88 protein-coding genes (2 of these 88 running past the window's edge) are annotated in these 115,343 nt (G+C 55.3%); 49 read left to right on the top strand and 39 right to left on the bottom strand.

The window, feature by feature from the left end:
• The 8 genes from CA54_RS23435 to CA54_RS23400 form a co-directional block, all read right to left on the bottom strand.
• On the bottom strand, positions 1-269 hold the 5' portion of the coding sequence (locus CA54_RS23435; RefSeq protein WP_146373383.1) for an RNA polymerase sigma factor. 313 nt of this gene lie to the left of the window's left edge; only the first 269 of its 582 coding nucleotides appear in the window; its start codon is at positions 267-269; its stop codon lies off the left edge, out of view.
• Positions 270-358: 89 nt separating this feature from the next.
• The gene (locus tag CA54_RS23430; protein WP_146373382.1) at positions 359-937 is read right to left on the bottom strand and encodes a DNA-3-methyladenine glycosylase I; all 579 of its coding nucleotides are present in this window, start codon (positions 935-937) and stop codon (positions 359-361) included.
• A 45-nt stretch (positions 938-982) separates the two neighbouring features.
• Positions 983-1,339 carry a VOC family protein gene (locus CA54_RS23425; RefSeq protein WP_146373381.1) on the bottom strand — a complete coding sequence of 119 codons (357 nt, stop codon included), beginning with the start codon at positions 1,337-1,339 and terminating at the stop codon, positions 983-985.
• Position 1,340: 1 nt separating this feature from the next.
• Positions 1,341-1,661, bottom strand: a complete 321-nt coding sequence (locus CA54_RS23420; RefSeq protein ID WP_146373380.1) for a hypothetical protein — start codon at positions 1,659-1,661, stop codon at positions 1,341-1,343.
• Positions 1,662-1,854: 193 nt separating this feature from the next.
• Positions 1,855-2,361, bottom strand: coding sequence for a hypothetical protein (locus CA54_RS23415; RefSeq protein WP_146373379.1), 507 nt, complete (start codon positions 2,359-2,361; stop codon positions 1,855-1,857).
• 5 nt (positions 2,362-2,366) lie between these two features.
• The gene (locus tag CA54_RS23410) at positions 2,367-2,789 is read right to left on the bottom strand and encodes a secondary thiamine-phosphate synthase enzyme YjbQ (protein WP_146373450.1); all 423 of its coding nucleotides are present in this window, start codon (positions 2,787-2,789) and stop codon (positions 2,367-2,369) included.
• Positions 2,789-3,289, bottom strand: coding sequence for a hypothetical protein (locus tag CA54_RS23405; RefSeq protein WP_146373378.1), 501 nt, complete (start codon positions 3,287-3,289; stop codon positions 2,789-2,791). The genes CA54_RS23410 and CA54_RS23405 overlap by 1 nt, the downstream gene beginning before the upstream one ends.
• Positions 3,290-3,334: 45 nt before the next feature.
• Positions 3,335-4,219, bottom strand: a complete 885-nt coding sequence (locus CA54_RS23400) for a carbon-nitrogen hydrolase family protein (protein ID WP_146373377.1) — start codon at positions 4,217-4,219, stop codon at positions 3,335-3,337.
• A 246-nt stretch (positions 4,220-4,465) separates the two neighbouring features.
• On the opposite strand from CA54_RS23400, the gene CA54_RS23395 reads away from it, so the two are divergent.
• On the top strand, positions 4,466-8,098 hold the full coding sequence (locus CA54_RS23395; protein ID WP_197532759.1) for a PAS domain S-box protein: 3,633 nt from the start codon (positions 4,466-4,468) through the stop codon (positions 8,096-8,098).
• Positions 8,099-8,327: 229 nt separating this feature from the next.
• Positions 8,328-9,248 carry an ATP-binding response regulator gene (locus CA54_RS23390; protein WP_146373375.1) on the top strand — a complete coding sequence of 307 codons (921 nt, stop codon included), beginning with the start codon at positions 8,328-8,330 and terminating at the stop codon, positions 9,246-9,248.
• A gap of 22 nt (positions 9,249-9,270) precedes the next feature.
• Here CA54_RS23390 and CA54_RS23385 read toward each other — a convergent pair whose 3' ends face one another.
• The 3 genes from CA54_RS23385 to CA54_RS23375 form a co-directional block, all read right to left on the bottom strand.
• Positions 9,271-14,721 (bottom strand): WD40 repeat domain-containing protein, encoded by a 5,451-nt coding sequence (locus tag CA54_RS23385; protein ID WP_146373374.1) that lies wholly within the window; start codon positions 14,719-14,721, stop codon positions 9,271-9,273.
• Positions 14,722-14,859: 138 nt separating this feature from the next.
• Positions 14,860-17,250 carry a bifunctional serine/threonine-protein kinase/formylglycine-generating enzyme family protein gene (locus CA54_RS23380; protein ID WP_146373373.1) on the bottom strand — a complete coding sequence of 797 codons (2,391 nt, stop codon included), beginning with the start codon at positions 17,248-17,250 and terminating at the stop codon, positions 14,860-14,862.
• A 186-nt stretch (positions 17,251-17,436) separates the two neighbouring features.
• Complete coding sequence (locus CA54_RS23375) at positions 17,437-18,915, bottom strand: aldehyde dehydrogenase family protein (RefSeq protein WP_146373372.1); 1,479 nt, start codon at positions 18,913-18,915, stop codon at positions 17,437-17,439.
• Positions 18,916-19,212: 297 nt separating this feature from the next.
• Here CA54_RS23375 and CA54_RS23370 point away from each other — a divergent pair, with 297 nt between their 5' ends.
• The 3 genes from CA54_RS23370 to CA54_RS23360 all read left to right on the top strand — a co-directional run bounded on the left by CA54_RS23370 (position 19,213) and on the right by CA54_RS23360 (position 21,598).
• Positions 19,213-20,133, top strand: a complete 921-nt coding sequence (locus CA54_RS23370; RefSeq protein WP_197532758.1) for a lipase family protein — start codon at positions 19,213-19,215, stop codon at positions 20,131-20,133.
• 193 nt (positions 20,134-20,326) lie between these two features.
• Positions 20,327-20,548 (top strand): winged helix-turn-helix domain-containing protein, encoded by a 222-nt coding sequence (locus tag CA54_RS23365; protein WP_145424800.1) that lies wholly within the window; start codon positions 20,327-20,329, stop codon positions 20,546-20,548.
• Positions 20,549-20,656: 108 nt separating this feature from the next.
• The gene (locus tag CA54_RS23360) at positions 20,657-21,598 is read left to right on the top strand and encodes a tetratricopeptide repeat protein (RefSeq protein ID WP_146373370.1); all 942 of its coding nucleotides are present in this window, start codon (positions 20,657-20,659) and stop codon (positions 21,596-21,598) included.
• A 93-nt stretch (positions 21,599-21,691) separates the two neighbouring features.
• Here CA54_RS23360 and CA54_RS23355 read toward each other — a convergent pair whose 3' ends face one another.
• The gene (locus CA54_RS23355; RefSeq protein WP_197532757.1) at positions 21,692-24,184 is read right to left on the bottom strand and encodes a DNA internalization-related competence protein ComEC/Rec2; all 2,493 of its coding nucleotides are present in this window, start codon (positions 24,182-24,184) and stop codon (positions 21,692-21,694) included.
• Between the two features lie 161 nt (positions 24,185-24,345).
• Here CA54_RS23355 and CA54_RS23350 point away from each other — a divergent pair, with 161 nt between their 5' ends.
• The 5 genes from CA54_RS23350 (at position 24,346) to rho (ending at position 32,403) form a co-directional block, all read left to right on the top strand.
• Positions 24,346-25,728 (top strand): DUF6513 domain-containing protein, encoded by a 1,383-nt coding sequence (locus CA54_RS23350; RefSeq protein ID WP_146373368.1) that lies wholly within the window; start codon positions 24,346-24,348, stop codon positions 25,726-25,728.
• 46 nt (positions 25,729-25,774) lie between these two features.
• Positions 25,775-27,190: an aminodeoxychorismate synthase component I gene (gene pabB / locus CA54_RS23345; RefSeq protein ID WP_146373367.1), complete on the top strand. Its 1,416-nt coding sequence runs from the start codon at positions 25,775-25,777 to the stop codon at positions 27,188-27,190.
• A 122-nt stretch (positions 27,191-27,312) separates the two neighbouring features.
• Positions 27,313-27,981, top strand: coding sequence for an anthranilate synthase component II (locus tag CA54_RS23340; protein WP_146373366.1), 669 nt, complete (start codon positions 27,313-27,315; stop codon positions 27,979-27,981).
• A 303-nt stretch (positions 27,982-28,284) separates the two neighbouring features.
• Positions 28,285-29,277: a thioredoxin family protein gene (locus tag CA54_RS23335; protein ID WP_146373365.1), complete on the top strand. Its 993-nt coding sequence runs from the start codon at positions 28,285-28,287 to the stop codon at positions 29,275-29,277.
• 1,566 nt (positions 29,278-30,843) lie between these two features.
• Entirely contained in the window at positions 30,844-32,403 is a 1,560-nt protein-coding gene (gene rho / locus CA54_RS23330; protein WP_146373364.1) for a transcription termination factor Rho, read from the top strand.
• 160 nt (positions 32,404-32,563) lie between these two features.
• Here the strand turns inward: rho and CA54_RS23325 are convergent, their stop codons facing one another.
• The 3 genes from CA54_RS23325 to CA54_RS23315 all read right to left on the bottom strand — a co-directional run bounded on the left by CA54_RS23325 (position 32,564) and on the right by CA54_RS23315 (position 34,793).
• Positions 32,564-32,899, bottom strand: a complete 336-nt coding sequence (locus tag CA54_RS23325) for a hypothetical protein (protein ID WP_146373363.1) — start codon at positions 32,897-32,899, stop codon at positions 32,564-32,566.
• A 421-nt stretch (positions 32,900-33,320) separates the two neighbouring features.
• Positions 33,321-34,121 carry a hypothetical protein gene (locus CA54_RS23320; protein ID WP_146373362.1) on the bottom strand — a complete coding sequence of 267 codons (801 nt, stop codon included), beginning with the start codon at positions 34,119-34,121 and terminating at the stop codon, positions 33,321-33,323.
• 126 nt (positions 34,122-34,247) lie between these two features.
• Entirely contained in the window at positions 34,248-34,793 is a 546-nt protein-coding gene (locus CA54_RS23315; protein WP_146373361.1) for an RNA polymerase sigma factor, read from the bottom strand.
• A 415-nt stretch (positions 34,794-35,208) separates the two neighbouring features.
• Here CA54_RS23315 and CA54_RS23310 point away from each other — a divergent pair, with 415 nt between their 5' ends.
• Both CA54_RS23310 and CA54_RS23305 read left to right on the top strand, forming a co-directional pair.
• Entirely contained in the window at positions 35,209-35,454 is a 246-nt protein-coding gene (locus CA54_RS23310) for a hypothetical protein (protein WP_146373360.1), read from the top strand.
• Between the two features lie 224 nt (positions 35,455-35,678).
• A complete protein-coding gene (locus CA54_RS23305) occupies positions 35,679-35,882 on the top strand; it encodes a hypothetical protein (RefSeq protein ID WP_146373359.1) in 204 nt (67 codons plus the stop codon).
• Positions 35,883-35,998: 116 nt separating this feature from the next.
• On the opposite strand, the gene menC is transcribed toward CA54_RS23305, so the two are convergent.
• Positions 35,999-37,108 (bottom strand): o-succinylbenzoate synthase, encoded by a 1,110-nt coding sequence (menC, locus tag CA54_RS23300; protein WP_146373358.1) that lies wholly within the window; start codon positions 37,106-37,108, stop codon positions 35,999-36,001.
• Between the two features lie 59 nt (positions 37,109-37,167).
• Positions 37,168-38,847: an Hsp70 family protein gene (locus tag CA54_RS23295; protein ID WP_146373357.1), complete on the bottom strand. Its 1,680-nt coding sequence runs from the start codon at positions 38,845-38,847 to the stop codon at positions 37,168-37,170.
• 240 nt (positions 38,848-39,087) lie between these two features.
• Here CA54_RS23295 and CA54_RS23290 point away from each other — a divergent pair, with 240 nt between their 5' ends.
• From CA54_RS23290 to CA54_RS23215, 16 genes are all read left to right on the top strand, one after another.
• The gene (locus tag CA54_RS23290) at positions 39,088-40,254 is read left to right on the top strand and encodes a hypothetical protein (RefSeq protein WP_146373356.1); all 1,167 of its coding nucleotides are present in this window, start codon (positions 39,088-39,090) and stop codon (positions 40,252-40,254) included.
• A 218-nt stretch (positions 40,255-40,472) separates the two neighbouring features.
• Positions 40,473-41,765: a diphosphate--fructose-6-phosphate 1-phosphotransferase gene (locus CA54_RS23285; RefSeq protein ID WP_146373355.1), complete on the top strand. Its 1,293-nt coding sequence runs from the start codon at positions 40,473-40,475 to the stop codon at positions 41,763-41,765.
• 134 nt (positions 41,766-41,899) lie between these two features.
• A complete protein-coding gene (locus tag CA54_RS23280) occupies positions 41,900-42,784 on the top strand; it encodes an HAD family hydrolase (protein ID WP_197532756.1) in 885 nt (294 codons plus the stop codon).
• 208 nt (positions 42,785-42,992) lie between these two features.
• Positions 42,993-44,423 (top strand): decarboxylating NADP(+)-dependent phosphogluconate dehydrogenase, encoded by a 1,431-nt coding sequence (gnd, locus tag CA54_RS23275; protein WP_146373354.1) that lies wholly within the window; start codon positions 42,993-42,995, stop codon positions 44,421-44,423.
• A gap of 62 nt (positions 44,424-44,485) precedes the next feature.
• The gene (locus CA54_RS23270) at positions 44,486-44,857 is read left to right on the top strand and encodes a VOC family protein (RefSeq protein ID WP_146373353.1); all 372 of its coding nucleotides are present in this window, start codon (positions 44,486-44,488) and stop codon (positions 44,855-44,857) included.
• Positions 44,858-45,040: 183 nt separating this feature from the next.
• A complete protein-coding gene (locus tag CA54_RS23265) occupies positions 45,041-45,775 on the top strand; it encodes an MBL fold metallo-hydrolase (RefSeq protein ID WP_146373352.1) in 735 nt (244 codons plus the stop codon).
• A 23-nt stretch (positions 45,776-45,798) separates the two neighbouring features.
• Entirely contained in the window at positions 45,799-46,743 is a 945-nt protein-coding gene (locus CA54_RS23260; RefSeq protein WP_146373351.1) for a methyltransferase domain-containing protein, read from the top strand.
• Between the two features lie 128 nt (positions 46,744-46,871).
• The gene (uvrA, locus tag CA54_RS23255) at positions 46,872-53,747 is read left to right on the top strand and encodes an excinuclease ABC subunit UvrA (protein WP_146373350.1); all 6,876 of its coding nucleotides are present in this window, start codon (positions 46,872-46,874) and stop codon (positions 53,745-53,747) included.
• A 62-nt stretch (positions 53,748-53,809) separates the two neighbouring features.
• A complete protein-coding gene (locus CA54_RS23250; RefSeq protein ID WP_146373349.1) occupies positions 53,810-55,231 on the top strand; it encodes a sulfatase family protein in 1,422 nt (473 codons plus the stop codon).
• A 254-nt stretch (positions 55,232-55,485) separates the two neighbouring features.
• The gene (locus tag CA54_RS23245; protein WP_197532755.1) at positions 55,486-57,123 is read left to right on the top strand and encodes an extracellular solute-binding protein; all 1,638 of its coding nucleotides are present in this window, start codon (positions 55,486-55,488) and stop codon (positions 57,121-57,123) included.
• Positions 57,120-58,022 (top strand): ABC transporter permease, encoded by a 903-nt coding sequence (locus CA54_RS23240; protein ID WP_146373347.1) that lies wholly within the window; start codon positions 57,120-57,122, stop codon positions 58,020-58,022. The genes CA54_RS23245 and CA54_RS23240 overlap by 4 nt, the downstream gene beginning before the upstream one ends.
• A gap of 200 nt (positions 58,023-58,222) precedes the next feature.
• On the top strand, positions 58,223-58,963 hold the full coding sequence (locus CA54_RS23235) for an ABC transporter ATP-binding protein (RefSeq protein ID WP_146373346.1): 741 nt from the start codon (positions 58,223-58,225) through the stop codon (positions 58,961-58,963).
• Positions 58,960-59,238 carry a MoaD/ThiS family protein gene (locus tag CA54_RS23230; RefSeq protein ID WP_197532754.1) on the top strand — a complete coding sequence of 93 codons (279 nt, stop codon included), beginning with the start codon at positions 58,960-58,962 and terminating at the stop codon, positions 59,236-59,238. The genes CA54_RS23235 and CA54_RS23230 overlap by 4 nt, the downstream gene beginning before the upstream one ends.
• A gap of 74 nt (positions 59,239-59,312) precedes the next feature.
• Entirely contained in the window at positions 59,313-60,263 is a 951-nt protein-coding gene (locus CA54_RS23225; RefSeq protein WP_146373344.1) for an AAA family ATPase, read from the top strand.
• The gene (locus CA54_RS23220) at positions 60,260-61,492 is read left to right on the top strand and encodes a DUF58 domain-containing protein (protein ID WP_146373343.1); all 1,233 of its coding nucleotides are present in this window, start codon (positions 60,260-60,262) and stop codon (positions 61,490-61,492) included. The genes CA54_RS23225 and CA54_RS23220 overlap by 4 nt, the downstream gene beginning before the upstream one ends.
• Positions 61,489-63,492, top strand: a complete 2,004-nt coding sequence (locus tag CA54_RS23215; RefSeq protein WP_146373342.1) for a transglutaminase family protein — start codon at positions 61,489-61,491, stop codon at positions 63,490-63,492. The genes CA54_RS23220 and CA54_RS23215 overlap by 4 nt, the downstream gene beginning before the upstream one ends.
• A gap of 141 nt (positions 63,493-63,633) precedes the next feature.
• On the opposite strand, the gene CA54_RS23210 is transcribed toward CA54_RS23215, so the two are convergent.
• A complete protein-coding gene (locus tag CA54_RS23210; RefSeq protein WP_146373341.1) occupies positions 63,634-64,767 on the bottom strand; it encodes an SGNH/GDSL hydrolase family protein in 1,134 nt (377 codons plus the stop codon).
• Between the two features lie 233 nt (positions 64,768-65,000).
• On the opposite strand from CA54_RS23210, the gene CA54_RS23205 reads away from it, so the two are divergent.
• From CA54_RS23205 to CA54_RS23190, 4 genes are all read left to right on the top strand, one after another.
• Positions 65,001-66,728, top strand: a complete 1,728-nt coding sequence (locus CA54_RS23205) for a DUF1549 domain-containing protein (RefSeq protein WP_146373340.1) — start codon at positions 65,001-65,003, stop codon at positions 66,726-66,728.
• A gap of 91 nt (positions 66,729-66,819) precedes the next feature.
• A complete protein-coding gene (locus CA54_RS23200; protein ID WP_197532753.1) occupies positions 66,820-68,097 on the top strand; it encodes a DUF1501 domain-containing protein in 1,278 nt (425 codons plus the stop codon).
• 49 nt (positions 68,098-68,146) lie between these two features.
• Entirely contained in the window at positions 68,147-68,911 is a 765-nt protein-coding gene (locus CA54_RS23195; RefSeq protein ID WP_146373339.1) for a class I SAM-dependent methyltransferase, read from the top strand.
• A 21-nt stretch (positions 68,912-68,932) separates the two neighbouring features.
• Positions 68,933-69,322 carry a VOC family protein gene (locus tag CA54_RS23190; RefSeq protein WP_146373338.1) on the top strand — a complete coding sequence of 130 codons (390 nt, stop codon included), beginning with the start codon at positions 68,933-68,935 and terminating at the stop codon, positions 69,320-69,322.
• Between the two features lie 975 nt (positions 69,323-70,297).
• Here CA54_RS23190 and CA54_RS23185 read toward each other — a convergent pair.
• The 4 genes from CA54_RS23185 to CA54_RS23170 form a co-directional block, all read right to left on the bottom strand.
• A complete protein-coding gene (locus CA54_RS23185; RefSeq protein ID WP_146373337.1) occupies positions 70,298-71,536 on the bottom strand; it encodes an outer membrane protein assembly factor BamB family protein in 1,239 nt (412 codons plus the stop codon).
• Between the two features lie 131 nt (positions 71,537-71,667).
• Positions 71,668-71,964 carry a hypothetical protein gene (locus CA54_RS23180; protein WP_146373336.1) on the bottom strand — a complete coding sequence of 99 codons (297 nt, stop codon included), beginning with the start codon at positions 71,962-71,964 and terminating at the stop codon, positions 71,668-71,670.
• A 460-nt stretch (positions 71,965-72,424) separates the two neighbouring features.
• Positions 72,425-73,654, bottom strand: coding sequence for a tetratricopeptide repeat protein (locus tag CA54_RS23175; protein WP_146373335.1), 1,230 nt, complete (start codon positions 73,652-73,654; stop codon positions 72,425-72,427).
• A 167-nt stretch (positions 73,655-73,821) separates the two neighbouring features.
• Positions 73,822-74,091 carry a hypothetical protein gene (locus CA54_RS23170; RefSeq protein ID WP_146373334.1) on the bottom strand — a complete coding sequence of 90 codons (270 nt, stop codon included), beginning with the start codon at positions 74,089-74,091 and terminating at the stop codon, positions 73,822-73,824.
• A 294-nt stretch (positions 74,092-74,385) separates the two neighbouring features.
• On the opposite strand from CA54_RS23170, the gene CA54_RS23165 reads away from it, so the two are divergent.
• The gene (locus CA54_RS23165) at positions 74,386-75,624 is read left to right on the top strand and encodes a serine hydroxymethyltransferase (RefSeq protein ID WP_146373333.1); all 1,239 of its coding nucleotides are present in this window, start codon (positions 74,386-74,388) and stop codon (positions 75,622-75,624) included.
• 80 nt (positions 75,625-75,704) lie between these two features.
• Here the strand turns inward: CA54_RS23165 and CA54_RS23160 are convergent, their stop codons facing one another.
• Positions 75,705-76,487, bottom strand: coding sequence for an SDR family NAD(P)-dependent oxidoreductase (locus CA54_RS23160; protein ID WP_146373332.1), 783 nt, complete (start codon positions 76,485-76,487; stop codon positions 75,705-75,707).
• 322 nt (positions 76,488-76,809) lie between these two features.
• On the opposite strand from CA54_RS23160, the gene CA54_RS23155 reads away from it, so the two are divergent.
• The 10 genes from CA54_RS23155 to CA54_RS23110 all read left to right on the top strand — a co-directional run bounded on the left by CA54_RS23155 (position 76,810) and on the right by CA54_RS23110 (position 87,318).
• Complete coding sequence (locus CA54_RS23155) at positions 76,810-78,306, top strand: rhamnulokinase (RefSeq protein ID WP_146373331.1); 1,497 nt, start codon at positions 76,810-76,812, stop codon at positions 78,304-78,306.
• Between the two features lie 39 nt (positions 78,307-78,345).
• Positions 78,346-78,900: a hypothetical protein gene (locus CA54_RS23150; RefSeq protein ID WP_146373330.1), complete on the top strand. Its 555-nt coding sequence runs from the start codon at positions 78,346-78,348 to the stop codon at positions 78,898-78,900.
• Positions 78,897-79,739 (top strand): leucine-rich repeat domain-containing protein, encoded by an 843-nt coding sequence (locus tag CA54_RS23145; protein WP_146373329.1) that lies wholly within the window; start codon positions 78,897-78,899, stop codon positions 79,737-79,739. Before CA54_RS23150 ends, CA54_RS23145 begins: the two co-directional genes overlap by 4 nt.
• A 32-nt stretch (positions 79,740-79,771) precedes the next feature.
• Complete coding sequence (locus CA54_RS23140; protein WP_146373328.1) at positions 79,772-80,665, top strand: hypothetical protein; 894 nt, start codon at positions 79,772-79,774, stop codon at positions 80,663-80,665.
• 50 nt (positions 80,666-80,715) lie between these two features.
• Entirely contained in the window at positions 80,716-81,414 is a 699-nt protein-coding gene (locus CA54_RS23135) for a leucine-rich repeat domain-containing protein (RefSeq protein ID WP_146373327.1), read from the top strand.
• A 32-nt stretch (positions 81,415-81,446) separates the two neighbouring features.
• A complete protein-coding gene (locus tag CA54_RS23130) occupies positions 81,447-82,217 on the top strand; it encodes a leucine-rich repeat domain-containing protein (protein ID WP_146373326.1) in 771 nt (256 codons plus the stop codon).
• A gap of 31 nt (positions 82,218-82,248) precedes the next feature.
• Entirely contained in the window at positions 82,249-83,091 is an 843-nt protein-coding gene (locus CA54_RS23125; RefSeq protein ID WP_197532752.1) for a leucine-rich repeat domain-containing protein, read from the top strand.
• Between the two features lie 316 nt (positions 83,092-83,407).
• On the top strand, positions 83,408-84,397 hold the full coding sequence (locus CA54_RS23120) for a type III secretion system chaperone (RefSeq protein ID WP_146373324.1): 990 nt from the start codon (positions 83,408-83,410) through the stop codon (positions 84,395-84,397).
• A 352-nt stretch (positions 84,398-84,749) separates the two neighbouring features.
• A complete protein-coding gene (locus CA54_RS23115) occupies positions 84,750-85,589 on the top strand; it encodes a hypothetical protein (RefSeq protein ID WP_146373323.1) in 840 nt (279 codons plus the stop codon).
• 244 nt (positions 85,590-85,833) lie between these two features.
• Positions 85,834-87,318 carry a sulfatase gene (locus CA54_RS23110; RefSeq protein ID WP_146373322.1) on the top strand — a complete coding sequence of 495 codons (1,485 nt, stop codon included), beginning with the start codon at positions 85,834-85,836 and terminating at the stop codon, positions 87,316-87,318.
• A 465-nt stretch (positions 87,319-87,783) separates the two neighbouring features.
• On the opposite strand, the gene CA54_RS23105 is transcribed toward CA54_RS23110, so the two are convergent.
• On the bottom strand, positions 87,784-88,950 hold the full coding sequence (locus CA54_RS23105; protein ID WP_146373321.1) for a hypothetical protein: 1,167 nt from the start codon (positions 88,948-88,950) through the stop codon (positions 87,784-87,786).
• Between the two features lie 433 nt (positions 88,951-89,383).
• On the opposite strand from CA54_RS23105, the gene CA54_RS23100 reads away from it, so the two are divergent.
• Positions 89,384-92,308: an alkaline phosphatase family protein gene (locus CA54_RS23100; RefSeq protein WP_197532751.1), complete on the top strand. Its 2,925-nt coding sequence runs from the start codon at positions 89,384-89,386 to the stop codon at positions 92,306-92,308.
• Positions 92,309-92,804: 496 nt separating this feature from the next.
• On the opposite strand, the gene CA54_RS23095 is transcribed toward CA54_RS23100, so the two are convergent.
• The 5 genes from CA54_RS23095 to CA54_RS23075 all read right to left on the bottom strand — a co-directional run bounded on the left by CA54_RS23095 (position 92,805) and on the right by CA54_RS23075 (position 99,037).
• Entirely contained in the window at positions 92,805-93,785 is a 981-nt protein-coding gene (locus CA54_RS23095; RefSeq protein ID WP_146373319.1) for a hypothetical protein, read from the bottom strand.
• A gap of 218 nt (positions 93,786-94,003) precedes the next feature.
• Entirely contained in the window at positions 94,004-95,158 is a 1,155-nt protein-coding gene (mutY, locus tag CA54_RS23090) for an A/G-specific adenine glycosylase (protein WP_146373318.1), read from the bottom strand.
• Positions 95,159-95,339: 181 nt separating this feature from the next.
• Positions 95,340-96,218, bottom strand: a complete 879-nt coding sequence (locus tag CA54_RS23085) for a creatininase family protein (RefSeq protein WP_146373317.1) — start codon at positions 96,216-96,218, stop codon at positions 95,340-95,342.
• A gap of 147 nt (positions 96,219-96,365) precedes the next feature.
• On the bottom strand, positions 96,366-97,781 hold the full coding sequence (locus tag CA54_RS23080; protein ID WP_146373316.1) for a hypothetical protein: 1,416 nt from the start codon (positions 97,779-97,781) through the stop codon (positions 96,366-96,368).
• On the bottom strand, positions 97,778-99,037 hold the full coding sequence (locus tag CA54_RS23075; protein ID WP_146373315.1) for a polysaccharide biosynthesis/export family protein: 1,260 nt from the start codon (positions 99,035-99,037) through the stop codon (positions 97,778-97,780). The genes CA54_RS23080 and CA54_RS23075 overlap by 4 nt, the downstream gene beginning before the upstream one ends.
• A gap of 558 nt (positions 99,038-99,595) precedes the next feature.
• Between CA54_RS23075 and CA54_RS23070 the strand changes: the two genes are divergently transcribed.
• Positions 99,596-99,970 carry a response regulator gene (locus CA54_RS23070; RefSeq protein ID WP_146373314.1) on the top strand — a complete coding sequence of 125 codons (375 nt, stop codon included), beginning with the start codon at positions 99,596-99,598 and terminating at the stop codon, positions 99,968-99,970.
• A gap of 90 nt (positions 99,971-100,060) precedes the next feature.
• Positions 100,061-100,873: a CheR family methyltransferase gene (locus CA54_RS23065; RefSeq protein WP_146373313.1), complete on the top strand. Its 813-nt coding sequence runs from the start codon at positions 100,061-100,063 to the stop codon at positions 100,871-100,873.
• Positions 100,874-101,334: 461 nt separating this feature from the next.
• Here CA54_RS23065 and CA54_RS23060 read toward each other — a convergent pair whose 3' ends face one another.
• Positions 101,335-102,666 (bottom strand): HDOD domain-containing protein, encoded by a 1,332-nt coding sequence (locus CA54_RS23060; RefSeq protein WP_146373312.1) that lies wholly within the window; start codon positions 102,664-102,666, stop codon positions 101,335-101,337.
• A gap of 315 nt (positions 102,667-102,981) precedes the next feature.
• Positions 102,982-103,497 (bottom strand): hypothetical protein, encoded by a 516-nt coding sequence (locus CA54_RS23055; RefSeq protein WP_146373311.1) that lies wholly within the window; start codon positions 103,495-103,497, stop codon positions 102,982-102,984.
• A 407-nt stretch (positions 103,498-103,904) separates the two neighbouring features.
• Here CA54_RS23055 and CA54_RS23050 point away from each other — a divergent pair, with 407 nt between their 5' ends.
• Positions 103,905-104,285 (top strand): hypothetical protein, encoded by a 381-nt coding sequence (locus CA54_RS23050; RefSeq protein ID WP_146373310.1) that lies wholly within the window; start codon positions 103,905-103,907, stop codon positions 104,283-104,285.
• Positions 104,286-104,449: 164 nt separating this feature from the next.
• Positions 104,450-105,613 carry a M24 family metallopeptidase gene (locus CA54_RS23045; RefSeq protein ID WP_197532750.1) on the top strand — a complete coding sequence of 388 codons (1,164 nt, stop codon included), beginning with the start codon at positions 104,450-104,452 and terminating at the stop codon, positions 105,611-105,613.
• Positions 105,614-105,641: 28 nt separating this feature from the next.
• On the opposite strand, the gene CA54_RS23040 is transcribed toward CA54_RS23045, so the two are convergent.
• Complete coding sequence (locus CA54_RS23040; protein WP_197532749.1) at positions 105,642-106,361, bottom strand: lysophospholipid acyltransferase family protein; 720 nt, start codon at positions 106,359-106,361, stop codon at positions 105,642-105,644.
• Positions 106,362-106,711: 350 nt separating this feature from the next.
• Positions 106,712-107,482 (bottom strand): 3-keto-disaccharide hydrolase, encoded by a 771-nt coding sequence (locus CA54_RS23035; protein WP_146373307.1) that lies wholly within the window; start codon positions 107,480-107,482, stop codon positions 106,712-106,714.
• A 242-nt stretch (positions 107,483-107,724) separates the two neighbouring features.
• On the opposite strand from CA54_RS23035, the gene CA54_RS23030 reads away from it, so the two are divergent.
• Positions 107,725-109,653 carry a glycosyltransferase family 2 protein gene (locus tag CA54_RS23030; RefSeq protein ID WP_146373306.1) on the top strand — a complete coding sequence of 643 codons (1,929 nt, stop codon included), beginning with the start codon at positions 107,725-107,727 and terminating at the stop codon, positions 109,651-109,653.
• Between the two features lie 3 nt (positions 109,654-109,656).
• Here the strand turns inward: CA54_RS23030 and CA54_RS23025 are convergent, their stop codons facing one another.
• From CA54_RS23025 to gmd, 6 genes are all read right to left on the bottom strand, one after another.
• Complete coding sequence (locus CA54_RS23025) at positions 109,657-110,187, bottom strand: hypothetical protein (protein WP_146373305.1); 531 nt, start codon at positions 110,185-110,187, stop codon at positions 109,657-109,659.
• A 71-nt stretch (positions 110,188-110,258) separates the two neighbouring features.
• Positions 110,259-113,441 (bottom strand): DUF1553 domain-containing protein, encoded by a 3,183-nt coding sequence (locus CA54_RS23020; protein WP_146373304.1) that lies wholly within the window; start codon positions 113,439-113,441, stop codon positions 110,259-110,261.
• 178 nt (positions 113,442-113,619) lie between these two features.
• A complete protein-coding gene (locus CA54_RS23015) occupies positions 113,620-113,961 on the bottom strand; it encodes a hypothetical protein (RefSeq protein ID WP_146373303.1) in 342 nt (113 codons plus the stop codon).
• A 98-nt stretch (positions 113,962-114,059) separates the two neighbouring features.
• A complete protein-coding gene (locus CA54_RS23010) occupies positions 114,060-114,344 on the bottom strand; it encodes a hypothetical protein (RefSeq protein WP_146373302.1) in 285 nt (94 codons plus the stop codon).
• A gap of 238 nt (positions 114,345-114,582) precedes the next feature.
• Entirely contained in the window at positions 114,583-114,939 is a 357-nt protein-coding gene (locus tag CA54_RS23005) for a hypothetical protein (protein WP_146373301.1), read from the bottom strand.
• 382 nt (positions 114,940-115,321) lie between these two features.
• On the bottom strand, positions 115,322-115,343 hold the 3' portion of the coding sequence (gene gmd / locus CA54_RS23000; protein WP_146373300.1) for a GDP-mannose 4,6-dehydratase. Its footprint extends 1,016 nt past the window's final position; only the last 22 of its 1,038 coding nucleotides appear in the window; its start codon lies beyond the right edge, outside the window — the gene reads right to left on this strand; its stop codon occupies positions 115,322-115,324.

Here is a 115,343-nt window from a genome sequence, read left to right as displayed (position 1 = left end):
CGGACCTTGTTCAGCGTGATGGTGACCATCAATTTCCAGAAGTCATCATCTTTCTGGAATTCAAAACTACCTGCCTGTGTGCGGCGGAACATTGTGCGAAACACCGACTGCACAACGTCCTCCGGATCGAGACGCCCCTGGAATTTGTTGGAAAGCCGTTTACGAGCCAACATCACCAGCCGCTCGCCGTAGCGTTGATGCAATTGCGTTGCTGCATCCTGATCGCCGCCGCGCCAGCGATCGACCAAGTCCGTACTATTTTCCGTCATTCCCGAGTTTTCCTTCCCCGACACCGCCCTAATGACCCGATTGGCAATTCCGCACGGCCATCCATCATATCACAGCAGCCCGCAGGAAATCATCCCCGATCTTCGGCTGCGATCTGGCTGTATCGGTAGCAGCTGGTCTCGTGGTCGTTGACCATCCCCGCCGCCTGCATGAAAGCATAACAAATCGTTGAGCCCACAAATTTGAAGCCCCGGGCCTTCAATTCTTTGCTCATCGCATCCGACACGTCGGTTTTCGCCGGAATATCACTCAGCGATTTCCAGCGGTTGCGAACCGGTTTGTCGTCAACAAATTGCCACAAAAACTCGGAAAACGAGGTCCCGCTTTTTTGCAATGCGAGCAATGACTTCGCATTCTGAATCGTCGCTGCCACCTTCAACCGATTCCGCACAATCCCCGCATCGGCCAGCAGCTTCTTGACCTTGGCGTCTCGATAACGGGCGATTTTCACCGGATCAAATCCATCGAACAGGCGGCGATAGTTCTCGCGTTTATGCAAAATCGTCCGCCAACTCAGCCCAGCCTGCGCTCCTTCGAGAATCAACAGTTCAAACAACCGCCGATCATCGCGCAACGGCACGCCCCATTCTTCATCGTGATAGGCGACCATGAGCGGATCTTCGCCGGCCCATTGGCAACGTTGGGGCATGTTCTGGATTTCCTGATTGCGAATTCGTTTAGCAGCCGTGCTCAATTACTGTTGATACAACTCCACCGACCGCCCTTCTGGGTCACGCACGACCGCGCGTTTTCCCCATGAGGTTTCCTTCGCCGCTGTGACGATTTCTGACTGCTGAGTCTTTAGTTTTTCGACGACTCCGTCTAGATCAGCAACATCAAACCCCAGGCGGGTTGTCGTGTCCACCGGTGAAGTTTCATCGGGCAGCGGATAAATTTCAAAAATAGCCTCGCCGATCTTCGTCGCCAAGTGCAAGGGACCCCGCCCGTGCTGTTCCTCGACGAACGTACAGCCGAGCGACTCGTAAAACCGTCGCAGTTCTTGCATGCGATGGGTTTTGATGACCAGAAGTTTGAAAGTCGGTGACGTCATTTTAGATTTTTGATTTGGAGTCGTTTGAGTCGTGTGCGGCAGCGACTTCGATGGCAATACCCTGTCCGCTGCGTGTACGGATGGCCCAATACACGCTTCCGATGAAGACCAACAGCAATGGTAGAATAATTTGTTGGCCGGAGGACATGCTCAGCTCGCTGAGATTGACAAAGGACTGTTCGGTGGCGGATAAAGCGCGCCCCTCTTGGGCCCAAGCCAGCGTGGTCCGTGGAAAAACGAAGGCAAAAAAGACCAGACCGGAAAGCATCACAGCGCTAAGTAGTACCAAGCCACCAGCAAGATAGGTTTGGATGTTTCTCATATCGATTCTCCTAAGAGCTTGGCGAGACTTCGTTTTGTCGATTCGCAGGAAGAAGCGCGCGGCAGCTAATGTTTACCTAGGTATTCGTGATTTTTATCCCAATATTGGCGATTTCTTGGCACTATTATTAGATACGTCACGGGTGGCAGCGATTGCGCAGCAATCGGTGTGCCGCCCGTGTGATCTTCTGATGTCAGTCGGTTCTTTCCCCGAACGTCACGTTGTATGCCCAGTCGATCAAGTCCCTTTTGCCATCCAAAGAATGAAGCAGTTTGATTCTCGCACTCGGAGAATGGTATGGCGTCCGAATCATTCCACTTTCGTTTCTCGCCCCTAATTTGCATTCAAGCCAAGTCACCTTGTCACCCTTGGTATCAACCTGCATTCCAGCAAGGAGAGGGACGATTGTTTGATCCGAAATCAGAATACACTGACCGAAAATGCTCATTGTTCGCACTCCGGTCTTCGCTGCTACCAGTGGAATCACCCCGTCGAGACTATCGTGAGCCCACTCTGGATGAATCTCACTCAAGACTTCCGGGATGAAATACTCCACAGCACTCAACACATCTCGAAACTCTGGGGATTCTTGGATACGATCACCAGTTGCCATCGAGTTCAAGATCGACAAAAGGGATTCAGCGATGATTTGCTCTGCTCTTGTGGTGATCCGATCAGATGATTTGTTTGATTTCAGCATGGCCATCACTCCCCAATCACCTTCACCAACACCCGCTTCGCCCGCCGCCCATCAAACTCCCCGTAGAAGATCTGCTCCCACGGGCCAAAGTCTAGTTTCCCAGCGGTGATCGCCACGACCACTTCGCGGCCCATCACTTGGCGTTTCATGTGAGCGTCGGCGTTGTCTTCGCCAGTACGGTTGTGGTGGTAGCGCTGGGGCGAAGCGTCGAACGGGGCGAGGTCTTCCAGCCATTTTTTGTAATCGTGATGCAGACCTGGTTCGTCATCGTTGATGAACACGCTGGCAGTGATGTGCATGGCGTTCACCAAACACAACCCCTCCTGCACCCCGCTGCCCCGCACGATCTGCTCGACGTCGGGGGTGATATTTAGAAAGTCCATCCGGGCGGGGATGTTGAAGGTTAGGTATTCGGTTTTCGATTTCATCATTCACACCTTGGTGGGTTGATTACGCTTGCTTCAGTGACCCAAATCTCACAGCCAACGGTCACTCGATCGTTCGGCACATCTGCCGGAAGGAGAAATCCGAAGGGCGTCTTCGGCGTCCACGGATTGATGAACTCAATTCCGGCGACATGTGTTCGGACAGGGTTGCTTTCGGAGCGTATTTCAATGTCATCCCCGATTTTCAGTGCAAGCCATGAGGGAAGGTCCTCGTATCGCTTGTCAGTGGTTACGACCACCCCCCGGCCCTGGATAACGAACGTGTCAGACACATTGAAGGCATGTCTGGTCATCGTTTTACCCTCGGACATACGTGCGACCAAATGCTCAAGTCGGTCATCTTCAACTGAGAAGAGTTCCGGGCAAGGTTCACGGGGTTCGACCGCATTGACAAGCAGTTGTCCCAAACGCCAGTCAGGGACTTTTGTCCACATCTCACGGATCGTCGCCAGAACACGGTCAATTCTTTGTGGATCACGCATTCATCACCCATTTCACACGATAAAAAAATGTCGAGCGCCAGAAATTCAATTATCGCGTGCCAATGTCCCATACAACTCCGGACGCCGGAAGCGAAACAAATACTCCGGCTCCGCCCGTGCCGCTCGCAGGTCGTCAGCAGAGAGATCCACAATCAGCATTCCAGGTTCGTCGGTTTTTCCCTCCCAGCCGGCTAGCACTTCGCCACGGGGACCGACCGCCATGCCGCCGCCGGGGAAGTTTTGTTCCACCCCGGCGCACTCCACATGGCCGACGTAGTTGCAGGCGATGCCGAATACGCCGTTTTCTGCGCAGCGGGCTTTGAGTGCGGTACCCGCCCAATCGGCCCAGCCCTCGACAGTGCGTGGTGGTGGGTCGGCGGCGAAAGGGAAGAGGACGATCTCCGCATTTTGAACCGCCAACAGCCGCGTCGATTCGGGGAGCAGCGCGTCGAAGCAGATGTTGGCGCCGATACGGCCCAGCGGCGTGTCGATAACGTTCGGAGCGCCGCCGCCGTTATAAAACGGCATCTCGAACATGGGGATGTGCATCTTCCGCCAATGCCCCAACAACCCGTTGGGGCCGACGAGAATGTGCGTGTTGTACAGCAGGTTTCCCGCATCCTCGAGCATGCCTGTTGCGATGAGTATGTTTTTTGCGCGGGCGATATCGGCGAGTTGGGTAACGGCGGGACCATTTAACGGTTGTGCGGAGCGGCGGGCGGCGGACAGGGCTGTGCGGAGCCACTGCTCGTGGTTGCCGGTAGGGTGGTTGGGAATAAAGCCGGTCAGCGACAATTCTTGGAACAACACCAATTCTGCCCCTTGTTCCGCAGCGCGGGCGGTCCAGGATCCGAGGCGATTGATGTTGGCTGTTGTGTCGCCGGGCAGGGTATCGACGGCGACAGCGGCTATGCGTACTTGGTCCCGCATGGATTCGTGAACTCCAGTGGTTGGCATTAAAAGGAGGGGCAAAATGGACGGTGAAGCGCGGCGGATGCATTATAACTCATTGATGCAAATTGTCTCTGCCGCCGAATTCGCTTTGCTAGCCGTAATGTGTCAGTGTACCATCAATAAGCGGAGAACTGGCAGTCTGCCTGTTGGTTCGCTTGGCCGGGATTTCCATCGCCATAAAACAAACGGGACAAGACGTCAATTACGAGGATGATCAATCAGATGTCGCCCGAACTTTCGCAACTCTTTGCTCGCTATCAAAAATTGCAAGCCGACATGGGTTGGAGCAATGCCGACGAAGAGCGGCTTCGGCACGTGCGTGGACCATTGGCGCAACACATCCCGGCGATCATTGACCGTTTCCGAAATGGTCTGGGACTGCATTTGAATCCTGACGATTCGGCACGGTTCTCCTTGCGGGACATCGACAATCTCGTCTCCGCGTTGGAAAATTGGTTACGCGAGTTTTGTGACGGGCCTTATGACCTTTCCTATGTTGAGCGGCGGTTTCAATTTGGCGCACAGCATGTCGCATTTGGCTTGGATGAATTCCAGACCACCAGCGGACTGTCGCGCGTCCGCATCGCCCTGATTCGCGTTCTGCAGCAATGCTGCAGCGACGATGTGGACCGATTTGTGTCGACCGTGGAGTCGCTGACCAAAATTCTGGATATGGATTTTGCAATCATCGAGTCCGCCTATCAGGTCGAACAGGCGAATCTGTTGCGGCACACCGAAGCTCGTTATCAGTCGTTGGTGGAAAGTTTGCCGTTGCACTTTTTCTGCAAGGATTTGACCGGCCGCATCGTATTCGGGAATCAGCGCTGTTGTGATTTGCTGGGCATCACGATGGACGAGTTTATAGGCAAAACCGACTACGATCTATTTCCCAAGGAGTTAGCGGACAAATTCACTGCCGATGATGCCAAGGTGTTCAGTACCGGTGAGACTTACGAAGATGTGGAGGAGAACCGCGGACTGGATGGCGAGACGATCTACGTGCATGTTCTCAAAGCTCCGGTCAGGGACGCGGACGGAAATGTCGTCGGCGTGCAGGGGGTTTTTTGGGATGTCTCGGACAAAAAGCGGGCTGAAGAAGCGGCTCATGTCAGTGAAACCCGGTTTCGCCAATTGGCGGAGAATATCCGCGAGGTCTTTTGGATCACGTCGCTCAACGGCGAAGAAATGGTCTATGTCAGCCCGGCCTATTCCGAGATTTGGGCATTGTCCACCGATGAGCTTTATCAAAATCCGCGGCAATGGATGGAATCGATTCATGAAGAGGACCGCCCGCGTGTCGAGTCTGCATTTCTAGGACGGGCGGTGACGGGTGTCTATGACGAACAATACCGCATCATCCGCCCCGACGGAGAAATACGCTGGATTCGGGATCGCGGGTTTCCCGTCCATGATGAAGGTGGAAACGTCTATCGCATTGCCGGTGTGGCGGAGGATATTACCCGCCGCCGAAAAATTCAGGAAGAATTGCGACACAGCAACGACCGCTTTCGCCGGTTGGTGGAGTCGAACATTATTGGCATTGTCGTTACCGACTTGAACAAACGGATCGAAGAGGCCAACGATCTGTTTTTGGAAATGGTCGGATATACCCGCGAAGATTTGGAGGCGGGGCGGATTCGCTGGAAGCATTTGACGCCTCCGGAGTATTATGACGCCGACAATCGCGCGTTGGCGGAATTGATGAAGAATGAGGTCTGCGTTCCCTGGGAAAAGGAATACATTCGCAAAGACGGCAGCCGAATTCCGGTGCTTGTCGGCGTGACGGCACTTTCGGAGCATTGGCAAGAAGCGATTAGCTTTATCGTCGACATGACGGAGCAAAAACAGGTCGAGGCCGAACTCCAGGTTGCGCTGCGCGCAGCGGATGCGGCCAATCGGGCCAAAGGAAATTTCCTGGCCAACATGAGCCACGAAATCCGCACGCCGATGAATGCCATTATCGGCATGTCGGAATTGGTACTCGATACGACGCTCACCCGCGAACAACGGGAATACCTGTCCATCGTTCTGGATTCGTCCGAAGCGTTGTTGAAGCTCATCAACGACATCTTAGATTTTTCAAAAATCGAGGCGGGGAAACTCGAAATCGAAAAGGTGGAGTTCGGTCTGCGGGATTGCGTCGGCGGGGCAATGAAGGCTCTAGCGGTTCAGGCTCACCAAAATGAGTTGGAGTTAGTCACCCATGTCGTTCCCGGCGTGCCGGAACGCATTGTTGGGGACCAATCTCGTTTGCGGCAGATCTTGGTCAATCTGATCGGCAACGCCATAAAATTCACCGGTGCAGGCCAAGTGGTGGTCCGAGTCGGGACCGAATCCAGTACTGATCGAAAGGTCGTCCTCCACGTCGCCGTCAGTGATACAGGAGAAGGCATCCCCATCGAAAAACAAAGGCACATCTTCGGGGCCTTTGAACAGCTAGATAGTTCCATTTCGCGCAAGTTCGGCGGCACAGGACTGGGGTTGGCGATTTCCGCGCGACTGGTGGAACTCCTCGGAGGGCGAATTTGGGTTGAAAGCGAACCGGGAGAGGGAACCACGTTTCATTTCACCGCAAGTTTCGGCACACTGACCAATTCCGGCATTTCGGTTGCCACAGGGAGTTCGGATTTGCAGGGGTTGCGAATGCTGGTCGTTGACGACAACGCCGCCAATCTCAACTCCATACGCGACACCCTAGAAAGCTGGGGAATTCAGCCTGATCTGGCGGCAAATGGCGAAGAGGCAATTCCGTTACTGGACCAGGCCACGCAGTCGCAGCAACCGCACAACTTGTATTTAGTCGATGCCCATATGCCTGGTCTCGATGGATTCAATTTGTGTGAAACCATCATGAGCCAATTCGGCCGAAGCAAACCGCCCCTCATCATGATGCTCAGCCCTGGAGATCGTTCTGCCGATGTCGCACGCTGCGAGCAGGTCGGAGCGACAGCCTATTTGATGAAACCGCTCAATCAATCGGAATTGCTGGATACAATTTTAGCAGTCATGGATGGAACGGGCGTCGACATCGTCGTGGGGGACTTGGGCGATCACGAACCAACCCCCATTCGCCGTTTGAATGTGTTATTGGTCGAGGACAGTCCGTATAACCAAAAACTTGCCTTGGGATTATTACAGAAACAAGAACACAATGTCATTGTGGCAAACAATGGCAGAGAAGCAGTCGAAGTCTCCAAAATTCGCGACTTCGATTTGATTCTCATGGATGTACAAATGCCGGAAATGGATGGATTGGAAGCGACACGTGTCATTCGCAAACGCGAGGAGGGGACCGGGCAGCATGTTCCCATTATCGCCATGACCGCTCAGGCCATGAAAGGGGACAAGGAACATTGTCTTGAGGCCGGTATGGATGCCTATCTCGCGAAACCGGTCCGCGGCCGTGAATTGTTCGCCGCCATGGAATCCCTGGTCGGCTCAAGCTCTCAATCCGCCGCCGAGCCTGTTCAGACGTCAGAAACCGCCCCGCCGGCCAACGGCGCGCCCGACTGGTCGGTGGCGCTGGAAAATGTGGATCAAGATCGAGAACTGTTGCGCGACGTGACTGCCGCGTTCGTTGAGGAATGCCCGCAATTGGAGGCTCTCGTCGAGTCCTCGATCGCTTCGGGCGATGGACGCGAACTCAGCCGCGCCGCGCATACCATCAAAGGCGGCATGCGGATGTTCGGCGCCGTTGTCCCAATGGAAGTCGCCGCCGAGGTGGAAGCCACAGCCGGGGAGGGAAACCTCATCAAGGCGGCGGAAATTTATGAGGGGTTGAAGCCGATGATCGCCAATGTCCTGCGAGAACTGAAGGCTTTCATCGTCAATCCTGATTCGTTGGGCGACCCATAAGGAGGAATGTGTCGGTAGTTATTAGCGGGATTGCTTGCACGGGCGTAGCATGTAAACTTGAGGTGAGTGACAGACCTGAAATTTGCGGCGGTTTCCGATAGAATCTTCAGGAGCAGGATGAGTCGTTACAACGGAAGTGACGGGATTGGCGATTAGTGTCGCCATGAAGGACGCAAAAGAGACAACCCAGACGGATCTACGGTGACGAAAACACAACAGGAGCAAACGCATGACAAGCATTTTGGTCGTGGATGACTCGGCGGTCGATCGGCGATTGGCGGGAGGCTTGTTGGAAAAAACATCGGATGCCACGATTTACTATGCCGAGGATGGTGTCGACGCTCTCGAGCAGATCGAATTGCACATCCCCGATATGGTCGTCACCGATATGCAGATGCCCAACATGGACGGCTTGGAACTCGTCAAACAGGTCAAAACGCTCTACCCGCTGATCCCCGTGGTTTTAATGACCGCGCAGGGCAGCGAGGAGATCGCCGTGAAGGCCCTACATTGTGGCGCCGTGAGTTACGTTCCCAAACGGAAGTTAGCGCAGGATTTGACGGAGATCATCAACCGCGTGACGGCCGCCTCACAGCAAGATCGTTCGGACACGCGGCTGGCTCGCAAAATCACGTCCCTCGACACATCGTATGTGCTTGAAAATGATCTGGCACTAGTTTCGTCGTTAGTAAACCATCTGCAAAAAACGATCATCCGCATGGGCGTTTGTGGGCAATCTGAAAGAATTCAAGTTGGGATCGCCATCGAAGAAGCCTTAGTGAACGCATTCTATCACGGCAATTTAGAGCTTGAAGCGGAATTGCGAGAACACGATCACAAGGCGTTTTATGCGCTCGCTCAAGAGCGGACCAAGCAATCCCCTTACCAGGATCGGCGGATTCATGTGCGGGTGCAGATGACGCGCGGCCAAGCCATATTCACCATCCGCGACGAAGGACCCGGCTTCGATCCTGCCTTGCTGCCCGATCCCACCGATGCTGCCAACTTGGAAAAACCGGGCGGACGCGGAGTCATGCTGATGCAGGCCTTCGCCGATGAAGTGACCTACAACGACAAAGGGAACGAAGTCACATTGATCAAGTCCCGCGAACCAGAGGATTCGGTCGAATTGGCCGACGACCAAGAGTAGGGTGCATCCTCGAATGGTTCTCTCAATTCTTTTGTTCGAGCAGTACCAAGCTACGCAGATCCTCGTGGACGACTGATTCATACGCCATGGCGCTCAGCACATCGGATTTGCCAAGGGCATCGTGAAGCGTCCCCAATTGCACCGTGGTTGCCCCTTGATTGACGACGTTCACCATAAATTGCTCAACGGCGAGCAGTAGATTCGATCCCGGTTGATCTCCACCTTGCACAAGGCGCAGAAACCCCAACATTCCTTGATCCGGCAAGCGATGTACGCCCGAAAAATTTCCGTTGGCCGCATTGATCGGTCCGGGTCGGGATTCCAGGAACACTAGATGGGCGCCCGGCATATTATTGAAGTGCCGGTTCAACCATCTCCGAGAGATAGCCGATTCATTGCTTTGAGGAGAAACCCAGTTGTCGTGCGTCGCCAAGACATAGTCGCCCTCATCGGCACCGGCCACTTCCTTACCTTTGTAAACAAAAATGATCACATCGTTGGGCTCTCTTTTTAAGACGCGTCGATCCATCTCGCGTTTGACCTTACGTAATTGTCGGCGAACCGACGTGATCGTGGCATTTTCGCCCACGAGCGGATGAATGGTATGTGCAGTAAAGGCGTTGTTTTTCTCGTCACGTACTTGGAATGCCCCCCGCGTTTCATTCAACAACAATGCTTCGTCAGCCGGACGCCCCTCGACCTCCGTGTCTTTGGCCACTCCCACGACCACTAGGTGCAAGTGCTGCCGCGTTTCCGGTTTTGTACAATCAGCGTAATAGGGCGGCACCATTTCAACGGCTGCTTGGGGCAGGTGAATGCGAATGCGGTTTTCCTGCGCTCGATTGAGCACCACCGGGACCGCAAATTCAGCCCGGCCATTTTTGACTTGAGAGAGATCCAGCTCCGCCGTGCGTAGAAAACCGTTGACCGATACTCTCACAAAGCGTTTGTGCAACGACGGCGCCGCAGCCGGGGAACTCCATTCCACATGCCCTGAAAGTTGCACCTGACCTTCCTCAGCAGGCCGGTCAAACACATTGCGGCCGGCTTGGAATAAGGTTTTGAGCGGCTTCCCTTCGCCAGTCGGCACGTCGATTTTGTCAATCACCACGCGAACCGGTTCCTGCAGGATATTCAGCCGTACCGGATTGAGCGGCGCGGAGATGCCTCCGTCGTTGGTGGCTTCCAACAAGATTTCGTTCATCTCACCCGGTTCAAGCGTGACCTCAAAATCCTGGGTCAGTTCATACTCACCAAATTCATTTTTATCATTAGGCAGATCTTCAGTGGGGAGTGGATGCCGTTCTTCTTTGCCCTTCGCCGGGCAACGCGTAATCAGTTCGACCCCTTTCAACAGACTTTCAGACCGTACCGTGAATGCCACCGAGACGCGCGTTGTCTGAATCGCTTGATCGGTCGAGGGACTGAGGATCCGCACTGTCGGGACGGGCGGCGGCGCTTTGACCACCGTTTCGTTACTGCTGCGTTCAATTTGCCCGTCCCGGTTCTTTGCGATAACCACCAGGCTGTTCTTGCCTTCCACGAGCGGAATCTCCGGGGCTGTCACTCGCCAGAGTCCCGTTCCCTCGGCGGCTTGTTCTACACGATACAGATCCTTGGAAAGCGTTTGACCATTTCGCGACACTGTAATTGTCGGTGCATCCAGTTCAATGGGTGACCGCACTTCGCAGTGGGCTGCCGCGTTGGGGAATTGCGTTTGTTTGAGCGTGATCTCACTAATCTGCGGCGGAATTTTGTAACGCACGTCGCATAACGTCGTCCGCGACTCGCCGCCCCATTGATTTTTTAAAACCAGTTCCACGCGATTATCGCCCCGCTGAACATCGATCGTGGCACGTAAGACACCTCGCCGTGGATTGTTCGGTGACGTTTCAATCCGCGGGGCCGTTTCGATCCGCGCACCGTTCACAAAAATCATCGCCGTCTTGTCGAGTTGCTGATCGGTCAAAGACACACCCGACGCGGATAACAACGACGCTTCGATTTCCACCTGTGGAGCGACCGGCGAGGTCAGGGAAACCTTGCGTCTCTTCGGGCTGGTTAACAAGACATACGGTGTGGGCGGAATATAATTGACGTGCAAGTCGAACTGGTCCGTTCGTCCTCCCTTAGTCGTCGCCTGCAGTCGAATCGTTTGCAGACCCGGTTCAAGTTTCACGGTGTTGACGACATCAATATTCGACGAGTCGACCGCCAGTTTTTCCGTCATCACGATCTTGTCGCTGCGGAGCACCATAAGCTCGGCGGATTCCAATCCCGCGTCCGCTTCAATCCGGCCGGTCAGCTTCACCTCGGGCGTTTCAACGGTCACCGTCCCGGTGGGAAACTTGAGTCCGCTGCGTCCGTCGATCTCCTCCACAGACGAAATCGTAATGACCGGCGGACCCGATTCGACGAATTCGACAGTGAACACGCTCCGCACAGTTTCGATGTCCTCATAGCCCGACATGGCATGCGCGTTAGTCGCAATGACTTCGAACCGGTTGGCGCCCGCTGACAAATCGACTGCGTGCTCAAGGACTGCCTTGAGTTCCTCTTGGGCGAACAGTTTGGGGCCGATCGTCTTGGTCTGTGGTTGTCCGTCGTTCCAGGTGGTGATTTTGATGGTGGCGTTGATATCATCCGCACGGTCGACAATGTCCCCAGTGAATGCAAACTTCTTAACCGGCGTTCGGGTGTGGGCTTGAGGTACGTTCAAGTTGATGGTGGGCGCAGGACGCTGAAATCGGAGCTGTTGTTTGATTTCAAAAACGCGCGGTGGCAATTCGTCGGTTTCCAGCCGTACCAGAAATTCACGCACACCGGTTTCCCAAGGGGCGACCGAAAGATCCGCTTCCCAAGTGAGGTCGTTGGTCAATGAGAAATCATGAAACTCAGCATTCGCTGGCCCCAAACGCCACTGCAGCGATTTGATGTTGCCGACCGGAAAAACATCCGCCGTTAAGGTCGCGTTCTCGATAGATCGCATGATTTCCACCTGGGCCAACAATTGGTCGGTGCGGGCCACCACGTGTCGGTTCGGCGGATCCTGGTAAACCAATCCATCTTGCGGGGCGATAATTTCCAACGACATGCTCGGCGTGGGCGGTTTCGCGACCGGGGGAGTGCCGTGCTCGATGAGATGCTCCAGCAAACCGGGCGCGTAATTTTGTCGACGATATTCTCCCGTCGAAGCGAATCGCGCCGGCGTCTTCGGATCGCCGGTATTAAAATGCCATCCCAGACTCGACTCCGCGTTGCGCCCTTGTGCATCGTACTTACCGATCGGATGCCAGCCGATCCATGTCGGTTCTTCTCCATCGGGGAAGAACAACGAGAACAATGGCTTGCGCTCGTCCGTCGCTTGTTCAACGGGGATGGCCACCGGTTGCGCGCGGCCGGCAATCGTGATCATCGCCGATTGCCCCGGCTTCAATTGCGAGACGTAGCGGTAAAAATCCCAGGCTGTCTTAAAGGGCAGGGGGACATCCTCGCCATTGGCACCGCGCCGCACAGCTCCAGTAATTTGGCTACCTTTTGGCAGTTGTGGGAGACCACGATCGACGATGATCGCCCCTTCGTCGTCGCTCAGTTTTAGTTTACGAATCAATCCATGTTTGCCCAAGAGCGTGTCGGAGATGTCGGCCAACCACCAAACCGAGATCGTGTGATCGCGCGACGTGGTCGCCAGCAGCCGGCCATCCTCAGAAAATGCCATGTCGACGATCGGTTCCACGTGTCCGGAAAACCGTCGTAGTTCCTGCCCGCTCTGCATGTCGTACAAGCTCAATTGCGGCAGCCCCGACGTTTCGGTTGCGACTGCGGCGACCGGGACGGGGCAATGCTCCGTCGCCCGGCAGACTGCCCACGCATCGAGAACGCGCACGCCATCAAATTCCTTGTCCGCCTGCAGATCCAGTGTTTGTTGCCGTACGCCATTATTTCGAAATTCCAGTCCCGGCCCAGCCTCCCCCTCGACCGGAACCACGTCCCATCCGCCGCGGTCGGGAGTCACGATGTTCCAACCTTGGGTCTCCGCGCTCAGCGAGCGAGCGGTGATGTCAAAGACTTGATCGTTTGCCTGAAGTGCATTTTGACCGGCGGCCGTTCGCGGCTTCGCGTTTAGGACCAACCCCGTGTTCTCACCTCGCTTCGCAAATGCCACAAATTGTTGCGCGTGTCCCGACCCGCGTAGGCGTTGAATGGGTTTCGCTTGTTGCGCACCAGCAATCAAGTCACCCGTGCGGTAAATCAGCACCTCGTTTTGTCCGTTGCCACTAATCGCCATCAGTTCGCCGTTTGCCACCGTGGCGATGCTCACCATCCGCAACGGTCCGCTCCATAGTTTAACCTCGTCAGGCAGCAGTCTTTCCGCATTTAAATCGACGGGACGTAAGCCGACCTCCCATTGGTTGCCGGTCGTGGGAGCGGCAATCACAAAGGCGACCCGATCGAGATTGCCCTGAGGGCGTGACTTGAACTCCGCCACGGCTAAGGGAATCGCGCGGGGGTCAATGGTTCCCAAGCTTTGGTAATTTCCCAACAATCTTTCCGGAGGCAATGGCCAGACACCGATATCACCCGCCACAGCCGTGATCAGTGCGTTTTTCTCTGGCACGGCAGCGACGGTCAGTGCGTGCGGTTTTGTGCTGCGCACGCTCCACGTTTTCTGAGCGGCATCCCAGACGCGAAATGTTCCGGTTTGTTTTTCGCGGTTATTGTCGCCCCAGGCGATCGCCACCTGGACATCTTGCGGATTCTCGCCGGTATGCCAAACACTCAAGCCCGGGCGGCGGCCTTGCGGCGAGGGGAGTCCACCCAGCGCGGAAATGGATCGGTTCGGCTGTTGAAGATTCCAGACGCGAATCGCGCCTTGGAAATCCCCTTTCGAATACTCTTCGGCGGCGGAAACCAAAATCGGCGGTTTGCCGGCGCGGTGCGGCGCGAACTTCAATGCCACGACCGCTCCCCGATGTTCCCGCAACGCAATCGCCTTGCGCGTTTGGGTATCGAACACATAGATCATGCCTTCATCCAACCGCATGTCGGTCGTCATTGCCGCACCGGGCCACAACAACGCACGGTCATCGCGGAGTCCGGCCACGCGGGGATCGCTTTGGTTTCCCTGTCCGGCAGCGGCGATCCAGCGACCATCATCGGAGACGGCAATGGCGTTGATCGCTCCTTCAAACCGTGGACCGACCGGGACCCGCCAGGTCAATTCGGGCTGATAGACGAATCGGCCGGCGCCTGCATAAGCTTCCTTCCACACCCAAGCATGCACGACCTTGTCTCGTCCAGCGGCGTAGAGCACTTTTCCGTCGGGACTGAAAGCCAACGACGTGATAAAACTGACCGGACCGCCGGCATTGACCCGCAAGATCGGAACGTTGTCTTTTTCCGCAGCTGATATCAAAGCGGTGGGGACAAGCGAACACAACACCAAGGCGAGACCAACGGTGATTCTGTTCATGACTAGACTCGATCAATGACAAGGTGCGAATGAGCAGGACGGGATACAACGGTGCTTAACTAGATATCCGATACTATATCGAATTCGGGGGCCCCAAATCAAAAAAACTCCACCGAATTCGCAAGATTCGCCCGTCTCTTAGTCAATCGGAATCATCACGCGAAAACCGACGTCCCTGCCGCGGAGGGCAACGATCAAATCCTCCGAATCTTTGGTGCTCAGATCGTTGTAAGTGAGTGGCTGTACCGGTTTACTGTTGGCCGATCCGCCTCGGAAGTATTGCTGTCCACGGCTCACCGTCCACGAATCTTCCAGGTCCACACTGGTCGATGTGTCTTGTTCTTGAATGAGCGACAAGTTCTCCCGCACCGTTCCTTCAGGGTTTCCGTCTAAATTGACATCCGCAGTGTATTCCCAGCCATTACCCGCCATGTCCCGGCATCCGTAGGGGCTCACATCGTCGGCTGATGAACCCACCACAGCGGGCGGTTCGGTGCCCTGTTCGTGGTTCAGGGCGATACGTAATGGAGTTGCAGCATCCCAGATACCGCGATACGGCCCTTGCGGCCAGTTTTTCTTGACGAATTCAATATCAGTGTCCCACAAGCCTGTCGCAATGTTCCAGTCCCTCTGCCGCGGCAACGTTCCCTGCCCGTTGCCGATCCATTGCGCGATCAGCTCAGCTTCGTCGACCCGCAGGTTCATCGCCGGGATGTTGAGATATTCCGGTTTCTCCGGGTGAATCAACCAATCAAAGAGCCCGTCCGTGGGACGAATCTTGGAATTCTCTCCATGATACGTCCACGACTGCACGTCGAGCCTTTTGGGATGGGCTGCGGCGTATTCCAACACCCACTGATTGCGGACCTTGTTTTCCATCAGGTAAAACGGTTCGACGCCACGCGGCCACTGCGACTCGACCTGTGCGCTGCCGGGTAATCGGTCTCGATGAATCAAGAGAAACGGAATGCGGATTTCAGTGCCGGACTCGCCTGCGATCACTCGCTCAATACGGCCGGGCAGATACGTTTTGTTTCCCGGCCCGGCCTTATCATTGTGAGGATGCGGAAACAATCCCGACTCCGGATCGCTGCGGAACCCTTGCGCGTCGGGCAGCCAAACCCGAGGTTGTTGAAAAATCAGAGCAGCCCGGATTTTGTGGGAGAGTTCCTTTCCCGTTTCGGGGTCTTCGATTTTGACCGTTGTCAGTGTTTCGGCGTCTCGCGGGGGCGCTTCGATGGCGGCGGTCGCTTGGATTTCAACGGACTCAATTTCATTGGCGCGCACATGGACCTGTTTCTGCAGTGCCTCCCCATCGGCTTGACCGTTCCAGGAGACTCCCGAAATCCCCTGAAGAGTGAGATTCGCGAAACCATCGACGTCCGAGGTGAGGAGGATTTGCAACGTCGCTGAATCCCCCGCTGCAATCCGCAGCGTCTCAGTATCGACGGCAATTCCCGGTGGTGTTGGCGGCAAAGCCTGCGGCGGTTTGTCCTGTGGACTGCGATTACCATAGACGAACCAGAGGCCGCCCAAGATCACCACCAGTGCCGCGGCCACCCATCCCAAGTATGATTTGGCGGAACTCCGGGGAATATTCGCTTCCCAGTTCCGAATCGTGTCCTGCGAAAGAATTTGCGTATCGGCCACCGCCGAGGCAATGTCGCGTGGCAGGCTTTTGAGCAAGCGTTGCGAAACTGTTTGCATCGAATCAGGACGGTCACCCGCCTCTTTCGCCATGCAGTCTTGTACGACGTCTTGCAATTGCGGCGAGAACTCTTGATCGGGCGCGACCTCCGCCATCGATGGCGGATTTTCCTTGACCACCTTTTGCATGAATCCGAACAGCCCCGCATAGGAGTCCGGCGGCGCAAAAGGGAGTTGACCGGTCAGGATCTGATACATCGTCGTGCCGAACGAATAGATGTCGCTGCGAAAGTCGACTTTCGCTCCTTCCAACTGCTCCGGCGACATATAGGCAATCGTCCCCGAGAACTCACCCTGGGTACCCATGATCGTGGGATTGGTGATGGTGGCAAAATCGGCCAGCTTGGCGATTCCCAAGTCGAGCATCACAAACCGCTCGCTCTTTTTACCCTCATCGACCAGCATCACGTTGCTAGGTTTGATGTCGCGGTGTACGAGTCCCGCTTCATGCGCTTTTTGCAGTGCTCCACAAATTTGCTCGGAAAAGTCGCGCAACTGCTGTCGAGTCAAGGGGCGCTCTTTGTCCTTCAAACGAACATCGAGCGGCTGCCCTTGCAGGTACTCCATGACCAAAAACGGCATCTCGCCCGGCGGATCGTAATAGTCGTGGAGCGTAACGACGTTGGCATGCTCGAATTTGACAAGCAGCTTGGCTTCGCGCTTAAACGTGTTGACGAAATTCTCGTCGACTTTTTCGTTGGGGATTTTGACGGCGACCGAGCGGCTCAACTCCAAGTCCCGCGCACGATAGATTTCCCCCTGCGCGCCGCCGCCCAGGCGCTCTTCAAGGCGAAATCGGTTGACGAGAATATCCCCAAGCATTGCTGTGCAGTTTCCTTAGCCGGAATCGATCGGGAGCGGTCTACGAGACTTTCACTCAGGATACTGCACATCCCCCACCCAAGTGAACGCCGAATTGCACAAATCCCGCTATTCATCCATATGGTCGCCCCAGGGATGGTATAAGAAGCCTCTCAGAAGCGACCCAACTACAGCCAGACCGCACCGTTACTCCAGACTCATCGTCACTGTCTTCAATTCCGTGTAATTCGCCAGCGCTGCTTCGCCCAACTCGCGGCCGATGCCGCTCATTTTGAAACCGCCGAACGGGGCAGCTGCATCGAAGACGTCGTAACAGTTGATCCAGACTGTGCCCGCTTTGATGCTGTTGGCCAGACGGTGCGCCTTGCCGACATCCCGCGTCCAAACGGCGGCCGCTAGACCATAAAACGTGTTGTTGGCCCGGGCGGTGACCTCCTCGATGGATTTAAACGGCAACACGCTGAGTACCGGGCCGAAGATTTCGTCGGTGGCGATCGGCATGTCGTCGGTGACGTTGTCGAAAATAGTCGGCTCGATATAAAACCCTTGGTCGCCAAAACGGGACCCGCCCGCCACGCAATGCGCGCCGGCTTCGTTCCCCTTGTCGATGTAACTGAGGATCTTGTCGAATTGCGCTTGATCAATTTGCGGTCCTTGTCCCGTTTGCGTGTCGAACGGATCGCCCAATTTGCGGCCCTTAGCACATTGAATCAGCTTCTCCACAAATTGTTCGTGGATCGCTTCTTCGACAAATACCCGGCTGCCGGCACAACAACATTGCCCTTGGTTGAAGAACAACCCGAATTCCGTCCCCGCCGCAGCGGCATCCAAGTCGGCGTCGGCGAAAATCACATTGGGGCTTTTGCCACCCAGTTCAAACGTCAACCGTTTGAGCGTTTGCGCCGCGTCGGCCATGATGATCTGCGCGGTTTTATGCTCGCCGGTAAAGGCGATTTTGTCGACCTCGGGATGTTTCACCAAAGCCGCACCCGCTGTGGGACCATATCCCGGGACGATGTTGATCACCCCGTCGGGGAAACCCGCTTCCATGGCCAGCTCACCCATGCGTAGACAGGTCAGCGGCGTTTGCTCGGCCGGTTTCATCACCACCGTACAACCGGCCGCCAAGGCCGGTCCCCATTTCCAGGCCGCCATCAGCAGTGGAAAGTTCCAGGGAATAATCTGTCCCGCCACACCCAACGGCTCGCGCCGTGTGTAGCAAAAATAATCACCGCGAATCGGGATCGTCTGCCCGTGGATCTTGTCTGCCCAACCAGCGTAATACCGCAGACAATCGATCACCAACGGCAGGTCGGCGGCGCGGCTGTCATTGATCGGTTTGCCGTTATCGAGCGTTTCCAACGCCGCCAATTCGTCGAAATTGGCCTCAACCAAATCCGCCAACCGGTTTAGCAACGCGCCGCGATCACGGGCATCCATTCGACTCCACGGCCCAGACTCAAATGCCCGGCGGGCAGCGGTGACGGCCCGGTCAATGTCCTCGGTATCCCCCTCGGCGACATCGGCGATTTTTTCTTCGGTGGCCGGATTGAACGTGCAAAACGTCTTGCCGCTGGCCGCATCACACCATTGGCCATCGATGAGCAATTGTGTCTGCCGGACGGTCGGGGCTGTATAAATATCGTCGGTCGTCGTGTTCGCCATGGGAGTCTCCTTGGAAAAAAGCCCGAGGAATATACGGCCAAGACCGGGAACAGACGCCGAAAACGGCCGTCAGCTTGCTGTTGGCAATTGTAGCAAATATGGCCCGGCCGAGGATAGGCTTCGGGAGGGCGTGTAACACCCAGGTCCTGCTACCCATGTCCTAACTGCGACCAACTCCCTCAAGCCTGTCACCTCAAGCCTCAGGCCTCCGCAACAACATTGCCATTTCTTCCGGCGATGATAAAGTGACCATTAGAAACGGTCACAACGGACCATGCCGAACAGGAGATGTGCGTGATGAGCAGTTCACTTGTCCCCAAAGTGATCCAAGACGTGGGCGAAGTTCCGCTCGTTTTGCACTCCGATGTGCGGGAGCCGCTGGCCAGCCTGAGCTTTCTGCGACGTGGTCTGGTGTTGGCCGAATTGGCGATGATCGCCTACAACGACGAGGCCGAAGCCAGTCGCGCCGCTGAGGCGATTGGTTTTCCTGAGTCCCAATTGTTTGAACATGACGGCGCGCAGGCCTATCGATTTGCCAACGACCAGGACGTGGTGCTGGCCTGTCGAGGAACTGAGGCCAATGAATGGAACGACCTGAAAGCCGATGCCAATGCCTCAATGGCGGTCGTTGGGGCCTTGGGTAAGGTCCATAGCGGCTTTAACCAGGAAGTCGACGACCTGTGGCCGGTGCTGGAGGGCACTCTGCGTGAGGATACGCGGCCGGTTTGGTTTTGTGGGCATTCATTGGGGGCCGCCATGGCCACAATTTGCGCTTACCGCTGCACGGCCTCAGCGATTGTGAGCAATCCGCAAGAACTGCATACCTACGGTTCCCCCCGTATCGGCAACAAGCGTTATCTCCGCCATGCCCAGTTGAGCCATTATCGTTGGGTGCACAACAACGACGTTGTCACCCGCGTGCCGCCGGCCTGGTTGGGATATCGGCACGGCGGCGACGAAGTCTATTTGGACCGACACGGACGTATCCGCAACTTAAAAGGCGTATGGCGCAGTCGCGACCGCTGGCGGGGCTTTGTGGCGGGATTATTCAATTGGAAATTCGATCTGCTGGCCGACCACAGCATCCATCTCTACGCGAAACACATTGCCACCGCAGCCGTCCAAGAAGACAAAAAAGCGTCGACAGGACGTGAAACGCGCGACGAAGACGATCTGGTGATTCGAAACAAACAGGACGAGCCGGAGCAAAACGACTGAACGGGCCGGCGCTCATGGAAAGTCGAGTTGCTACCCGTTTTCAGGTGATTGCACATAAAACTGCTTGCCCGTTGTGCTGTCGATTGTCTATACTGCAAAACACGTTAGGTCGGACCGCGCGTTTCTGGGCGGCTCTTTGCTCATTCAATTGAAACTGGACTTTCGGCAGGTCGCTTCGAAAGGAGCCGAATCGATGGCCACGGCAACATTGGAAAACGAACTCGATACAATTGGTTACACCGCTGGTATGATCTGGCACTTTCTTGGCGACAACGGCCCGACGACGATGACCCAGTTGGTGAAGGCGATTGACGCGCCGCGCGACAAGGTTATGCAAGGTGTCGGCTGGTTGGCTCGCGAAGGCAAGATTTGCTACGAGGAAGGTTCTCGTAGCAAAACGATCCGCTTGGTCTGACTCATTTCTGAGACTGGCGGTCCGTCGGAGTGCAGCGTAATTTGCGGCGAATTCTCGCAGTAAGGACGGATTTCTTGGCGCAACCAAGGTGAAAGGTACGCTTGTCAAATGACGCAAACGTCCGAATTCCAAGTGCTGTGTAAAGAAGCGCGTCAATGCTGGCGTGACGGTGAGTATCAATGTGCTGTCGAGTTGTTTGAGCAGGCTATAGAAATCGAAGAGCAGTCCGAGACGCATCAACACGCTGGCATGGCCGCCTATATGGCAGGCGACACCGAAAACGCGGTCAAGCATCTCATCCGGGCCACACATCTGGCCCCGTCCAACTCCCAAGCCCGCATCAATTTGGGCGCGGTGTACAATCGCCGCAAAGAATACAAGCTTGCCATTGATGCCCTCCGCAAAGGGTTGGCGATGGACATGCACTGCGCCGAGGGGTATTTCAATCTCGGAATGGCGCATCGCCATCGGGACGAACCCAAAATGGCGATTCCTGCGCTCCGTGAAGCGATCCGCCTCGATCCCAAAATGGCTGACGCCCACGTCCAACTGGCGGAAGTCTATAATGAGCAAGGAAACTATAAACAGGCAATTGAATTGGCCGAACAGGCATTGAAAATCAAACCAGGATTTGAGGCGGCACAACATGTCTTGGATGAGGCGGAGCAGGGGCGTGATACCGCTAAGGCTTCGTCAAAAAATTTGGATTGGATTGCCGGCGTCAGCCCCACAAAATTGGACCAGGGGTTTCGCGAATTGACCGATGAGCAGCAGATTGCAGACCACCGTCATCTCGTCGTATTGTCTCACTCTATTCACCAAATCGCCAACGATGTCTTGTTGCAAATGCGACGTGAACTCGATCCGGCGACGCGGCAAGTTTATCGCATCGTCAGCCGTCCCGACAAAAACCCCGGCACTCTGACCGAAGCGTACGCAGCCTTCAAACGAGCCACCAAATCGTACAAAATCCTCCGCGATCGGCTAGGCGTCAAAATGCAGGAACTGCGTGACTACGAAGAGTCAATGAAAGAAAACAAAGGCGAATAACACCTCTTCAATCGCATGAAAAACCAACCGCAGCGCCCAACGGAAGCGACCTAAGCCCCCCCGAGCGGAAGCTCGCACCTAGCGGCCATGCCGCTATTTTACGAATTCTTTGACGTCGATTTTTCCCGTGTCGTCGATCGTGACTGTCACCGCGCCGCTCGTCCAAGTGGAGAGCACCGTCGTTCCCGGCCCATAAACTTCGCGCAAGGCCATCGTCGGACTATGACGTCCTCCGCTGGCAATGACCCAACGCGGTCGGCACCAAGCAGCGAGATCTAAGGTGTTAGCGGCCAGACTTCCGTGGTGCGGCGACGCGAGTACATCCACATCGAGTGAGGGGGTCGCGTAAAGTGCCAACAACCCTTCGCCCTCCAAATCGCCGGTCAGCAGAATGACCCGCTCGCGATACTCGATGGCCAGCACTAAACTGTTGGCATTATCACTACCGCCCCGCACATCCCCAGCCGGGACGAGCACGCGGATGTTCACATCGTCGTCCAATAACAATTGGTCGTCCATCCCTAGCGAATGGAGCGGAATGTCACTGTCGAAGATGGCGTCGCACAACGCGGCAACCGCTGGTTGACGCGTATCGAGCAGCGACGGAGACACATAGATCCCGTCCACCGGAAGCTTATCGAGGAGACCGGGAACGGCGTTGAAATGATCGACGTCGGCATGCGAAAGCACAACGGCATCCAACCGCGCGATTCCTAATTCCCAGGCCCCGTTTTCAAGGATCCGCTCCGTCCGCCCCGCATCATGCAATTGTCCCGCGTCGTAAAGTAATGTCCGTCCATTGGGCAGTTCTACGAGAATCGCACTGCCGTGCCCCACGGAAAAAAACGTGCAACGTAACTGCGAGGCCTTGTGGGGATTGACCGCAACGGCCAGACCCAATACACACCAACACAAGAGTCCCCGAGCTCCCCAACGCCGCATGGCTAACTTAGGACTACCAAAGATTGCCGCTACAAGCAGAGCATAAAACCCGATGAGCCACCAATCGGCCGGGCCAGGGACATGCTGATGCCCCCAGCTTAGTCGCTGCGCACCGTCGACGATTGCTAAAAATAAAGACAGACCATTGTCGAACAGATATCCGAAAACCGGTGCCAAGGGGGGAAGCAACAACCCGCAAAACAGCAGTGCATATCCGCACCAGAGCACGACGATGACCAACGGCATCAGGAGCACATTGACCACTAAGCCGACGGGCGAAATCATATGAAAACGGGCGGCGATGAGCGGCGCGACGATCAACCAAATCCCCGCTGTAATCAGCAGACCGTCCCCGATCCAATGCAGCGGAGCCCTTAACCAACGGTGGATCTGCTCAAACCGCTCGCCGCGCAGTTCCTGTGGGGCATGCCGTTCTTTCGCTTGGATAATGGCAGCCGTTTCGGTTTTCAAACGCATGAGCGCCACGATGGCAACCACCGCTAGAAACGACAACTGCGGGCCAACTTCAAACAGTTGCGCGGGATTCCATAACAACAGCACCAGCGCCGCCAATGCCAGTGAATTGCCCAAACGGGCGCGACGGTGCCAAGGTTGTCCAATGAGAATCACCGCTGCCATGACCGTTGCGCGAATCACCGGCAACCGGGCTTCGTTGATCAACGTATATCCGATCAGGCAACTCAAGATGACTACGGTGGTCCACGCCGCCGGAAATCTAAACAACCGGCAGATCCCCCACAGCAACGTCGCCAAGATTCCCACATGCAATCCCGAGAGCGCCAAAAAGTGCATCGTTCCACTCTGCGCGAAGGCATTTCGCAGGTCATCCGTGACGTCCCGACGATCCCCCAGCAACAGCGCGGCCGCCACCGGCGCATTTTCAGGACTGAGATTTGCCGTAAGGACGTCGCCGCATTCTTCGCGAATATCGGCTGCGAATCGTAATGGCTGCCACCAAAGCCCCGCCGGCTTGACGGTTTGCACGGCATCGGGAAAGTCCGTTCGCAGCATCGCGTCGATCCCTTGGCTGTGGAGATAATTTCGAAAATCGAATCCCCCCGGATTCCGCCGACCAACCGGTTGCGAGAGCAACCCCACCACTTCCACTTCGTCGCCCACGCCAATATGCGGGGCATGGCCGGTGATTTGTAGTCGAACCGTTCCGGAAACCGTCGTCGCTGTTTCACCCGACAGCAATGTTCGGCTATCAATTTCACAGAGGGTGCGGTCGTATTCCGGAATCGTGCTGGGAAAGGCGTGCTTTTTGCGGGGGATGACGACGGGTTGCCCAGTGACCGTTCCCGTCAAATGCACCGGTTGTGGTGTCTCGCGGGCGAACAGCGCGATGTTGTTCGCTGTTGTGATCCCGGTCGTCCAATGTTGCCGTAATCCTCCGGCGGCGACACACGCAAAGCACAATAACCAAGCCGCCGCCGTTCGTCGACGGCGAAAAGCGATGAGCCAACCGCCCCATACGGCGGCTAAAATGATCCACCAGCTGAGCAATGAAAGCGGCCACCAAGTTTCGAGGCAGATTCCAACAGCAAAACTAACTGCCACCGCCACAATGGGCGATCGCGGATGCTGGGAATCGTTCGAGTTGGCGGGCGGCGGACCAATCATGCTCCCATCATCGGCTGGAATTTGCGCCGATGCAACATTTTTTACGCGTTTGGAAGCCAAGCCGCTGATTGTGGCAATTCCTCTTGGTCGGTACGATGGAAACAGACCGGCGACTGGAGTCCTCGGCAAACATGTGTGTAGCGTCTCCATAAGTTTATGGCATGAGCGGCGAACGTATTCTGTTTGTGACCGGAAAACTTGCGGAGTTCGCGTTGCGCCGCATCGTCGACCCGCTCAGTCGAGAAATTGAGGCGGATTGCGAGATCGCCGTGTTGCCGATCAGTGTCGCCGCACTGATGAACGTTGATTGGGTGCTTCGCAAACTCGAAGTTCCCGCGGGCATCGACCGCATCATTCTCCCCGGTTGGTGTCAGGGAGAAACCGCACGGATCGCAGAGCAGACCGGCATCACGACGGAATTGGGACCCAAAGACATGCATGATCTGCCGGAGCACTTCGGACGCGCTCGGCAACTCCCGGAGGATTTCGGCACCTATACAATCGAAATCCTAGCGGAAATCAACCACGCCCCGCGCATGACGGATACCGAAATCCTCACGCAAGCCAACACCTATCGCGACGCTGGGGCTGAAGTGATTGACCTTGGCTGCATCCCCGGTGAAAGTTGGTCGCGCGTCGGCGAGGTGGTGTCCATGTTGTCCGCCGAAGGGCACCGCACTTCGATCGACAGTTTCAATCGCGGCGAAGTCCAGGCGGCCGTCGCAGCCGGTGCGGAGTTGGTCTTGAGTTGCCACGGCGACAATCGCGACTGGTTAGCCGATTTGGATGCGGAGTTGGTTGTGATTCCCGACGACCCCCGCAAGTTGGATGGATTGCACGAGACAATTGATTTTCTCACAACAAAAAAATGCCGATGTCGCGTCGACCCGGTTCTGGAACCAATCGGCTACGGTTTCGCCGCTTCGTTGGCACGCTATTGGGACGTCCGTCGCAACTGGCCCGATTGTGAAATGATGATGGGGATCGGCAATTTGACCGAATTGACCGAAGTCGACTCCGCCGGCGTGAATATGCTGTTGGCTGGGTTTTGCCAGGAATTGCAAATCCACAGCGTTCTCACGACCGAAGTCATCAACTGGGCCGCAACCAGCGTGCGCGAATTCGATATCGCGCGGCGTCTCGTGCGACATAGCATAAAAAACCAGGTACTGCCGAAGCACGTCGATTCGCGGTTGGTGATGCTGCGTGATGCCAAGGTTTCGGAGTACGGTGCGGAAGCACTACAAAAACTCGCTGATTCGCTGACCGATCCCAACTATCGTATCTTCGTCGAACAGGGGGAATTGCATATCATGAATCGCGACGGCTATTGGCGGGGGACCGATCCCTATGTGTTGTTCGATCAGCTCGTTGGAGTCGATCCCCAACACGCGTTTTATCTGGGTTACGAATTCGGCAAAGCTGCGACCGCTTTAGCGCTCAACAAGAATTACCGACAAGACGAGGCCCTCGATTGGGGATTTCTCACCGTGCCCGAAGCGAGTGCCCACCAACGGCGACGGCAACAGTCGGGCGACAACTAACCGAGACTCACACTTCCACCTCAATACCTATCCGGTCCATCCCCTCATGTCGTTGCCGCTTGTTGAAGAATTGACCACACCCCCGGAACCATACGCGGCCTTACGCGCATTTGCGGGCGAAACCAGTGTGTTGTTGTTGGAAAGCGCGCGGCGACTGAAGCGGTTAGGACGATATTCTTTTTTAACGGCTGATCCCTATGCGTTTTTTCAAATCGACCAGGCGCAATATGGCGACGATCCATTCGCGGCGGTGAAACAGCAGTTGCGGTCCCACATGGCGGAGACCTTACCCGATTTGCCGCCATTTCAAGGCGGGGCTGCGGGCTTGTTGGCCTATAATCTCGGGGGCTGTTGGGAACGCTTACCGCGACCGGGCATTGATGAATTCCAGTTACCGGCGCTGGCGATTGGATTGTACGACTGGGTAATTGCTTGGGATCATGACCAACAACGCGCATGGGTGATTTCACAAGGATTTCCCGAACAAGAACCAGCACAGCGCAGTCGTCGTGCCGAGGAGCGGCTGCGTTGGGTTCAGCAGACGCTCACCAAGACAAACAGCAGCGACAGTCAACCCGTCGCAACGCCATCCCCGCACGCGATCGATCTTTCGCAGCAACACGAAGTTCCCGGACGCAGTCCCTGGCTGAGCAATTTTTCGCGCGACGGATATCTGCGCACTGTGGAACGGGCGATCGAATACATTTACGCCGGTGACATCTTCCAGGTCAATTTGTCCCAGCGACTATTGCATCCACTTTGCGAGTCGCCATTGGAATTGTATGGCCGTCTCCGCACGCAAAATGCCGCGCCGTTTGCCGGGTATTTTGCCCACAACGACTGGACGCTCGCCAGCGCCTCGCCGGAACGGTTCGTGCAAGTGCAAGACCGAATCGTTTCGTCGCGACCGATCAAAGGCACCCGGCAACGCCGATCGCAACCCGAGGCCGATTTGTTCACCCGCGACGAATTGCGGGAAAGTGAAAAAGACCAAGCCGAGAACGTGATGATTGTCGACTTGCTCCGCAATGACCTCTCCCGTATCTGTTCAGCGGGCACCATCCAGGTCCCGGAACTGTGTCGCGTGGAAACCTATGAAACGGTGCAACACCTCGTTTCCGAAATCCGCGGCACGCTTGCGCCGACCAACGACTGCTGGGATTTATTGGCCGCCTCGTTTCCCGGCGGTTCCATCACGGGGGCCCCGAAGGTACGGGCGATGGAAATCATTGCCGAACTGGAGCCAACCGTCCGCGGACCGTATTGTGGCAGCCTGTTTTACCTCGGCTACGACGGCACGATGGATAGCAACATCTTGATCCGCACCTTCACGGCGCGCAACGGTTGGCTACAATGCCCGGTCGGCGGCGGCATTGTCGCCCAATCCTCGCCGCAGGCGGAGTTCGAAGAAACCTGGCACAAAGCGGCCGGTATGTTGGCGGCAGTAGGCAGTAGGCAGTAGGCAGTAGGCAGTAGGCAGTAGGCAGTAGGCAGGGTTTTGTTGAAAGGGTACAATTGGCCATGCTCGTTTTGTTTCAGTCATCCAACCCTCAAGCCTGAACCCCCAAGCCTCACCCCTTCCGCATGATTCTTCTCATCGATAACTACGATAGCTTTGTCTACAACCTGGCTCGGTATTTTACCGAACTGGGGTGTGAGGCTGTGGTTTGTCGCAATGATGCGATTTCAATTGAGGAGATTCGTCGTCAACAGCCGGCGGCCATTGTGCTTTCACCGGGGCCGGGGACGCCGCTTAAGGCGGGGATTTGTTTGGAGGTTGTACGCGAGTTCCTGGGTGAGATTCCGATCCTGGGGGTCTGTTTGGGGCATCAGGTGATCGCGGCAGCCCTGGGGGCGGAGATTGTGCGTGCGCCCGAACCGGTGCATGGCCGCACGACGTTTGTGGAACACGATGGCCAGTCGCTGTTCGCCGGATTACCGAATCCGCTCCGCGCCACGCGCTACCATTCGCTGATAGTTGACGAAGCGACGCTGCCGGCTCAATTGCGGGTTACGGCTCGTACTGCCGCAGGGATCGTGATGGCTATCGAACATATGTCCGCTCCGGTGTTTGGCATGCAATTCCACCCGGAATCCATTTTGACTGAATCGGGACAGGCGCTGCTGGGGGCATTTCTCAAAATGGCGGGAATCCCGGGCAGTGCACCGGTGCTTACCGAACTGGCGGATGACGCGGACGGGGGGATGACGTCAGATTTTGGCGAGGAAACCGGACCGGTCATTCACTGGTAAGCAGCTGCGCGATCGCGTCTAGCGAGGCAACCTTACGAGTTTACCGGTTATCGCGATATTGCTGCTTATGCCGTTTGTGCGTCTTCTCTGGTTCATACGACCGTTTTGACCCGCGCTCCTCTTTCGGCTCAGCAGTAGAAGTTCGTTGCGCACGCGATCATGCCGTTATTTCTAGCCGATAGTTGAAGAAGAGCATGCGGATCGGGAGCACCAACCGCCGCGGTTGCCGCCTTCGCTGTCCGCACGCGCGGCTGACGACAACGTTAGCCGATTTCTTCACCGGAAGACGCGCGGAGTATCGACATGGCTCGAAAGCTTCATTGGACATCTGTAGCTGCCTTGTCAGCGGCGGCCCTGACCGTCGGATTGATGGATGCGACTTCCGTCCAGGCGGCCGGTCATTGGCAGACGGACTATCAAAAGGCCCGCAGCGAGGCCCAGCGCGACGGCAAAATGTTGCTGTTGCACTTTCATGCCTCCTGGTGCGGACCCTGCCGGCGAATGGATCATGAAGTCCTCTCGACTGCAGCTCTGGCGCAGAGATTGGGAAAGAACATTATCGCCGTGAAAATCGATTCCGATCGATACCGGCAATTGACCTCACAATTGAATGTTCAGGCACTGCCGAGCGATATCTTTATGACGGCCGAAGGCAAGATCCTGCACCGCACCTCGGGCTATCAAGCAGCGAGCAATTATCTACAAATGGTCTCCAAGGTCTCGTCGAAGTATGTCGGGTCGCGTCCGGTTGTTGTGGCTCGCCAAGCGAAACCCGCCCCCGCGCGGTCAAATCAGCTACCGATCACCGAAAAACCAGCACAGAAAAAAATGGTCGACCCCCGATCCAAACCGCGGGAGGATGTCATCGCTCGGGTGGATCAGAAGTTATCCCATGAAATCCTCGACGTGACTGCGGCGGAGGATACGGATGACTCGATTGGTCTGCGCGGATTCTGTCCGGTGACCTTATGGAACTCGCGTGAGTGGAAGACCGGCCGCCCGGAATACTCGATGACTTTCAAAGGGCTGACCTATCATATGTACTCCGCGCAGGCCTTGGCGGAATTCGAGAAGAACCCCCGTCAATACGCCCCGCGGTTGATGGGCTGTGATCCGGTGGTGATGTCGGCTAAGAACTTGGCCAATCCCGGCAGCACCAGCTTTGGCGCGTTTTATGACGGGGAGTTATATCTGTTTGAAAGCGATCAATCGCGTCGGCAGTTTAAGTTGGATCCTGATCGATATAGCAAGATTCGTCAGGTGAAATTGCCCAAATCCCAGACCCAAATTCGATAAGCGATTGTGTCCGGAATTCTTACCGTCTCAGCCGTTGCTGGCAAAGCATTGTGATCGGGCCCAGGCTCGTTGTGGGCTGAATTATCGTGGTTTGAGCGAGTTGAGACCGTCCCATTGGGGCAGATGGCCGATTCGGTGAAACCGAAAAAATTGGCGGGAAACGCCATTTTCATGGCAATCTTGGTAGACTTGAATTGACACAAGACCCAGGAAAGCTATGATGTGTTTAGAATTTACGCTCTCGTTCTTCTCGCAAAGACGACCGTACGAACGAAATCGTTGACGTCGTTTGTCGGGAAGAAAGCTGTCCAATTAGCTGGTGTGATTCCCCGGCTGAGCGTTGGCTCAGAACCTCGTTGCGGGAATACAAAGGACAGTGTGCTGGAGTGATCTTGAACGGCTTAGTGACATTCCAGTTTTGATGTCGCCGTTGGTCTGCTGAATCGTCTCGCAAGGTTTCACATAGGGTCATCGGGCTATGATCGGTGTGTGGGGCGGCATTCCCAGGATGCCGGTGGTTTGCGAAACCGTAGGCTCAGCAGTGCAACGTCGTTAGTGTCGGGCTTTGTGGTCGTGCTACGGAAAGTGGCGCTGCGAAGTAATCAAAAAAACATTCAATCCAGACATCAAAACGGAACTTCACATTCGCCGTTCATCGTGAGGACGAGCTGAAATGTGGGCCAGGCCTAGTTGTGCCGGTTCACGGAAGACAAGAACGTTCATTCGCCGCTTGGTTAACTTGCCAATTGGCAGTTGCGTTCTTGAGGAATTCCATCTGCCGTTCTCGTTGGTCGTTGTGGAATCGTTTCACGTTCGCGGAGCATCGGTGGCACCTGTCACCGGAGTTCGTTCGTGGATTCAACGCACACAATTCAGGTGGCTTAGCCGCCAACTCCGTTTGCCAATCCGGTTGATTCGGGAGGCCCCGATCATCGGTTCAGCGTTCGCTACGATTTGAACAACCTGAGAGCGGAAAGCAGCGATGCCGCCAAAAAATTCCCGTTGGTTCGGGGTCGATAGGAAATCACAAATCCCGCCGGTTAGCGCCAGGGCCGATGGTTTTTGTGCCTATGAAATAGACGTAATGCGCTCGACACCATGTCGCAGGATTCGCAACCAGCTAATGGCTGTGCCGTCCGCTTTTCTGGAGTTGCCTCGAAGTTATTCCCGCGTTGTTACATCCTAAAAACGTGTGAAGTTACTCGCTTTAAACAAATGGGGCATCAGTTTTTAACGAAATCAAAGGGACCGAGACCTTCGGAGGAAGTGATAGGCATTCGTCTTCCGATTCGTTCTCGAAGTCTCATAAGCAACAGCTGCGAAAAGTAGGACACACAACAAGTATTTGCGTAAGGATCTGCAACCGGGGAGTTCAGCCATGCCGAATTCCCTCCTCGTATCAGGGACATTGAAGCGAATCACGTTTTTTTAAGGGCAGGCATTCGCCGAGTGTTTTGCATTACCCTGAATTGATAATGACTGGGAAACGCAACAGCCCGTATTCGCTAAGCTTTATTGAGCGAATGCGGCAAGTTTCAGACGATTTTTCACTAATGGAAAGTGTTCATGGCTGCGAAGAATTCTAGTTCGACCGACGGCGGAACTGAAGCTCCCAAGCGGCGAACCCGTCGGCGCAAAAAAGCAACCAACGACCAAGAGTCGGTTGATAAAGCTGCGGACGCAGCTACCAAAACTTCGGAGCCGCCCGAACCTGTTTCCGGAGGCGACCAGTCTAGTGAGACGGTTGCCGAGGGGTCACGCGGGGGCGAAAAATCCTCCGGTGAGGGGGGGGAATCCGATGGTCGTCGTCGCAAGCGTCGTCGACGTCGTCGCAAAGGGGGCGATGAGGGCGGTTCGAATTCCTCGCGCAATGAACGTTCCTCCAACCGCAATGGTGGCGGCAACTCGAACAATTCCAATTCCGGCAATCGCCGCTCACGGGGCCGACGAAATAAGAAACCCGGTGGCGGAGGTGGGCAAGGTGGCGGCGGCGGTGGTCCTGAGGACAACGTCATCACCGGGAACGTCACCGGTGTTTTGGAGTTGCACCCCAAAGGATACGGCTTCATTCGATCGCCGGAGAACAACTACTCGTCGGAAAGCAGCGACGCGTTCGTTCCCAGTTCATTGATCGAAAAGCATCGGCTCCGCGAAGGGATCATGATCACGGGCGGTGTCGGCCCAGGTTCCCGCGGGCAGGGGCCGCGGTTGAAGTCAATCGAATCGATTGATGGAAACACGCTGGATGAATATCTGGCGATTAAAAACTTCGACGAACTCACTGCGATCAACCCCCACGAACAGATTGTCCTTGAGACTGGTGCCAAACCGGTCACGATGCGGGTGATGGACTTGCTGACTCCGATCGGCAAAGGTCAACGGGCATTGATTGTCGCCCCCCCGCGGACCGGCAAAACGATGCTGCTGCAACAGATCGCCAATTCCGTCAGCACCAATCATCCCGAAGTCAAACTCATCGTACTGTTGATCGATGAACGTCCTGAAGAAGTGACCGAAATGCGGCGGCAGGTCAACGGAGAAGTCATTGCTTCTTCGATGGACCGCGATGTTGAAAGCCACGTTCGGATCAGTCAATTGATTATCGAACGGGGCAAACGGCTTGCCGAATCGGGCAAGGACGTCTTTATTTTGCTCGATAGTATTACGCGGACCGCCCGTGCCTTTAACAAATGGGGTGGCAACACCGGCCGTACCATGACCGGTGGACTGGATGTCAAAGCTTTGGATATCCCCAAGAAGATGTTCGGCACCGCCCGCTGTTTCGATGAAGGCGGGTCGCTGACCGTCGTCGGCACCGCCCTGATCGAGACCGGCAGTCGGATGGACGAAGTCATCTTTCAGGAATTCAAAGGGACCGGCAACATGGAATTGGTCCTCAATCGACGTCTAGCCGAACGCCGCATCTGGCCGGCCATCGACATTGGACTGTCGGGAACTCGCCGCGAAGAGATGATTCTCTCCGAGGAAAACTTGGAGGGCGTGATCTTGCTCAGGCGGTCGTTGGTTTCGCTGGAACCGATCGAAGCCATGGAACAATTGATCAAAACGCTGGAACGCTTCCCCACCAATGCGGAATTCTTAACAAAAATCCGCTCGATCATGTGACGCGTTCAGCACCTGAAGATATCAACCACAGCCCGGATCCCTTTACGGTGTCCGGGCTGTTTTTATTTTATAGCGGCAATCATGCCAAGTCGTTTGCAGCATTCAGGATTGTCGGCGCGGCGCTTTGATGCCCGCACCAATGCCTAATACGTCGGCCGGCTTAATATCCGTAATAGGGATGTAACGGAATTCCAGGCCAAACGCGAACGCCGAGGAATGAGCTGTTGAAGTTGTTTGCCGAAATGTAGGGGCGTTGTGCGGACACGCCGTACCATTTTCTGCTTTCGATGCGCTGTTGGCGTTCCGCAGCCCGCTTCGTTGCCCGTTGCAGTCGGAGAAACTCGGGCGAGACGGTCGGGGTGCGAACGGGGGAGCGTTCCTCGAGACGGCTCGAATTGGCGGGCAGCGGGGCATCGCTGTCGTAGTCTTGTGCTTGGACAGACGACGCGCTGAAGAGCAGGCAGGCCATTCCGCCAACCATGAGCAATTTGTGCATGAGGACTTCCTTTCCGCTATTCGTCCCGTGGCATCAAATCGTAGTGCCGACGGTCCGTAGCGAAAAACGCGAAAAATTGTGGTTTGAATTCACCAAGTCCCGATTCCCGAGACAGACAGGATTCGTCATGGCCGTATCGGCGGGCGAATGAATCATGAGATATCGCGCACCGTCGACTTCCATTGCTATATCGGTTGCGGGGAGTGTAACGATTGAATCGATTTTGCCGAATTCTCCAGCAATTCTCGATTTCGCGAGCGGCGAACGGCATCTCAAATCCCGTGCGCAGAAAAGCATTCACATTGGCCGCCAGCGAGAACCAGTTTCAAAACCCGGTTGTGCTTGTTCTCGAAACGTTCAGATCAGTGTCAGTGAGACGCGTCAGAGGGTTTTTGAAACGACTTGTAGTAAGACGTTCCCGTTAGGTCGTCTGCTGACGGTCTTGTCGCTGTAGTTCGCGGAGCGGGGCATCTCCGCCTTGCACTAAGCAGACGTAGACGAAATCGCCGTCGCGCCAAGAGACCGCGCTGAATCGCGAATGATAGATCGGCGTCGCACTGGCCATCGAGGTGGCTGTCGGCGACGACCAGATCTTAGCTGCCGGCGCGATGATCAAAGCACCTCGAATCGTGCGGCCACCGTTGCTGCGAAATTCAAATTCGGAGATCGCAATGTCGAGCGACAGTCGCTGCGGAAACAATTCCCGGTAGTCGTCCATCCACGTCAACGAGGTGAAATCCATCGCTGCGGTCGGAGCTGACTGCTGGGGGGCAAACAGTCCGGAGAACAATGGTCCTGCCACCTGGGAATCCAATTGCTGTGAAGCGGCCTGGGTGACTTTATTCAAACTCACCGTCGAATAATCAATCCAGTACCACCCACCGACGACGAGGCACAACAGACTCGCAGCGATCACCGTGATTTGGCGGAACCGCCGAGGAGGCTGTGATTGGCGTGGTTTGTCGTCTGGAAGGGGAACGGTTTGAGCGGCAAGTTCGGCTTGGACAGCTTCTTGCAGGCGGCTTTCTAGACCGGCGGGCATTGGCACGTCGCGGCAAACTGCGGCAATGGCGCTGTCCATCTCTTCACGATTGGCAACGATGGTTCGACAACGTGAGCAGTCCGCCAAATGTGCGGAGGCGGCCGTCAATTCCGGATCGTCTTCAGCGCACGCTTCGGACCGGCACAACTCAAGTTTCGCCAGTGCGTTGCTGCAATCCATCTCGTTCCTCTGTCTCATTCCGCTGTTAAATTCCCCTGTGGGAAATCAATTCTCAAAAAACACACAGCACCAGATTGCCCGGTGCGTCGTCCGAATGGCCCCCAAATCAAGTGGGGCTGTTGTGATTCAAATAGGAAACGTGACCGAATCACGGGTGGAACCGCATTGGGCGGCTTGGAGCAATTCTTGTCGCAAATGCGCTTTGGCCCGTGAGAGACGGCTCATCACTGTCCCGACGGGAACTTGCATCTGGTCCGCAATTTCCTGGTAGCTAAATTCTTCAAAATAAAACAAAATCAAGGGGGACCGGAATGACTCCGGCAAAGCCCCCAAAGCCGACTGTAGTTGATCGGAATCAATTCCAAACATCGCTGCGTCAGCGGATTTCGGTTCTGGAATCGATTCCAGTGCCGACCCCAAGGGGAGCTCCGCGTGGTCTTTGTCTCTTAGTCGCTTCAAATAACGGTTGCGGAGGATCGTGCATAGCCACCCTTTGGCACTGCCCGGATCCCGCAACTGGTCGATTTTTCGGCACGCTTGCAAGTAGGTCTCTTGTGTCAAATCCTCAGCGTCGGCCGCCGACCCGCTGAGACGGTACGCGTACCGATACAGCAGAGAATGGTGCTGCCTGACGAGTTCGATCATGTTGGGCGCGCTGAGGGCTTCACACATGGCATTTTCTATGAGTATTGATCCGATTCTTGTGGGTATTATTCCCCACTAAAACAAAAAATCCCGGATTCACAGCGTTTCTCGCCAAGCAGCTCTCTTTATGAGGATACCGGGCGGCAACCCTAACCACAAAATTAACAAGTGATTTTCGATTTCTAAGTGATGCTGCGGCCGTCGTTGAAGTTAGTTCCATGTCGTTGGGAGGTTCATTATGGGCGGTTTCCCTGAGGAATTCGTCGAACTAATGGATTGGTTGGCTCTATTTCTTGAAAGTTTACAGTATTCCGGGAATAATCATCTGCCTGGCGCATCTTAAAATGGTGGATACCAAGGATTATTCGTACTGTGGTCTTCGCTGATTAGACGATTCGCAATTCGATTTGGTTTCCAATTTCGGTTTGTAAGGAGGTTGAGAATGCGGATTTTTTGCCCAATTCTCGTTTCGGCAGTCCTGATTATCAGTGGGGTCATTGGTTGTGGCCCCGCCGGAGGTCCTCCTGAGGAAACGTTGCCCACGGATGGGGCAGCCAACACAACCGATGCCACGATGGATACCGATGCACCACCTGGGCAATCAGAACCTGGTCAATCAGAGCCGGGGCAATCGGAACCGGAAAGCACAGGAGATGCGGCCGAACCCGCCACGGATTCGGTCGAATAACGCAGCCAAGGACGGTCGGAACCCGGTTTGCGAAAAATGAATTGATGTCGTTTCACGTTTTCGACGGACACTGCCGTTGGCGGGTTGCGACTGAGGTACGCAAACCATTTGTTTGGATTTGAGATTGCTCGTGATGTTCTCGAGCCGGCCGCCTGAATCGTATGTTTAAAGCGCTGTCAGCGGTTGATTTTTGACCTGGAAAGACTTCGAGGAGTATCTTTAAGATGAAAAAATTGTTCGTACTGTTTGCCGTCGTCGGAATGAGCTTTGCACAAATCGGTTGCGGTGGCGCCGCCACTGAAGATGCGGCTCCCCCCGCCGAAACCCCCGCCGCCACGACTGGTGATGAAGCAGTCGAAGTCGATGAAACGGTTGTCGAAGAGCCGGCCGCTGAAGAATCTGCTGAAGATGCGGACGCTGAAAACTAGTCAGACGTCGCAAGACGTAGACTGACAAAGTCTCGAAATGGGGGAGTCTGGCAACGGACTCCCCTGTTTTTGTGCGCCCCCTTATAGCTTCGCAGGTCTACGGGGATCACTGTGCGCTATGTGAGTACGACTTGTTCTAATGTGCGCTGTTGCAATCGCTCTGTCACCGGTTCCGGCAAAGTGGCCGGCGCAGCCACGCCGGGTGTTCCATCGGGCAGCGTCATCAATTCCAAAGGCGGCGACGAGAGATCCTCGTGATAGAATCGGCTGGAGGGGAAAATGTCGGCCGGATAGATAAAGTTCGGCAGCATACCCAGCGCCACACAGTGTGCCGCTCCTGTTGCGCTTTCCAGCATTCCGCCCACCCAACAGGGAATCTCCGCAGCTTGGCAGGCATCGTGAATCGCCACGGCGTTGGTCAATCCCCCCACGCGTCCCGGTTTGACATTCACGTAACGGCAGCTTCCCAACTGCAGCGCTTGCTGGACGGTTCGCAGATTCGTGGCACTTTCGTCGAGGCAGACCGGCGTCGCGATTTGCCGCTGCAACTCCGCATGATCGATTACGTCATCATGTTGCAGTGGTTGTTCGATCATTGCCAAGCGGAATTCGTCCACTTCTTGAAACAACGGCAGATCTTCAAGTCGATATCCGCTGTTGCAATCGATGTGAAACGTCTGGTCGGGAAACTGTTGGCGGACGGCGCGGAGCATCTCCAGATCCCAACCCGGTCGGAATTTGAGTTTGACCCGCGGAAATTTCTCAGCGACAGCTGTGTCGATCGCGGCTAATAAATCGTCGGTGTTGTCCATCACACCAAAGTCCGCGCCGACTGGAATCTGATCTCGGGTTGCTCCCAACAGACGGTGCAACGGTTCGCCGCAGATTTTACTTTTTAGGCTCCACCAAGCATTGTCGAACATTGCCTTGGCAAAGGGGTTGCCCTTGTAGATCGCTAGACGGTTTTGCAGTTCCACACTTGTCGGCAACTCCTGGTGGAGCAGTGCGGGGGCCAACCAATCGCGGGCGACGCTGAAGACTCCCACTGCGCATTCCGGGCTATAGCAGGGGGCGGCAAACGGCGCGCTTTCGCCCCAGGCATCCACCGATCCACTCACAATACGGCACAGCACCGCATGGATGGCCGCATCCTCACCGTAGGCGGTCCGCCAAGGATAAATCAGTGGCATCGCCACATGGTAAAGTTCGATTCGGTCAATGCGCATGGAGAGCGGTTTCTCGTTTGGCGTAATACATCAAGAGGGTGTGGTGTGGGACACCGGTGTTAGTCACCCGCGTCTTCGAAGAAGCGATAAAACTCGTCTTCGCCGGTCGCACTGCCGATGTCGCGTGAAGCAACGGGGGCGGGGTTGCGCGGGGGGGATTGGGGCTTGGGTGTCCGTGCCGGAGTGGTTTTTTTTTGCGGGGCTGGAGCTTGGGGCGTGGTTATTTCTGTGGCTGGGGTTTCTGTGCGATCGATTTCCGCTGTGGCTTGTTTGCCGCTCTTGATTTCACGGGCCGACACGTGCACCTTGGCGGCGGCATCGTAGTGAATCGTCACCTCGATTTCCGAATTCACCGGCAGGTTCTCAGGCAGGTCTTCGACCTTGCACCCCCCCACATGCACGAAGTCTTGCCCGTCATCCTCTCCCGATTCAATCACGTGTAAATGCACGCGGCGCTGATCCGGTTGGACCGTGCCGTAGACATGCGAAACCGAGGCGGGCAGCGGTGTGTTCGCCGGGAGGATGTAGTGCGGAAAGCGATAGCTGGTTACTGGATCGCGAACCAAAATTCCGAGTGCGCGGGAACTCACGCTTTGTTGGCGAAATCCGGCTAAGCGGTCCACAACGACGTCGTTTCGAATGGAATGCACAAACTCGCTGTTGCTGAGCAGCATGCCCGCATAATAAGTGGCGCCGTGCGCGATCGATTGGTCGGGAGACAACGATGTGTTGAGCGTCCATCCGCTCATCCCCTGGAGCATATCGCGAACCATTGGCATCCGTGATGCCCCGCCGGCGGTCAGCACCACATCGACGTGCGCCCAACCCATGTTCATTTTTTTCAGCAGTTTGACTGTAATGTCCTGCGTGCGCTTCATGAGTCCCGCGGTCAATTTTTCGAATTGCGCGCGCGTTACTTGATAAGTCTTGCGTTTGCCGGCGTGCGTACAACTTAGTGCCGCGCGTTCCCGCGCCGAAAGGCTTCGCTTTGCCTGTTCGACTTCCATGGCGAGATACTGCAAGCTCTGCCGATCTTCGGCAACGTCCAGTCCAAGCTCCTTGATGAATTGCTTGCGAACATGTCCGGCCAAAGCGCGGTTGAAATCGATGCCCCCCAATTTCAAATTGCCTGTCGATGCCAACACGCTCACCTGGTTTTTTTCGTAGTTCACCAAGGACAGGTCGAACGTGCCGCCACCCAGGTCGTAAACCAAAATGCGTTGTGAATGAGCCAATTCTGAGAACCACAATCCCTCCGCCCCCAGGACGTAACACAGCGAAGCAGCCACCGGTTCGTTGATGATGTCCACATGTTTCAAACCGGCCGCCAAACCCGCCTTGATCGTCGCTTGACGCTGCGCGTCGCTGAATTGCGCAGGGACCGTGATGACCGCCCGCTGGACTTTGCCGATTTTTTTTTCGGCGTCGCGCAGCAGCTTTCGGAGCACGAGAGCGGCAATGTCGGTCGGTGTGTATACGTTTCCCCGAATCCGCCAGCATTTTTTGGGATGCCCCAGATGCCGTTTGGCATTCATGACCACGTATTCCGGGGTCGCAATCGCGTTGCGGAAGGCTTCTTTCCCGACAATGGGGCCATCTTCATCAAAGAGCACCACCGAGGGCGTGGTGATTTCCCCTTCCTCATTGGCAATCGAAACCGGTTCGCCGTGCTCGTTGAGGTAGGCGATACACGAATTCGTTGTCCCGAGGTCGATTCCCACGGCGTGCGTTGTCAACATAAGGGCGACTTCCTCGTTTTGCTAGACGCACTTTCGTGTTAGAATTCGATGGGCCGAGAGGGGAGTCGGCACGACCAGCTTCGATTTAGTGTGGCAGGGCCGGCCCTTTGAATCAACCCCGTCTTAGCCGTCGGCTTAGAACCAGTTTCAAAACCCGGTTGCGCATGTTTCCGAAACGATCAGATCAGTGTCAGTGGGACGCGTCAGAGGGTTTTGAAACGACTTAGAGGGAGAACATCGGTGTCGTGTCTTTCATTGATGATGCTGGGATGTTGTCTAGCCGCTGAGCCGGGGTTTTCCGTTGTCAGCGACCGGCCGGTTCCTGAACTGGTCCAGGGGGCAGCTTTTGAACAGACGCTGAATCAGCATATCTCGGTCCGCTGGGAAAATGTTGACGTTCGCACCATCTTGGAGCGGCTGACCACCGAGTACCATATTGCGTTTCTCCGTGATCGGCGAATCGATGCCGATGCCGTCGTCAGCTTCTCGACTGTCCCCAAACCGGCGCGGGACGTCGTGACCGATGTCAGTGCGTTGGCAGGCGGTGACATACGCTTTGTCAGCAACACGGCTTATGTCGGGCCCGAACTTGCCGCACAGAAGCTGCGCACGCTGATTGCACTCAGGTCCGAAGAGTTGGCTAGCGCTGGGGAGATTACCCGAGAGCATCGACAACGCCTTGCCAAACGCCAGACGATCCATTGGCAGGATCTTGACCAGCCGGCGGAGATTCTGAATGACATCGCTCGGCAATACAAACTAAAAATCGTGGGCGGCGAACAGATTCCCCACGATCTTTGGGGCGGAGGGACATTCATTGCCGACAGCGCTGCTGAAGCGTTGTCGTTGATTCTGGTCCAATTCGACCTGACGTTTCATTGGCGAAGCGGGGCGACGGAAATTGAATTTGTCCCCATCCCCGAAAAAGTGGTGCTCGAGCGCGGCCACAATCCGAGCCCACATTCCATGCGAGAGGCGGCGGAACTCATCACCGCTGAGCTGCCCGGTTTGCTACAGCGTAGCGAGGGAGGCAAAATTGTCGTGTTGGGGACGATCGAAGAGCACGAGACCGTTGAACGAGTCTTACATCCCCCGCAACCCAAAATCGCAGAGCACCCCGGCAAGGCTGCCGACGATCCGCTGGAAAACGAACGCATCACATTGCGGGTCATGGGTGTCCCGGCTCTTGCACTGATCAAGGATTTGCAGAAGCGGTACAAAATGACCTTCACCTACGATACGAAGGCGCTTGCCACCGCTGGGATCGATCTGGAGCAGAAAGTCGATATTCATGTGACCAAAACGACAATTGACGGTTATCTTGCCGCTTTCATCAAGCAGGTCGGGGCCGAGATTGAGCGAAATGGATTGCAGGTCACCATTCGTCCTCCATCTGCCGAAAAATAAGAAATCCGGTCCGCCCGCTGCGATTGGCAATCCCTGGGAGTTGCCGTCGGCGGGATCTTACTCGGTTATTTCCGAAATTGGGCCTTCCTGGACGTTTTTCGGGCGAATCGACCGCTGTTCCCTTGAACTCCGCCGCAGAAATGCGAACATCGGGGCTCTCGTGCACCGCTAGACGGTCTTGATTTAGATATCGAATTCCTGAGACGATCAAATAACAGATGTCCCCAGCTCCTAAGAATCTCATCGTTGCTCAATCCGGCGGTCCGTCGCCGGTCATCAATAACAGCCTGCGTGGCCTAGTCGAAGCCAGCCGCGATTTTGGCGGCATCGGTACGATCTACGGCGGTTGGCATGGCATCGAGGGGGTGCTCAAGGAAGAATTGCTCGATTTATCGTCGCAAAGCCCCGACGAAATCGCCCGACTGCGGATCACACCGGCCGCCGGTTCGATCGGCACCTGCCGTTACAAACTCCGGGACCACCAAAACGAAGACTTCGACCGCATTCTCGATGTCTTCAAAGCGCACAACGTGGGCTATTTCTGTTACATCGGCGGCAACGACTCGATGGACACCGCCAACAAGGTCGCCCAAATGGCGCACGAGCGGGGGATTGACCTCGTGGCGGTCGGCGTGCCCAAGACGATCGACAACGACGTGGGGGATAGCGAATTCAAATTGATCGACCACACGCCCGGTTATGGGAGTGTGGCCCGGTATTGGTCGCACATGGTGCAATTCGCCAACGAAGAAAACGCCGGCAGTTCCCCAGCCGATCCCGTGTTGGTGCTGCAAGCCATGGGCCGCCGCATCGGATTCATCCCCGCCGCCGCCCGTTTGGCCGACCCGGAGCGGAAATTGCCGCTACAGATTTATTTGGCGGAGCGGGAAATTTCGATCGAACAGATCCACGATCAAGTGAACGACCAATTGCGCCGCGACGGCCGCGCAATCGTGGTGGTCAGCGAGGGGTTGAAGATCGGTGATTTGGGAGAGCGGAAAGATTCGTTCGGCCATACACAATTTAGCTCCAGCGAAATCACGGTCGCGCAAAAACTCGTCAATGAGTTGAACCGCCGCGGATTGGCCGTCAAAGGCTCCGCCCGTTGCAACGTGCCGGGCACCGACCAACGGCACAACATGATTTACGCCTCAACGGTCGACTTGGAAGAAGCCTACAAAGTCGGTCAAAAGGCGGCGCGGTTGGCGGCCGAGGGCGAGAGCGGATTCATGGCCACCATTTTACGCAATGACGTCCCCGAATATGGCGTGCACTACGATAAAGTTCCGCTTCCCGAAGTCGCCAACAGCGAGCGGGAATTCCTCGAATCGTGGATCACGGACGATGGCATGGACGTGACCGACGAATTCGTCCGCTACGCCGCACCGCTCGTCGGCGAGGATTGGGTCAGCATTCCCATGAACCGCGGCCGTGTGCGATTGGCCCAACTGCAACCGCTGTTCGCCGATCAGCTATTGGCGAAATACACCCCGCAGGCGGATCGGGAATAGAATACTTAGCCACAGATTGAACACAGACCAAACACAGATTTCTACAGCCCCACATTCTTTTCAATCTGTGGCTCAAAAAAATACAAAATCGCATCACACATACGAAATATTGAATTGCCGGGAGCAACAAAACAGTGTCGGATAACCCGCTGGATCACAACTTCAAGAAGCAACACGACTATTTGATCGGTATCGATTCCGATGGCTGCGCGTTTGACTCGATGGAGGTCAAACACAAAGAGTGCTTCATCCCCAATACCGTCAAATACTTCAACCTCGCCGCTGTCTCGAAATATGCACGTCAGGCGGCGGAGTTTGTGAATTTGTATTCCAAGGGACGCGGCATCAACCGCTTTCCCGCACTGATCGAGACGGTTGATTTATTGCGAGAATGGCCCGATGTCATCCGCCGAAACGTCGAGATTCCGCAATTGCAGGAAGTTCGCGATTGGATTGCCCGCGAAGACAAATTGGGAAACCCGGCTTTGGAAGCAGAGGTCGCCCAAAATCCAACACCGGAACTAAGCAACGCGTTGGCATGGTCCCAAGCGGTCAATGCAACGGTCGACGACATTGTGCACAACGTTCCGCCGTTTCCCAACGTGCGGGAAAGCTTGGAAAAACTAAGTAGCGTCGCCGATATGATTGTTTGTTCCGCGACTCCTAACAAGGCGCTCGGCAAGGAATGGGAAGAGCACGATATTGCTAAATATGTCGCTGCCATTTGCGGACAAGAAGCGGGCAGTAAAAAAGAAACGCTCGGTCAAGCGGCCGGTCATGGTTATGCGAAAAACCACGTGCTGATGATCGGCGACGCTCCGGGCGACATGAAAGCCGCTAAAGCGGTGGGCGCACTGTTTTATCCAATCAATCCCGGTGCCGAAGAACAAAGTTGGCAACGGTTCCTCGATGAGTCGTGCGATAAATTCTTAAACGACCAATACGCAGGCGAATACGAAGCGGCCTTGATCGCCGAATTCGACACCTACCTGCCGGAACTTCCGCCTTGGAAGAGTTAAGATAGATTTTCACCACGGAGACACTGAGGACACGGAGAAAAAAAGCTCTAGACGGTAGACTGTAGGACTTTCCTAGACATTGCTTACCTAAAGTCTACGGAACACAGCCTAAGGCCTCTTTCTTTTTCCGTGGTGAGTAAAAACAACTGCGTTGATGTTTTGAATTTGTGAGTTGTTCACAAACCTTTTTGCGAAAGTATGTCAGACAATGGCTCAATGTGATATCGGATTGGTCGGCTTGGCCGTCATGGGACAAAACCTGGTGCTCAATATGGAGAGCCGGGGCTATCGGGTGGCGGTGTTTAATCGCACAACCAGCAAGGTCGACGATTTCCTTGCGGATGAGGCGGCCGGTAAAAATATCGACGGATTTCATTCGCTCAAGGAATTGGTCGCTTCGCTCAAATCGCCGCGGCGGGTGATGTTGATGGTCAAAGCCGGACCAGCCGTCGATGCATTGATCGATGAGCTAAAAGGTTTGCTCGATCCGGGCGATATTATTATCGATGGTGGGAACACCTACTTCCCCGATACCAATCGCCGCACCCAAGAGGTCGAAGATGCCGGTTTGTTGTTCATCGGCACGGGGGTTTCGGGGGGAGAAGAAGGGGCGCTCAAAGGCCCTAGTATCATGCCCGGCGGTAGCGAAGCTGCATGGCCGCACGTAAAAGAGTTGTTCCAAAAAATCTCTGCCAAGGTCGGCCCGAATGCCGACATCCCCTGTTGCGAATGGGTTGGTCCGGCTGGTGCAGGGCACTATGTCAAAATGGTGCACAACGGCATCGAATACGGCGACATGCAACTGATCTGCGAAGCGTACTTCATTCTGAAAAATGCGCTGGGCTTAACCAACGACGAATTGCATGACGTCTTCAAACAGTGGAACCTTGGCGAGTTGGAGAGTTATCTGATCGAGATCACTCGTGATATCTTCACGGTGAAAGATCCGGAGACGGGCGGGTATTTGGTCGACCAAATTATGGATACTGCCCGACAAAAAGGAACCGGCAAATGGATGAGCCAACACGCTCTCGATTTGGGCGTGCCCACAACGTTGATCACCGAAGCGGTCTACGCCCGTGCGTTATCCGCACTCAAAGACGCCCGCGTCCGTGCCTCGAAAGTCCTCAGCGGCCCCGATGCCAAGTACACCGGCGATCGCGACAAATTTATCGAAGATGTCCGCCAAGCGCTGTATGCCTCAAAAATCTGCAGTTATGCGCAAGGCTATGTACAACTCGACGCGGCGGCCGACGAATTTGGCTGGAAGTTAGACAACGGCAATATTGCCTTGCTGTGGCGGGGCGGCTGCATCATTCGGGCGACGTTCCTGGGCGATATTAAAGCGGCCTTTGATAAGAATCCTGACTTGGAAAATCTACTGCTGGACGACTTCTTCGCCAATGCCGTGCAAAAAGCACAACCGAGTTGGCGGCATGTCGTCGGCACAGCAGTGGAGTTAGGGCTACCCGTTCCCGGTTTCGCAGCCGCGCTCACATACTTCGATGGTTATCGTTTGGCACGTCTACCGGCCAACCTGTTGCAGGCCCAACGCGACTATTTCGGAGCGCACACCTATCAACGGCTGGACAAAGAGGGTACGTTCCATACGGATTGGATTCGCGAACGTACGCTCTAGTTTCGCGCGAAAGCCCCCGGTTCGCCGGGGATCTTATTGGCAAATAACGGATCAAACCCTCCATGCGCATCGAACATTTCGCTATCTACGCCGAAAATACGATCGAATTAGCCGACTGGTACTGTGAAAAGTTCGGTCTAAAAGTCGTATTCCGTAATGAGCAGCAACCGCCGGTGTTTTTTGTGGCGGATGAAGCGGGGATGTCGATCGAGATCATCGGCCGTCCGCCCCGCGCTCAACCGATCGACTTCGGCGATGTTTTTCACTTCGCGTTCATCGTGGACGACTTTGATGCGACTGTGGCGGAATTGACGGAAAAGGGAGTCCCCTTTGAAGACGAAATTCAGTTTGCCGACGGAGCGGTCCGCATCTGCTATTTCGCCGATCCAGCTGGAAATCGCGGACAGGTTGTCTACCGCAGCCAACCATTATAAAGAGAAGCCGTAACATAAGAATCGTAGGTCATGCTGTGCATGACGATGCTTGGGCAAACGTCCATCTATCACGATTCGTCATGCACAGCATGACCTACAAAGACGTTAAGAGATTGCGACAAGACTGTAGGGCAGGAGCCTGCCCTACGCATTTGGCGAACCCCTGCAGTGGGAGCCGGTGAGATGAAGCTACAATTCTTGGGGACGGGGGGATATCATCCCACTGAGCAGCGGCACACCTCTTGCGTGTTGCTGCCCGACACCGGAATTGCGTTTGATGCCGGGACCAGTTTCTTTCGTGTTCCCAGCCGCCTCAAGACCGACGAACTCGACGTCTTTCTATCGCACGCCCATCTCGATCATATTATTGGATTGACCTATTTCATCGTTCCTCTATTGAGCGGTCAAATCAAACAGGTCCGCGTGCATGGGCGTACTCAGGACTTGGATGCCGTACGAACGCATCTGTTTTCGAAGCCGTTGTTTCCCGTTTTGCCCGAGTTTGATTTCCGCGAAATTCAACAATCGTATGCCGTGGCGGATGGTGGGACCTTAACGCACGTGCCGCTCAAACACCCCGGCGGCTCGTTAGGATACCGGATTGATTGGCCCAAGCAGTCATTGGCCTATTTGACCGATACGACGGTCGATCCTGATTACCTCGAATTTATTCGCGGCGTCGATGTGTTGATCCACGAGTGCAATTTCACCGATGACATGTCACAGTGGTGTGAGACCACCGGACATAGTAACACCTCAGCTGTGGCCCAGTTGGCGCGGGATGCGGAGGTCGGTCGTTTGTACCTCACGCATTTTGACCCGCAAAACGATGGCAACGATCCTGTTGGTTTGGAAATCGCACGCGGTATTTTTCCCGAGTCGGCGGTTGCCGAGGACCTGTTGGAAATCGAATTTTGAACCGTGCGGGAATATCGCAAAACGTGAACTCGACTTTTTATGAACAACTGCGCGGTCCAGAGTCTGGCGGGCAGCTACGGCCAGATGCTGAGCAATCCCAGCTCGTCGATGAGTCATCCGGCGATGCGTATCCCATCCTCGATGGCATTCCGCGTTTCGTCGCCTCGGAGCATCTCGCTAGTTTTGGGCTGCAGTGGAATAAGTACGAAGTCGCCCATGACGATGAAGACCGCGCCACGTTTCAAGCGAAAACCGGCATGCCGCTGGCGGACTTAACTGGGCTACGCGTCTTGGATGCCGGTTGTGGTGGCGGTCGGTATAGTAAAATCGCTGGCGAAGCTGGAGCAAAAGTCATCGGCGCCGATCATAGCACGGCTGTCGAAAAGGCGGCCCAATTGTGTGGGCACCTTCCCGATGTCAATTTCGTACAGGCGGATCTCAAGAAACTACCGCTTGAGCCAGCATCGTTCGATTTTGTGTTCTCCATCGGTGTCATGCACCACGATGCCGATACGCGGGCGGTGTTTGATTCGGTCGCAAAATTCGTTAAACCGGGCGGCAAAATGGCCGTCTGGTTGTATCGCCGCAATCAGTGGTGGCAAGAATGGATCAACGATTCCCTTCGCCGACGCACGACCACGATGCCCGCGGAAAAGCTCGAGCCCTGGTGCCGCCGCGGCGCTTGGTTGGGTGGCCTGCCGGTGATCGGCAAGACGCTGAATAAGATCGCCAACTTCAGCAATCACCCCAACTGGGAAAACCGCGTTTGCGACACGTTTGATTGGTACGCCCCGCAGTACCAATATCACCACACGGTCGACGAGTTGAGCGGTTGGTTTCGCGACGCCGGTTTTGAGCAACTGCGCGTCCTGCCGCCGGAAAAAACGGGCCGGTTCTACCGCTGGACGTATGAACGAAATCTGCTGATTGGCAGCGGAGTGAATGTGCAGGCGACGCGGGTATCGTAATTAGCTGGGTGGGGCGGAGATTTGCGACGGTTGTTGCCGTCGACACGCCCTCTATATAATGGGAGTGTTGTTGAGCGATCCCATCGCGTTTATCCCACCCCTGAAAATAATACCCCCGCAATTCCTCGATGTCCGAAACTAAGATCGTCGTTCGCGGCGCGCGAGAGCATAATCTTCGCGACGTGAATCTTACGATTCCCCGCAATCAACTTGTCGTAATGACCGGCGTCAGCGGGTCGGGCAAGAGTTCCCTGGCATTCGATACGCTCTATGCCGAAGGGCAGCGGCGGTACGTCGAATCGCTTTCCAGCTACGCGCGTCAGTTCCTGGGCCAATTGCCCAAGCCGGACGTCGACGCAATTTCCGGGCTTTCTCCATCGATTTCCATCCAACAAAAATCAACTGGCCGCAATCCCCGCAGTACGGTCGGCACGATCACCGAAATCTATGATTACCTGCGTGTCCTGTTCGCGCGGGTGGGGCAGGGATACTGTCATAAATGCGATCGCCCGATCACCGCACAAACGCCCGAACAAATTGCCGAGAACATCGCACGACTTCCCGAGGGGACGCGGTTGCAGATTTTGGCTCCGTTGATCAATCGGCAAAAGGGGGAGTACCGCGACCTGTTTGAGGATTTGCTCAAACAAGGCTATCTCCGCGCGCGGGTGAACGGCAACGTCGTCAACCTGACCGACGATCTGCAACTCGACCGCCAAATGCGACACACGATCGAAGTCGTGATCGACCGCTTGGTCATCGGTGCCAAACAACGCAGCCGACTGGCCGAAGCCGTGGAAAATGCGCTGAAGCTATCCGGCGGCAGTCTGATTGCTGCTCCCGAGTCGACATCGGCAAGGCGAGCGCGAAAGAACGCGCCACAGGCCGCCGACGAACGGCTGTACAGTTCGCACTACGCCTGTACAAAATGCGGAATCAGTTACGAACCTCCTTCGCCACAACTCTTCAGTTTCAACAGCCCGCTGGGGATGTGTCTGGACTGCAACGGCTTGGGGATGAAACATGATTTTAACCACGAGAAATTGATTCGCAACGACAAACGTTCCGTCGCCAAAGGGGCGATTGAACTGGTGGGGACGTTGGGGAAGATCGGCCGGTGGAAGCGGCATATTTATCGAGGAGCGGCTGCCTTCTTGGAGAAAGAACACGGCTTGCCTGCAGACTCGTTGCTCAAGACGCCTTGGCGTGATATCCCGGCAACGATCCAGAAGCAACTCCTCTACGGCACCGGTGATCGCCACATTACGTTTGCTTGGCGGCAATCGGGTGGGACGTGGAAACATGGCGGGGTGTGGGAGGGGTTTATCCCTGAATTGCTGGAGAGTTATCGCAAGGCCAAAAACCCAATGCGGCGGCGGCAACTTGAAAAGTATATGGAAATCGTCCGTTGCCCCACCTGTCGAGGAGCGCGGCTCAATCAACAATCGCGGAGCGTGAGAATCTCCTCCGCATCGTCCGCGTATCGCAAACGAAAATTGCCACTCAAATTATCGCTATCCGATGTCTGTGCGTTGAGCATTGCGGCAGCGGGGGATTTTTTCGAACAACTCGACCTCGACGACGCACGGCAGTTCATTGCCACGGAAATTCTCAAAGAGATCCGCGGGCGATTGGGGTTTTTGTTGCAATGCGGATTGGATTATCTCACGCTGGAGCGGACGGCGCCGACTCTTTCAGGTGGGGAAAGCCAACGAATTCGCCTGGCCGGACAAATCGGCAGCGGGTTGGTCGGCGTGCTGTATATTCTCGACGAACCGTCAATCGGCCTGCATCCGCGTGATAATACGCAACTGTTGAATAGCCTGTTGCATCTGCGCGATCAGGGCAATACGGTCGTGGTCGTCGAGCATGATGAAGAGACAATGCGCGCTGCCGACCACATTGTCGATTTCGGTCCCGGGCCGGGCGTGCGCGGTGGCGAAATCGTAGCGGAAGGTACGCTGTCGCAGATTCAAAAGGCCTCGCGCAGCTTGACGGGACAATACATCTCCGGCAAACGTCGGATTGAAATTCCGCAGCAGCGCCGCAAGCCGGGCCGCGCGAAACTAAAAATCGTCGCCGCTCAGCACAACAACTTGAAAAAAGTCGACGTGTCGTTCCCGCTGGGAGCATTCGTTTGCGTTACCGGCGTGAGTGGTTCGGGGAAGAGTTCGCTCGTCAACGACATCCTCTGGCAGACGCTCAATAAGCAAGTCAATAAGGGAAACGGCAAACCGGGGCGGCATGCGCGGATCAATGGGCTGCAACATCTCGACAAAGCGATCGACATCGACCAGTCCCCCATCGGCCGCACCCCGCGCAGCAATCCGGCAACCTACGTCAAATTACTCGACCATATCCGCGACCTGTATACTAAACTCCCCGAATCCAAAGTCCGCGGCTACAAACCGGGACGTTTCAGCTTTAACGTCGCCGCTGGGCGATGCGAAGCATGTGAAGGGTATGGATCGAACAAACTGGAAATGGATTTTCTGGCCGACGTCTGGGTGACCTGCCCGGTCTGCGAAGGCCGCCGATTTAACCACGAAACGTTGGAGGTTCGTTTTAAGGGAGCCAACATCGCCGAAGTGCTCGACATGGATGTCCAACAGGCGCTGGAGCATTTCCAAAATGTTCCCAAGATCGTCACCCTGTTACAAACGCTGCACGATGTTGGACTCGACTATCTGAAGCTGGGACAACCATCGCCCACGCTTTCCGGTGGCGAGGCACAACGCATCAAATTGGCCCGCGAATTGGGCAAACGTTCAACGGGCCGTACGATCTACCTTCTTGATGAACCAACGACCGGGCTGCACTTCGCCGATGTCGAAAAATTGTTGGAGGTCCTGCACGGGTTCGTCGAAGCGGGCAATACCGTGCTGGTCGTCGAACACAATCTCGACGTCATCAAGACAGCCGACTGGGTGATTGACCTGGGACCGGAAGGAGGGGAGGGGGGCGGAACCATCGTAGCCGAGGGGACACCCGAAACGATCGCCGCCTGCAAAAAATCCTACACCGGCAAAGCACTCGACGAAGTTTTGAATCCCAAGCCGAAACGTAAACGGACCAAAAAAGCGGGCCGCAACGGTTCTCTGGCTGCTCGTAAAAAACAACACCGTGAGATCATTGTCAGCGGAGCGGCGCAACACAACCTGCGGTCCGTGGATCTGAAAGTCCCTCGCAATCGCATGAGCGTCTTTTGCGGTCCCAGTGGCAGCGGGAAAACATCGTTGGCGATGGACACGTTATATGCCGAAGGACAACGACGGTACGTCGAATCACTCTCCGCCTATGCACGGCAGTTTTTGGGGCAGATGCCCAAACCCAAAATCGAACACCTCAGCGGATTGCCGCCGGCGATTGCCATCGAACAACGCTCGACCGGGCATACCCCCCGTTCCACGGTCGGTACGGTGACCGAAATCTATGACTACCTGCGGATTTTGTATGCGCGGCTCGGACAGCCCTATTGCCCCGACTGCGAAATTCCGGTCGCCGGACAAACCACCGACGAGGTCATCGAGAAAATTCTCGCCCATGAACCGGGTGCCAAGATCTTGGTGCTCGCGCCGCGAGAGGTCCGTGTTGGGGAATCGTTTGAGAAACTGTGGGACCGACTACAAAGTCAAGGTTTTCTCCGCGTACGCGTCGACGGCACAACCTATCGCTTGGACGACATGCCCGAGTGGGACCGCCGCCGCAAATTGCAGGTTGAAATCGTTGTCGATCGTTTGACCGTCAATCGCCGTACCCGTTCACGCATCGCTGATTCGGTTGAGTCAGGATTGGAATTGGGGCGCGGTTCGTTGTTGGTCGCGGTGTGCGACGAGGACCGCCCTGAACCACAGTGGCGCGTTGATCGCTTCAATCTACATTCCGCCTGCGAAAGTTGCGGCACCAGTTTCGAACAACTCACGCCGCACAGTTTTTCTTTCAATAGTTCGTTAGGCTGGTGCGACGCCTGTGAGGGACTGGGGACGCAACAAGGGACCAATCTCGCTGCGTTGATTGCCGATCCCAAACGGAGCATCAACGACGGCGCTATCGCCGTTTGGCCTGAGGTCAAAACCAACAAACAGTTCCAAAAGATTCTCGCGGCTCTGGGACGCGAATTCGGTTTGCCGTTGGATGTGCCGTTTCAGGAACTCGCGCCGCAGCACCAACGGTTGGTCCTCTATGGCAGTGGCGAACGCTGGATCGCGCTGGATGACAAATCGGGCGTTAAAATCCAATATAAAGGGCTTTATCCAGCAGTCGAGGAATCGACGCGGGTCTCGTTCGTCTACCGGCAGCGTTTGCGCGACATGATCGGTGAAACGCATTGTTCGATTTGTCACGGCAGCCGACTCAGACCCGATGCGGCGGCGGTGCGGTTGCTCGATAAAACATTGCAACAAGTCTGCGCCATGCCGCTACGGGACAGTCTGGATTTATTCAAAAACTGGAAACTCAACCGAGCGGAAAAACGTATCGCCGGCGATTTGGTCAATGAAGTGCAGGGCCGGTTATCGTTTTTGGTCGACGTGGGGCTGCACTATCTCTCGTTGGATCGCCCCATGCCGACGCTGTCGGGCGGGGAAACGCAGCGGATTCGACTCGCCGGACAGGTGGGACGCGCCTTGACAGGTGTGTTGTATGTGCTGGATGAGCCGACCATCGGTCTGCATGCTCGCGACAATGGACGGTTATTGGCGGCGCTGAAAAAACTGCGGGAATTGAACAACACGTTGATTCTCGTCGAGCACGACCGCGAAGTGATCACCGCCGCCGACCGGTTGTACGACTTTGGACCGGGCGCCGGGCGGCTCGGTGGAACGGTCGTGGGGCAGGGGACTCCCAAACAACTCGCCGCGAAAAAATCCTCGCTCACCGGTCAATACCTCTCGGGCCGCGAAGAAATCCCGATTCCCACCACGCGACGTATGCAAAATGGTGAGACCGTGCCACCGGGCGGTGGTTGGTTAGAAATTCGTGGCGCGCGGCATCACAATCTTCGCGACGTCGATCTGCGGATTCCGCTGGGGACACTGACTTGCGTCACCGGTGTCTCAGGCTCGGGTAAAAGTTCATTGATCGAAGACACGTTGGCCGTGGCTCTGTCACGGCGTCTGCATCATGGCGGGGGAATTCCCGGCGCGCATGACAAGATTGTTGGCATTGATCAAATCAATAAGGTGATCACCGTCGATCAACAACCACTGGGCAGCACGCCCAAGTCGAACCCTGCAACGTATACCGGTGTGTTTGATCACATCCGTGAACTGTACTGTCGTTTGCCCGATGCCAAGGTGCGCGGGTACCGGCCGGGACGCTTCAGTTTTAATAAACCGGGCGGCCGTTGTGATGCGTGTGAGGGGAACGGCGAACTGTGCATCGAAATGCATTTTTTGCCCGACGTCTGGGTCCGCTGTGATGATTGTAACGGACGACGCTTCAACGAAGAGACGCTGGCCGTCAAATACCGTGGCAAGTCGATCGCCGATGTGCTGGAAATGCCCATTGGAGAAGCAGCGGAGTTGTTCGAAAACATCCCCAAGATTCGCCGCTATCTGGCCACGCTGTCCGCCATTGGATTGGACTACTTGACGCTTGGCCAATCTGCGCCGACGCTATCAGGAGGCGAAGCACAGCGGGTGAAGTTGGCGGCGGAGTTGGCGCGTCCGCAAACCGGCAAGACGCTCTACATTCTGGACGAGCCGACAACCGGTCTGCACTTCGACGATATCCGCAAATTGCTCCGCGTGTTGGACAGTCTAGTCGAGGCGGGCAATACGGTGGTGATCATCGAACACAATCTCGACGTGATCAAAACGGCTGACTGGATCGTCGATATGGGCCCCGAAGCAGGGGGTGAAGGGGGACAGATCGTCACCGAGGGGACTCCCGAGACGGTGGTGAAGTATGCGATGGCCAAAAAACGTTCGAACCGGCCGCCCTCTTTTACCGGTGAGCTATTATCGCCGATTTTGGCCGCCGGCAAGCGGAGTGAACGCGAAGTCTTCAATGCCCGTGAGGCGGCGAAAAAACGGGCCGGGGATCTTGATATTGCCCAAATTGGCCGCAACGCCCAAATGCCGTGGAAAAAGGATGGCCGCGGTTGGCATACGCGGGACCGCATCAGTCACTCCGGAGCAGCGTGCCGTTGGGACGGCGCCGCGTTGGAGTACATCGTCGATCAACTCGAAGGCCGCCCGGGAATGAAACCGGTCAATTGGAATTCGCGAAGCACCGTGGAAATTGCCGGGCCACAAAACGGGCATGGTTGGTTTTTCCATGCACTGACTGGGGATGAATGGCTACTGTCGCTGACGTTTCGTGTGCCCAAAAACACCTTCTCGCGAGACGAATTGCGAGAACAGTTAGCGCTGGAATCGCTCGATGACCTCGACGAGTTACCGGTCTACGGCCGATCGGAGCGAGTGCGAGTCAAAAATCTCAAAGGCCCTTGGCAAGAAGTCAAAATCTCCATTCATTGGTTGCGCGAAGTCGTCACACCGGAGTTTCGTGAATTCCTCGATACAGCGGCAACAGCCTACGGCGAGAAAGTCACCGCTAAGCAAACCAACATCAATGACCTCACCCCTTGGAAAGTGCTCGGAAAGAAATGGCATCTTTCCCGTAAAGGGTTTCCTAGTGGAAAACGGGTGAAGTGGGCTGCCGACGTCCTGGACGAGTTGACAACTTTGCTCGAATGCTCACTGCCTCGCGCCGAGGTTGATTGGGGGAATAAGCAAGTCGTCTATTTCAAGCCGGCAGGCAGCAAAACGGTCCGCGCCTCGGTGCACACCAAACGACGCGGCGGGATCGACCTGTCTTTGTTCGTTGGGCGTGGGCAGTTTGCCCTAGGCAAGATTGCCGGCCTCGGCCGCGAACGCGAAATCGGCCTGCACTCCAACGGACAAGAACTGATCAAAATTCGCTTCGACAGCGCCGCCCAGGTCGCCAAGCCGGCCTTAAAAGAATTGCTCAGCGAAATCGCCGCACACATAAAACCATAACCTCGCACCCAACTGTCGGCTCCGCCGTCGTTCACAGCGACCAGCAATGGGAACCATGACCAATGTCTCAGGCCTATCTAATTCGAGGGACGGCGGCTCTGTTTGCAGTCCTGTTGTTTTTCGCTGGCAATTCCGCAGTAACTCATGCGGCGGACAAACCGAATTTCATCGTCATCTATTGCGACAATTTGGGTTATGGCGACATCGGTTGTTTCGGCTCAACCCAGCATCGCACTCCCAATATCGATCGCATGGCGGCCGAGGGTTTGAAGCTCACCAGTTTCTATGTATCGAGCGGAGTCTGTACCCCATCACGCGCGAGTCTAATGACCGGTTGTTATCCGCGGCGCGTCAATCTTCACGAAAGTGCAAAAGGCGGAATCGTCTTGCGGCCTGTCGGTCAGCGCGGACTGCATCCCGATGAAATCACCATTGCCGAAGTCCTTAAACAACAAGGCTATGCTACGGCTTGTATCGGCAAATGGCATTTGGGGGATCAGCCGCAGTTTTTGCCCACGCGGCAAGGCTTTGATCGCTACTTTGGCATTCCCTATAGCGATGACATGACGCAGCGTCCCGGCCAACCCTGGCCGCCATTGCCGTTGATGGAGGGGGAGAAAGTGATCGAAGCTCCTGTCGATCGCAATACGCTCACCAAACGGTATACCGAAGCGGCAGTAGAGTTTATTGAACAAAACCGAGACCGTCCTTTCTTTCTCTACTTGCCGCACGCCATGCCGGGGAGCACGCGGGAACCATTTGCTAGCGAAGCCTTTTCTGGGAAATCGGCGAATGGTGCCTATGGTGATTCAGTGGAAGAGATCGATTGGTCGACCGGTGAAATCCTCGAAACGCTCAAAGAACTTGGTCTCGATGAGCGGACCATGGTCATCTGGACTTCCGACAACGGCGCGCCACGACGCAATCCGCCGCAAGGCAGCAATCAACCGTTGGGAGGGTGGGGGTACACGACCCAGGAAGGGGGCATGCGCGTTCCGTGTCTTGTCCGCCAACCGGGTACGGTACCTGCTGGGGCAGTCAGCGATGAACTTTGCACGACCATGGACCTACTGCCGACATTTGCGAAACTCTCCGGAAGTTTCGCTCCAGAAAATCGCATCATCGACGGCAAAGACATCACACCCATATTGGTTGGCGACGACGACGCGAAATCTCCGCACGAGGCGTTCTACTACTATCAACGAGGGCAACTTCAAGCAGTTCGTAGCGGGAAGTGGAAGCTGCATCTGGCGCTGCCCAAGCCCCGTGGTAAAAAGCAACCGCGCACGTTTGCCCTATACGATGTCGTTGCCGACCTTGGTGAAACCACGGATCTCGCTGATAAGCACCCCGGCATTGTTAAGAAACTGCAAAGATTTGCGGAGGCCGCGCGCAAAGACCTTGGTGATGAGGGGCATCCGGGAAAAAACCAACGCGCAGCGGGGCATGAGCCTCATCCTACGCCGCGGGAATTGACCCGGTAGTAAACTGGTTGCTAGCGGTGATGCTGACGAGAATCGATGCCGTTGAATCGTTGCTGGTGATTGCCTATGCTGGCATTTAGCGGAATCGATTTTGCCGGATGTATGGACATTCTCCACAGACGGTTTCCCACCAATTCGGAAACAAGTATACTCCAAGCACGGGCGCTGTCATGATCCTGGCTTGAAGGGTCACGATAAAAACAGTTGGCCATCCCCGAGTCTCACACCACTTGCTAATGCTTCCGAGGTCTCCCATGCGTCGCGATACGGAATTTGTCCTAACGAGCCGGCCCGGTGCGGTAAATAGCTTATATCTATTTGCCGTCATCGTGTTGCTTGTCCTGCTGGGATTGGGCTGGGTGTTGGTCGACATGGGAGCTGTTCAGACGAAGAGCGGTGATGAGTTGTTTATGTATTGCGCAGCCGGCATGCGCGTGCCGATTGAAAAAATCGCCGCTGACTACGAACATGAATTCGGCGTCCCTGTCCGTGTCACCTACGATGGTTCGAACACATTACTCAGCACGATCACAGCGCATCAAAAGGGAGACCTGTACCTTGCCGCTGATGATTTTTACATCAATCAAGCGCAAGACTCAGGGCTTGTCCAAGAGATGTTGCCGTTGGCAACCATGCGGCCGGTCATTGCTGTTGCTCAGGGAAACCCCAAAAACATCCAAAGTCTCGACGACCTCTTTCGCGACGGCGTAAAAACTGCACTCGGAAATCCCGAGCAGGCAGCGGTTGGGAAAATGACCAAGAAGCTGTTGGTTGATTCGGGCGACTGGGAAAAACTATCGGCGCACGTGACCGAGACCGGCGTGTTTGAGCCAACAGTTCCAGCTGTCGCCAATGCGGTTAAAGTGGGCGCCATTGATGCAGGGATTATTTGGGATACCACTGCCAAAATAATCCCCGGATTGGATTATATTGCTGTTCCCGAACTCGATCCCGGGATCTCTGAAGTCACCTTGGGTGTGCTCACCAGTTCGAAGCAACCGACCGCTGCTTTGCATTTTGCGCGGTATGTGGCAGCGCGGGAAAAAGGACTGCCCGTCTTCTCCCAGGGAGGCTGGGAGGTCGTTGACGGGGATGTTTGGTCTGATCGTCCCGAGTTGACGTTCTATTGTGGATCGGTCAATCGCCGCGCCGTCGAACCAGTCCTCGAAGCGTTTCAAAAACGCGAAGGGGTCGTGGTGAATACGGTGTACAACGGGTGCGGGATTTTAACCGGTCAGATGCGAACGATTGTCGATCAAGATCAAGGTAAAGGATTTCCCGACACGTATATGGCGTGTGATGTGTATTATCTCGACACGGTCAAAGAGATGTTTCAAGACGCTGTCAATGTTTCCGACACGGAGGTGGTCATTGCTGTCCAAAAGGGCAATCCCAAGAATATTGCCAGTCTGCAAGACTTAACTAAGCCCGGCATGCGAGTCTCCGTGGGGCAACCCAGGCAATGCACCATCGGCGTCTTGACCAAGCAGCTGTTAGAAAAAGAAGGCGTGTACGATGGGGTGATGGACAACGTGGTCACGCAGACCACCACCTCCGCATTGTTAGTCCCCACGGTCGCCACCGGTTCGCTGGATGCCACTTTGGCCTACGCGACCGATACCTTAGCCGAAGGGGATAAAATCGATGTCGTGCGTATCGAATCGCCTGCCGGCAAGGCGGTGCAGCCCTTTAGTATCGCTCGTTCCAGCGATCAAAAATATCTATCCCGCCGCTTATACACAGCGATCTCCCGATCCAAAGACCAATTCGAAGAGGCGGGGTTTCATTGGCGGTTGGATGACGTAATCGGCATCGAGGGAGCCGAACAATTGCCGGGATCACAAGGGACTGACTTTCTTGACCCACCCGCTAAGATATCACCCCCACAATGAGTTCCACCACTCCACCACCGGCTACGCCGGTCATTGTCGACGAACACCGCGTAGGTTCTGATGCCCCCTTTTTTGCGATGCTGGGGGTGATCGGTGGTGTCTATGTGTTGTTGTTGCTCGGCTTATTGTTGGCGGATGTTAGTTATATGGTGAACTCCGATTCGGCTGATGCGGTCGAGTTGAGTCCCACTCTGGAACCATGGCGTCCCGTGTTACGCCCCGTGTTGCCGATTCTCGAAGTGTTGCGGCAACCGCCGATTCAATATTCCATTAAGCTCACACTCGTCTCGTGTTTATTCACGGCCTTGTTGTCGTTAATCGTGGCGGTGCCGATCGGCTATTTGTTATCGCATTTTCGCTTTCCCGGCCGCAACCTGCTCGATGCGCTGCTGGACATCCCCATCGTACTTCCGCCGCTTGTGGTGGGGTTGAGTCTGTTGATCCTGTTTCAGTTTGCTCCATTCAGTTCGATTTCCGAATGGGTTGTCTTTGAAATCCCCGCTGTGATCCTCGCGCAATTCATGGTCGCCGCCGCTTTTGCCGTGCGAACGATGCGGGCCACGTTCGATCAAATCGACACCCGGTTGGAAGACATCGCCCTCACGCTTGGCTGTACGCGGGCGCAAGCATTCGGCATGGTTGTGCTGCCGCAGGCTCGGCAAGGCATGCTGACTGCGGGAACTTTGGCATGGGCACGTGCGATGGGAGAATTCGGACCGCTGTTAATTTTCGCCGGTGCGACCCGCAACAAAACGGAGGTCCTCTCCACAACCGTCTATTTTGAATTTAGCATTGCTAATCTCGAAGGCGCTGTTGCGGTGTCGCTGATTATGGTTTTCGCCGCCATCATTGTGCTGATCATTGCCCGCGTGTGGGGGTCAAAAAATATCACGATTTGACCTCGCGCCGGCAGGTGCCAATTGCGTCCCGCCGCGATTTCCCCCATCATAGATGGCAAGGAGGACTGAGTCCTCGATCTCCACCCCGTTCCATGTTGAGAACAACCGTTGTGCCCTTCAACGGCCCTACCGAGTTTTTCAGATCCTGAAAACTGCGCAAACAATTCCCGGTGTTTCACGTAATAGATCAATAGCTGATTGTGATCAAAATAAACGACCTCTCAATTCGACAAGGCGATTTCACGCTCGAGAACATCAGTTTCGAAGTGCCGACGGGACACTACGCCGTGCTCATGGGAAAAACCGGCTCCGGTAAATCGACGATCCTCGAAGCCATCTGTGGTTTACGATCCATCCGCAGCGGACGGATCGACTTGGGTGGCCGAGACGTGACCGGACTCAAACCAGGAAGCCGCGGCGTGGGATATGTTCCCCAGGATGCCGCTTTGTTTATGTCGATGTCGGTCCGTGACAACCTGGCGTTCGCCTTGCGAATTCGGAATTGGAAAAAAGCGGCCATCAACGAGCGGGTTGATGAATTGGCACAGATGTTGGGGTTGGAGCATCTTTTAAACCGGATGCCGCACGGTCTGAGCGGCGGCGAAGCGCAGCGTGTGTCACTGGGGCGGGCCTTGGCGTTTCACCCCACAGTGCTTTGTCTGGACGAACCGCTCAGTGCGTTGGACGAATCGACCCGTAAAGAGATGTATAAAGTATTGGAATCGGTCAAAGCCCGCGCCGGCGTGACGACGTTGCACGTCACGCACCATTCAGGCGAGGCACAGCGTTTGGCGGACAATGTTCTGAAACTTCAAGCCGGCCGAGTTTTGGATACGACGAAAGCTGCGACCGACATTTCGATTCCGGTTATGCCTTCTTCCGCAGACGACACATCGCGCAGTCCCATCTCCCGGCAATCGATTTCGGAGTCTGAATCGTGAATGTCACCGTAGAATATGCGGCTCAAGTGAAAAAGGCGGCTGGTATTGCGTCGGAAAGCTTGGACGTTGCAGAAAACTCGACCGCGCAGGATGTCGTCCGCCAAGTGGCGCACACGCATGGGGGCGGGCTAGAGGAGCTGATTCTTGATGGCGAAGACAATTTGCATCCTTCCATCCTGTTGTTTGTCGGCGATGATCAAGTGGCATGGAGTCTCCCCGTCTCTCTGCGTGATCGTGATGTCGTAACAATCCTTTCGCCCGTATCGGGGGGCTAACCAGCCAATCAGGTACAAATTGTGCTACGTTGTCCGGATCGTTCAATCCACTGCACCTGCTGTTGAGGTAATGCATGAGTACGGAAACGAGTTCGGATTTGTCCGCCAAGGTCCAGTCCCTGCATCAAAATCTGGCCACCGTCATTCAGGGCAAAAGCGAAGTCCTGGACATCTTGGTGATCGCCCTGCTCAGTGGCGGTTCGGTGCTCATGGAGGATGTGCCGGGCGTGGGGAAAACCACGCTGGCCAAGGCGCTTGCTAAATCGATCGACGTTGAGTTTCAACGTGTGCAATTCACACCCGACCTGCTGCCCAACGATATTCTCGGCTCATCAATCTATAACCCCGTCGATGGTACGTTTACGTTTCGAAAAGGTCCGGTCTTTTGTAACGTGCTGTTGGCCGATGAAATCAACCGCGCGTCGCCGCGAACGCAATCGGCCTTGTTGGAGGCGATGAGCGAATCGCAGGCCACCATCGAAGGGATGCAGCACGATTTGCCGGCGCCGTTTATTGTCCTGGCCACACAAAACCCCGTCGACTATCACGGCACCTATCCACTTCCCGAGGCGCAGCTGGACCGGTTTCTCGTGCAACTTGATCTGGGATATCCCGATGCACAGACCGAAGTCGATATCTTGTTCTCGCAAGCGGAACGGCATCCGCTCGAAAATTTGGAATCGGTCCTGTCACACGAAGACGTCCTGCAACTGCAGGCGGCGGTCAAACAGATTCGCGTCGACGAATCGGTCGCACGTTATATCGTGGATCTGATTCAACAATCGCGCAACGACAGTCGGTTAAAACTGGGCGTCAGTCCTCGTGGATCGTTGATGTTGTTTCGCGCGTCGCAAGCAGCTGCGTTTGCCGCGGGGCGCGATTACGTCTTGCCCGACGACGTGCAAAAACTCGCCCTGCATGTCCTGCCGCATCGCTTGATATTGACCTCCAAAGCAAAATACGGCAGTGATAACAAAAAGGAAATCGTTGCCGAGATCCTCAAACATGTGCGAGTTCCTACATGAAAGACCCATTGATCGTGCCGGGGTGGGTGTTTGATGCTTGGCGGTTCAAGGTCACGCAATCCGCGCGGTACTTGCTGTATGTTTCGGTGCTTGCCGGCATGGGATCGATCTCCGTCATGGTCCCGATCTACCAAGTCTTTTGTGGCCTCGTCGGCCTGTTGGCTGCAGCGTGGCTTTGCGGCATTATCATGAGCCCACGCGTGACGATCCAAGGCCGGTTTCCTGAAAAAACGACTGCTGGAAATCCTGTCACCGGTCAGTTCCAAGTGACCAATCGCTCCCGCTGGTCAATTTATGACGTCGCACTGGGGGTCTTTCATTTGCCGCAGTCCCTGCGTCAAACCCAGCGCGATATCCCGCTGTCTACGCTGCCCAGCAAGGAGACCGCCACGTTACCGGTCACCTTGCACGCTTTTCGCCGCGGGTTTTACGAGTTACCCGATATCCGTGCTTACACGCTGTTTCCCTTTGGGATTTTTCGCAGCGGCAAAGCACGCAAACCGCTCTCCTCCTTGTTGGTCCTACCCAGCTATCACCCGGTGGCTGGGATTGATGTTCCGGTGGGGCATCGTTATCAACCCGGCGGTATCGCGCTGACATCCAACATCGGCGAATCCCCCGAATATATTGGCAATCGCGAATACGTCTCGGGCGAACCGATTCGGCGACTCGATTTTCGCTCCTGGGCGCGGTTGGGCAAACCGGTCGTTCGCGAATTCCACGAAGAATACTACTGTCGCATTGCGCTGATCTTCGATACCTACATTCCCGCCGGACGTAAGCCGACCCGCGAAGGATTTTTGCAGCTCGAAGCCGCCGTGAGTCTGGCCGCCTCCGTCGCCGGCGCATTGTCGCATGGAGAATACATTATCGATATTTTCGCCGCGGGACCGGAACTGTATGTGTTTCGCGCCGGACGTCATACAGCGCACTTTGACAACGTGCTGGAAATTCTAGCGTGCGTCGATGCCTGTCGCAGCAACCCGTTCGATACGATCTCCCCCGCTGTGTCGGAGGAACTGGGAAATATTTCCGCCACGATTTGCGTGTTCCTCGATTGGGACGCGTCGCGACAGCAGCTGGCCCGCCAAATCGTCGAAGCGGGAAGCAGCCTAAAAGTCATGATCGCCCGCGATGGCGAAACCACCGTTCCTTTGCATGCCGCGGAAGGTGATGTTTCGCAATACTCAGTGCAGCAAATCCAAAATGGAGGCTTGGAAATACTGTGAGCGCCCAACGCCTCTTTGGATTTCTGAGCATCGCGGTCCAAGTGACCGTACTGGGCTATTTTTCTGGGACGTACGTGTTCCCTGTCTGCATTGCATTGATTGCGTTTTCCGGACTGTTCGTGAAGCAGCGGATCTCCATCAACCGCCGACTGGGGTTTTGGATCACAGTGGGCCTGTTCCATTTATTTGTCGCCAAGAATTTCATCGCGCCGCACGACTTCACTCCCGCGCAATCGTTCATTCGGACTCCGCTGGCATATGCGATCGGACAGTTTTTTATCGTGGTGCAAACTGCGCAATTCTATATTCGCCGTGAAGATGATCGACTGCCATTGAGCATGCCCGCCTGGGGAATCGCTACGCTGGTATTTCTCGGGGATGTCCAGCCCGACTACAGGCAGATGCCCTATTTCCAAGCTGCGGTTCTTGTATTTCTAGCGTTAGCCACGTTGTTTGTTTCCTCAAGTCGTCACTTTCGCGCCCAGCAACTCGACACACGTCGGTGGAGTCGACTGGTATCGATGTTTTTGACATTGGGACTGGCGCTTGGTGCGGGATGGGGAGCGTCGGCGGCATTGCGGCAGCACGAACGTGAATTCGATGATCTGATATCGCGATACCTAATTCCGGATGATCCCCCGACAACGGCTGGCTTTTCAGGGAATTCTCATCTGGGAAGCATCGCAGCGACGAAGTCGAATAATGAAGCACGAATTGCACTCAGGGTCTATGCGGAGGAGTCTCCCGGTTATTTCCGCGGCGCGGCTTTTGATCATTATCGCAACCCTTCATGGGTAGCAAACCGCGGAGACAGCGACGTGCCGCGCGCTGCGTCGCTGCCTTCGGGCATTTCAACGCCGCCCGGAGAATATGAGTCGTTTTTGATTTCCAAAGCGGGATCGGGGAAATGGATGCAATTCGAGGTCTGGCCCGCAGCGTCTCAGACGCCGGCCGTCTTTTCGCCGTTGGGCACGGCTCTCTTGCAGGCCCCCATTTCTCAACTCTCCCGAAATGCCGACGATGTGTTCCATGCGCCGGATTTGCTACAGGGCATTCCCTTTCATGTGGCGACTCAACAGCAAAAACCTCTGATCGAGCTTTCACCGTCCGATCGAGAACGCCTCACACGCATTCCTGATCGATTAGATCCGCAGGTCGGCAGGTTAGCTGAGCAAATCGGCGGAGAATCTCATTCCGCAGCAGAGAAAATCGCCGCCGTCAAATCCCATTTTTTGACCAACTACAAATACCACGTGGGGATCACCATACCGACTGGCGCTGAACCGCTCAGCTATTTCTTATTGGAAAAGCCGGACGCCCATTGTGAATACTTTGCTTCAGGCACCGCCATTTTGTTGCGATACCTGGGAGTTCCCTGCCGGTATGTGACCGGATTCGTGGTTTCTGAAAAAAATGTCGTGGGCGGGTTTTGGGTCGCCCGCAACCGGCACGCACATGCCTGGGTCGAAGCCTACGACGATCAACAGGGATGGGTGATCGTCGAAGCCACGCCCCCAGACGGCACTCCCGAAACCAACCCGGCACCGCTGCCCAAACAATTTCTTGATTATCTCCGCGAAGGTTTTCTGTCGCTGCGAATTCAGCTTCAACAAGGTTATATCCGCATCGCCCTCCGTGCATTATTTCAATCGCGGGCGTTTCTGGTGACCTTGCTCAGTCTGTTCGTCTATGTCTTATATCGCAGCTATCGCCGACGAACCCCGACCAGTCGCCGTCGGAAAATCCCCGACCCGCGCGTTGACGAACTCCAACGGTTGCTCAAAAAAATGGATGCTCGCATGCGCAAACACAAACTGCAGCGCAGCGCCGGTGAAACGTTGCACCAATTCGCCGACCGCGTCGCACGCAACGCCACTGACCAGAACCTAGAAGCCGCTGCCCTGTGGTACCGCTGTTATGCCGACGCTCGATACGGCGGAGACTCCACTCCCGAATCCCTCAAACACCTTGAGAACGGCCTGAAGCCCGCCACGTCCTAACGCCGGATTACCAGATTTTCATACGTGGGTGCCACTGGCTCTGCCAGTGCAACTTGAGATGAGTGTGCTGCTTACAAAATACTGGCAAAGCGAGTGGCACCCAGTCCCAATCAATAGGTCAGGACGATTGATACGTCTCGCCTACTGTTGTTTTGACAACAACGGCCGCAACACTTCCTCAAACGCATTTGCTTGGCGATAGAAACCCAAGTCGGTCGGGTGAGAACTGTCGACCGTGTCGTCGCCATCCGCCCCCAACAAATGCTCGCCCGGCAAATAGTGCAAACCGTTGATCCCCGCAGCCGACAATCGCTCATAGCCTTCTCGCAACGCGCGGCGACTCGCTGCATGCCGGGTTTGTTTTTTAGGATAGAGAAACGCGTTTGCGTAGGTGCGGTCTTCGACAAGCAGTATCGGTGTCTCAGGCCGGGCAGCTCGCAGTTGTTTCACCAAAGGTTCAATGCGCTGCGAGATTTGTTTGGACTGCATATTTGGTAGGCAGTCGATGATATAGACCGCGGCATCCAGCTCCGCCATCAGTTCGCCAATTTCAGGATCCATCGTACCATTGCCCGAAAACCCGAGATTGATCACCGGATACCCCAGCCGCCGTCCCAGAATCGCCGTATGCACCATGCCCGGCCGTGAGGCACAGGCGCCGTGGGTGATGGAGGTGCCGTAAAAGACAATCGGTTTGCGCGACCAAGGCTGGGCTTTGGCGACCGTGCTCCCTGCCGGAAATCCCAATTCCACCTTAGTGACGCTGTTATACAGCGGGAAGTAAAGCAAATATTCTCGCTCTTTCTCAGGAATTCCTGTGATCAATTTGACGCTGTTCTTCTGCGCTTTGGGCATCCCCGTGGCTGCCCACCGCCACTGGCCGTCGTCGGTTTTGACGTACAGATCCAACCCGCTGGCACCCGAGGCTGCCATGTGCGCCAATGCCAATCGCGACGAGGTCAGCTCCCACCGCGCGCTGAGCGTGCCCGCATTGGTCTTGAACCGCACGCACAGGCCGGCGGAATTTCGACTCAGATTCCAAACAGGAGGCCGCACCACCCCTTCGGCCTTAGCCGGCAGCCGGTCAAACGGCGATTTGGTCTCCGTCCACCCCTGTCCCTCGATGCCAAACACGCGTGCGTCGAACCACCGCACGCCGTTAGCATCGGTCTCAACCGGCGAAGGTTCAAACGTCTCCGCAGCGGCTGACGGCGAAGTCACCAGGGCGAATAAAACGGTAAAGCTCACATATCGTAATCTGGAAATTGGGGACATCTGTCGAAGGGCTCCTGAAAAAAAACTGTGGATTGCTGTGGTGTACTGTAACGCCGGGAGGCACGAGGGGAAATGAATGTGGTCGGGCGTCAGCTCTGGCCCGAATTCCTCTGTTTTTCGCCACTCGCATCCCTTACAATAAAACGACAGAACTCTCTGTTTGCGATCTCAAGCAACCCTTAAATAAGGTGAGACGATTCGTGATCCTGAACTGCCTCCGATCAGCGAACCGCATGTTATGCCGCCGCGGCTTAGCATTTTCATTCTGCGTGCTCATCGCGTCCGCTGCAGCCCTCCCAGCGGCTGATCGTGATAAATCGCAGGAGCAGGGCGATACGCCAACTTCCACAAAGCTCCGCAGCCGCACCACGAGCAAGAAACCCTATACAACCGGCGCCACCGGTGAGACCGCTCGCATTGCTGCCGAAATCGATACGCTGATTCGTCAGTCCTGGACCGACAACGAAATCCGACCTTCGGCCGAGGCGGACGACGCGGAATGGATCCGCCGAGTGCATCTCGATCTGGTCGGCCACATTCCCACGCTGGAACAAACCAAATCGTTTTTAGCCGATCGGGACAAAAACAAACGTTCTGCGATGATCGATCAGTTGATCGACAGTTCAGATTTTGTCGACAATTGGACAACGATCTGGACCAACCTCAGCATCGGCCGTCAGACACCGCGCCGTACCAGCCGGACGGGAATGGAATCCTTCTACCGACAGGCGTTCTCAGAGAATCGGCCTTGGAACGAAGTCGTCCGCGATATCATTTCTGCTGAAGGGCATTATGAAGAAAATGGTGCGGTCAATTTTCTGCTCGCACAAATGACGGCCCGGGATGAAGCTGTCCAAGCGACCGCCAAGACCACCCGGCTGTTTATGGGCATTCAGGTGCAATGCACGCAATGCCACAATCATCCATTCAACAAATGGAAGCAGGACCAGTTTTGGGAGTTCAATAGCTTCTTCCGCCAAGCCCGTCGCATCGACCACCGCAAACTCGATCCCGACACCGGTCGGATGGTCGACGACTATTCCGAACTGGTCAATCGGGGCAACGTCGAAGGTCCCGTCTATTTCGAGAAACGTAGCGGCCTGATGCAAGTCGCCTATCCCAAGTACCAAGGCAAAACGGTCGATCCCGGTGCGGACACCAATCGCCGTGAAGTCTTGGCCAAGTTGGTCACCACCGTCGATGAATCCTCGCTACAAAGTTCCGGTGCCCGGCCAATGATTGCCGATGCATTGGCGAATCGTCTCTGGGGGCATTTCCTCGGCTTTGGCTTCACACGCCCGGTGGACGACATGGGCCCACATCAACCGGCCAGCCATCCTCGTGTCCTGGAACTGTTGGCGATTGAATTTGCCAAGCACAATTTCGACGTTCGCGAACTGATGCGTTGGATCTGCAATACCGAGGCCTATAACCTCTCCAGCAAATTTGGCCCCAAAAATAAAATCGATGACCCGGCGATCGGTGAAATGCCGCTGTTCAGCCACGTTTATATGAAACAGATGAACGCCGAACAGTTGTTCGATTCGCTACTGGTTGCCACAAACGCCCACCAATCGGGGCAAACCGATTTGGAAAAATCCAAACAACGGCGACAAAATTGGTTGCAACAATTTGTACGGACATTCGGCACCGACGAAAACGACGAAGCGACATCGTTCAACGGTTCGATTCCACAAGCCCTGATGATGATGAACGGTGAACTCATCGAAAATGCGGTTTCCGCCAAAGAGGGGAGTTTTCTCCACTCAGTCCTGGCGAATTCCGATAACGATTCTAAGAAGATAACGACGTTGTATTTGACCGCACTCGGACGCCGCCCGCTGGGCAAAGAACAAAAAGCCGCCCAACAACTGATCAACCGTTCCAGCGACCGACTGACCGGCTACCAAGACCTGTTTTGGGCGCTGCTCAACTCAAACGAATTCATTCTGGTCCACTAACACCGCCCACAAAAAGGGTGCCACTGGCGGCTTGCCCGCCAGTGCCTTCGAAGTCAACCAAAAATCCCACAACTCTCATTGGTGAATATCCATGGCACGCTCCGAATCGAATATCCCCCGCGGCATGTCGCGACGGCATTTCATGCGTCACCTTTCGACCGGGGCGATGACGCTCCCCGCGCTACAATTCATCAACAACCTCAACGCGCACGCCGCCGATATCAAGAAGAATCAAAAGTCATGCATCCTGCTGTGGCTCGGCGGGGGGCCCCCCACGATCGACATGTGGGACCTCAAACCGGGCAGCAAAAATGGCGGCGAATTGTCCCCCATCGCCACCACCGGGGACATGAAAATCTCCGAGGCACTGCCCAAAACCGCCCAACAGATGAAGCACCTTTCGCTCATCCGCTCAATGAGCACCCGCGAAGCGGACCATGGCCGCGGACGATATTACATGCACACCGCCTACGTCCCCAATCCGACCGTCGTGCACCCCACGTTCGGCTCGGTCGTCAGTAAGGAACTGGGCGAACAACGACCCAATCTCGAAATCCCCGCTTTCATCTCCATTGGCGGCGGTAGCGAAGGACCGGGATTTCTCGGCATGGCCAACGCCGCCTTCAATGTCGACAGCTCCGGCAACATCCGCAACGCCGGCGGCGGGGGCTGGGCGAAGTCGCGGTTGAATAACCGGCTGTCGATGCTCAACGTGGTCGAATCCAATTTCATCAAATCCGGCCGCGGCGGACTGCCGCAAGATCACGCCGACGTCTACCACAAAGCCGTCAGCCTGATGACCACCCAGCAACTGGCCGCTTTTAAAGTCAATGACGAACCCGAACAGATCCGCGAAGCGTACGGCAACGACGGTTTCGGCCGCGGCTGTCTGCTCGCCCGCCGACTCGTCGAATCGGGCGTGCCATTCGTCGAAGTCAATTCCGGCGGCTGGGATCTGCACATGGGGGTCTTCGATGCCCTGCGTGATCAACGTCTCCCCGCACTCGATCAAGGCTTAGCGGCGCTGACGGCTGACTTGGCCGATCGCGGCCTGCTGGAGCATACGGTCATCGTCTGCATGGGCGAATTCGGTCGTACGCCGCGAATCAATCAAAACGTGGGCCGCGACCACTGGGCCGCCAGTTGGTCAGCCGTCATCGGCGGAGGCGGTTTAACCGGCGGCATCACCGTCGGAGCCACCGACAAAGACGGCATCGGCATCGAAGGCAAAAGCTACCTCCCCGGTGACCTGTGGGCCACCGTCTCCAAAGCCCTCGGCATCCCACTGGATATCGTCTACACGACAAAGCGCAAACGCCCCATGAAAATCGCCAACGGCGGCAAACCCATCGCCGAACTGATCTCATAAATTGCATCGCGACGCTCGAAACTTCAATTGCGATGAATGGAATCTGACGATGCGCGACTCCGTTTCCGATTATGACCGGTTTGGGGGGAGTTATCAGCACAACCGCCGCGGGGATCCCGAGATTCTCGCGCAAATCGAGTCTGAACTTGGCGACGCACGGAGCGTGTTGAATATTGGAGCCGGTACGGGCTCATACGAACCAACCGACCGTTACGTCGTTGCCGTCGAACCCTCCGCAACCATGAGACGTCAACGTCCGCAAAATCTTTGTCCCGCACTAATTGGAACAGCAGAATCGATCCCGTTTGACAATGAATCATTCGACGCCGCTCTAGCAATTCTAACGATTCATCACTGGCCAAATTTGAACGAGTGTCTCCGCGAAGTCAGACGCGTGACTGCCGGGCCGCTGATCATCATGACCTTTGATCCCTGTGCCGAGACTGAGTTTTGGCTGAGGGACTATCTCCCCGAAATGGAAGATGTGGAAAGGTCTCGATACCCCGAAATTCAAGTCGTACAAAATGCCGTAGGCGGCGAATGCAAGGTTATTGATTTTCCCGTCTCTTTGAACTGTCGCGACAAATTTCAGGTGGCGCTCTATGGCCGTCCCGAAGAATTTCTGAAACAGGAGGTGCGGAATTGCCAATCAGCATGGAAGTTTCTTCCTGACGGTTGTGAGGAGCGCTTTGTCAGAGACTTAAGCAGCGATATCGAGTCGGGACGCTGGGACGAAAAATACGGACACTTTCGCACGCGACCCGCCATCAATTGCCAATTGCGACTTGTTGTGTCGCGGCCCAATGACCTTTGATGAATACAATAGGGAATCACGATGTCATTTGTCGCCAACATCCAACAAATCGTCCCCGTCATCGCCGTCGCCAACGTCAAAGACGCCATCGATTGGTACCAACGCGCACTCGGCTTCAAAGCGGGCTTTATCAACCGTGACGCTGCCGATGAAACCGGCGAGACCTGGAATTATGCGCTGCTCGACAACAACGGCGCGCAGCTCCATTTGGCAAAAATCGTCTCCGATGATGCCACGTTATCCTCACCGTGTAACTGCTACTTGTTCGTAGAAAACATCTTCGCGCTTCACGAACATTTAACGACTCTGCAAGCCGACGTTACGCCCCTGCAGGCCATGCCCTGGGGAAATCTGGAGTGTTGGCTACACGATCCCTACGGCAATCGTTTGGTGCTCAGTGCCGAGGAGTAATGGCAAGTTTAATTGTCCGTGGCGGGCATCGATGTATCGCCGAAACAATGTATACCTACGGTGATTTACTGTCTTCCTTACTCGATAATGAGCCTAAACGGACTAGATATTTCAGACCAATAGGTCCAACCGTCAGAGTCTTGGCCACCCTGAATTCGTAAGGCTACGTGATACTGTCCTGGAATCCAGCTACCACGAATCCGAAAATTTCGAAGATTCAATTCGATGCTATCCGTTGGCTCCGGAGGAATCATTGCTGTCACTACGTCTTTTGAGTTTGGCCTTGGCGGACGAGTGCTCCATGGAACCAAGTTCGTTTGTTCTCGACCTCGGTTGACGTGAACAAGTGAATATCGAGCAGCCCTATTCCCAAAGCCTAAGAAGTCAACTCCTGGTCGTCTTTTCACACGGACGATTATCGGCGATTCGAATTCATAACAATCAGCTGCGGTTTGAACATCAAGATTTTGCCGATACTCGTCTCCTGGCTTGTGGATCCACGACCATTCGCCGTTCCCGTCAGGATAGCACCATCCACGGTCAGCGAATTCATTATCATCGAATTGCCACAAACGAAACTCGTCAACCTCATCATTTGGCAAACCGTCCGCCAACCGGCCTCGTCGAGTTACGGGCGACTCTCTTAAGAATGGAAATGCATAAATATTTGCATATCCACCTTTTTTCCTACCTGTGTAACAAAGCGCTGCTTCCCAGTAGTCAGATTCTACTCCTGGGAGTGGACTGCGTGATCGAATGCGGGCTGTGATTGATGCCGACTGATCACCGGGGGCATCATCACACCAATATCTCCCAACATGCAACTTTGATGATGTTGCCGCCTCGAACCGAGCCGCTAGATAATCGAGTACATCTAACCATTGGCTTTCCGTTTGGCCACGTGGATCGTCGAGCATTTGGATGGACAATTATAGCCTTAAGTGTATCTGGTGATTCTTGTGCGAACTCCCCCATTCACCGCCCCACATCCACGCAATACAAAAACTGTTCATCCCGCAAATACAACTTCCCATCCGCCAGCGCCGGCAGTGCGCGGGTTGTTGATTGGCCGATTTGTGCGCGGGATAGTTCGGTGTATTTCTTGGGCGAGGGCTGAACCAGTACGATTTCGCCGTCCAGTTTGGTGATCAGCAGTTTTCCGTCCGCCATGATGAATGTGCCGATGCCGAAATTGTCTTCCGACCACAATACGCGACCGGTCTTGGCGTTGACGCACCGCAGATGCAGCGGGCTGGCCCGTTCTTGGCCGTGGATGCCGTACAGGTATCCTTCGTAGTAAATCGGCGTTGGGTAATGGCTGGAGAGGGCCTCATCGTTTTCCCAGATCGTTTTGGGGTCGCCGGCGCCCACTTCCACCATCAAGCCGCCCACGCCGTAGTGCGACGTCGCAAACAGACGATTGCCGATCACCAACGGATTGGCCCCGTTCACTGTCGGGCCGCGGCGACCGAAGGGGATTTGGAATTGCACCGACCCATCGCCCGGATCGAGCGAAACCAGGTTCATGCGGGTGATGAAAATCACCTGCTCTTTGCCGTGAATCGTCGCTGCCACGGGGGACGAATAGCTGGCCGTATCTTTGACGGCTTTCCAGAGCGTTTTACCGTTGTCCAACGAAAACGCCACGACCGCCGGTCCGCGAAATCCGCCTACGTTCAACAGCAATTTATCGTCCACAACAATCGGTGAACTGCCCGCTCCGAAGTAACCTTCCCGCGCGCCGAATTCCTTATGCGTGTGCCGCACCCAGATCTCTTGGCCATCGGCAAACGACACACACCGCAAATCGCCGGCAGCACCGAACAGATACACGCGGTCTTTGTGGATCAGCGGAATACTCCGCGGACCATCGTCGGGATTGATCGAGGGGCGAAACGTGGTGGGGAACTGATTCTTCCATCCCGGCTTGCCGGTTTGGGCATCGTAGGCCTGGACGACATCGTTGTCACCAATCCGCTGAAACAATACAACGCGCCCGTCAGCGACCACCGGTCCAGCCAAGCCGCTGCCGATTTTTTGTTTCCACACGACCTGCGGACCATCAGCGGGCCAGCTGTCAGCCAGTTTTTCATCCTGGGCGATGCCATTTCGCGTGGGGCCGAGAATCTGCGGCCAATCTCCGGCGACGGCGGTTTGCCAGCACAAACCCAGAGTGGAAGCGAACAGAAACAGTTGGCGCAAGATCAGCGGCATGCGGACTTCCTCGGCGTAGGTACGTAACGGATGGACTTCCGCTATCGCGCGGAAGCTCCTACGTATGCTACCGATTTCATTCCGCTAGCGAAACGTCGCATAATATTGGCGGGCGATTGCCGGAGTGCGAATCAGGCCGGCCATTGTTTGCTGCAACTGTCGCAGCGAAAGCCAACCAATGTGCCCGAACCGGGAATCGGCAGTCCGCCGCGGCTGAGCATGATGTCTTCGCTCTCGACCGGCGTCACAGCCGGCGCTCCGCAATGGCGACAGTTCTTATTTTTGTAGATCACGCTCGCGCGGGACAGCACGTCGAATTGAAACGGACTGCGAATTTGATGGACGCTCGTTTCGAATTTCAGGATCCGCGGCTCACTGTTGCCGCCTGAATATTCCGCGTCGGGATTGTAGAGTTTCAAGTAGCTCATCCTTGAGCACCTTTTGTCTGAGAGCATTCCTGCTCGGTGAACTCCGTGATCGTCTCCGGAAAAAAACTCCGTCGCAACTTACCGCAAGGCAATGTGCATCCATGACGACCGCCGTGGCTTATCAATCATCAGTACCACGGTGACGCAAAAGATAACGGTCGCTCAACAAATCAACAACTGTCTTTTTGATCAGGTATCCCGTGATCAAGCTCGGCAAGCAAAATCCAATCAAGATCAGCGCCATCTCAATTCAAAAAAGGGTAGCACCGATTGCAAAGCAATCGGTGGGCCGCAGGCACAAGAAGCCGCAATTCAAACGCTCCTAAACCAGCAAGCCGCATGAACAGAAACGACTACCATTGCTGCTCACTGCGAAGAAAGGTGAGTCTTCCCCCCATCCCAATGCCGACTCCAGCGCAGCCGCGCAAAGTCGACAAACACCCCATCTCAATACCACCGATCACTCAACCGGCACGCCGGCTGCTTCCAATCGCCGCCGCGCATTATCCGCCCACGGGCCGCGCGTGTCGAATTTGAGATACGTCTGCCAATGTTCGATGGCTTCCTCAATCCGGCCCAGCTGTTGCAGGATCTCCGCTTTGTGCAAATGCGCATCCGGGTATTCCGCATGCACATCCAAGGCGACATCGAAGGCCTCCAGCGCAGCTTGCGGTTCCCCACGTTCGGCATGCAGACAACCCAGTTGCGTCCAGGCTTCCAGATAATTGTGGTCCAACTCGACGGCAACGTGATACCGTTCCAGCGCACCGTCAATCCGTCCTAGCCGATAAAGCACCTCGGCCAGTTGAAAATTGGCGTCCGGACGATGGGGATCGTCGATCAAGCAGAGTCGAAATGCTTCGACCGCTTCATTCAACTGCTGGTCTTCCAAATGTCGGCAAGCCGCCTCGAACCAATCGTCCGCCGTCCAATGCGTCTGGACGTTGCGCGACGTGTCATCTGCCGGAGTCGGTTCTTTTTTAGCGGTCGGGGTCTCCGGAACATCGAAATCCAACAACCGTTGCCCACTGACCGTTTCGACCAATCCGCCGTGGTCGCGATAAGCGACATGTTTGTCGCGGGCCAAGAGTTCCAGTTGTAGCAGCGGTTGATCGATGTCGGGCAGAATATGTTTGAGTTTCGCCAGTCCCGCTTGGATCTCAGCTTTAGAAACCCCGTCGGCGATCATCTCGGCCAACCGTCTTGCACCGGAGACTTCTTGGAAATTGAAATACGGCAAACGGAAAACGCGGCGAACCGGGCGAATCAATCCCGCCCGTTCCCAGCTGCGAATCACGCCAACCGGTACGTCCAACAATTGGCTGAGCATCGCCGGCGTATATTGGCGGTGCACCTCGTCGTCGCGACGATCCAACCCCAACATCTCGAGCCAGTCCGATTCCTGCACAATTCGGATCGCCCCCCCTTCGTGCTGCCATTCCGACACTTGTTGTAGTTTGAGCGACGGACTCCCATTTTCCTCCAGAGGCCAACCCTCTTCGCCGATGACCAACATCGTCGTCAATCGGCTCACGCTGGCGGTGGCGACGCCGCCGTTTTTCTCCGTCAGTTCATGCGCCTGCTGGTGCGTCATCGAGGCCAAAGTGCCTGTGAACGAAAGCCGTTCCTCGGCCAAAACGCCATCATGCGCGGGGGGAGTGGGGGTGAGATCAGCGGAGTTCTCGGACATGGAAGAAATAGGCTTTAGGCTTTGGACCGTAGGCTTGAGGAAGTAATCGCGTGCGTTCACCGAACGGCTGTTGGAGACTCGGCAGGCGGTCACCGATCAAACCGACTGCCTAAGTCCTAAAGTCTACAGCCTGCCAACGAAAGTCTACAGCCTAAATGCACGACTTCCTATTCCTGGGCATCCCAACCGATGCTGGCGGCCAAATCTTCGAGATTGTCGGCCAAATTTACCAGCGACGTGACGTAGATCGCACTCAAGTCCCGTGTCACATTTTTCAATTCCGCAAATGCCACTGGGGTCACATTTTCCGGATGTATCGACGCCAGCGCAGCATTGCAGCGGGCCGCTTCTTCGTCGGCATTGAGCGACATTTGTCGCATATTTGCCGCCAATTCCTGCAAATTCGCCTGCAATTGTGCCTCGGTAGGCTGCGTCATCCGTCATTCACTTTCGAAAATGCCGTCGAGAAAGCGTCCGGCAGAATAGGCCGGTCCATTGTAATCTTAGCACTCGAAACAGCCCCGAGTGGCCGGATCAACAGGTTTTTTCGCCCCGTCCGGCACCGCTTGCCAATGAGCAAGCCGGTCCTGTCCACAAACCGGCCCCGGCGGGTAGAAAACCAGCCTGCACGTAGCTACGATTGGCGCTCGCTCGCTCAAAATCAACGCTTGGTTCCTGCCAAATACGCCCCGCACGGCGTTCGTCGTTTTTTTACCACGGAGTTTTTTTCGATGTCCGCACTACAAACCACCGATCCCGAAATCTATCAAGCTGTCCAAGACGAACAAACACGTCAGCGGGATGGATTGGAATTGATCGCCTCGGAAAACTACACCTCGGCCGCCGTTTTGGAAGCAGCCGGAACCGTACTGACGAACAAATACGCCGAAGGCTACCCCGGCCGCCGTTATTACGGTGGTTGCGAATACGCCGATGTCATCGAGGACCTCGCCCGCGACCGTGTCTGCAAACTCTTTGGCGCCGAACATGCCAACGTCCAGCCGCACTCCGGCTCGCAGGCCAACATGGCGGTCTATCTCACTGTGCTCAAGCCGGGCGATACTTACCTCGCTATGGACTTGGCGCACGGCGGACACCTCACGCACGGTATGCACCTGAATTTCTCAGGCCAACTTTATAATCCTGTCCACTATGGAGTACGGGAATCGGATAACCTGATCGATTTTGACAACGTGGCCGCTTTAGCCCGTAAACATAAACCGAAATTGATCATTGCCGGTGCCAGCGCCTACCCGCGAGAAATCGATCACCCGAAATTCGCGGAAATTGCCCGTGAAGTCGGTGCATTGTTGATGGTGGATATGGCGCACTATTCAGGACTCGTCGCCGGCGGAGTGCACAACAATCCGGTCGAGGTCGCCGATTACGTCACCTCCACCTCGCACAAAACGCTCCGCGGTCCGCGTTCGGGATTTATTCTCACCAAAGAAGCGAACGCCAAAGACATCGACCGCACGATTTTTCCCGGCATTCAAGGCGGGCCGTTGGTGCATATCATCGCCGGCAAAGCGGTCTGTTTCCACGAAGCCGCGCAGCCGGAATTTAAGACCTATGCGCAACAAATCGTTGCCAACGCCAAAGTGCTGGCCGAAGTCTTGCTGGCCGGCGGCATCTCGTTGGCGTCGGGGGGGACCGACAACCATCTGATGATGGCCGACGTGACCGCCATTGGACTCACCGGAAAAATCGCCGAAAAATCGCTGGATCGCGCGGGGATCACCGTGAATAAAAATATGATCCCCTTCGACAAACGCAAACCGCTCGATCCCAGCGGCATCCGCATCGGCACCGCTGCCCTCACCACTCGGGGGATGCAGGAAGACGACATGAAAAAAGTCGGCAGCTGGATTCTGGAAGTCCTCAAAGCACCCGAAGACGAAGCGGTGATCGCCAAAGTCCGCGGCGAAATCCAATCGTTCGCCAGTGATTTCCCCGTGCCGGGAATTTAGGGCACCCCGTTCACGCGCGACCCCCCGGCTTTGCCGGGGGGTCGCGCCGCATACCAACGCCGCCCATCACAATCGAACCACTACATTTCCCCATCTGCGCGATTCGACCACCACGGCAACATCACGCCCCCTTCCATCGACATGATACTGCCGGTCATGTATTCCGCATCATCGCTCAGCATAAACGCGATTCCCTTGGCGATTTCTTCGGGACGCCCCAAACGACCCCACGGCAGGGCTTTGCCACCCGCTTCGAGTTGTTCTTCGGAAAAGAATTTCCGTTCGCCGGGAGTATCGATCCAGCCGGGATAGATGGCGTTTACGCGAATTCGATGGTCGACCAATTCGATCGCGGCTGTCCGCATCATGTGGTCGATGGCCGCCTTGGCCATGTTGTAGGCCATGGAATCGGGAATCGCCAAAGCCGCATGCGGCGAACTGACGACCACAATCGAACCGCCGCCTCCCTGTTTAATCATCTGCAAGGCCGACGCGCGCACTCCATAAACGGCGCCCCACATCGTCACGTCGATTGTACGGTGAAATCCTGCCATGTCGGCATCGATCATTGACTGCCGGTCGCTGTAGGCGGCATTGGAGACGAACAGATCCAAACTGCCGAACGCCTCCACCGTTTTCGCAACCATCCCTTCCACTGCCGCTTGATCGGCGACGTCAGCTTTCAGTAGCAATGCCTTGCGACCCAGGCTTTCAATTTCGTCGGCAACCTCTTGCGCTTCGGCTTCGCTGCTGCGGTAATTCACGGCCACATTGGCGCCGTGCTGCGCCAACTCAATCGCTGCCGCCCGCCCAATCCCCAAAGACGCCCCTGTCACGAGCGCCGCTTTTCCGTAAAACTTCATAATGTTCTCCAACCAAGTTATTGCAACGCCCGTTCAGCAAGATCCAGGCCGTTCCTTTTTATCTTTCCCCCTCTCCCCCTGGGAGAGGGCCGGGGTGAGGGCCGCACGCTAAACCAACGTCCCTATCTCCCCTCACAGCCCCGGCATCATAATCCATCCACCCCAAGAATTCGATTCGCCCAACACACAAACCGCGCTACGCGCTAGACAGCCTTTTGCGGGCTGCGATATGATCAACGTTCCAAATTCATGAAACCTGCGTCAGAAATTCACAATTCCTTGCCGCCGCTCGCCTCAAAATTCACAACGGAAAGATTACACCATGTCCACCCCTTGTTACCTTGCCGTCGACCTGGGAGCGGCAAGTGGCCGCGTGATTGCCGGTCATGTCGAAAATGGCCAAGTCACCCTGGAAGAACTGCACCGCTTTCCCAACGGAGCTGTCAACGTCGCCGGAACATTGCGGTGGGACGTACTGGCGCTTTGGAATGAAATCCAACACGGACTCACCATCGCCGCGGAAAAATTCGGAAAAGACATCGTCTCGGTCGGCGTCGATACCTGGGGCGTCGACTATGTGCTGCTGGGGCAGGGGGATGAACTGCTGGGACTTCCTTACCATTACCGCGACGCCCGTACCGACAACATCATGGACGTGGCCTTGTCCCACGTTCCCCGGCACAAAATCTTTGAACAAACTGGCCTGCAATTTCTGCCGTTCAACACGTTGTTCCAATTGGTCGCCATGCGGCATGCGCAGCCGCGAATTCTCGATGCTGCCGAGCGACTGTTATTGATGCCCGACTTTTTTCACTGGTTGCTCTCCGGCAGTCAGGTCATCGAGTTCACCAACGCCACCACGACCCAATGCCTCGACCCCAACACCGGCACCTGGGCCGACGAATTGTTGCGCAAATTTGAAATCCCAACCAATATCTTTCCCGAAATCGTCCCCACTGGGACGAAGTTGGGGACGCTCCGCGGTGAAGTCGCGCATAAGACCGGCTTGGGGCGGATCAACGTCGTCGCTCCGGCAACACACGACACCGGCGCCGCCATCGCCGCCATCCCCACCCAACACACTGGGCAACCGAATTGGGCCTACATCAGCTCCGGCACGTGGTCATTGATGGGTGTCGAAGTTCCCGAAGCAATCGTTTCGCACCGCGCGCTGGAATTGAATGTCACCAACGAAGGGGGCATCGATGGCACCTACCGGCTGCTGAAAAACATCGCCGGATTATGGCTGGTGCAGGAATCTCGCCGGTCATTCGCCCAACAAGGCAAGTCGTTGGATTACGAGCAATTGCAAAACCTCGCCCGCGACGCGCAGCCATTTCGCTCACTGCTCGATCCCGACGACAGCGCTTTTCTCGCGCCCGACGACATGCCGACCGCCATTGCCGCCTATTGCAGCGGCACCGGACAGCCCGAACCGGAAACCGAAGGGCAAATCGTCCGCTGCGCTCTGGAAAGTCTCGCACTCAAATACCGCATGGTGCTCGGCTGGCTGGAAGAACTGACCGGCGTGACGACCGAAGTGATCCACATCGTCGGCGGCGGCACGCAAAACGCCTTGCTCTGCCAATTCGCCGCCAACGCCTGTCGCCGCCCCGTCGTCGCCGGACCGGTCGAAGCAACCGCCTTGGGCAACGTCCTCATCCAAGCCCGCACCGACGGAGCCGTCGGCAGTCTGTCCGACATCCGCAAAGTCGTCGCCCGCTCGGTCGAGTTGAAGCATTACCAACCCGACAACGTCGACGCCTGGGACGAGGCCTACCGCCGCTACCACGACCTACTCGCCATCCCCCGACGGTAATCTGCCGGGGGTAGCCACTGTCACAATTGAGCGTTCACTATGACGAAAACCACCAACAAAAGCCGCCTGCCGCGCACAAGCACGTTGGTGGTCATCGCCATCGTTTTACTTGTCGGATGTGGCATGATGATGGTGTGGGTGCCGTATCACCGCAATCAGACAGCCATTGCTGAGATTGCACGACTTGGTGGACGAACGGAGTCGGAGTTTACACCTCCACTCTGGATTCCAGACGTGGTGGCTAGTGAAATAATGCCACTGTTCGAAAGGGTCTACCACATTGACTTAACCGAGACTCACATCACTGACGCAGATCTCGGGAATCTCCAAGGGCTAACGAATCTTAAAATCCTGTGGCTCGATAACACGCAAGTGGGCGATGTAGGCTTAGGGTACGTCGGAGGGTTGACAGACTGTTCGCAATTATCGTTGCACAACACACCGGTCGGTGACGTTGGTATGGAACACCTTCGAGGATTGAAAAACCTGCACGTTTTATGGCTTCATCACACACATGTCACGGAAACAGGTTTCAAGAGACTACAGGCTGCTCTTCCCGAATGCCAGATTCACTGGAGGCCATCAACCCCATGACCGAAACCACCCCCAAAAGCCGTCTGCCGCGCACGAGCATCATGTTGTTTTTTGCTGTGGTGTTGCTGATCGGTGGTGGAGCATTGATGGTGTGGTTGCCGTATCATCGTGAACAAACGGTGATTGCTGAGATTGAAAATCTTGGAGGAGAAATTCAATCAGAGATCATCCGTCCTGCTTGGATTCCAGATGTGGTGGACACCGAGTATTTGTGGGTGTTCGAGAGAGTCGATTACGTTGATTTATCTGATACTCAAGTCAGTAATGCTGGGCTCAGGAATCTCCAAGGACTGAAGAATCTTAGAACTCTTTGGCTCGGTAACACACAAGTTGATGATGCAGGGCTTGAACATCTTCAAGCATTGACCAGTCTTTTTAATCTTTCTCTCAACGATCTCCGAGTCAGTGATGCAGGGCTGGAACACCTCCGAGGACTGACTAACCTTTACTGGGTGTCACTCGACGGGACCCGAGTTAGCGATGCCGGGCTGGTCCATCTCCGCAGACTCACCAAGCTTAACAATTTGTACCTCGACAATACCCAAGTCACTGATGCGGGAATTGAACGACTCCGAGGGCTAGTCCAACTACATTGCCTCTCCTTCAACAATACTCAAGTCACTGACGCGGGGCTGGAAGGTCTCAAAGGTCGGACAGAACTTACAAACCTGGACCTCGATTATACCCGTGTGAGTGATGCGGGACTTGAGCATCTTCGGGAACTGCCCAACGTTAAGAGTCTATCACTGGAGTACACCCAGGTTACAAAGGCCGGGATTGAAAGACTCAAGGAAACTCACCCCAATTGCATTATCGATTGGATACAATCAGCAGATTAACGCCGAACCACGAACACAATTGAGCGTGCCCCATGACCGAAACCACCCCCAAAAGCCGCCTCCCGCGCACGAGCATCATGTTGCTTTTTGCTGTGGTGTTGCTGATCGGCGGGGTCGTGTTGACGCTGCGGAGACCGGCCTACCGAGAACAGCAGGCACTTGCTGAAATTGATCGGCTGGGCGGTAGGTCTAAATCAGAAATCATTCGTCCCCGCTGGATTCCAGAGTCGATTGGCGACGAGAATTTGGCCGTTTACAACAGAGTTATTCTTGTCAATTTATCGAACACCCAAGTCAGCGATACGGGACAGGAGCACGTCGGGGGATTGAAACAACTACGAACTCTGCGGCTCAACAACACCCCGGTCGGCAATGCCGGGCTTGAGCATCTCCAAGGGTTAACCAACCTCGAAGATCTAGATCTCAACAATACCCAAGTCAGTGATGCAGGGCTTGAGTCGCTTCGAGGGCTGAATCACCTTTCGAAACTTCGGCTGGGTGGCACTCAGATCAGCGGTTCGGGGCTGGTGTCTCTCCGGGGGTTGACCAACTTGGTTTATCTAGATCTCGATGATACCCACGTCGGCGACGCTGGGCTTGAGCATCTTCGAGGATTGTCAAATCTAAACAGTCTAAATCTCAACGATACCCGAGTCAGCGACGTTGGACTTGAGCATCTTCAAAAATTGCCCCAACTAGTACAGCTATCGCTCGATAACACACAAATAAGTGATGCAGGGCTTGAGCATGTTCATGGGTTTCCCAAACTTGATCAGCTATCGCTCAACAACACACAAATCAGTGATGCGGGGCTTGAGCATCTTCACGGGCTGACCCACTTCATTCAGATTTCACTCGAAAACACTCACGTGACGCAAGCCGGGATCGATAAACTCAAACAAGCCTGTCCTTGCTACATTCGATAGACACCACCAGCAGAATAACGCCGAACCAAGAACACGCTTGAGCGTTTCCCATGACCAAAACCACCAACAAAAGCCGTCTGCCTCGCACGGGTACACTGGTGCTCATTGCTGTGGTTTTGTTGGTTGGAGGTGGGGCGTTCATGGTGTGGTTGCCGTATTATCGCAATCAAACGGCGATGGCTGAGGTGAAACGTATCGGAAGGTCAACGGATTCAAGGATCATTCGTCCCTTCTGGATTCCAAATACCGTGGATGATGAGTACTTGGTAGTGTTTAAGAGAGTCGAGAGAGTTAACTTATCTGAGACCCACCTTAGTGATGTCGTTCTGAAGCATCTCGACGGACTGACCCAACTGAAACAACTGCGTCTGACAGACTCTAATATCACCGACGCTGGGCTTGAGCATCTCAGCGGCTTGACCAACCTGGGATGGCTGTACGTCAATAACACCCAAATCGGCGATGCGGGACTTGAGCATCTGGGCAGCCTGACAAACCTCAAGTCACTGCATCTCGGCAATACACTAGTGAGCGATGTCGGGCTTGAACAACTTCGCGACCTGACCCAACTTAGAGAGCTGGTGCTCAAAATTACCCAAGTTAGTGATGCCGGACTAGTTCATCTCCACCGACTCACTAGTCTTAAAGCTCTATCTGTCCAAAATACCCAAGTGACAAAATCCGGAATCGAGAAACTCCAAAAAGCCTTACCAGATTGTTACATCAATTGGACACCTCCAATAGAATAACGCCGAACCACTAGTACTCTTGAGCGTTTCCCATGACCGAATCCACCCCCAAACGCCGACTGCCGCGCAAACGCGTAATTCTGCTCATCGTCGTGCTGTTGTCGGTGGGGGGGGCCGCTCTGGCTGTTTGGTGGCCGTATCATTGCGAACAAGTGGCAATCGCTGAAATTGATAAACTGGGGGGATTCACACGCTCAGCTATTGTGCGTCCCCGCTGGATTCCTGAGGCAGTCGATGATGGATATTTGCTCCACTTCGAGCGAATCGACGCAATCAATTTGACCGGTCCCCTAGTCGGTGATGCTGAGCTTGAGCAATTTAGCAGATTGACCAACCTGCAGATTCTGATTCTCAACAACACACAAGTCGGCGACGCGGGGCTTGAGCAACTGCGAAAACGGAAAAAGATTTGGGACCTCTCACTGGATCAGACCCAAGTCACTGATGCCGGGCTTGAGCACCTGCGGGAGTTGACCAACCTGCAATGGCTGAGCCTGAAAAACACGCAAGTGTCTGACGCCGGACTTGAGCATCTGCAAGGTCTCACCAAACTTCAACTCCTCTCGCTGGATGATACTCAGGTCACTGGTACAGGACTTACGCATCTCAGCGGATTGAACAATCTTGTGGCCGTCTCGCTGAAAAACACACAAGTCGGCGACATCGGGGTCGAGTCGCTCTGTAAACTGACGACCCTCAGATACCTCTCTGTCAGCAACACTCAAGTCACGCAAGATGGATACTGGAAACTACGGTTATCCCTGCACGGTTGTGACCTTCGTTGGACGCCCCCAGCGGAATAACGCCGAGTTACGGACACAGGAGAGGATTTCCATGACCGCCTCCGCCATCCAAAGCCGACTGCCGCGCACGGGCACGTTTTTGTTCATGGCCGTGGTGTTACTAATCGGTGGGGGAGCGTTGACGGTTTGGTTACCGTATCACCGCAATCAAACGGCGGTCGCAGAGATTGAACGACTCCACGGAACCACTTATGAGGTGGTTGTTCGACCTGCCTGGATACCGGGAGTAGTGCCTGATCGGTCTTTGGAAATTTTCCACCGAGTCAGAGACGTGGATTTCAGCTATTTCCCTATTCGTGATGCGAGTCTTGAGCATCTACAAGAGCTGCCACACCTTGAGACATTATCCCTTGAGAATACACATATCAGCGATGCGGGGCTCAATCGTCTGCAGGGGTTGCCCCAGCTTGAAGGACTTTCACTTGCAGAGACTCAAATCAGCGATGCCGGTCTTAAGTATCTTAGTGGACTGCCTCACCTTGAGGTCCTCAATCTCACAAACACTCGGGTCAGCGATGTGGGGCTTGAGCGACTTTGCGGGACGACTAATTTTTTTAGCCTTAATCTTAGCGATACTCAAATCAGCAATGCAGGGCTTGCGCATCTTCGCGGGCAGACGAACCTTGATGGTTTGTACCTCAGCAACACTCGCGTCGATGATGGCGGTCTCAAGGAACTCGGCAAGCTGACCAACTTGCAACGCTTAACACTGAATAACACCCAAGTTAGTGATGTCGGACTTGAGCATCTTCGCAGGTTGACCAACCTTGTAGACCTGCACGTTGAAAAAACTCATGTCACGCAAGCCGGGATCAATGAACTTCAAAAAGTCCTACCCGTCTGTAACATCCGTTGGACGCCCCCAGCGGAATAACGCCGCATGCGGCTGCGCTTAGTGAGTTCCTACGCCAGTAGCCGGCAATTCACCCCGCAACGACGGCTTCTTGTGCGCTGCACCGCCCCGATCGTGTAGCAAACGCACGCACTCATTGATTTAGTTGGCGATTCGTAATGTATTGTCGCATAGTCGCTTACGGCGAATTCACCTCTCGGGTATCAGTCGGTTTCAAGATGTCTTGTAACGCTTTTGGGGTCACTCCGCTTCACTGGGTAGAGGGAGCAAACAGTTGCTCCTCACCACAAACAAAACCAAAAACCGACAGACCCAAACCCCCAACGAGGTGAACCCCATGCGACAAATTTTCATTCGACTGACGACCACCGTTTGCGTTGCCACAGCCCTGTTGTGCACGGCGACATCAACTCCCGCAGCGGACGACCTGTTTTCTTCCGACAGCTTGAAACAAGTCTTCAATCCCGCGCCACCACAAACCGCAACACCACCAAGTCCGCCGGAACAAACTCCGGTGCAACCCGTACCCCCGCAACAACCACCCACCCAAACGCAACCACAAAGCCGGGCGTTGGAACCTGCGGAAATCCCGAATTTCCTGATGCTGATGGGGTATCAATCCGAGGATCTGGGCGACGGGGTCTTCAAGACCACCTTGAAAAAAGGGGAATGGAACCTGCCTTACGCATTCGTAATCAGCCCCAACAAGGCCCAATTTTGGGTCACCCTGTCGCTGAACACGCTGCAAGAAGGCGTATCGATTCCTGCTGAAAAAATGCAGAAGATGTTGAATTTTAACCATCAATACGGCCCGATTCACTTTGCCTACAGCGAAAAGACCCGGCGGATTTACGTTTGCCGAGCCTTGGAAAACGACGGCCTGAATCCGGCGGAAGTGAAGCAAGTCATCGAAACCTTGGCTGACTTGGCGATCAACAACGAAGACTTGTGGAACCACACGAAATGGCAAACGGCCCAACAGCCGCAGACGCAACAACGGCAGGTTCAACAACAAACGCCGCAAGCCCCGGTTCAACCGCAATCGACACCGGCACACGTTGGCACATGGCGGTCGACCGCACCGGATAATTCGACGTTTCAGCTGACCCTAAACGCCGACGGGAGCTTTGTGCTCTACCACGTGCATGATTCGAAGACCGACAAGTCCGTTGGCCGCTACACGTTGGCTGGAAACAATCTGACGTTGCTGATGAGCGAAACGGACAAGTTGGAAGCTTATTTCACTTGGTACAACAACGGCACATGGCGATTCCTGATGAAAGACGCTCAACCGGGTGCCCAGGGACTGCTGTTCGCCAAAGCGTAATCTTTCGACCGCAAAACTTGTGAAAACTTCAACCGCCCGGATCAATTCTGATTCGGGCGGTTTTCTTTATGTCGTATCAAGGTAAGGGGTTGCGGCGATTTCATCTTCGGGGGGCTGCTGGCCACTGCATTTATTTGGATTCGCACTGCAACATTTGCGACGGAACTACGCTTGGAGACGTAGCTGGTTGACGACCACACAATGGTTTCTCCGGCGAAATCAAAATTCTCTGCCAAAAATTGCCAAACCGTGGCGTGTCGCTGCTGGAAACGGGCATTACCGAGTAGAGCAAACACAAAACATTTTCTCCCCCACCCACAATCAGACTCGATCACGACCCCAAAGGGATGCCATGAAAACTCTCATTCACCTGACTGCTATTGTTTGCCTCCTGACACTATTGAATGTGGCCGAAGCCGATTCCAAAACGGGTGGACGTCGCGGTGGCGGCCGTCGTGGTCAGCAAGGCCGCCGTCATCATGGCCGTCACCACGGTCGACATCACGGACATCACGGACATCACCGCGGGCACCGTTATGGCCGTCACTACGGATATGATTATGGCTACGGGCCGCGGGTAGGATTTGTGAGCGATCCATTCGCCCCGATCGACGAAGGATTCGTTGTCGATCCGCTGGTCGGCGAAGCTGAAGTGATTCGTTCATTGGGCGAATTCAACCGTAATACATCAGAAGCCTTGATCAACCTCGAAGAGGCTCGCCAAAAGGCCATCGAAAATCATCGGTTGAGCGTCGAAACGCGGTACGAGTTAAAACGGCAATGGCGGGAACGTCAAAACGCCCGACTGAGCCGCCCAGGCCGTCCCCAAGCACGCGGAGAAAGCTCACGCGAAAAGACGGAGAATCGTTTGGATGATGACGAGTTCAATCGCCTGACCGGCGAAATTGAGTGGCCGGAAGTCCTGCTCGACTCACAGTTCGAAGACTACCGCATCGCTTTTGAACAAATCTTCGCTAACCCCACAACAAAAGAATCGGGAGCCGGCACCAACCTGCACCGCGACGTCAACGAATTGGCCACCTACATGCGAGAGCAATTGCGGTTTCAAGTCGCTGAAATGTCAGCCGCCGATTACATCGCTGCCAAGAAATTCATCGACCGGTTACTGAATGAAGCCCGTAGTACGGAGGTGCAAGTGAATAGCAACAGCGCAATCACCGCTCTGAAATAAATGCGTTGATTCCTTTTAACCCCAACCCGAATCGAACCCCCGTCTGCGACGTTGTCGCGACGGGGGTTTTTGCGTTAGGGACTGATAGATTATTCGCACCCTGTGTCGCTCTGCTGGCGATAAGAATGCTCTATCGCAGACAGCGGAGATTTGACAAACTGGCGGCGACTTCACAGACTGAGGAACGATTCCGTTGAAGGTCTTCAAATGATTATTTGTCATTCTCCGTCGAAAGGTTCTCGCGATGCGCGTTCCCCTGGTTCTTCTGTTCGGCGTGTTGTTCGCGATTGTGGCTGACGCCAGATCTCTCGCAGCCGCCGATGCCGACAAACCGAATGTATTGTTTTTGATTTGCGATGACCTCAATTGCGATCTCGGTTGTTATGGGCATCCGCAAGTCAAATCACCCAACATCGATCGGTTGGCGCAGCGAGGCGTCCGTTTTTCTAACGCCTACTGCCAATACCCATTGTGCGGACCCAGCCGCGCGTCGTTCATGACCGGGTTGTATCCCGATCAGACCTTAATTCATCGCAACAGCGTCTACATTCGCGAAACTGTCCCGAATGTAAAAACGATGTCACAAATGTTCCGCAATGAGGGACATTTCGCCACGCGAATCGGCAAGATCTATCATTACGGCGTCCCCCGGCACATCGGCACCAGCGGACATGATGATCCGTTCTCCTGGGATTACACCATCAATCCTCGCGGTCGCGATAAAGACGAAGAGGATATGATCTACAGTCTCATTCCGGGCCAGTTCGGCGGAACGATGAGTTGGTTGGCCGCTGAGGGGACCGATGAAGAACAGACCGACGGCATCGCTGCCACGAACGCCACGGAATTGTTGCAGACGTATTCGGCTGACAAACGGCAGTTCTATTTAGCGGTCGGACTCTATCGTCCGCACACGCCCTACGTGGCTCCTAAGAAATACTTCGACATGTATCCCTTGGACAAGATCCGCGTGCCGACTGTCCCAGACGGCTATCTGGAAACACTCCCCAAACCAGCGGTCCGTGCGATTCGGCGAAAAAAGCAAAACTCAAACCTGCCTGACAAACTCGCTCGCCAAGCAATTCAAGCCTATTACGCCTCGATCACCTTCGCCGACGCCCAAGTCGGCCGCATACTCGATGCGCTGGATGAAGCCGGGTTGTCGGACAATACGATCGTGTTGTTTACGTCGGACCACGGATATCACATGGGAGAACATGGTCATTATCAGAAGACGACGCTTTTTGAAAATGCGGCGCGTGTGCCGTTGATCATCGCCGGCCCCGGTGTCACGGCCAAAGGAGCCAGCACCAGTGCGCTCACCGAAATGATCGACTTCTACCCCACGTTGGCCGAAATGACCGGTCTAACGCCGCCGGACTACTTGCCCGGCGTCAGCCTCGTGCCGGTGCTGAAAGATCCGACACAATCTCCACGCGATTCAGCACTGACACAATACGACTCCGGATACAGCATTCGCACGCCACGATACCGCTACACGCACTGGGGGCCCGACGGAGAAGCCGGTGCCGAACTGTATGACCACGAAACGGATCCAGAGGAGATGGTCAATCTGGCCAACAAGCCGGAGTTCGCCGAGTTGGCCCTACAGCTGTCCAAGCAACTCAACGAGCGGATCGCCGACGCCCGGCGCAAACCCCCCAGCGTGAATCAAATCCAAAACCGCAAACGCCGCAGCGTTCCGAGATCCCAAATCGGCCCACGATAAACGGCACCAACCGCTTGCGGTTGTGTGTGGCGCCGTCTGTGATTCAGATAAATGACGCGCAGGTCGACACGCAGTTTGGCAACAGTATTGGTGTTGCCGGAATTCACCACAGCTCAACCCGGTAGCGCGCGTTCCATCGTGTTGGGGGAATTTGGCTTATGGCAAATTCCTTGCGACAATGATGCCGAAAGCCCACACGGTGGTCTCAGTAACGGAAGTCGATCTCGCCAAGGGTTGGGGAAAATACCAAACGTGTTAAGTGTTGCCCCCGATTAGAGTTATCCGTAGTGCGCTATCGCAGTTTATCCAGGATAATGCCCGGGCAAATTGATTGGCATCACGATTGCATTATGAATCTGCCATACAACACAAGACAACACCTCACGCAAATACACCAACCGCGTGAACTCTCCCGCCCCGCTCACCCAGCGGGGTTTTTTTATGCGCGGCTGAATTCACAGGCTGCTAAACGAACAGCTGTTCCACATCAGCCTGCACGCTTTCCCCGGGCGCAGCTACGATCAGGTGCTGCAACTGCGGCGGCTGTCCGCCAATGGTGGTAGGTGAAGTCGGTATGATGCGGCAGTCGGCGGGGAGTTTCCGGCGAATGTGCTCCCATGGGGAATCCTCGGATCCCTCCATCGGTTGAAAAGGAAAATGCAGCCAGGCGCCCGCTTCACCGGGCAAAAGGCAGCGCCGAAACCCCAAGGCCAACCGGCCCATTGTCGAGCGGGCGTTGATATCTTGCAGTGGACGGATGCGGATTTCTCCCTGCTGATCGCAATACCGCATAGCATCGATGCCCAACGGGCCGAAGTATCCGGTTTGTTGCAAATGAACTGCCAGTCGCCGCCCCACGTCGACCGCCGATTGCCAAGCGGTGGCCGCTGCGGTGGAAATCGTGAGCCGACTTCCACGGTAGTGACCGGTTGCGTCGCACAATTGCGGGGTGATTCCCAACAACTGCGGTTCGCCGTCGCGGGGAATCTCAAATTGCAGTCCAGCTTCGTCGATGCGTTGCACCCACGGTTCGAACAATACCGCCCCATCGCGCGCGAGACGTTTTTTGGCCCAGTTAATTGTCGGGATATCGACATCCCCGCCACTTCCGAGATGCCGTTCACGGCCCGACATGCCAAAGCGTGCTTTGAGTACCCAACCGAGAGAGAAGTTCGCTGATTGCCCGATTACCGCTACCAGTTCATCGAGATGACAAATTTCGACAGCGCCATCCAGGCCGCAATGCCAGCGGGTTTCTAATTCGTGGGCGACGCGGCGGCAGTTCGCCTGTTTCACGACTTCAAGCGGCGGATGCTCGGCCGATGCCCCGGTTCGCGTTGCCAATTTCAAAGCGACATCCGACCAACCCCATGGCACCAGACTCAAGTCCGGCGGCAGGGCACTGCCAGCGGTCACGAGTCGTGGTCGCGGCATCCCCGCTGCGGTGAGGTCATTGAGATAGGTTTCATCAAATGAAGCCGGACACCACAGGCAGTCTTCTTCATCCGCGAGCGCGAGCAGCGCGGGCGTCAGTTCCGCATTGATCCGGCCGAGTTTGGAGTCTGCAGACGGAGCGCCGGCGCCGGTCAAATGGTGTTCAAAATCAAAATTACCGTAGAAGAGGCGGGGCATCTCAAAATTGTAGCGACGCGGCGTTTTGAGATCACTACAGCCGTCGAGCGACTTTAGCCAAAACCGCGCGCAGCCGGTCAACAAAGAACATCAGGGCGCACAAACGGCATAATTGGAACGACCTGCTCCTACCCCCTGCATAGCACGGTAGTTAGGGGGCAAATCGGTGATGCGGTCATTCCGGCTATGACGATCCTAATCCCCGTGACTGCCGTAGGACATCGGTCAGTCATGCGGTATTTGCGTTTTAAGAGTCTTCCGCCATTCGTACCCAGATGGCGGTCCAGCGATCCCTCCCCCTGAACCAGCAGCCCGCATGTTATTCACCCCCGCCGCCGAACGCGCTCTCGTACATAGGACGACAGCAGCTCTTGGAGTTGTGGTCTGTCTGTGGTTATGCGCTTTGAGTAGTGGTTGTCATCACGACGTTGCCGTGCCTGAATTGACGTGTGATATGCGCGGTGTTTCGGGAGATGCCTTGGTCGTGCCTGCCAATGCCCAATGGGTCGATAGCGGTGTGGACGTGCAGTCGGGAGAATCGGTGACGTTGGTGGCACACGGGAAAATTCGCCATCTCATTCCCCAAACCGAGCAGGAAATCGAGCAATCCGAAGCGGGACCGGCGGGGACTTTTTTCTACGACGATTCTCAGGGGCATCAAGAATTCCCCTTGCCGGCAGCGGGCAGCGGACCGGCGCCTTGTTATTGCCTGATCGGCCGTATCGGCGAGGGACGTCCGTTTTTTGTCGGCGACGGAATGAGCATTGCGGCTGAGTCGACCGGCCGCTTGTATTTGGGCGTCAACGACTTCGATCTGACCGACAATTCCGGTGAATTCTATGTCGAGGTCTCCAAACCCGACACCGTGCAGCCCGTGTCGTTCCGGCAGGATGTTCGCCGCGACGCACCGGAAGGGCTACCGGCGGCGGGATGTTCCGTGGTTGTGTTTTACGTCGATGGACTGCGGCCCGACGTGTTGGAAGAAATGTCGGCGATGCACCATGTACCGCATCTGACGGAACATTTTATCGACGGCGGAACACACATGCGGAACACCTTTACCGCGTTTCCCTCCGATACAATCACCTCCAACGGAACGATGTGGACCGGATGTTTTTCCGACCGGCATGGCATCAAGGGGCAAATTCGCTTCAGCAGGCAACGGCTGGAATCGGAGTCCGGTTTGGATCCCATGGGCCCCAGTCGGACATCAAGGCTTCTGCGGCCGCACGGGACGGACAAATTAATACACAATGCCCAGGCTGCGTCGGTGGGTTATTTCGAGGGCAACGAAGCAGAGATTCGTTGGAAGTCCTCAAAACGGACCGGCATTCCAGCGGTTTATGATTACCTCCGCGTCGAGGGGAACGATTGGGCGACCGGAGTTTTGCCCATCATGACTGATGCACCTCCGTCTATGTGGACACGAAGTCTCGCGCGGAATTTGCCCTATTTCCAGGCTCATCAGGCTTGGCGATATATCGACGATGCCAACGCGCACTTCGCTGTCCGGCATTTGCTCAATCGCGAACAGCCGCTGACGGTGATCTGGCTGCCCGAGACCGACTCTGTCAGCCACAAGTATTGTCGCGGACAATTTGGCACGACGCGTAAAACAATCGCCATGGCGGATGTTCTCGTGGGAGATGTGACCGAAGAACTGCGGGCGCAGGGACGGTTGCAGAATACGTATCTCGTGTTGGTCAGCGACCATGGGCATCTGGGAGGCCGCAAGACCCATTTGACGCGGTACGATCTGGTGCATGAACTGTTATTCCGCGAACGGGAAGTCACAGCCGACGGCCGTTGGCTCGGCGGCGGGTTAGGTCTCTCGGTGCGACAACACCGATTAGAGAACTGGCACACCGGCGATACCAAAGACAAGATGGTTTATGTCGACGGAAATTCCGACGGGGCCGCACGCATCTTTTTGCCCAGAGGAAATTATCAGTCGGGAGATTGGAGCGGCCCCAACCGTCCGGCCGATTTATTGGCCTACCAAATCGCCCCGCATTTACCGGCGGTCGATTTACCGCAATACATCGTCAGCTCGCGAGCGGTCAACCATGCGGGGGAAGAACAAAACCCTGTCGATTTAGCGTTGATGAAACTGGATGATCGTTCGATCCTGATCACCACGGCGGACCGCGGACAGGCGATCATTGACCGGCGGGAACGCAAAAAAGGGGGCTGGGAGTATCGCTATACGGTCGTCAACAATGTCCGTCCCGGCGCAAATGGCGCAGCCGAATTCGATGTCGTGGAGAATCCCAAAACCGATCCGCTCAAACTGCTGCAGGAAGTCTGGCCGCAGTACTTTACCTACTACCACAATGAGGAAAAGTGGCTGCAACTGACGGCGCCGACCGAATATCCCGATGGCGTGGTGACGCTCACTCGGCATATGTTGTGGCAAGATCACCTCAAAGTCCGTGAGCAAGAATACGCCCCCGATCTTGTCGTGACAGCCCGGCATGGTTGGTTTTTCGGAACGCAGAACACACCCGGAACGACGCACGGTTACCCATTGGCCGATGCGGTGCGGGCCACTTGGTACGTGTCGGGACCGAATATTCGTCGCGGCGCGCGGATTCACGAACCAGCCCGTTTGGCCGACCTGACACCCACGATCTTGACGATGGCTTCGGTCAAGACACGTCCAGAATGGTTTGAAGGAACAGTCCGTCGCACCGTCTTCACGACCGCTGCAGCGGAACCGTCAGCCGACGATACGCCGGTGCATTGGCGCGACGTGGACCTGCAGGCATGGGACAAACTGGATTATGCGCCGGTTCCCGAATTTGATCGAAAACCAATCTCCGTCAATCGCCCCGGCAGCCCCTGGGACGTCAACAACATCGCTTACAACGCTTTGACCGTCGGAGATTGGAGCGTCTTTCGATTGGTAGACGATGCCTTCGCTCCCGGCAAAGACAAAAAGAAGCCGGTTACAAAAGCGGTGAACAGCATCGAACGTCGCGGTCGGCGATCCCGTCACAAGTGGGTCACCGAAGGGACCCATGCTCTGAACGTCTCAGAGGTCTCGCTAGGAGACTATAGTTTGACGTCGTCGGGGAATATGTACCGTGCGAATGGCGTCGTCGATTGGTTGCAAAATCGAGGGACACGGCTTGATGAAAAAATCTCTGATAAAGTTGGCCGCAACACCGTGCTCGGCGCTCCGAAAGTCAATCGCGCTGTGGACGGCGTCCAAGACGGCTACTGGGATGTCTACAAGTACGTTCAGCGGTTGATGGTCGAAGTCTTGGACGAAACCGTGCTCAACGGCCTTGAGAACAACGTCGACCGCGCAATCAACGCATCGCGAAAAACACCCCCGGAAATCCTCGTGCAATAACACCCCGCACGGCTACGCCTCGCGTGCATCGGGTGCGTTGCGATGTCCCTATTGGCTTATGGGCTGCGCCAAAAAAAGGCCTCACGCCAAGGCGCAAAGTCGCAAAGAAGACAAAAGACGGTAAGTTGCCTTTCGGCGTTTGTGAAGACTTGGGAACGTCGTGCGGCTATTCGGACCAGCGACCACTTAGAGTATGTGATCAATGGGGAGGGCGAGGCTCCCGCCGAGCCGCGATGGACCAAAACGCTTACCAAACCCGTCGGATCACTGCACGCCCAGGGGAAGAAAGCGGCTCAGCAGGAGCTTCGCCCTCCCGCTGTGCTAAATGAAATTACGAAGTCGTATTTCGAAAACAGACTCGTACTTGTCCCACAAAATATTCGCTTTGCCAATAAACCCTTTGCGGCTTTGCGTGAGGCTTTTTTCAGAGACACCGCGAGCGTCGCAACCCACCGATGTTAGCAAGCAACATGGGGGACTCGGACACTCCGGATCGTTAAAATATGATTTCGATCCGTTGCTTTTCGTCGAGTTTTTTGGAGTGGACTTCGATGATGTCCCGGACCAGCTCAAATTTCGCCGGTGGAATTTCGATGGCAATTTGCCGGGCTTTGGGAATCACCAATTGGCGTGGAAAGTGAATTCCCTTCTGCACACGGCCAATGCTGGCACGATAACCGTCGGTGCCGGTCACGGTGCCGGTTACATCGGCGCGTAAGTCACGAATGGGGACAAGACGATTCAACTGAATCACAATCTTGTAGGATTTGAACGGTTCGGGATCTTCGGGAACCGTCCAGACCGAAAAACTTCCGCGGGTGATCACTTTGCCTTTGTTCTTTGGCATTGCAAATCCGCCGCGCTTCCAGGACTTGCCGTTGCCGCCCCCTTCGTTCACCATGTCCAACGCATTCTGAGGCAGCGCGGGCAATGTGGCGGCCGTATCGCCGAAATCACTCAGCACCATATCCGGGACGAATCGCACATTGTCTGTGATCGATTCTGAATTCAACGCCGACAGTTCGCTGGCATCAGCAAGGGTGTCGGTCAGTTCAAACTCCGTGTCAGCCAACGTTTCCAGTGGCTGCTTATTATCAACGTTTGTTTCCGTAAAGAGTGCGTTGATCGGACCCCGATCCCCGAGGTGGTCCTCAAGACGCATTCCGCACAGATACAACACCAAGGCGATGCCCATAAACAGCAGCACATGCACCCCAGCTGAGACAACCAACGACATCCCCTCGGGACCAGTTGCCCATTGACGCAATTCTCGTCGCCAAGTCTGAATCGTCTCCCAGATGGTCGGAGACTCAGCCGCGACGGGTGCTAACGCACGCTGACGTTTTGCGGATTCCTTACTCAGACGCGCGCGGACAGAATTTTTTCCGTCACCCGGTCGTTGCGGTGCCGACGCTGTGCTGGTCGAAGTCGACTGGCGTTGCGTCTCTTCAGGGGATTGAGGTGTACGAGTGGTCATTGCGCTCCGTGCGGAATTACCTTGCCTGGGACCGACCACAAAGCCCATCGTCCTGCGATGACTCGGTGCTCGCCCCTCCATCAATATTATAGCTGTGAACTAGGACGGGGGTAGAGGATTTCCACGAGTTTCAGGCTGCGAGGACGTTCCTACCGGCAAATACGGCGGACAAAACAACTTGCGCCACACAGCCGCACGATTGTGATGCAGATGTTCGCCTAATCGATAAACGGGAGTTCAGACCGTTTGTTCACCAAAATATCAGCAAATTTCCGTCCCGTTACCGACAATGGATAATTGTGGAAGTCTGACGAGCAGACCCAGACGTATTCTTCGACATTTGGTTGCGTGGATGTGTCGGACAATGTGCCCTCGAAGCACAACAGTTGAATTCGGTACCGTGTGACGCTGTGGCGGAACTGTTTCAGTAGGTCCTCGACGTTGACTGCCAGTCCAAGTTGCTTTTTAAGATGGCCTTCCAGTTCGCCACGAATTTTCCGCAGATCGCGGCCATTGTGGGGGGCGGGGTATTCCGAAGTTGCAAAACGAGGAAAGTCCCACAGCCCGGCCCAGCGTTCGCCGTGGGGGCGTCGACACAGCAAGTATTCTTCGTTGTGCTGAATAGCGACAGCGGCTTCGGTTACGTCGGTGAGCTCCGGTCGCTTTTGTGCAACCGGAATACGGTCCTGTGTTCCGGATTGAAACGCGCGGCAACCCGATTTGACCGGACACGTATGACATTTCGGATCTGCCGGGGTACAGACCGTCGCCCCCAGATCCATCAACGCTTGGTTGAACGTCCCCGGCTGTTTGCGCGGTAGAATTGATTCCGCAAACTGCCACAGCAATCGTTGTCCGCCGCTCGAACGCGGGTCCTGTTCGTATCCCAACAATCGGCTGTACAGCCTCAAGGTGTTGGCCTCGACAATCGCTGCGGGACGATCATACGCAAACGAGACAATCGCCCCAGCCGTATAACGTCCAATGCCGGGCAACGCTTCCAGTGCCGCGACATCTTGTGGAAAATCGCCGTCAAAATCGGCGACGATGGTGCGAGCCGCCTTGTGAATATTCCGCGCCCGGCTGTAATACCCCAACCCCTCCCACATCCGCAGCACGTCGTTTTCTTCTCCTGCAGCCAACGTCGGTACATCTGGGAAGCGTGCGAGGAATCGCTTGAAATAGGGAACGACCGCTGTGACCGTCGTTTGTTGCAGCATGATTTCGCTGATCCAAACACGATACGGATCGTGGCTATTGCGCCAGGGCAATTCGCGACCATACCGCGCATACCACCGCCGCAACTGACCACGAAACCGCTGCCGCCAATCAGCGTCGAACTCTGCAAGGATGTCCGTGTCGAATGATTTCATCCGTGAGGAATCAGGCTTTGTAGTTTGAGAGGAGAACGAAATTCGCCTCTGAGTGGTGAATAGACAGTAGGCTTTAGACCGTAGACTGTAGGAAGAGCATTGGCAATCCAATCCTAATGCTCTTCCTACAGTCTGTGGCCTAAATTCTCGTTCACGCCCATTTCGTTGGCGCGTAACGACTTCAATCCTCAATCGGACGTTGTCCCCACGGGATTGGCATCGAGGGAGCGTGGCGTTGGTGGCGGCCGCGTTGATCTTTGGGGCGCGGGCCGAAGTAGTTCACGAAAGCGCAGAGTTGTTTGACCGCTTCGCGATACACGCGCTCCCCTTTTTCCGCAGTGGCCAATTCCGCTTCGCCCAACACGCCCGTATCGGAGTAACTGCTCGTCCAGGAAACGAGCGTCGCCGGGCCAGCGGAGAAGACATCAACCCAGTTGAAAGGGCTCTCCTCTTCGTTGAAAGAGATCACGCCGCTTTTGATCAAATCCTTGCGAACATTGTCGCCGTCCAGATACAGATACATCGACGTCTCAAGTTCGCCCGCATGCGCACAACCTCCGGGGAATTTGCTTTCCCGCCAACTGGGAATGAACTCCGGATCGACTGTGAGTAGTTGCCACCAAGCCGCCAACACGCATTCCGCATCGGTTTCCAGATTGGTGCGCCGCGCCGCGAGATCCAAGTTGGGCATATTCGAACCATGCCCGTTGAGCAGAATGATCTTCTTAAAGCCGTGGTACGCCAACGACTTCGTAACGTCGAGCACTTGGCGGATGAACGTCTCGTAGTGCGTGTTGATCGTTCCGGGAAAATCCATCACATGCCCGGTGTAGCCATAGGGGATCGTGGGCAGGACCAGAATTTTATCCGTCATTTCTTGCCCGGCACCCTGAGCAACGCCGCCGGGACAGACCAAATCAACGTCCAACGGCAAATGCGGACCATGCTGTTCGACCGCACCTACGGGAATGATACAGACCTTGCCGAGATCGACCGCATCATTGATTTCGGGCCAGGTCAATTTTTCGTAGCGGTACTCGGTTTCAGCGCGGCTGGGCATCGGGTGGCTCGCAGTTCGGGGTGACAAGAATCGTGGCAAATGAATGTCCCGATTCTACACACTTTGCCCCGCTATGCCAGCACCTTGACTGCTTCACGAACCAATTCGCACGCCGGCATCGGTCCCCTCCGACCTCAAATTGTCGACTTACGACGTGGCTTCTTGATTGCGATTTAATTTGGCCAGACGCATCAACCGTCGCGCGTACAAAGGAGGTTGCCCCGATGTCTCTGCGGTTTCCGTGGTGGAACTCAACGGTGTCGAAGAGTCCGCTGTCGCTTGTTTCAAGTCTTTGAAAGCCCACCGGCTCAGCAATCCCACGGCCACAGCGGCAAGACAACCCCACAACACGTGTCCCCAAAACGACGGAGAGACCGGTTCCGTTGCTGTAGCAGCCGGCGCGAGGATCGTGGCGTGTGCTTTATGGCCTGTTGTGGTGGTGGCGATTTTTGCTTTGATCGACTTGAGTTCCTTTTCAGCTGCCTGCGTTTCCAGTTGCGCTTGCTGAAGACGGTCTTGCAGTTCGGAATGCCGGGTGAGTCGGGCTTGCTCCAAGTCCCATTGGTCTTGCAGATCGTCTTCCCGTGTTTGCTTTTGACGCAAATCGATAGCCAAGGTCCTCAGTAACAGCGCCCGGCGATCATTTTGGTCCGGCTGGTCGGTCGTGGCAATCTGTTGGATTCCTGAACCCGGTTCAGAGAGGTCATCGATTTGCCGCAGCAACTCCGCTTGTTTGGACTGAATTTCAATCATTCGCGGGTGACGCACTCCATAGTATTGCGAGTACTCACGCTCAGTTTGCCGCAATCGTTGCAATTCGTCGACTAAGTCCACATGGCTCATCACCGCTTGGACGATCTCCTTAGCCGAGCCGGTCGAGAGTTGGGCTGCTACAAGATGCACGGCTGAACCGGTTTCAAGTTCTTGGGTTGCTTCGTGATAACGGTTTTCCGCATCAAGGCGATCCGCTTTGGCTTCAACGATTTGGGCGGAGAAACTCTTGATCCGTTCCAGTGAAGCCAATTGGGCCGTTTCAGAGAGTGATTCCTCATCCAGCTGGCTTTTGATAGCAGCAATGGTTGTCTTGCCGGTTTGCAGTTGCTGCTGTGTTTCTTGATTATCTTCTTTTAACTCTTCGATGCGGGGCAGGGCCACGCTCGATTTGAGTTGCCGTGAGTTCTCCACATAGCCGTCTGCGAGAGCATTCAGAATCGACTCCGCTTCGCCGGCGTCCTGGCTGAGGCAGCGCAGCTGCAACGTTTGATCGTCTTCGTTGAAGGAAACTGACAACTGTTGCGCGACCGCGTTGAGATCAAGCAGCGGTTTGCCCGCTTGGGTGCGCTGCGCATCGAGAGCGGCGAAGGCGTGGTCAAAAACCGCTTCGGGAATCTCGGACATCGACTTGGGGTCGACCGGTTGATCATGCGGTTTGACGTTGACGGTCGTTTCCAGCACGGTCGTTGCCGTCAAATAATGGATCAGGCAAACACCCAATGCAGCGATGGCGGCCGCCCATGGTTTGCGGATGATTTTATGCAGATTTAGTTTGATTTTCATTTTCATTTGCTCAACCATCCCTCGACTGTTTGCTTAAGCTTACTTCCGGCCGGACGCTCGACGTGAATCACGTCGCCCGGTTGAATAGCCGGAGACTGTTGTGGATTCGCTTCCAATTCCTCCCACGATCGCGACCAATTGCGACCGGGCCAACCTGTTTCATTCAGCCGCATCAGCGTGATTTTCAGAGCATCATCTTCGTTTTTGACGCCACCGGCCAATCGCACGGCATCCACCAGCGTGATGTTATTGCTGTTGGGAATATTGAATGATCCGGGGTTTTGTACCGAGCCCAAAACTTTGATGGGGGGCACCAATTCGCTAATGCCAACGATATCCCCTTCACCAAGTTGCAGTTCGATCAACGCCCGGCGGTCCTCTTCGCGCTGTGCGTCGAACCAGATGATTTCATATTCAGTTCCCGGTGAACCAGATTGCGGCTGATCATCGGAAACCGCGTTGACCGCTGGGGCCGCAGCAATCGCTGGTGCAATCTGATCTGCAGCAATTTCCAAGAGTTCTTCACTTACAGTTTCTGATTCCAAGGGGAGTGGATTGACGGTGTCATTGGGGGTTACCCCTGGTATTTGATCGAGTGTCTCATCGGCCAATGCAAACAGGGCTGCCGTTTCCGCAATCGGCGCCACTGCCTGGAGGTTGAGCGGTCGCGCTACGGAAATTTGACCGCCGGCGTTCGTTTTCAGTCCCGCCGAAACCAATGCCGAATAGACGCTGGCATCTTCGCGGGGCAGGGCGATGATGCCGGGGCGTTCGACCGCTCCTTCGACATAGACTTTGACGCGCGGTACTTCCAATTCCCGAACAATCACGGTCGGATTCACCAGCAGTTCGCGGCGTTGATATTCATCTTTCAGGCCTTTTTCGATGTCGGCGCGAGTCAGACCCGTGACGACCGGTTGGCCCAATAACGGAATTTCGAGGCTGCCGTCCGTGTGAATCCGGGCCGGGAACGTGTGCGGTTCCTCCGGCTGAAACAGATTCGAGACGGTGATTTCCAACAGATCCCCCGGTTGGACTTGGGCGGTCTGTGGTGTGGGGCGAATGGAATTGATGTCCAGCGGCGGCGACATTTGCGCGTCGTCGTTCCCAAAATTGGCGAACCAGTTGAGCGCGGGTTGCGCAGCGCCGGCAACCGGTGCTTCAAACATCCGGCACCCGGAGCAGGCTAGGAGAGCTAATGTCGGCAGCAGCAGGGCCGCAACGCATTGGGCGCGGTCGCCTGCGCGTAATGGATTCATCATGAACAGAACCCCATCCGTCGTTGTATCGGCTGGCCGATGTCGGACGAATTGTCGCAATAGATTTGAGAGACGGATTTGAGAGACGATTGACTGAGAGTCGGTGAAATCCCGTGAGAGGCGGAATCCGTAGCCACCGACCCGGCAGCGCGGCGGGTAATACTACAAAGTGCGACACGAGGTCAATATGCCTTGTGGTGGAATTGCGCCGGTTTTAGCGGCAAGGCATGGGATGTGTTTGCCTGGAGACCGCCAAGACATTGATTCGGACCAGGGGAATACCTCGTGGACTGCCAGGGGGAATTTTAGCAGCGCCCTGTGAGATGCGACTCGTCGATTCAGTTTGTCGGTGATTGACGGGTCCGGCATCTTACAACTTTTCTACGCGATTGAACCCAATGGTTGCGCCGTTTGTGCGGTTTGTACCGCTGTGTTTTAACCACCAGTTGTTGGATTTGAAAAACATGTGCCAATTCTTGCCGGAAACCCTGCATGTTGTCTAACCACGACCTAAGTTCTGAGTGTGAATAACAAATCCCTTCTCAGGGAAAGGTGCAAACGATGAAAACGATACTTCTTGTGGATGACTCGCGCGCTGTGCGTTTGGCGGGGCGCCGCATTATGGCGGCCATCGGGCTGGAAGTGCTTGAAGCTGAGCATGGCGAAGAAGCGCTGGCTATGGTTCATGAACATGCGGTGGACGTGGTTCTGTTGGATTGGAATATGCCCATTATGAACGGGCTGGAGTTCCTCAAAGCTCTGCGAGCCGACAACGAATTGCCACAGCCGACAGTCATTATGTGTACCACTGAAAACGACATGGAACGCATCATCGAAGCCATGCAAGCGGGCGCGAATGAATACGTTATGAAACCATTCACGGAAGATATCGTGCGTGGAAAACTACAAGAGACCGGCGTGCTAGAAATTGCTTGACGGACAACCCACAGAATCCCTCTGCAAGCGATCGCATTCGATCTTGCCAAAACATCCCAAGTCGGCAGTGCTAGGAACACGGAGCGGTTTATGAACGCCAACGATTACGATTACCTGACGAAATTCTTAGTCGAATCCTCAGGTTTGGCATTGGGCAACGGAAAAGAATACTTATTGGAAGCGCGGTTGATGCCGTTGGCGCAGAGTTTCGGGATGTCCGATATTCCTGAGTTGGTTGTCGAACTGCGCCGCGGACGCGACCCACGCCTCTCAACGGCCGTCACGGAATCGATGACGACCAACGAAACGTCGTTCTTTCGTGATGTGACTCCCTTTGAGGAAATGAAAACACAGCTTTTGCCCGCCTTGATCAACGCACGGCGGGAATTGCGACGTTTGCGAATCTGGTGTGCGGCAGCATCCACCGGCCAAGAACTCTATTCACTACTGATGCTCATCGACGAATCGTTTCCGGAACTGCAGTCCTGGAATGTTGAAATCGTCGGCACCGATATCGCGGAAAAAATGCTCAAGCGGTCACAGGAAGCGATCTATTCCCAGTTCGAAGTGCAACGCGGATTGACAACTCCACTGCTGATCAAAAATTTTCAACAGGTCCCACAAGGTTGGCGGATCAAGGATAACTTGAGAAATCGCGTTCAATGGAAGCAACAGAACCTTTTGGACGATTTCTGCCATCTGGGGCCGTTCGACCTGATCGTGTGCCGCAATGTGTTGATTTACTTTGAAGTCGCACATAAGCGTAACGTGCTGGAACGCATGCGGAATCAACTTGCTCAGGACGGAAATCTGATTCTAGGAGCCGCTGAGAGCATCGTGGGAATTACCGATCAATTCGAACGCTTCTGCGAATGCCGCTCAGCCGTCTATGTGCCCCGCTAAAAAACGGGGCCTTCTCCTCGTCAGTCGTCACCGTTGAATACCAATCGAGCCGGTTGGCTTGTTGTAATGTGCGGTGTCGCGACGCGCAGCCGGATTGCTCACGGGCTGATCCGTGAGACGTCTGCCCAATAACCAACTGGAAACGTCCTAATACAACAGCGCATTGTTCAGTATTAGATTATCCCATCTTCTTGGGGGGGCCACCGGCAGCATGCTCGCCAGTGACATATCAGGCTGAGTTTCCTATCCGGCTACGTCGACCCATGCACGTCCTGACGGGCATGACGCTCGATGCCCCCGCGCGAGAATCCTCCTGACGACCCGCGAGAAATCCTGTCGCTTGCCGTGGCTACGAGGATTGCCATCTTTTCCCACGTGGGACTATCCAATTCCGGTGCAGCGGGAGCTTCGTTCTCCCGTGACACTGAAATGAAGTTGCCAGCGGAATGGAAGACACGCTCTTAGATCCAGACCGGGCCTTTGACCGGTTTGTCTCGCAAGCCGGCATTTTCCAATGCGGTTAGGTCAAAGCTGCTGATGCGATTGTGCAATTCAATATCCAGTCGCGAAAAAACGTTGTCGTCGTCAAACGTTTCTCGGACTGTGCCCCGTAGCACAGAATTGAACGCCTGCACTTCGTTGTGCAGATGGACTTTGACCTGTTCAAACATACTCACCGGCAGCGGTAATCGCAGTTCGATGTGACTGGGTGAAATATTCTCAAATTCACAGATGATTCCCGTCCGCATCGGGTCGCTGTCACGATACAGCTTAATCACCATCGTCCCCAGATGCCGTTTCTCGGTTGCGCTGGCAACAGCAATGATCTCTTGTTCATCCTGAGTTGCCTGTCTGGCGAGTTCAGCAGCCGACTCGGCGAAGACTTCGGCGCGTTTCGTCGCCGCTCGTTGCCGGATGGCTTCGACGTCGATCTCGCCCTCGATGGTCACGCCAAAAAGTCCGGCATTGAATTCCACATCCGCCTTCGTACCAACGACCAGGTCGATAATGTCATCGGTCGTCAGATTAAATCGTTCTTCCAGCAATTTGCGTGCAGCCGGAAATTGCGGCGAATCAGGCGTCCAAAGCACTTCGGCCATCAGACAGCCGGCATGGGTCACTAGCTGTAGTTTGTTGTCGTTGTCAATGTCATCGTGATGATTCTGTGTCGACTGAACCAGCGATTCTGGAAAGCCCCAACGCGTCAACAACTGGGCCCCCAATTGGGCATGTGTAAACCCGTACTTGTCTTGTTCGGCACGCAACAACTCCGGGCCGTGAGGGATTTCTAACGCCATGTTGACGTATTCATCTTGCTTGACTTGTGCAAGCACCAATACGCCAAGATCGGCCAACAATCCCCCGGAATAGGCGTCGTTGTGATCCAACAGTTCGGTCCGTTTGGCCAGTCGCGAACTCAGCGTCGCCATGCTGATCGATCGCCGCCAATATTCCTGGCACAACTGACTAGCGGAGCCGCGCGAAAGACCGTCGACGAGGCTAAATGTCATTGCGACCAGACGCAACGAACGCTGGCCGAGCAGCGCAACCGCCTGTCGCAGATTCGTGACTTCACGCCGCAACCCGTAGCGTGACGAGTTGATCGTCCGTAAGATTTTAGCCGCCAAACCTGGATCGTTTTCCAAGCAGGCGACGACTTCGCGTACGTCGTAGTCGATGTCGCGAGTCAGATTAAGAATCGAAATGGCGACCTGCGGTAACGAATGCAATTCGTTCACGCGGTCCAGCACCGAGTCGATCGCTTGACGGTCATGATGGGTATTGTCAGACATAGTCGTAGTCTCCTTCCAAGAGCGCTTCCTTGGGGCCCGAAATCGCAGGAATCACATGATGTGAAGCCGAATGGCCAATGCGTTTGATCCTACGTAGCAATTCCTTTTTCTAACGCTCCATTAAAACCCTACATCACAAAAACCCGCGCGGCAAGAAAAGTGATCGCTCTTACCATGTGGCGTTTTGTCAACATCCGACATCTGAGCCAGCAATACGCAACTGAGACAACAGGCACCTCACGCGAACCGCTACTAATCAGCAGAGCAATAAAAATCATCGTCATCGCGACGACCACTCAATGCACTGGGCAGTCATTAACCTTTAATCGCCGGTGCTAAGCGCTCTGCACGACTGCCAATCAATGTCAGCGAATTCAGGATGTTAGGAATCAAAGAAGGCGTCGCAGGGATTTGCTGACCCATGATGAAGCTATCACTTTGCAGGCAATCCTGGAGATGGATCAAGCGTTGGTCCATGGTTCCCAGAAATGTCGCCAACTCTTCCGGAGTCAAATCGTGACGCAACAAGTGCGATTTCCCCGCTTCGCGATGCCGTGTCAGTCGTGCAAGTGTTTTACCCTGTGTGCGATAAAGGTCTCCGCAGCAAAACCCGCGGCGCAGGCGGCCGACGTCATCGAAATGAAAGGCCGGGTCCGCCCCAAAAAATAAGGAGAATCGCCCATCCTCATGAAACCCGGCAATCACCGTGTTGTCATCATCAGGGAGCGATAGTTCGCACCGCCGTCGCAGCGCGGTCGCCTCCTTCATCAGATCTTCACGGTCCGATTCATGCACCGCCATCAACGTCCTCCACATGTCCGAAGCAATCATCAACCATCGTGCCCAAAACGCTCACAACCAGTCGTCCCATCGTAGCGTGAGGACTGAAACCGCCAAGCCATCAAAAGGTCGATCAAACCAAGCAGTCCATGAAACGATCTTTTTCGTCAGTCTCCCACAGGCCAATTTATGTGGTTTGCAGCTGTGTTTTGTAACTTAACTGCTGGTAGGGTATTTAGTTGTGGCAGTTTTAGTACTGTCGGCCGCGTAAAGAATTTCCGCCAAAGAGGTGTTTTTTTGTTGCCCAAACATCAATTTATCATCATGATAGAAATTTGGGGGTGTCTTAAGATTTACAGACGTCCAAGATGATTGTTGCATGAGGACAGATTCAGAACCAATTCGCGGTCGAATTGTGTATACGCAGTGGCATAGTTGGAGTTGAGCGGGCCCGGATTATGTTCATCAAATTTATTAAAATACTGTGTATCAGCCTTTGGTTGGCCGGATTTGTTCTGCTGGGAATGTCCTATGCCACATTCTCTAAAACCGAGGCCCTGCGCGCTCAAATCCATTTCATGCCAGATGGAACACAAGTTCTCGGATACGATCCGGATACCGGCCGTGAATCCCCTGATGTAGTCCACAGCAAACAAAAGGCCCATCTACAGATGATCGGCGGTGTCTCAGCCATTTTGACCGGTGCTTTGGTTGGCTTGCTGACGACGATCTGGGGTAACAAATACCGCCGCAGCCGCGATCGATCTCGCGTGAGCTCGAATGCCGACCATCTGGCCATGCAATATCGTCGTCGTCCCCGTCGCCGACAATCCTCCTGACATCGATGACAACTCTCCGCGCCGGTCTTTGGAAGTTCCCCTCAAAGGATCTCCGGGCAAGGTCGACCCAGCGAGGTGATGGATTGAATCGCGGAGCACATACCCCGGTTGTGCAACAGTCGCCATGCAAATACGACGAAGATTTCCTCCAAGTGAGGCCCTGCATGACCCAGATCGCAAACGAAATGCCTCCAAACAAACCTGCGAATGAAATGCCTCTGCAGGAATTGGACCGCGAACAGGATGTGCGAAACAAGCACGACTTGGTCAAGGGGCTGCTCGAAGCCAATGGCTGGGACGCATTGTTACTCCAAAAACCTTGCAATTTTTCTTGGTTGACATCTGGTGGAGATAGCTCCGGGCGTGGTATGGGGCAACCATTGGCCGCTCTCTTTATTACACCCGATTCCCGCTTGGTTATCGCTAACAATTGTAATTCCCCGCAAATTTTTGAAGAAGAGATTCCGCAACTCGGATTCAGCCTCAAGGAGCGTCCCTGGACCGAACCTCCGCACGTGTTGCTCGACGACCTCTGCCGTGGACGTAACGTCGCCAGTGATACGGGCGATCGCGAGACGATTGATGCGTCGACCGAGATTCGCAATCTACGATTACAATTAACCAGTTTAGAACGAGCACGCATGCGGATCGTGGGGCGACATGTGACGCATGCCGTCGAAGCAACGGCGCGGACACTCGAATTGGGACAAACCGAGGCCGAAATTGCCGGTCAATTGTCCCACCGATTGGTACACCGGCAGGTCACCCCCATCCAAATGCAAGTCATGGTCGACGGTCGCGGCGAACGTCATCGGCACTGGAGTTACAGCGGCGATCCGTTGCGCAATTCGTGTGTGCTCTCCGCAGTCGGCTCGCGTTGGGGGGTTTGCGTGGCAGCGACGCGCACGGTCTGTTTCGGACAACCGTCGAAATCCCTCACCCAAGCCTACCAAGCCGCCGCCATGGTCGAGGCGACCGGTATTTTCTTTTCACGTCCCGAGACCCCGGCCAGCAAACTCTTCGGCCGCGTCAGCCGCATCTACGAAAAATTCGGCTACGAACGGGAATGGCGCATGTGCGATCAGGGGGAAATGATCGGGTATCAAGCCTGCGAATTGCCAATTTCCCCCACCAATCACATCCCATTGACTGCCAACATGGCTCTGCACTGGCATCCTACCATTGGTCCGGCCAAATTGGGCGATACGATTTTGATCGCCGAAAACGGATATGAACCGCTGCGTCCGATGGAAGGCTGGCCCCAATTGGGGGTCTCTGTCAAAGGGGTCTCGATCGAATGCCCCGACATGCTGATCCGCGAACCCTGATTTTACATTCGCCGTATACCCAGAGAAATTACGTGGTGGATATGCAGGACGTATACCCCACCCCGCCTAACTCCGCGATGTGGGCCATCATGATGTCGGTCACTTCTTGTAGCACCTCTTGCGTGGGTTTGCTGTCATAATATGCCGAGAGGTCAATCGGATCGCCGTAGTAGACGGTGACGGGACAGAAGTTGTAAAACGGCTCGATCATGGTTTCGCCGCCGGGGGAATTGTGAATGTAGACGGGATAGACCGGCACCTGAGACCGCACGGCCAACCAAGCCATCCCGGGATTTCCCGCTTTCAGGTCCCGTTCGCGATTGATGCCCCCTTCGGGAAAAACGCCGAGCAGCTTGCCGTCCTTCAACCGCCGCAAAGCAGCGCGCGTGGGAGCGAGGTCCTTGCCGTTGCGTTGGACTGGAATGGACTGCATAGCAACTGCGATCCAATGCAGAAATTTCACTTCGTAGTATTCGCGGGCCATCATAAACCCGATCGTTTCGCGGCGGCCCACCCAGACAAACATGGGATCCATCGGGGAACTATGGTTGGCAATGATGATTGCCGGCCCGTCCGTGGGAAACGGGCAAGGGCGATTCGTGCGAAAGTGAAAAAATGCGCGGATATAAAACCGATTGACAATCGCAAGTGCCCAAGCATGCCAACCATCCGGCCACCGCGCACCATGCCAGAGCGCCATCGCGATCGCGATCGCCATATAGAGGGCCAATGTCCACTTGGCGGCCATGTCCGGTTCCATCGGAGATTTGGTCTCGCAGTTTGTCTTTAGAGTGTGATGTGAATTGTCAGAGGGGTGTGCCAAGTCGGTCGGCGAGTCGCTCTGAAAATCTCGACAAACATCGCAGCAACACACCCGACCTCAACTTCGCCCTCTCCCTCTGGGAGAGGACCGGGGTCAGGATTTTCGATCCGACGAGCGTTATTCCATGCCGTCAAAACAAGTCATACATGTTTTAACAGCAGCAGTTCCCCGGGAAGGTCGTAGATTTTGTTGATCCGTTTCTCCGTGTTGTGAAACTCTCGTGCGACATCGAAAGGTGCGTCGCGACGCACACTACAAAGAAACGGCTGCCAATGCTAATCCAATTTGATGGGTTTGATGCGGATGTTGCGGTAGGCGACCGGGCCGTGGTCTCCCTGAATCATCAACGGGCCGAGTGGTTTTTCGTCCGAGAAGGCAGCTGCGCGGGTCGGGCCGGTGGTCGAGACGTTTTCGTGGATCACCTTTCCGTTATGGACCACTTTGACGAATTTTGCGTCCTCAATTTTTTTGCCATTTTTATCAAATCGAGGCGCGCGAAACGTCACATCGAACACTTGCCATTCCCCCGGTGGTAAACTGGCGTTCAATCGCGGTGCGTGCCCTTCGAAACCGTAGCTCTTCTTTTCATTGTACCGCTTATAGATCCCGCCACAGTCGCTCGACTCGGCCTCTTTTACGCCGTAACTGTCAAAGACCTGCACTTCGTACCGCCCTTGAAAATAGACCCCCGAGTTAGAGCCTTTTGGGACGGTGAATTCGATGTGGGCTTGCACGTCGCCATGTTTTTGTTTGGTGAAGATATTCGTGTCGCGGCCCCCCTTACCGTTGACCATGACCCCCGTGCCGGGCTTTGGAGCAAAGGCTTTGGGGTTGTCAGGATTCAGCGGCACATCACCGACAATTTCCCAATCCCCGGTCTTTTTCGTCCACCCGTTTAAATCCTTGCCGGAAAAAATCTCAATCCAACCCGTTTCCGGTTTGTCATCCTCAGCGGCTAGATTTTGCACCCAAACCCCTCCGCCCAGCAACAAGGCACACAAAAGGGCTGAGACGCCCGCGCGGCGTTGGATATGCAAATATTTCATGTGTAGGTTCCTCTCAAGAGCATGATTTGATGGAATAAACGGGGGCAATCGTCAGCCGCGTCGTGTGCTGCTCATTCTATTCCACTGTGGCAAATTTCACAATTTGGCGGCCCTAAGCCCCGGTTTTTATGCCACAAAATTTGTCTAGTGCTATCTCGAAAGATCCGCTAACATCCCGCCACATCCATGGATTGGATTTGTATTTCTGCGTCGAAGTGCAAGGCTAAGGATAGCTAGGGGCAATGGTTGTAAAACTGTTTTATCACATAGTGGGGCGTCCAATTCGCAAGGTTCTCTTTCTAAGCATTCAATTGCTAGAGGTCTTGCTGCGCACCGCCAATCGAGCGTTTCACTTTTATGGAAAAGTGTTAACGATCCTGCACGATGGTACGGATACGAAGTTGTTTAGGACCACGGCGTATGACGAATTGCAGGCCTATTATCGCGATGTAACCATCCGAGTGCAGGGGATGCCCAACCAGCCGAAGATCAGCATCATTTTGCCGGTCTATCGTGTCGACCCTGCTATCTTTCGCGAAACGCTCGCCTCGGTTGCCATGCAATGCTACACAAATTGGGAACTGTGTATCGTCGATGATGCCTCGGGGATTTCGGAATTGCAGCGGATGGTGCATGATTTCGCTGCCGTATATCCCGGGAAGGTAAAATTCGCGACGAATTCGACAAACGTGCACATTAGCGCGACCTCGAATCGGGGTATTGAGATGGCCACCGGGGAGTATTTGGCGCTATTGGATCACGATGATCGCTTAACACCCAATGCCTTGGCCGAGATGGTGCGGTACATCAATCTCAACGCTCAATCCGACATATTCTATTCCGACGAGCGTGTGATTGAGTCGGACGGCAAAGCCACATTTTTGGTGTATTGCAAGCCGGATTGGTCGCCGTTTCTTCACCTCTCCTGTAACTATACAACCCACTTATCGTTGTATCGCACAACGCTCATTCGCGAGATCGGCGGATTTCGCACCGGTTTCGAGGGATCGCAGGATCACGACCTGATGATGCGGGGTGTCGAGGCGACTGATCGGCCGATCATACACGTCCCGTTTTGTCTCTACCAATGGCGGGCGGTTGAAACCAGCACCGCCAAATCGGCCGACAGCAAGCCGTATGCGGCGATCGCCGGAGTCAAAGCCGTAACCGAAGCCTGTCAGCGGCGGGGACGACCTGCTGATGTGCAGTGGGAACCGGAATCGTTTCATTACCGTGTGCGATTCGAACTCCCTACTGAGTTACCGCTCGTCTCGATATTGATTCCGACTAAAGACCATGGCGAGTCGCTGCGAAAATGTTTGGAATCAATTTTTGCCTCCTCGACTTATCCGAACTTCGAAGTCGTGCTGTTGGATAATGCTACGACTCAGACGGCGGCGCTGGATGTCATGCGGCAGTTTCAATCGTCACACCCAAAACAGCTACGCATCGAACATGTCGAGGGGCCGTTTAATTTTGCAAGCTTGAATAATCGCGGCGCCAGCATCGCGCAGGGCGAATATCTGGTCTTGCTGAACAACGACACCATCGTTCAGTCGCCCGATTGGATAGAGGAAATGTTGCGACTCGCGCAATTCCCCGAAGTGGGGGCCGTAGGCTGCAAGTTGTTGTATCCCACCGGTAAAATTCAGCATGCCGGCTTGGAACTCCAAGACCGCCGGGTTGCCAATCACTCTTTCAAAGAACTTCCTGAAAATACGACCGCCTATAACAACATCACCAAGACGGTTCATGAGGTCTCCGCGATCACCGGCGCGTGCCTCATGATTGCTCAGGAGAAATATCATGAGGTGGGCGGCTTAGATGAAGTCTTCTTGCCCAATGGTTATGGCGATGTCGATTTCTGTCTGCGCTTGTCACAACGCGGCTACGAGCACCTTTACACACCTTACGCGACCTTGATTCACGAGGAATCACGATCACGAGGACGCGTCACCGAAACGTTTGAACGGCACTATATGATTAGCAAGTGGGGGCACCAATTGATGAACGACCCCTACGTCAATCTGAATCTCAATCGCGATATGTCGTTTAGTATCGATTCCGAATTTCCCTTCATCGATCCGACCGGCAAGGATTTTCAAGATCTCCTGCGGGCACACGAGGCGGGGCAATTGCGGGAAACGCAAACGCTGAACCGCGCGGCGTAGCGGTTACGGGCCATCGTACGACTCATGCACGGTTAGTCCTGTAAATTCGCTCAGGAACTCCAGCAACCGGCGGTTGTAAATCGCCGCCAGCCGCAGCCCTTTCTCCAATGGAAATCCGTTGCGGCGTTTAAGCGATCGCGCCAACTGATCCGGTGCGCGGAAACTGCAGACGAAATGCGGGTTTTGCAAAAATGGTAAATAGAGGGGAACCGTCAACGTCGTCCGCGGATCTTTGAACCCCCAGATCTCCTTACCGCTTCCCGCTAGCTCGAGCGTCGATTGGATTTGATCTGAAAAGCCCGCAGCTACGTTCTGAATGGCTTGCCGCGACGGCGGACGGTCCCAACGGCCACCAGCCGCGGACAAGATCTGATCATTCAGCCGCACAAAATGCCGATCCTCGAAATGCCCATGAGGATTCGAATCACTGGCCGGCAGGAGGTCGTCTCCCATGCTGATTTCTCGATGAAGTCCACAGGCGACCAGCGACGTTGCCGAACGATGCATTCCCAGCACGACAATTGTTTTTTGCATAACCAGCCACTCGCCTCACACTGCATTTTACCAACGACTACCCTTGGCAAAACAGTTGCGCGGCGGCGCTGCTATTCTTTGGTCACGACTTCGTCCAAATTCAAAATCAGCCCCGCCATAGCCGAATAGGCGGCCAACTCTGCTGTGTCGAGTTGCGTGTCGCGCGGCGAGGCGCCGATTTTTAACAGTTCCTCTGCTGCGGTGCGGTTCGCTTGATAACCAGCTAAGTGCCGGGCGAAACCAGCGGTGAGGATCTTCAGCTCCGCCTCAGTGGGCCGGCGGGCGGTGGCCAAGCGGAAGGCGTAGGTCAGTCGCGACTCGCTCGAATCGCCTCCTGCTAACATCGCCCGTTGCGCCAAATTGCGCGCCGCTTCTACAAACGTCGTCGCATTCAAGAGCGCGAGCGCTTGCAGCGGCGTGTTCGTCCGGGACTGCCTTACGGTGCACGTTTCGCGGCTGGAAGCGTCGAAGGCCATCATGGTGGGTGGGGCGACGGTTCGTTTCCAAAAGGTGTACATGCTGCGGCGAAATAGATCGCCGTCCGTTCCCGGGGTGTATGTTGTGTTGGCGATTTCTTCCCACAGTCCGGCCGGTTGATACGGTTTGACTGACGGCCCGCCGATTTGTTCGACCAGCAATCCCGCAGCGGCCAACGCTTGGTCGCGGATCGTCTCTGCCGACAAACGTTGTCGCGGTCCGCGAGCCAGTTGACGGTTTTCCGGATCACGCTCCCAAAGTTTATGCGTCACCTTCGACGATTGTCGGTAGGCAGCACTCATCACGATCGTCTTTTGCAAGGCTTTGATATCCCAACCCGATTCGATGAACTCGGCCGCCAGCCAGTCTAATAGTTGCGGGTGACTGGGCTGTTCTCCCTGCGAGCCGAAGTCCTCTGCTGTTTTGACCAGTCCGACGCCGAAATAGTTTTGCCAATAACGATTGACCGTCACGCGAGCTGTGAGTGGATTGTCGGGTGAGATCAACCACCGCGCCAGTCCCAAACGGTTGTTAGATTCTCCGCTAGGGAAGGGGGGCAGGCTGACCGGTACGCCCGGTTGGACCGCATCGCCCAACTTGTCATATTCGCCCCGCAATAACACATGTGCTTGCCGCGGCGGATGCATCTCCAGCATGACCATCACTGTGGGAAAACTTTCAACCAGCCGGTCTCGTTCTTCACGCACCGCCGCCAATTCCTGAAACGCATCCTGCTGCGGTGTGGGGGCTTGCTTGCGAATGAAGTAGGCGCGGAGCTTGTTCCCTTGTCGCTGTGTCCGTTCAGCGGGCTGTATCGCCGCAATGTCTTGGAGCGTATCGGGCGTCGCTAATAGATCGATTTCCTCAGCGGTCAATTGCGTTTTGTAAATCCGCACCTCATCGATCAACCCCTCAAAGTGCTGCGGATCACCGCCGCCACCGATCAGGAGCGGACGGTCGTTATTGAAGTCTTGATTCAACTCGTCGAGATTGATCTTCAACTCGGCAGCGCGGCCGTTGATATAAATCTTGACTCCGGCGGCGGTCCGCGAACCATCGTAGGTCAACGCCACGTGATACCACTGCCCGGGCACTAGCGATTCGCGTGTCTCGACACGTATGGCATCATCCAACCAACGCTTGACCAGATTGACCTGCAGTTTGCCGTCATGCAGACAAAACTCGTAACCGTCGGAATACTCGTCGGCTTGCATCTTGCAAGCAATCGCCCCCCGCTCGACATCGCGCGGAGAGATCCAAGCCGCGACCGAAAACTTGTCGAGGTAGCTGAAATTGCCAACCTCCCCGACAGGCAGCGGTTGTGCAGCATCAAAAACCGCCGCCTCGCCATGCTGCCCTGTGCCATATTCAGGTTCTTGCGGTGCCTCTTCGTCGCCGGTTTTTTCTTTCACCGGTTGCTCAGCCAGGGTGTTTTCGGCCGTCCCATCGAATGGAAAATGCGCCGTCAATGCGCGGTCCAGGGCCCAGTCTTTCGCCAGGATCCAATCAAACGTCGATTCCCAGTCTCGCTCCGCTTGTTCGATTGCCGGTTGGAATTCCGCGAAATTTGTCTCTGCTGCGGCGAGACGCTCTTCGACTTCGTCCAATTGGTTTCGTTGTGCGCGTGTCGGCGCTTTCATCATCGGCGGTGAGTTTCCGTTTTTGACCGCTTTGCCGCGCTCGGGGACATTATTAAAAAAAGAGAAGAGTTGATAAAACTCTTGCTGCGATATTGGATCGTACTTGTGGTCATGACACCGCGCGCAACCGATGGTCAGTCCCAGCCAAACGGTCCCGGTGGTTTCCACGCGGTCGACGACATATTCAACGGCGTATTCTTCTTCAATCACGCCCCCTTCGCCGTTGCCGCGATGATTGCGATTAAACGCCGTAGCGATCCGTTGCTCCAACGTTGGCTCGGGGAGCAGGTCGCCCGCCAATTGTTCGATCGTGAATTGATCGAACGGCATGTTGTTGTTGTACGCCTCAATGACCCAATCCCGCCAACGCCACATCGAGCGGTCGCCGTCGGTCTGATAGCCATTGGTGTCGGCATACCGCGCCGCATCCAACCAGTGCGTCGCCATCCGTTCGCCATACCGCGGCGATGCCAACAACCGGTCGACCACCTTCTCGTAAGCACCGGGCGAATCATCGGCCAGAAACGCATCGACTTCGGCAATCGTGGGTGGCAGACCGGTCAGGTCTAGAGTTACGCGGCGAATCAATCGCGTCTTGTCCGCCGGCGGCGAAGGGGGCAAGCCTTGCGCTTCCAGCTGCGCCAACACAAACGCATCGATCGGATTGCGGCTCCACTTTTCATGTTGAATCGCTGGTAAAGCCGGACGGCGAATCGGTGCGAACGACCAGTGCGTCTGCCATTCCGCCCCCTGTTCGATCCATTTTTTGATCAGCGCAATCTGCCGCGCGGTCAATTGCCGCCCCGAATCAACCGGCGGCATCCGCTCGTCAGCATCTTGAGCTGTGATGCGAAGATAAAGCTCGCTCGCGCCGGGTTTTCCCGGAGCAATCGCCAGATGATCGCCCAGATCCGCAAACGCCGACTCCTGTTGATCCAACCGAAAATCCGCCTGCCGCTGCTCCTCATCCGGCCCGTGGCAATGGAAACAAATGTCGGACAAGACCGGCCTAATATCACGATTAAAATCAACCCGCTCCGGCAACGCCTCCGCCGCTGTGCACGCAATGGTCGACAAATGCAGAGCAGTGACCACCCCGAGCAACAATAACGAATTCCGCAGCGGACAATGTCGCATGGTTTCGGTCCCGGTGTGCGTTGCGAAGGAGACTGTGAGCGCCTCTATCTATTTAACCGGGGCGGCGGGGCGTTGGCAAGGACGTGGGGAGGACGTGGGGAGGACGTTTCAATGCGATTAAGGTCTATGGCCAAAACCGCCTCGTCGAGCAGATCGCCATGTGGCTGACAGGGGCGTCTTAAAAATCTTCAAATTCTGCACGTTCTCGAGCCGATCTGTCTCTCAGCCGTTCTGCGATTTCTTGCACGGTAGTAATAGCCAGAACCGCGATCACCCCAATCGCGCCAAGCGGTAATGTGCCAATTGCAAACCAGCCCATCATCGCCATCGCATAAATTGGCTTGCCTACGTCGACCCCAAGGCAATTGCAGGGGGCGGGATCACCTCCCGCCAACTGACAACCAAGCAAGCCAGCGATGCCAGCTGCCAATAGCACACAAATGACGGGGCTCAGCGCGTAAAACACAATCTTCCCCACCAATAGGAGTGCGCCTCGCCATCTTGGGGTTAGTTTTTGCATGAGGATCTTTCGTTGGGATGAATCGCTTGTCCTACTATCTAACCGGGGCGGTGGGGCGTTGGCAAGTTTGTGGGGTTTAATGGGGCGATGAGAGGCTGTCAACGTCCATTGGCATCGATGCCAAGGTTAAAGCACGGATACCAGATGCCCCGAAATCGAAGTGGCCCCGCAACGCGGGTGACATATTCGTGGTTGATGTCGTCAAATGATTGAATTTCGCGAATCTCGACTCGCTTTGCGCGCACATGGAAGTCATAACCGCGCGCAATCAGCAAAAGCATCGCATCTTCAGGTGAGTATGCGGTAACACCCTGCCCAATTGGAAACGACGGATCATCAGGGAAGGTGATCCAATACCGAGATAGATAGTTGCGAACGTCCATACAATCGTCATCGATTTACTGTGAAAAATCTCTGTAAAAACGTCTGTGATACCGAGCTTTGCACAGCTCAAAATGGCGGTGGCTTTATTACTTTCTCTGTGACCTCTGTGTGCTCTGTGGCTAAATTCTTTCGTCAATACGTGTGCGACGCATGGATTCGTTGGGATGATCTGTCGTCCTATATGGAAAGGTGCGTCGTGACGCACCCTACATTTTGCTGCTCATCGAACAGCTCGGGTTACTGTTGAAACAGATGCGATTTGCCGACCTCTTCGCCGCAGTACATGCAGTTGTCGTGGCGGCGGCTGAGGGTGCGGTTGCAGCGGGGGCAGGGGATGCCGGCGTTTCCCATGCGGCCATCTTCTTTGCCGTCGCGGAGGTCGATCTCCGTGACTTTCGCGATCAAATCCTCTTCGGTCAATTTTGTGCGATCGCGGAGGATTTCCCACAACGCTTGGCAGGTCAGCGCCAGGGAATCGAGTTTGTCTTCTAAAAGCCGCAGGTTGTTGCCTGTCGTCGTCGCTTTCGTTTCCGCAATTGACGCCTTTGAACTCGCATTGTTAATCGCCCGGTATTGATACATTTCCCAGAGCATCAGCAGTGTCTCCTTCGATTTAAGACGTCGTGTTTCGTAAGCCGCAAGTCTCACGGCGCAACACCGCTGCCTCGTAAGCGACATTGAGATGTGCGAGCGGCCCGGTGGAATGTTGGGCCTGTTGCAGAGCATTGGAACACGCAGCGCCGAGCGATGCAAGCGCCGTTTTCGTAGGCAACGTTCCGGGAGGGCGAGGCTCCGTCCGAGCCGCGAGCTACTATGCGTGTCATCGTGTTCGATGAACTTGCAAATGACGTCCAGCGTCCCGCCCACAGCTCAGCAGGAGCTTCGCCCTCCCGGCGACCGTCTCGGTTCAGTAGAGTGACCAACGGGAGCGGCCTATCCAATTTCGAGCGGCAGCTCGCACCAAGCGGCCCCGCCGCTATTTGCGGGGGTCGGTGTTA

This window comes from Symmachiella macrocystis (assembly GCF_007860075.1).
GTDB lineage: Bacteria > Planctomycetota > Planctomycetia > Planctomycetales > Planctomycetaceae > Symmachiella > Symmachiella macrocystis.
Note: the sequence above shows the minus strand (reverse complement) of the source record. Positions and strands in the feature narration are given on the sequence as shown.

What these genes read in the sequence shown, in the direction of transcription:
- CA54_RS23420 (WP_146373380.1), bottom strand. Translation starts at nt 1,661, where the DNA reads ATGAGAAACATCCAAACCTATCTTGCTGGTGGCTTGGTACTACTTAGC.
- CA54_RS23250 (WP_146373349.1), top strand. Translation starts at nt 53,810, where the DNA reads ATGTCTCAGGCCTATCTAATTCGAGGGACGGCGGCTCTGTTTGCAGTC.
- CA54_RS23395 (WP_197532759.1), top strand. Translation starts at nt 4,466, where the DNA reads ATGTCGCCCGAACTTTCGCAACTCTTTGCTCGCTATCAAAAATTGCAA.
- CA54_RS23375 (WP_146373372.1), bottom strand. Translation starts at nt 18,915, where the DNA reads ATGGCGAACACGACGACCGACGATATTTATACAGCCCCGACCGTCCGG.
- CA54_RS23015 (WP_146373303.1), bottom strand. Translation starts at nt 113,961, where the DNA reads ATGCAAAAACTAACCCCAAGATGGCGAGGCGCACTCCTATTGGTGGGG.
- CA54_RS23115 (WP_146373323.1), top strand. Translation starts at nt 84,750, where the DNA reads ATGAAAACTCTCATTCACCTGACTGCTATTGTTTGCCTCCTGACACTA.
- CA54_RS23030 (WP_146373306.1), top strand. Translation starts at nt 107,725, where the DNA reads ATGGTTGTAAAACTGTTTTATCACATAGTGGGGCGTCCAATTCGCAAG.
- CA54_RS23040 (WP_197532749.1), bottom strand. Translation starts at nt 106,361, where the DNA reads ATGGCCGCCAAGTGGACATTGGCCCTCTATATGGCGATCGCGATCGCG.
- CA54_RS23060 (WP_146373312.1), bottom strand. Translation starts at nt 102,666, where the DNA reads ATGTCTGACAATACCCATCATGACCGTCAAGCGATCGACTCGGTGCTG.
- CA54_RS23165 (WP_146373333.1), top strand. Translation starts at nt 74,386, where the DNA reads ATGTCCGCACTACAAACCACCGATCCCGAAATCTATCAAGCTGTCCAA.
- CA54_RS23265 (WP_146373352.1), top strand. Translation starts at nt 45,041, where the DNA reads ATGAAGCTACAATTCTTGGGGACGGGGGGATATCATCCCACTGAGCAG.
- CA54_RS23305 (WP_146373359.1), top strand. Translation starts at nt 35,679, where the DNA reads ATGAAAAAATTGTTCGTACTGTTTGCCGTCGTCGGAATGAGCTTTGCA.
- CA54_RS23070 (WP_146373314.1), top strand. Translation starts at nt 99,596, where the DNA reads ATGAAAACGATACTTCTTGTGGATGACTCGCGCGCTGTGCGTTTGGCG.
- CA54_RS23315 (WP_146373361.1), bottom strand. Translation starts at nt 34,793, where the DNA reads ATGTGTGAAGCCCTCAGCGCGCCCAACATGATCGAACTCGTCAGGCAG.
- CA54_RS23205 (WP_146373340.1), top strand. Translation starts at nt 65,001, where the DNA reads ATGTTATGCCGCCGCGGCTTAGCATTTTCATTCTGCGTGCTCATCGCG.
- CA54_RS23370 (WP_197532758.1), top strand. Translation starts at nt 19,213, where the DNA reads ATGAGCAGTTCACTTGTCCCCAAAGTGATCCAAGACGTGGGCGAAGTT.
- CA54_RS23080 (WP_146373316.1), bottom strand. Translation starts at nt 97,781, where the DNA reads ATGAAAATGAAAATCAAACTAAATCTGCATAAAATCATCCGCAAACCA.
- CA54_RS23270 (WP_146373353.1), top strand. Translation starts at nt 44,486, where the DNA reads ATGCGCATCGAACATTTCGCTATCTACGCCGAAAATACGATCGAATTA.
- CA54_RS23200 (WP_197532753.1), top strand. Translation starts at nt 66,820, where the DNA reads ATGGCACGCTCCGAATCGAATATCCCCCGCGGCATGTCGCGACGGCAT.
- CA54_RS23360 (WP_146373370.1), top strand. Translation starts at nt 20,657, where the DNA reads ATGACGCAAACGTCCGAATTCCAAGTGCTGTGTAAAGAAGCGCGTCAA.
- CA54_RS23130 (WP_146373326.1), top strand. Translation starts at nt 81,447, where the DNA reads ATGACCGAATCCACCCCCAAACGCCGACTGCCGCGCAAACGCGTAATT.
- menC (WP_146373358.1), bottom strand. Translation starts at nt 37,108, where the DNA reads ATGCGCATTGACCGAATCGAACTTTACCATGTGGCGATGCCACTGATT.
- CA54_RS23025 (WP_146373305.1), bottom strand. Translation starts at nt 110,187, where the DNA reads ATGCAAAAAACAATTGTCGTGCTGGGAATGCATCGTTCGGCAACGTCG.
- CA54_RS23155 (WP_146373331.1), top strand. Translation starts at nt 76,810, where the DNA reads ATGTCCACCCCTTGTTACCTTGCCGTCGACCTGGGAGCGGCAAGTGGC.
- CA54_RS23220 (WP_146373343.1), top strand. Translation starts at nt 60,260, where the DNA reads ATGAAAGACCCATTGATCGTGCCGGGGTGGGTGTTTGATGCTTGGCGG.
- CA54_RS23340 (WP_146373366.1), top strand. Translation starts at nt 27,313, where the DNA reads ATGATTCTTCTCATCGATAACTACGATAGCTTTGTCTACAACCTGGCT.
- CA54_RS23180 (WP_146373336.1), bottom strand. Translation starts at nt 71,964, where the DNA reads ATGAGCTACTTGAAACTCTACAATCCCGACGCGGAATATTCAGGCGGC.
- CA54_RS23050 (WP_146373310.1), top strand. Translation starts at nt 103,905, where the DNA reads ATGTTCATCAAATTTATTAAAATACTGTGTATCAGCCTTTGGTTGGCC.
- CA54_RS23295 (WP_146373357.1), bottom strand. Translation starts at nt 38,847, where the DNA reads ATGTTGACAACGCACGCCGTGGGAATCGACCTCGGGACAACGAATTCG.
- CA54_RS23160 (WP_146373332.1), bottom strand. Translation starts at nt 76,487, where the DNA reads ATGAAGTTTTACGGAAAAGCGGCGCTCGTGACAGGGGCGTCTTTGGGG.
- CA54_RS23195 (WP_146373339.1), top strand. Translation starts at nt 68,147, where the DNA reads ATGCGCGACTCCGTTTCCGATTATGACCGGTTTGGGGGGAGTTATCAG.
- pabB (WP_146373367.1), top strand. Translation starts at nt 25,775, where the DNA reads ATGTCGTTGCCGCTTGTTGAAGAATTGACCACACCCCCGGAACCATAC.
- CA54_RS23170 (WP_146373334.1), bottom strand. Translation starts at nt 74,091, where the DNA reads ATGACGCAGCCTACCGAGGCACAATTGCAGGCGAATTTGCAGGAATTG.
- CA54_RS23085 (WP_146373317.1), bottom strand. Translation starts at nt 96,218, where the DNA reads ATGCCCAGCCGCGCTGAAACCGAGTACCGCTACGAAAAATTGACCTGG.
- CA54_RS23150 (WP_146373330.1), top strand. Translation starts at nt 78,346, where the DNA reads ATGACGAAAACCACCAACAAAAGCCGCCTGCCGCGCACAAGCACGTTG.
- CA54_RS23010 (WP_146373302.1), bottom strand. Translation starts at nt 114,344, where the DNA reads ATGGACGTTCGCAACTATCTATCTCGGTATTGGATCACCTTCCCTGAT.
- mutY (WP_146373318.1), bottom strand. Translation starts at nt 95,158, where the DNA reads ATGAAATCATTCGACACGGACATCCTTGCAGAGTTCGACGCTGATTGG.
- CA54_RS23285 (WP_146373355.1), top strand. Translation starts at nt 40,473, where the DNA reads ATGTCCCCAGCTCCTAAGAATCTCATCGTTGCTCAATCCGGCGGTCCG.
- CA54_RS23020 (WP_146373304.1), bottom strand. Translation starts at nt 113,441, where the DNA reads ATGCGACATTGTCCGCTGCGGAATTCGTTATTGTTGCTCGGGGTGGTC.
- CA54_RS23190 (WP_146373338.1), top strand. Translation starts at nt 68,933, where the DNA reads ATGTCATTTGTCGCCAACATCCAACAAATCGTCCCCGTCATCGCCGTC.
- CA54_RS23320 (WP_146373362.1), bottom strand. Translation starts at nt 34,121, where the DNA reads ATGGATTGCAGCAACGCACTGGCGAAACTTGAGTTGTGCCGGTCCGAA.
- CA54_RS23075 (WP_146373315.1), bottom strand. Translation starts at nt 99,037, where the DNA reads ATGATGAATCCATTACGCGCAGGCGACCGCGCCCAATGCGTTGCGGCC.
- CA54_RS23210 (WP_146373341.1), bottom strand. Translation starts at nt 64,767, where the DNA reads ATGTCCCCAATTTCCAGATTACGATATGTGAGCTTTACCGTTTTATTC.
- CA54_RS23105 (WP_146373321.1), bottom strand. Translation starts at nt 88,950, where the DNA reads ATGCCCCGCCTCTTCTACGGTAATTTTGATTTTGAACACCATTTGACC.
- CA54_RS23175 (WP_146373335.1), bottom strand. Translation starts at nt 73,654, where the DNA reads ATGTCCGAGAACTCCGCTGATCTCACCCCCACTCCCCCCGCGCATGAT.
- CA54_RS23065 (WP_146373313.1), top strand. Translation starts at nt 100,061, where the DNA reads ATGAACGCCAACGATTACGATTACCTGACGAAATTCTTAGTCGAATCC.
- CA54_RS23145 (WP_146373329.1), top strand. Translation starts at nt 78,897, where the DNA reads ATGACCGAAACCACCCCCAAAAGCCGTCTGCCGCGCACGAGCATCATG.
- CA54_RS23405 (WP_146373378.1), bottom strand. Translation starts at nt 3,289, where the DNA reads ATGCGTGATCCACAAAGAATTGACCGTGTTCTGGCGACGATCCGTGAG.
- CA54_RS23310 (WP_146373360.1), top strand. Translation starts at nt 35,209, where the DNA reads ATGCGGATTTTTTGCCCAATTCTCGTTTCGGCAGTCCTGATTATCAGT.
- uvrA (WP_146373350.1), top strand. Translation starts at nt 46,872, where the DNA reads ATGTCCGAAACTAAGATCGTCGTTCGCGGCGCGCGAGAGCATAATCTT.
- CA54_RS23125 (WP_197532752.1), top strand. Translation starts at nt 82,249, where the DNA reads ATGACCGCCTCCGCCATCCAAAGCCGACTGCCGCGCACGGGCACGTTT.
- CA54_RS23430 (WP_146373382.1), bottom strand. Translation starts at nt 937, where the DNA reads ATGCCCCAACGTTGCCAATGGGCCGGCGAAGATCCGCTCATGGTCGCC.
- CA54_RS23135 (WP_146373327.1), top strand. Translation starts at nt 80,716, where the DNA reads ATGACCAAAACCACCAACAAAAGCCGTCTGCCTCGCACGGGTACACTG.
- CA54_RS23120 (WP_146373324.1), top strand. Translation starts at nt 83,408, where the DNA reads ATGCGACAAATTTTCATTCGACTGACGACCACCGTTTGCGTTGCCACA.
- CA54_RS23390 (WP_146373375.1), top strand. Translation starts at nt 8,328, where the DNA reads ATGACAAGCATTTTGGTCGTGGATGACTCGGCGGTCGATCGGCGATTG.
- CA54_RS23335 (WP_146373365.1), top strand. Translation starts at nt 28,285, where the DNA reads ATGGCTCGAAAGCTTCATTGGACATCTGTAGCTGCCTTGTCAGCGGCG.
- CA54_RS23425 (WP_146373381.1), bottom strand. Translation starts at nt 1,339, where the DNA reads ATGACGTCACCGACTTTCAAACTTCTGGTCATCAAAACCCATCGCATG.
- CA54_RS23035 (WP_146373307.1), bottom strand. Translation starts at nt 107,482, where the DNA reads ATGAAATATTTGCATATCCAACGCCGCGCGGGCGTCTCAGCCCTTTTG.
- CA54_RS23045 (WP_197532750.1), top strand. Translation starts at nt 104,450, where the DNA reads ATGACCCAGATCGCAAACGAAATGCCTCCAAACAAACCTGCGAATGAA.
- CA54_RS23355 (WP_197532757.1), bottom strand. Translation starts at nt 24,184, where the DNA reads ATGATTGGTCCGCCGCCCGCCAACTCGAACGATTCCCAGCATCCGCGA.
- CA54_RS23005 (WP_146373301.1), bottom strand. Translation starts at nt 114,939, where the DNA reads ATGCTCTGGGAAATGTATCAATACCGGGCGATTAACAATGCGAGTTCA.
- CA54_RS23350 (WP_146373368.1), top strand. Translation starts at nt 24,346, where the DNA reads ATGAGCGGCGAACGTATTCTGTTTGTGACCGGAAAACTTGCGGAGTTC.
- CA54_RS23415 (WP_146373379.1), bottom strand. Translation starts at nt 2,361, where the DNA reads ATGCTGAAATCAAACAAATCATCTGATCGGATCACCACAAGAGCAGAG.
- CA54_RS23055 (WP_146373311.1), bottom strand. Translation starts at nt 103,497, where the DNA reads ATGATTGCTTCGGACATGTGGAGGACGTTGATGGCGGTGCATGAATCG.
- CA54_RS23245 (WP_197532755.1), top strand. Translation starts at nt 55,486, where the DNA reads ATGCGTCGCGATACGGAATTTGTCCTAACGAGCCGGCCCGGTGCGGTA.
- CA54_RS23140 (WP_146373328.1), top strand. Translation starts at nt 79,772, where the DNA reads ATGACCGAAACCACCCCCAAAAGCCGCCTCCCGCGCACGAGCATCATG.
- CA54_RS23225 (WP_146373344.1), top strand. Translation starts at nt 59,313, where the DNA reads ATGAGTACGGAAACGAGTTCGGATTTGTCCGCCAAGGTCCAGTCCCTG.
- rho (WP_146373364.1), top strand. Translation starts at nt 30,844, where the DNA reads ATGGCTGCGAAGAATTCTAGTTCGACCGACGGCGGAACTGAAGCTCCC.
- CA54_RS23410 (WP_146373450.1), bottom strand. Translation starts at nt 2,789, where the DNA reads ATGAAATCGAAAACCGAATACCTAACCTTCAACATCCCCGCCCGGATG.
- CA54_RS23400 (WP_146373377.1), bottom strand. Translation starts at nt 4,219, where the DNA reads ATGCGGGACCAAGTACGCATAGCCGCTGTCGCCGTCGATACCCTGCCC.
- CA54_RS23325 (WP_146373363.1), bottom strand. Translation starts at nt 32,899, where the DNA reads ATGCACAAATTGCTCATGGTTGGCGGAATGGCCTGCCTGCTCTTCAGC.
- CA54_RS23385 (WP_146373374.1), bottom strand. Translation starts at nt 14,721, where the DNA reads ATGAACAGAATCACCGTTGGTCTCGCCTTGGTGTTGTGTTCGCTTGTC.
- CA54_RS23365 (WP_145424800.1), top strand. Translation starts at nt 20,327, where the DNA reads ATGGCCACGGCAACATTGGAAAACGAACTCGATACAATTGGTTACACC.
- gnd (WP_146373354.1), top strand. Translation starts at nt 42,993, where the DNA reads ATGGCTCAATGTGATATCGGATTGGTCGGCTTGGCCGTCATGGGACAA.
- CA54_RS23380 (WP_146373373.1), bottom strand. Translation starts at nt 17,250, where the DNA reads ATGCTTGGGGATATTCTCGTCAACCGATTTCGCCTTGAAGAGCGCCTG.
- CA54_RS23240 (WP_146373347.1), top strand. Translation starts at nt 57,120, where the DNA reads ATGAGTTCCACCACTCCACCACCGGCTACGCCGGTCATTGTCGACGAA.
- CA54_RS23095 (WP_146373319.1), bottom strand. Translation starts at nt 93,785, where the DNA reads ATGACCACTCGTACACCTCAATCCCCTGAAGAGACGCAACGCCAGTCG.
- CA54_RS23185 (WP_146373337.1), bottom strand. Translation starts at nt 71,536, where the DNA reads ATGCCGCTGATCTTGCGCCAACTGTTTCTGTTCGCTTCCACTCTGGGT.
- CA54_RS23110 (WP_146373322.1), top strand. Translation starts at nt 85,834, where the DNA reads ATGCGCGTTCCCCTGGTTCTTCTGTTCGGCGTGTTGTTCGCGATTGTG.